The sequence below is a fragment of the Kitasatospora sp. NEAU-69 genome (genome assembly GCF_057158765.1).
Genome location: NZ_JBWXUE010000024.1, coordinates 1 through 115,343, shown reverse-complemented (window position 1 = coordinate 115,343; position 115,343 = coordinate 1). Strand labels below are relative to the sequence as shown.

Annotated in this window: 95 protein-coding genes and 4 tRNA genes (1 of these 99 running past the window's edge); 34 read left to right on the top strand and 65 right to left on the bottom strand. The window is 72.7% G+C overall.

Annotated features, from left to right (window positions below):
- Both AC060L_RS26190 and AC060L_RS26185 read right to left on the bottom strand, forming a co-directional pair.
- A protein-coding gene (locus tag AC060L_RS26190; protein ID WP_483801369.1) for an SUKH-4 family immunity protein crosses the window boundary here: on the bottom strand, positions 1–2,240 show its 5' portion. Its footprint begins 517 nt before the window's first position; only the first 2,240 of its 2,757 coding nucleotides appear in the window; the start codon lies at positions 2,238–2,240; its stop codon lies off the left edge, out of view.
- A 52-nt stretch (positions 2,241–2,292) separates the two neighbouring features.
- A complete protein-coding gene (locus AC060L_RS26185; RefSeq protein ID WP_483801368.1) occupies positions 2,293–3,294 on the bottom strand; it encodes an SMI1/KNR4 family protein in 1,002 nt (333 codons plus the stop codon).
- A 338-nt stretch (positions 3,295–3,632) separates the two neighbouring features.
- Between AC060L_RS26185 and AC060L_RS26180 the strand changes: the two genes are divergently transcribed.
- The gene (locus tag AC060L_RS26180; RefSeq protein WP_483801367.1) at positions 3,633–4,112 is read left to right on the top strand and encodes a YwqJ-related putative deaminase; all 480 of its coding nucleotides are present in this window, start codon (positions 3,633–3,635) and stop codon (positions 4,110–4,112) included.
- Between the two features lie 65 nt (positions 4,113–4,177).
- The gene (locus AC060L_RS26175; protein WP_483801393.1) at positions 4,178–4,693 is read left to right on the top strand and encodes an SUKH-3 domain-containing protein; all 516 of its coding nucleotides are present in this window, start codon (positions 4,178–4,180) and stop codon (positions 4,691–4,693) included.
- Positions 4,694–4,904: 211 nt separating this feature from the next.
- Here the strand turns inward: AC060L_RS26175 and AC060L_RS26170 are convergent, their stop codons facing one another.
- The gene (locus AC060L_RS26170) at positions 4,905–6,185 is read right to left on the bottom strand and encodes a sensor histidine kinase (RefSeq protein ID WP_483801366.1); all 1,281 of its coding nucleotides are present in this window, start codon (positions 6,183–6,185) and stop codon (positions 4,905–4,907) included.
- Between the two features lie 219 nt (positions 6,186–6,404).
- Between AC060L_RS26170 and ppc the strand changes: the two genes are divergently transcribed.
- A complete protein-coding gene (gene ppc / locus AC060L_RS26165; protein ID WP_483801392.1) occupies positions 6,405–9,209 on the top strand; it encodes a phosphoenolpyruvate carboxylase in 2,805 nt (934 codons plus the stop codon).
- Positions 9,210–9,421: 212 nt separating this feature from the next.
- Here ppc and AC060L_RS26160 read toward each other — a convergent pair whose 3' ends face one another.
- Entirely contained in the window at positions 9,422–9,646 is a 225-nt protein-coding gene (locus AC060L_RS26160) for a hypothetical protein (RefSeq protein ID WP_483801365.1), read from the bottom strand.
- Positions 9,647–9,716: 70 nt separating this feature from the next.
- On the opposite strand from AC060L_RS26160, the gene AC060L_RS26155 reads away from it, so the two are divergent.
- Entirely contained in the window at positions 9,717–10,310 is a 594-nt protein-coding gene (locus AC060L_RS26155) for a hypothetical protein (RefSeq protein WP_483801364.1), read from the top strand.
- A gap of 137 nt (positions 10,311–10,447) precedes the next feature.
- On the opposite strand, the gene pth is transcribed toward AC060L_RS26155, so the two are convergent.
- The 5 genes from pth to AC060L_RS26130 form a co-directional block, all read right to left on the bottom strand.
- Positions 10,448–11,026 carry an aminoacyl-tRNA hydrolase gene (gene pth / locus AC060L_RS26150; protein WP_483801363.1) on the bottom strand — a complete coding sequence of 193 codons (579 nt, stop codon included), beginning with the start codon at positions 11,024–11,026 and terminating at the stop codon, positions 10,448–10,450.
- A 275-nt stretch (positions 11,027–11,301) separates the two neighbouring features.
- Positions 11,302–11,889: a 50S ribosomal protein L25/general stress protein Ctc gene (locus tag AC060L_RS26145; protein ID WP_483801362.1), complete on the bottom strand. Its 588-nt coding sequence runs from the start codon at positions 11,887–11,889 to the stop codon at positions 11,302–11,304.
- Positions 11,890–12,230: 341 nt separating this feature from the next.
- Positions 12,231–13,208 carry a ribose-phosphate diphosphokinase gene (locus AC060L_RS26140; RefSeq protein ID WP_483801361.1) on the bottom strand — a complete coding sequence of 326 codons (978 nt, stop codon included), beginning with the start codon at positions 13,206–13,208 and terminating at the stop codon, positions 12,231–12,233.
- Positions 13,209–13,408: 200 nt separating this feature from the next.
- Complete coding sequence (gene glmU, locus AC060L_RS26135; protein WP_483801360.1) at positions 13,409–14,863, bottom strand: bifunctional UDP-N-acetylglucosamine diphosphorylase/glucosamine-1-phosphate N-acetyltransferase GlmU; 1,455 nt, start codon at positions 14,861–14,863, stop codon at positions 13,409–13,411.
- A 121-nt stretch (positions 14,864–14,984) separates the two neighbouring features.
- Positions 14,985–15,055 (bottom strand) — tRNA-Gln (locus AC060L_RS26130).
- 282 nt (positions 15,056–15,337) lie between these two features.
- Between AC060L_RS26130 and AC060L_RS26125 the strand changes: the two genes are divergently transcribed.
- The 3 genes from AC060L_RS26125 (at position 15,338) to AC060L_RS26115 (ending at position 17,732) form a co-directional block, all read left to right on the top strand.
- Positions 15,338–16,324, top strand: coding sequence for an acyl-CoA desaturase (locus AC060L_RS26125; RefSeq protein WP_483801359.1), 987 nt, complete (start codon positions 15,338–15,340; stop codon positions 16,322–16,324).
- A gap of 26 nt (positions 16,325–16,350) precedes the next feature.
- Positions 16,351–17,100: a TetR/AcrR family transcriptional regulator gene (locus tag AC060L_RS26120; protein WP_483801358.1), complete on the top strand. Its 750-nt coding sequence runs from the start codon at positions 16,351–16,353 to the stop codon at positions 17,098–17,100.
- A 134-nt stretch (positions 17,101–17,234) separates the two neighbouring features.
- Positions 17,235–17,732 carry a MarR family winged helix-turn-helix transcriptional regulator gene (locus AC060L_RS26115; RefSeq protein ID WP_483801357.1) on the top strand — a complete coding sequence of 166 codons (498 nt, stop codon included), beginning with the start codon at positions 17,235–17,237 and terminating at the stop codon, positions 17,730–17,732.
- A 61-nt stretch (positions 17,733–17,793) separates the two neighbouring features.
- On the opposite strand, the gene AC060L_RS26110 is transcribed toward AC060L_RS26115, so the two are convergent.
- The 7 genes from AC060L_RS26110 to AC060L_RS26080 form a co-directional block, all read right to left on the bottom strand.
- Complete coding sequence (locus AC060L_RS26110) at positions 17,794–18,714, bottom strand: LuxR C-terminal-related transcriptional regulator (RefSeq protein WP_483801356.1); 921 nt, start codon at positions 18,712–18,714, stop codon at positions 17,794–17,796.
- A 179-nt stretch (positions 18,715–18,893) separates the two neighbouring features.
- Positions 18,894–20,036, bottom strand: coding sequence for a galactokinase (gene galK, locus AC060L_RS26105; RefSeq protein WP_483801355.1), 1,143 nt, complete (start codon positions 20,034–20,036; stop codon positions 18,894–18,896).
- A gap of 56 nt (positions 20,037–20,092) precedes the next feature.
- The gene (gene galE, locus AC060L_RS26100) at positions 20,093–21,070 is read right to left on the bottom strand and encodes a UDP-glucose 4-epimerase GalE (protein ID WP_483801354.1); all 978 of its coding nucleotides are present in this window, start codon (positions 21,068–21,070) and stop codon (positions 20,093–20,095) included.
- Positions 21,067–22,176, bottom strand: coding sequence for a galactose-1-phosphate uridylyltransferase (gene galT / locus AC060L_RS26095; RefSeq protein WP_483801353.1), 1,110 nt, complete (start codon positions 22,174–22,176; stop codon positions 21,067–21,069). The genes galE and galT overlap by 4 nt, the downstream gene beginning before the upstream one ends.
- Before the next feature lie 185 nt (positions 22,177–22,361).
- Positions 22,362–23,030, bottom strand: a complete 669-nt coding sequence (locus AC060L_RS26090) for a LuxR C-terminal-related transcriptional regulator (protein ID WP_483801352.1) — start codon at positions 23,028–23,030, stop codon at positions 22,362–22,364.
- A 185-nt stretch (positions 23,031–23,215) separates the two neighbouring features.
- Positions 23,216–23,291 (bottom strand) — tRNA-Thr (locus AC060L_RS26085).
- Positions 23,292–23,531: 240 nt separating this feature from the next.
- Positions 23,532–24,947 carry an MFS transporter gene (locus tag AC060L_RS26080; RefSeq protein ID WP_483801351.1) on the bottom strand — a complete coding sequence of 472 codons (1,416 nt, stop codon included), beginning with the start codon at positions 24,945–24,947 and terminating at the stop codon, positions 23,532–23,534.
- Positions 24,948–25,150: 203 nt separating this feature from the next.
- Between AC060L_RS26080 and AC060L_RS26075 the strand changes: the two genes are divergently transcribed.
- On the top strand, positions 25,151–25,756 hold the full coding sequence (locus AC060L_RS26075; protein WP_483801350.1) for a hypothetical protein: 606 nt from the start codon (positions 25,151–25,153) through the stop codon (positions 25,754–25,756).
- Between the two features lie 11 nt (positions 25,757–25,767).
- Here the strand turns inward: AC060L_RS26075 and AC060L_RS26070 are convergent, their stop codons facing one another.
- The 9 genes from AC060L_RS26070 to rsmI all read right to left on the bottom strand — a co-directional run bounded on the left by AC060L_RS26070 (position 25,768) and on the right by rsmI (position 35,933).
- Positions 25,768–26,994, bottom strand: a complete 1,227-nt coding sequence (locus AC060L_RS26070; RefSeq protein ID WP_483801349.1) for a S8 family serine peptidase — start codon at positions 26,992–26,994, stop codon at positions 25,768–25,770.
- A 91-nt stretch (positions 26,995–27,085) separates the two neighbouring features.
- Complete coding sequence (locus tag AC060L_RS26065) at positions 27,086–28,711, bottom strand: hypothetical protein (protein ID WP_483801348.1); 1,626 nt, start codon at positions 28,709–28,711, stop codon at positions 27,086–27,088.
- A gap of 17 nt (positions 28,712–28,728) precedes the next feature.
- Positions 28,729–29,298: a hypothetical protein gene (locus AC060L_RS26060; protein ID WP_483801347.1), complete on the bottom strand. Its 570-nt coding sequence runs from the start codon at positions 29,296–29,298 to the stop codon at positions 28,729–28,731.
- Positions 29,299–29,443: 145 nt separating this feature from the next.
- On the bottom strand, positions 29,444–31,258 hold the full coding sequence (locus AC060L_RS26055; protein WP_483801346.1) for an ABC-F family ATP-binding cassette domain-containing protein: 1,815 nt from the start codon (positions 31,256–31,258) through the stop codon (positions 29,444–29,446).
- A gap of 108 nt (positions 31,259–31,366) precedes the next feature.
- A complete protein-coding gene (locus tag AC060L_RS26050) occupies positions 31,367–32,308 on the bottom strand; it encodes a 4-(cytidine 5'-diphospho)-2-C-methyl-D-erythritol kinase (RefSeq protein ID WP_483801345.1) in 942 nt (313 codons plus the stop codon).
- Positions 32,305–33,192, bottom strand: coding sequence for a 16S rRNA (adenine(1518)-N(6)/adenine(1519)-N(6))-dimethyltransferase RsmA (gene rsmA, locus AC060L_RS26045; RefSeq protein WP_483801344.1), 888 nt, complete (start codon positions 33,190–33,192; stop codon positions 32,305–32,307). Before rsmA ends, AC060L_RS26050 begins: the two co-directional genes overlap by 4 nt.
- Before the next feature lie 35 nt (positions 33,193–33,227).
- Positions 33,228–34,103, bottom strand: coding sequence for a TatD family hydrolase (locus AC060L_RS26040; protein WP_483801343.1), 876 nt, complete (start codon positions 34,101–34,103; stop codon positions 33,228–33,230).
- A gap of 147 nt (positions 34,104–34,250) precedes the next feature.
- Positions 34,251–34,757 carry a hypothetical protein gene (locus AC060L_RS26035; RefSeq protein WP_483801342.1) on the bottom strand — a complete coding sequence of 169 codons (507 nt, stop codon included), beginning with the start codon at positions 34,755–34,757 and terminating at the stop codon, positions 34,251–34,253.
- 294 nt (positions 34,758–35,051) lie between these two features.
- Positions 35,052–35,933, bottom strand: a complete 882-nt coding sequence (gene rsmI, locus AC060L_RS26030; RefSeq protein ID WP_483801341.1) for a 16S rRNA (cytidine(1402)-2'-O)-methyltransferase — start codon at positions 35,931–35,933, stop codon at positions 35,052–35,054.
- 210 nt (positions 35,934–36,143) lie between these two features.
- Between rsmI and AC060L_RS26025 the strand changes: the two genes are divergently transcribed.
- Together AC060L_RS26025 and AC060L_RS26020 are read left to right on the top strand one after the other, a co-directional pair.
- A complete protein-coding gene (locus tag AC060L_RS26025; RefSeq protein ID WP_483801391.1) occupies positions 36,144–37,928 on the top strand; it encodes a dolichyl-phosphate-mannose--protein mannosyltransferase in 1,785 nt (594 codons plus the stop codon).
- Between the two features lie 219 nt (positions 37,929–38,147).
- Complete coding sequence (locus tag AC060L_RS26020; RefSeq protein WP_483801340.1) at positions 38,148–39,947, top strand: penicillin-binding transpeptidase domain-containing protein; 1,800 nt, start codon at positions 38,148–38,150, stop codon at positions 39,945–39,947.
- Positions 39,948–40,121: 174 nt separating this feature from the next.
- Here the strand turns inward: AC060L_RS26020 and AC060L_RS26015 are convergent, their stop codons facing one another.
- The 10 genes from AC060L_RS26015 to AC060L_RS25970 form a co-directional block, all read right to left on the bottom strand.
- Positions 40,122–41,801 (bottom strand): N,N-dimethylformamidase beta subunit family domain-containing protein, encoded by a 1,680-nt coding sequence (locus tag AC060L_RS26015; protein ID WP_483801339.1) that lies wholly within the window; start codon positions 41,799–41,801, stop codon positions 40,122–40,124.
- A gap of 107 nt (positions 41,802–41,908) precedes the next feature.
- Positions 41,909–43,483: a glycosyltransferase 87 family protein gene (locus AC060L_RS26010; protein WP_483801338.1), complete on the bottom strand. Its 1,575-nt coding sequence runs from the start codon at positions 43,481–43,483 to the stop codon at positions 41,909–41,911.
- A gap of 65 nt (positions 43,484–43,548) precedes the next feature.
- Positions 43,549–45,078 (bottom strand): APC family permease, encoded by a 1,530-nt coding sequence (locus AC060L_RS26005; protein WP_483801337.1) that lies wholly within the window; start codon positions 45,076–45,078, stop codon positions 43,549–43,551.
- A gap of 57 nt (positions 45,079–45,135) precedes the next feature.
- On the bottom strand, positions 45,136–46,575 hold the full coding sequence (locus AC060L_RS26000) for a penicillin-binding transpeptidase domain-containing protein (protein WP_483801390.1): 1,440 nt from the start codon (positions 46,573–46,575) through the stop codon (positions 45,136–45,138).
- Positions 46,576–46,685: 110 nt separating this feature from the next.
- The gene (locus AC060L_RS25995) at positions 46,686–48,113 is read right to left on the bottom strand and encodes an FtsW/RodA/SpoVE family cell cycle protein (RefSeq protein ID WP_483801336.1); all 1,428 of its coding nucleotides are present in this window, start codon (positions 48,111–48,113) and stop codon (positions 46,686–46,688) included.
- 83 nt (positions 48,114–48,196) lie between these two features.
- On the bottom strand, positions 48,197–48,691 hold the full coding sequence (locus AC060L_RS25990; protein ID WP_483801335.1) for a DUF1269 domain-containing protein: 495 nt from the start codon (positions 48,689–48,691) through the stop codon (positions 48,197–48,199).
- Positions 48,692–48,839: 148 nt separating this feature from the next.
- Positions 48,840–49,406: a MarR family winged helix-turn-helix transcriptional regulator gene (locus AC060L_RS25985; protein ID WP_483801334.1), complete on the bottom strand. Its 567-nt coding sequence runs from the start codon at positions 49,404–49,406 to the stop codon at positions 48,840–48,842.
- Between the two features lie 220 nt (positions 49,407–49,626).
- A complete protein-coding gene (locus AC060L_RS25980; RefSeq protein WP_483801333.1) occupies positions 49,627–51,231 on the bottom strand; it encodes an MFS transporter in 1,605 nt (534 codons plus the stop codon).
- Between the two features lie 307 nt (positions 51,232–51,538).
- Positions 51,539–52,210: an ABC transporter gene (locus AC060L_RS25975; protein WP_483801332.1), complete on the bottom strand. Its 672-nt coding sequence runs from the start codon at positions 52,208–52,210 to the stop codon at positions 51,539–51,541.
- Positions 52,207–53,094: an ABC transporter ATP-binding protein gene (locus AC060L_RS25970; protein ID WP_483801389.1), complete on the bottom strand. Its 888-nt coding sequence runs from the start codon at positions 53,092–53,094 to the stop codon at positions 52,207–52,209. Before AC060L_RS25970 ends, AC060L_RS25975 begins: the two co-directional genes overlap by 4 nt.
- A 204-nt stretch (positions 53,095–53,298) precedes the next feature.
- Between AC060L_RS25970 and AC060L_RS25965 the strand changes: the two genes are divergently transcribed.
- Complete coding sequence (locus AC060L_RS25965; protein ID WP_483801331.1) at positions 53,299–54,597, top strand: phosphotransferase; 1,299 nt, start codon at positions 53,299–53,301, stop codon at positions 54,595–54,597.
- A 142-nt stretch (positions 54,598–54,739) separates the two neighbouring features.
- Here AC060L_RS25965 and AC060L_RS25960 read toward each other — a convergent pair whose 3' ends face one another.
- Positions 54,740–55,192: a hypothetical protein gene (locus AC060L_RS25960; protein WP_483801330.1), complete on the bottom strand. Its 453-nt coding sequence runs from the start codon at positions 55,190–55,192 to the stop codon at positions 54,740–54,742.
- Between the two features lie 335 nt (positions 55,193–55,527).
- Between AC060L_RS25960 and AC060L_RS25955 the strand changes: the two genes are divergently transcribed.
- Positions 55,528–56,076: a DUF6197 family protein gene (locus tag AC060L_RS25955; protein WP_483801329.1), complete on the top strand. Its 549-nt coding sequence runs from the start codon at positions 55,528–55,530 to the stop codon at positions 56,074–56,076.
- A gap of 97 nt (positions 56,077–56,173) precedes the next feature.
- On the opposite strand, the gene AC060L_RS25950 is transcribed toward AC060L_RS25955, so the two are convergent.
- The 9 genes from AC060L_RS25950 to AC060L_RS25910 form a co-directional block, all read right to left on the bottom strand.
- On the bottom strand, positions 56,174–56,848 hold the full coding sequence (locus AC060L_RS25950; RefSeq protein ID WP_483801328.1) for a DUF4352 domain-containing protein: 675 nt from the start codon (positions 56,846–56,848) through the stop codon (positions 56,174–56,176).
- A gap of 137 nt (positions 56,849–56,985) precedes the next feature.
- A tRNA-Ala gene (locus AC060L_RS25945) sits at positions 56,986–57,059 on the bottom strand.
- A 69-nt stretch (positions 57,060–57,128) separates the two neighbouring features.
- Positions 57,129–58,166, bottom strand: coding sequence for a divisome protein SepX/GlpR (sepX, locus tag AC060L_RS25940; protein WP_483801327.1), 1,038 nt, complete (start codon positions 58,164–58,166; stop codon positions 57,129–57,131).
- A 150-nt stretch (positions 58,167–58,316) separates the two neighbouring features.
- Positions 58,317–58,961, bottom strand: coding sequence for a GNAT family N-acetyltransferase (locus tag AC060L_RS25935; protein WP_483801388.1), 645 nt, complete (start codon positions 58,959–58,961; stop codon positions 58,317–58,319).
- Positions 58,958–59,536, bottom strand: coding sequence for a MogA/MoaB family molybdenum cofactor biosynthesis protein (locus AC060L_RS25930; protein WP_483801326.1), 579 nt, complete (start codon positions 59,534–59,536; stop codon positions 58,958–58,960). The genes AC060L_RS25935 and AC060L_RS25930 overlap by 4 nt, the downstream gene beginning before the upstream one ends.
- Positions 59,533–59,994 (bottom strand): cyclic pyranopterin monophosphate synthase MoaC, encoded by a 462-nt coding sequence (gene moaC, locus AC060L_RS25925; protein WP_483801387.1) that lies wholly within the window; start codon positions 59,992–59,994, stop codon positions 59,533–59,535. The genes AC060L_RS25930 and moaC overlap by 4 nt, the downstream gene beginning before the upstream one ends.
- A gap of 236 nt (positions 59,995–60,230) precedes the next feature.
- Entirely contained in the window at positions 60,231–61,613 is a 1,383-nt protein-coding gene (gene glp / locus AC060L_RS25920; protein WP_483801325.1) for a molybdotransferase-like divisome protein Glp, read from the bottom strand.
- A gap of 24 nt (positions 61,614–61,637) precedes the next feature.
- Entirely contained in the window at positions 61,638–62,561 is a 924-nt protein-coding gene (gene galU / locus AC060L_RS25915; RefSeq protein WP_483801324.1) for a UTP--glucose-1-phosphate uridylyltransferase GalU, read from the bottom strand.
- 65 nt (positions 62,562–62,626) lie between these two features.
- Positions 62,627–63,493, bottom strand: coding sequence for a GGDEF domain-containing protein (locus AC060L_RS25910; protein ID WP_483801323.1), 867 nt, complete (start codon positions 63,491–63,493; stop codon positions 62,627–62,629).
- A gap of 147 nt (positions 63,494–63,640) precedes the next feature.
- On the opposite strand from AC060L_RS25910, the gene AC060L_RS25905 reads away from it, so the two are divergent.
- A complete protein-coding gene (locus AC060L_RS25905; RefSeq protein WP_483801322.1) occupies positions 63,641–64,231 on the top strand; it encodes a 5-formyltetrahydrofolate cyclo-ligase in 591 nt (196 codons plus the stop codon).
- A gap of 150 nt (positions 64,232–64,381) precedes the next feature.
- Here AC060L_RS25905 and AC060L_RS25900 read toward each other — a convergent pair whose 3' ends face one another.
- Positions 64,382–67,114 carry a penicillin acylase family protein gene (locus AC060L_RS25900; RefSeq protein ID WP_483801321.1) on the bottom strand — a complete coding sequence of 911 codons (2,733 nt, stop codon included), beginning with the start codon at positions 67,112–67,114 and terminating at the stop codon, positions 64,382–64,384.
- Between the two features lie 393 nt (positions 67,115–67,507).
- Here AC060L_RS25900 and AC060L_RS25895 point away from each other — a divergent pair, with 393 nt between their 5' ends.
- The 3 genes from AC060L_RS25895 to AC060L_RS25885 all read left to right on the top strand — a co-directional run bounded on the left by AC060L_RS25895 (position 67,508) and on the right by AC060L_RS25885 (position 71,268).
- On the top strand, positions 67,508–68,968 hold the full coding sequence (locus AC060L_RS25895; protein ID WP_483801386.1) for a potassium/proton antiporter: 1,461 nt from the start codon (positions 67,508–67,510) through the stop codon (positions 68,966–68,968).
- Between the two features lie 419 nt (positions 68,969–69,387).
- Positions 69,388–70,704: an MFS transporter gene (locus AC060L_RS25890; protein ID WP_483801385.1), complete on the top strand. Its 1,317-nt coding sequence runs from the start codon at positions 69,388–69,390 to the stop codon at positions 70,702–70,704.
- Between the two features lie 177 nt (positions 70,705–70,881).
- The gene (locus tag AC060L_RS25885; protein WP_483801320.1) at positions 70,882–71,268 is read left to right on the top strand and encodes an FmdB family zinc ribbon protein; all 387 of its coding nucleotides are present in this window, start codon (positions 70,882–70,884) and stop codon (positions 71,266–71,268) included.
- 1,161 nt (positions 71,269–72,429) lie between these two features.
- Here the strand turns inward: AC060L_RS25885 and AC060L_RS25880 are convergent.
- The 4 genes from AC060L_RS25880 to AC060L_RS25865 all read right to left on the bottom strand — a co-directional run bounded on the left by AC060L_RS25880 (position 72,430) and on the right by AC060L_RS25865 (position 79,474).
- A complete protein-coding gene (locus AC060L_RS25880; protein ID WP_483801319.1) occupies positions 72,430–72,642 on the bottom strand; it encodes a hypothetical protein in 213 nt (70 codons plus the stop codon).
- Positions 72,643–72,881: 239 nt separating this feature from the next.
- A complete protein-coding gene (locus AC060L_RS25875; protein WP_483801318.1) occupies positions 72,882–74,534 on the bottom strand; it encodes a S53 family peptidase in 1,653 nt (550 codons plus the stop codon).
- A gap of 266 nt (positions 74,535–74,800) precedes the next feature.
- Positions 74,801–78,130, bottom strand: a complete 3,330-nt coding sequence (locus AC060L_RS25870) for a helix-turn-helix transcriptional regulator (RefSeq protein WP_483801317.1) — start codon at positions 78,128–78,130, stop codon at positions 74,801–74,803.
- A 360-nt stretch (positions 78,131–78,490) separates the two neighbouring features.
- Positions 78,491–79,474, bottom strand: a complete 984-nt coding sequence (locus tag AC060L_RS25865) for a sigma-70 family RNA polymerase sigma factor (protein ID WP_483801316.1) — start codon at positions 79,472–79,474, stop codon at positions 78,491–78,493.
- A gap of 400 nt (positions 79,475–79,874) precedes the next feature.
- On the opposite strand from AC060L_RS25865, the gene AC060L_RS25860 reads away from it, so the two are divergent.
- The 3 genes from AC060L_RS25860 to AC060L_RS25850 all read left to right on the top strand — a co-directional run bounded on the left by AC060L_RS25860 (position 79,875) and on the right by AC060L_RS25850 (position 84,396).
- Positions 79,875–80,810, top strand: a complete 936-nt coding sequence (locus tag AC060L_RS25860; RefSeq protein ID WP_483801315.1) for a phosphatase PAP2 family protein — start codon at positions 79,875–79,877, stop codon at positions 80,808–80,810.
- A gap of 335 nt (positions 80,811–81,145) precedes the next feature.
- Entirely contained in the window at positions 81,146–83,443 is a 2,298-nt protein-coding gene (gene murJ / locus AC060L_RS25855) for a murein biosynthesis integral membrane protein MurJ (RefSeq protein ID WP_483801314.1), read from the top strand.
- Positions 83,444–83,502: 59 nt separating this feature from the next.
- Entirely contained in the window at positions 83,503–84,396 is an 894-nt protein-coding gene (locus tag AC060L_RS25850) for a carbon-nitrogen hydrolase family protein (RefSeq protein ID WP_483801313.1), read from the top strand.
- Between the two features lie 30 nt (positions 84,397–84,426).
- On the opposite strand, the gene AC060L_RS25845 is transcribed toward AC060L_RS25850, so the two are convergent.
- Positions 84,427–86,001 carry a PucR family transcriptional regulator gene (locus AC060L_RS25845; protein ID WP_483801312.1) on the bottom strand — a complete coding sequence of 525 codons (1,575 nt, stop codon included), beginning with the start codon at positions 85,999–86,001 and terminating at the stop codon, positions 84,427–84,429.
- 435 nt (positions 86,002–86,436) lie between these two features.
- Positions 86,437–86,509, bottom strand: a tRNA-Arg gene (locus tag AC060L_RS25840).
- A 236-nt stretch (positions 86,510–86,745) separates the two neighbouring features.
- Between AC060L_RS25840 and AC060L_RS25835 the strand changes: the two genes are divergently transcribed.
- The 5 genes from AC060L_RS25835 (at position 86,746) to AC060L_RS25815 (ending at position 91,966) form a co-directional block, all read left to right on the top strand.
- Positions 86,746–87,783 carry a type 1 periplasmic-binding domain-containing protein gene (locus tag AC060L_RS25835; RefSeq protein WP_483801311.1) on the top strand — a complete coding sequence of 346 codons (1,038 nt, stop codon included), beginning with the start codon at positions 86,746–86,748 and terminating at the stop codon, positions 87,781–87,783.
- Between the two features lie 68 nt (positions 87,784–87,851).
- Positions 87,852–88,022, top strand: a complete 171-nt coding sequence (locus tag AC060L_RS25830) for a hypothetical protein (RefSeq protein ID WP_483801310.1) — start codon at positions 87,852–87,854, stop codon at positions 88,020–88,022.
- Between the two features lie 38 nt (positions 88,023–88,060).
- A complete protein-coding gene (locus AC060L_RS25825; RefSeq protein WP_483801309.1) occupies positions 88,061–88,666 on the top strand; it encodes a TetR/AcrR family transcriptional regulator in 606 nt (201 codons plus the stop codon).
- 161 nt (positions 88,667–88,827) lie between these two features.
- Positions 88,828–90,261, top strand: a complete 1,434-nt coding sequence (locus AC060L_RS25820; protein ID WP_483801308.1) for an MFS transporter — start codon at positions 88,828–88,830, stop codon at positions 90,259–90,261.
- A gap of 160 nt (positions 90,262–90,421) precedes the next feature.
- Positions 90,422–91,966 carry an acyl-CoA carboxylase subunit beta gene (locus AC060L_RS25815; protein WP_483801307.1) on the top strand — a complete coding sequence of 515 codons (1,545 nt, stop codon included), beginning with the start codon at positions 90,422–90,424 and terminating at the stop codon, positions 91,964–91,966.
- Positions 91,967–92,101: 135 nt separating this feature from the next.
- Here AC060L_RS25815 and AC060L_RS25810 read toward each other — a convergent pair whose 3' ends face one another.
- Positions 92,102–93,262: an acyl-CoA dehydrogenase family protein gene (locus AC060L_RS25810; RefSeq protein WP_483801306.1), complete on the bottom strand. Its 1,161-nt coding sequence runs from the start codon at positions 93,260–93,262 to the stop codon at positions 92,102–92,104.
- A gap of 89 nt (positions 93,263–93,351) precedes the next feature.
- On the opposite strand from AC060L_RS25810, the gene AC060L_RS25805 reads away from it, so the two are divergent.
- A complete protein-coding gene (locus AC060L_RS25805) occupies positions 93,352–94,101 on the top strand; it encodes a TetR family transcriptional regulator (protein WP_483801305.1) in 750 nt (249 codons plus the stop codon).
- A 204-nt stretch (positions 94,102–94,305) separates the two neighbouring features.
- Here the strand turns inward: AC060L_RS25805 and AC060L_RS25800 are convergent, their stop codons facing one another.
- Complete coding sequence (locus AC060L_RS25800) at positions 94,306–95,412, bottom strand: ScbA/BarX family gamma-butyrolactone biosynthesis protein (protein WP_483801304.1); 1,107 nt, start codon at positions 95,410–95,412, stop codon at positions 94,306–94,308.
- Between the two features lie 176 nt (positions 95,413–95,588).
- Here AC060L_RS25800 and AC060L_RS25795 point away from each other — a divergent pair, with 176 nt between their 5' ends.
- Both AC060L_RS25795 and AC060L_RS25790 read left to right on the top strand, forming a co-directional pair.
- Positions 95,589–96,248: a ScbR family autoregulator-binding transcription factor gene (locus AC060L_RS25795; protein WP_483801303.1), complete on the top strand. Its 660-nt coding sequence runs from the start codon at positions 95,589–95,591 to the stop codon at positions 96,246–96,248.
- A 284-nt stretch (positions 96,249–96,532) separates the two neighbouring features.
- The gene (locus AC060L_RS25790) at positions 96,533–97,303 is read left to right on the top strand and encodes a polyprenol monophosphomannose synthase (RefSeq protein WP_483801302.1); all 771 of its coding nucleotides are present in this window, start codon (positions 96,533–96,535) and stop codon (positions 97,301–97,303) included.
- A 134-nt stretch (positions 97,304–97,437) separates the two neighbouring features.
- Here AC060L_RS25790 and AC060L_RS25785 read toward each other — a convergent pair whose 3' ends face one another.
- Entirely contained in the window at positions 97,438–99,504 is a 2,067-nt protein-coding gene (locus AC060L_RS25785; RefSeq protein ID WP_483801301.1) for a hypothetical protein, read from the bottom strand.
- Positions 99,505–99,794: 290 nt separating this feature from the next.
- Here AC060L_RS25785 and AC060L_RS25780 point away from each other — a divergent pair, with 290 nt between their 5' ends.
- The 3 genes from AC060L_RS25780 to AC060L_RS25770 all read left to right on the top strand — a co-directional run bounded on the left by AC060L_RS25780 (position 99,795) and on the right by AC060L_RS25770 (position 102,211).
- Positions 99,795–100,529: a GOLPH3/VPS74 family protein gene (locus tag AC060L_RS25780; protein ID WP_483801300.1), complete on the top strand. Its 735-nt coding sequence runs from the start codon at positions 99,795–99,797 to the stop codon at positions 100,527–100,529.
- A gap of 607 nt (positions 100,530–101,136) precedes the next feature.
- Positions 101,137–102,012 carry a helix-turn-helix domain-containing protein gene (locus tag AC060L_RS25775; protein ID WP_483801299.1) on the top strand — a complete coding sequence of 292 codons (876 nt, stop codon included), beginning with the start codon at positions 101,137–101,139 and terminating at the stop codon, positions 102,010–102,012.
- Entirely contained in the window at positions 101,987–102,211 is a 225-nt protein-coding gene (locus tag AC060L_RS25770) for a DUF397 domain-containing protein (protein WP_483801298.1), read from the top strand. Before AC060L_RS25775 ends, AC060L_RS25770 begins: the two co-directional genes overlap by 26 nt.
- A gap of 84 nt (positions 102,212–102,295) precedes the next feature.
- On the opposite strand, the gene AC060L_RS25765 is transcribed toward AC060L_RS25770, so the two are convergent.
- The 4 genes from AC060L_RS25765 to AC060L_RS25750 all read right to left on the bottom strand — a co-directional run bounded on the left by AC060L_RS25765 (position 102,296) and on the right by AC060L_RS25750 (position 104,758).
- Positions 102,296–103,402, bottom strand: a complete 1,107-nt coding sequence (locus AC060L_RS25765; protein WP_483801297.1) for an ADP-ribosylglycohydrolase family protein — start codon at positions 103,400–103,402, stop codon at positions 102,296–102,298.
- A gap of 151 nt (positions 103,403–103,553) precedes the next feature.
- Positions 103,554–103,880, bottom strand: a complete 327-nt coding sequence (gene trxA / locus AC060L_RS25760; RefSeq protein WP_483801296.1) for a thioredoxin — start codon at positions 103,878–103,880, stop codon at positions 103,554–103,556.
- Entirely contained in the window at positions 103,873–104,298 is a 426-nt protein-coding gene (locus AC060L_RS25755) for a MerR family transcriptional regulator (RefSeq protein WP_483801295.1), read from the bottom strand. The genes trxA and AC060L_RS25755 overlap by 8 nt, the downstream gene beginning before the upstream one ends.
- Positions 104,299–104,374: 76 nt before the next feature.
- Positions 104,375–104,758 (bottom strand): VOC family protein, encoded by a 384-nt coding sequence (locus AC060L_RS25750; protein WP_483801294.1) that lies wholly within the window; start codon positions 104,756–104,758, stop codon positions 104,375–104,377.
- Between the two features lie 90 nt (positions 104,759–104,848).
- Here AC060L_RS25750 and AC060L_RS25745 point away from each other — a divergent pair, with 90 nt between their 5' ends.
- The gene (locus AC060L_RS25745; RefSeq protein ID WP_483801293.1) at positions 104,849–105,151 is read left to right on the top strand and encodes an ArsR/SmtB family transcription factor; all 303 of its coding nucleotides are present in this window, start codon (positions 104,849–104,851) and stop codon (positions 105,149–105,151) included.
- A 43-nt stretch (positions 105,152–105,194) separates the two neighbouring features.
- On the opposite strand, the gene AC060L_RS25740 is transcribed toward AC060L_RS25745, so the two are convergent.
- The 3 genes from AC060L_RS25740 to AC060L_RS25730 all read right to left on the bottom strand — a co-directional run bounded on the left by AC060L_RS25740 (position 105,195) and on the right by AC060L_RS25730 (position 108,673).
- Entirely contained in the window at positions 105,195–105,377 is a 183-nt protein-coding gene (locus AC060L_RS25740) for a hypothetical protein (protein ID WP_483801292.1), read from the bottom strand.
- A gap of 133 nt (positions 105,378–105,510) precedes the next feature.
- Positions 105,511–106,023 (bottom strand): DinB family protein, encoded by a 513-nt coding sequence (locus AC060L_RS25735; protein WP_483801291.1) that lies wholly within the window; start codon positions 106,021–106,023, stop codon positions 105,511–105,513.
- A gap of 49 nt (positions 106,024–106,072) precedes the next feature.
- Complete coding sequence (locus tag AC060L_RS25730; protein ID WP_483801290.1) at positions 106,073–108,673, bottom strand: bifunctional FO biosynthesis protein CofGH; 2,601 nt, start codon at positions 108,671–108,673, stop codon at positions 106,073–106,075.
- Between the two features lie 208 nt (positions 108,674–108,881).
- Here AC060L_RS25730 and AC060L_RS25725 point away from each other — a divergent pair, with 208 nt between their 5' ends.
- The 3 genes from AC060L_RS25725 to AC060L_RS25715 all read left to right on the top strand — a co-directional run bounded on the left by AC060L_RS25725 (position 108,882) and on the right by AC060L_RS25715 (position 112,254).
- Complete coding sequence (locus tag AC060L_RS25725) at positions 108,882–110,192, top strand: LolA family protein (protein WP_483801289.1); 1,311 nt, start codon at positions 108,882–108,884, stop codon at positions 110,190–110,192.
- An 84-nt stretch (positions 110,193–110,276) separates the two neighbouring features.
- Positions 110,277–111,359 carry an ABC transporter ATP-binding protein gene (locus AC060L_RS25720; protein ID WP_483801288.1) on the top strand — a complete coding sequence of 361 codons (1,083 nt, stop codon included), beginning with the start codon at positions 110,277–110,279 and terminating at the stop codon, positions 111,357–111,359.
- A complete protein-coding gene (locus AC060L_RS25715) occupies positions 111,346–112,254 on the top strand; it encodes an ABC transporter permease (protein WP_483801287.1) in 909 nt (302 codons plus the stop codon). Before AC060L_RS25720 ends, AC060L_RS25715 begins: the two co-directional genes overlap by 14 nt.
- A gap of 79 nt (positions 112,255–112,333) precedes the next feature.
- On the opposite strand, the gene rarD is transcribed toward AC060L_RS25715, so the two are convergent.
- The 3 genes from rarD to AC060L_RS25700 all read right to left on the bottom strand — a co-directional run.
- Positions 112,334–113,290 carry an EamA family transporter RarD gene (rarD, locus tag AC060L_RS25710; RefSeq protein WP_483801286.1) on the bottom strand — a complete coding sequence of 319 codons (957 nt, stop codon included), beginning with the start codon at positions 113,288–113,290 and terminating at the stop codon, positions 112,334–112,336.
- A gap of 137 nt (positions 113,291–113,427) precedes the next feature.
- Positions 113,428–114,327 (bottom strand): RNA polymerase sigma-70 factor, encoded by a 900-nt coding sequence (locus AC060L_RS25705; protein ID WP_483801285.1) that lies wholly within the window; start codon positions 114,325–114,327, stop codon positions 113,428–113,430.
- A 71-nt stretch (positions 114,328–114,398) separates the two neighbouring features.
- Positions 114,399–115,343: 2-oxoacid:ferredoxin oxidoreductase subunit beta (locus tag AC060L_RS25700; RefSeq protein ID WP_483801284.1), on the bottom strand; the 945-nt coding region annotated here is incomplete at its 5' end.

Sequence of the window (115,343 nt, the reverse complement as noted above, 5' to 3'; positions counted from 1 at the left end):
AAGAACTGCCCCAGCTCCGCCGCGAGCTGCTGCGGCGGCACCGGCGGATGCTGCGGGATGCTGCCCGGCGGCGGCAGCGGCACCCGGGACGGGCGCGGGCGCTGCGGGCCGCCGGCCAGCTGGTGCAGCTCGTCCAGGTGGGTGAGCAGGTGGGCCATGCCGGCCTGGCGGGCCTGGTGCTCGCGCCCGTACGCCGCCGTGTGGGTGACCCGGACGTTCGGCCAGGACGCGGCGATCAGCCGGGTGCAGTAGCCACCGGGCAGGTCGCAGGACTCCAGTTCGGTGTGCAGCTCCAGCACCTGCTCCGGCGGCACGTTCAGCCGGCGCAGTTCCTGCAGGATCTTCCACTCGGGGTGCGGGGTGCCCGGCTCGCTGCGCTGCATCACCTTCTGCTCGGAGCCGTCGGGGGCCCGGTAGCTGAGCACGGCGAGGTAGCCGGGGCCGACGGTCGGCACGCCCGGCGGCACCGGCGCGCCCTGCGGCGGCAGGCCGGGGACGGGCGCGGCGGCGCCCGGCACGCCGTGCGCCGGCGGGCCGACGGGGGCGGCCTGGGCGGGCGCGGGTGTCCCCGGGCCGGGGAAGCCGTAGCCGCCCGGCGCACCCGGACCGGGCGGAACCGGCGCGGCGAGCTGGGTGGCGGCCTGCGCGAGGTTCGCGGCCGGACCGGACGGCGCACCGGAACCGGCGCCGGGGCCGTTGAACGCGGCCTTGCTGGTCGCGGCGGAGGCGAGGTCCTCACCACCGGCCGGCTCGGCGGGCTGCGCCGGGGCGGGAGCGGGAGCGGCCGAGCCACGCAGACCCGACGGCGGCGGAGGCGGCGGAGCACTTCCCGCGCCACGCCCGGCCACGGGCGCGTGCGGCTCGGCACCCGTACCCGGCGCATGCAGCAGACCACCCGGCGCAGGCGGCGGCGGAGCACCCGCACCACCACGACCCGACGACGCAGCCGCGACACCCGGCGCAGGCTGCGCGGGCTGCACCGGGGCGGCGGCGGCCGAGCCACGCAGACCCGACGGCGGCGGAGGCGGCGGAGTGCTCCCCGCGCCACGCCCGGCCACGGGCGCATGCGGCTCCGCACCCGTACCCGGCGCATGCAGCAGACCACCCGGCGCAGGCGGCGGCGGAGCACCCGCACCACCACGACCCGACGACGCAGCCGCGACACCCGGCGCACCCGGGAGGCCCATCAGGCCGGGAGCACCGTCCGTGGCGAGCATGGTCGGCGCGTGCTCGACCTGCGGCGACGCGGGAGCCTGAGCCGGAACGGGCGCAGGGGCGGGCACGGACTCGGGGACGGGCGCGGGAGTGGGAGTGGGAGTGGGAGAGGGCGCAGGAGCGGCCTCGGGCGCACCCGGGAGGCCCATCAGGCCCGGGGCACCGTCCGTGGCGAGCATGGTCGGCGCGTGCTCGACCTGCGGCGGCGCCGGTGCCACCGGCGGCGCGGGCGGAGCAGGCGCGACCGGCGAGTCCGGCAGTTGCTCCGCGACGGCCGGCTCGGCGGGAGCCGCGACAGGGGCCGGCGGGACCGCCGGAGCAACCGGCGCAGTTGCCGGTGCAGGAACAGGTGCCGGTGCAGGAGCAGCCACCGGATCCGGCGCGGACGCCGGCCGCCTGCTGGGCGACGGCGGCATCCGCACCGTCATCGCCTCCGGCGAGGTCGCCGGCGCGGCCGGCTCCTCGCCGTGCTCCTCGAACCCGAACTCGTCCATCAGCTGGTAGCCCTCGGGCAGCGCCACCGTCGCATCGCCCGGCTGCCCCCAGTCCGCGACCTGCGGAGCCGTCGGCACGGACGGCGGCTCAGCGGGCACGGGCGCGGGCGAAGCCGAGGCAGCGGCAGCGGCAGCGCCCGTCCCCAGCCGTGCCGACTCCGCCTCGATCGCGGCCTCGCCCGCCTCCAGCACCCACTGCGGCGGGCTGAGCAGGAAGGACGTCGCCTCGACCGGCATCGGCTTGGGCACACCGCCCGACGTGGCGCCGGCCGGCCGCCCGTACTCCTCCTCGTACCGGCGGACCACCTCGTTGACCGGCAGCGCCGGCCAGAGCGTGCTCGCCCCGCTGTCCCGGGCGATCACCAGCCGCACCGCGCCACCGTCCGAGACCGGGCCGCCGTCGCGGTCCTCCGCCCAGCAGACGAAGCCGAGGTCGAATTCCCGCACCCGCACCTCGCGCTGCTGGAACGGCGGCACCCCGCCGTTGATCCAGTCCGCCGCGAGCTCCTGCGCCTGCGCGTACGTCACCATGCCCGGCCCGCCTTCAAGTTCCGTCCCACCACTGCCACGCCCATCGCCCCGGTCACCGGACCGGGACCGCGCGGGCGAACCCGCCCTCGACCATCAGCTCCGCGACCGTCTCCAGCTCCGGCGGGCTGCCGGCCAGCCGGAGCAGGAAGTCGTCGAAGCTGTCCCCGCAGCGCAGCAGCAGCCGCCGCACCCGGTCGGCCGGGTCCTCGGGCACGCCGATGTCGCGGGCGTCGTCGTAGAGGCAGAACCAGACCGAGCCGAGGTCCTCGCCGCGCACCTTGACGGCGAGGATGCCGCCCTGCGCGAACGCGACGCCCAGGTAGTCCTTGGTGAGGTGGTCCCGCAGGCACTTGTTCGCGTAGACGAGGTCCTCGGTGCCGTACTCCTCGCTCAGCGTCAGGAACGGCTGGTCGAGCAGCATCCCGAGCTCGGCGTCGAGCGCGACGCCGACCGGGGCGCGACCGCCGGCCAGCTTGAGGAAGCCCCGGTACGGGCCGGGCAGCCGGTAGCCCAGCTTCTCCTCGGCCGCCAGCACCAGCTCCTCGCGCACGCTCATCGGATCGTCGCCCTCCCTGGAGAGCGAGAAGTGCACCGCCCGGTGCTCCTGCAACGGGCGGGTGCCGCGCCGGCCGTGGTCGGCGGCGGAGCGGGCCAGCCCGCCGTGGTGCCGCAGCAGCGCCTTGACCTCGACCGGGATCAGCTCCATCCGCCGCCAGCCGGGCGCCGCCCCGCCGACCGCGTGGTGCCAGGTCCAGCCGGTCGGCGTGGCGACCGGCGAGGTCTGGTCGGCCCAGAGCTCATGGCCCTGGCTGAACAGCGCGGCGTTGGCCGAGACGTAGTCGGTGAGCCGCAACTCGTCCACGCCGAAGCCCTCCGGCGGGTCGGCGACCTCGGCGGCCGCGGCGGCGTACCCGCCGAAGTCGGGGTAGCCCAGCGCGTCCACCCGTACTCCGTCCGGGTACTTCGCGGCGCGGACCGGGTCCGGGAAGTGGACCACTTGACCGGCGTAGGCCGCGTTGGGCGCGGCGGCGGTCCCGGGCCGACCTGTCGTCATCTGGAAGCCCCCACTGGCTGAAGCCGATTTTGCTAGCCCCCAGGGTATTCGGTCAGGTTCTGACACGGTCCCCCGGCTGGTGCTGCCGGTGGTGGCACCGGCCGGAGGATGAGAAACGGCCCCGGCCCGGTGAGCGGGCGTCAGCGCGAGCTTCGGATGATGTGTGAACAATCGGTGTGCATCACGTCCCGTCCGTACACCTGTCGGCACCCCGCGTGATCGACTGTCCGAGGTGTTTGGCAGGCTGACCCCGCAAGGTGAACAGCCCACCCGACACGAACCACTGAACCGAAGACACCTGCCGGTGCGTCAGGCACCCGAGACCGAAGGGAGCAGCCGTGGACACCCGCGCGGACACCCGTCAGCCGACGCCGCCGTCGGCCGCCCCACTGCTGCGCCACGACCGGGACAGCCTGCTGCCCGCCATCGCCGCCGCCCTCTCGCTGCGCGGCGGCGAGGTGCAGACCCTGGCCGGCCGCAAGGCCGACGAGCTGCCCGAGCTGCACCCGCTGATCGGCGACTTCCTGTCCCGGCTGCCGGTCGAGCACCGCGAGCGGTTCACCGGCCGCTGCCCGGAGGCCGTCCTGCTCTCCCGGTACCTGACCACCGTGGACAGCGGGCGGTCCAAGCGGGCCGCCAAGAAGCCGCTGACGCTGCACGACGCCCGCAAGGCGCTCAAGGGCGCCCAGCTGACCACCGTCCGGATCCGGGAGCAGGGCGACCCGGCGCACGGTACGCACGCCCCGCCCTGCCGGTCCTGCGCGCCGATGCTGGAGCACTTCACCGTGCAGAGCGTCGTGGTCGGCCCCCGGCCGTAGCCCACCGCCGGCCCCGGCACCGGCCCGGCCGTCGCCGCCCTCGTCACCCGAGCCCGGAGTACACCCTGAACCCGCTCGCCACCGCCACCAGATCCCAGCCCCGGTTCTCCGCCGACGTCGCCGCCGCGCTCAAGCAGGCCGGCTGGCACCCGGGCCGCTGGGAGATCCGCCGTGCCGAGGAGTGGGCGGACGAGCTGCTCGCCCACCAGAGCGCGGACGGCGTCCCGCACACGGTCTTCCCGGCCGCCGTCGAGGCCTGGGCCGAGTTCGGCGGGCTCTCCTTCGACCTGGCCGGCGCCGGGCGCGAGGTGGCCAGGACGCCGTTCCTGCTCGACCCGCTCTGCGGCCTGCACCTGCCGCGCACGCTGGCCGACCTGGGCCGGGCGCTGGACGCGCAGGTCGCGCCGCTCGGCGAGGAGCTGTACGGCCAGGCGCTGCTGGCGATCGACGAGGCCGGCCGGGTCTTCAGCCTGGACCACACCGGCGAGTGGTTCCTCGGCACCGACCTCGACCAGGCGGTCTCCACGCTGGTGCTCGGCACCCGCCCGGAACGGCTGCGGACCGGCCGGGCCACCGGCTGAGACGTCCGCCGGGGCCACCGACGGACCGTCGGCAGACCTTCGGCGGACCCACCACCGGAGATCCACCAAGAGATCCACCGGGACATCCACAGATGTAAATCTTTCCGGCGTGCTTGGTGACCGGACCGCACTGCCATGCCCAGGTCAGAAGGCTCGGTCAGGGCCCGAACAGGTCTGCGACAGGTCCCGAACAGTCCCCGGACGGACTGCGTCAGGTCAGCCGGTCCGGCCGGACCACCAGGCGGGACGGCAGCAGTGCCTCCACCCGGAACCCGCCACCGTGCTCCGGACCGGCCGTGAAGGTGCCGCCGAGGGCCCGGACCCGCTCCTCCATGCCGACCAGCCCGTTGCCGCCGCTCGGCAGCCCGGCCTGGCGACCGCCGGCGTCCGGGGAGTCGTTCACCACCGCCACCCGCACGCCGTTCGGCACATAGGCGAGCAGCACCGAGACCCGCGCCCCGCCGGCGTGCTTGTGCGCGTTGGTCAGCCCCTCCTGGACCACCCGGTACGCCGTCTGCTCGGCGTCCCCGGTGTACGGCTGCCGGGAGCCGCTGACCGTCAGGGTCACCCGCATGCCGGCCGCCTTCGACTGGTCCACCAGCCCGGGCAGCTCGGCCAGCCCGCAGGCGGTCTCCGCGACCGCGTCCTCGTTCATCCGCAGCACGCCGAGGATCTCGCGCAGCTCGTCGAGCGCCTGGCGCCCGGTCTGGGCCATCAGCTTGGCGCTCTGCGCGGCCTTCTCCGGATCACGGGCGACGATCCGCTCCAGCGCGCCCGCGTGCACCACCATCAGGCTGACCCGGTGCGCGACCACGTCGTGCATCTCGCGGGCGATCCGGGTGCGCTCCTCCAGCCGGGCCCGCCTGGCCCGCTCCGAAGCCCGCTCGGCGAGCAGGTCCAGCTCGGCCTCCAGGCCGTGCGCGCGGTCCTTGAGCGACTCGACCAGGCGGCGCCGGGCGCCGATGTACAGGCCGGTGACGACCGGCGGCACGGTCAGGCCGACCGCCACCAGCACCGCGATCAGGACCAGCAGCCAGTCCGGCGGCAGCTGCTCACCGGGCTTCGGCTGGCCGCTGGTGCCGAAGAAGGAGAAGAGCACCATGCCGAGGGTCTCCACGAAGACCACCGCCGACAGCGCCACCACCGGGCGCCGGCGCGACGGCCAGGCCCAGGTCGAGGCGAGCGTGTACAGCGCGACCACCAGCAGCACGACGCCGAAGAGCGCGGGCACCAGGATCGTCGACACCAGCACCGGCAGCGCGGGCCAGCGCCGGCGCACCAGCAGCGTGGCACCGCCGAGCGCGCCCACCACGGCGGCCGCGATCGCCCAGCCCGTACCCAGCCCGAACCGGGTGCCGACCAGGTTGTATCCGCCCACCGCGCACTCCAGCGCGGCCAATGCGGCCAGCACCGAGTCCAGGAGCGCGCTGCGCCGCCGCTCCCACCACCACAAGCCGCGGTCCTGCGCGCCCTCCCCAGGCGACATGCTCATACGGGACAGCCTAAGTGAGGCCCTGCGGACCGCCCCACCGAGTTACGGATAGCCGCCGCGACCGGCTCGTGTCCGGCATCCGGCCAAGCCTCGGTCGACGCAGCACCGCCACATATGCTGAGCCGGTCGGACAGCGCGGTCCGCCGTTGTGCCGTACCCCACCACCGCAGGGAGCCAGCCGTGACCGCTCAGGTCCCCACCCCGGCCGACCACCCCGACCTGCTCAGTGCCGAGCCGTCCGGCGCCGACCCGGCCGCCGACAACGCCGCACTGCGCGCCGACATCCGCCGACTGGGCGATCTGCTCGGCGAGACCCTGGTCCGCCAGGAGGGCGCCGAGGTGCTCGGCCTGGTCGAACAGGTCCGCCTGCTCAGCCGCACCGACGGCGAGGCCACCGCCGAGCTGCTCGCCAACATCGACCTGGAGACCGCGGCCAAGCTGGTGCGCGCCTTCTCCACCTACTTCCACCTCGCCAACGTCACCGAACAGGTGCACCGCGGCCGCGAGTTCGCGGCCCGCCGGGCCCGCGAGGGCTCGCTGCTCGCGCTGACCGCCGACCAGCTGGCCGACGCCGACCCGAAGCACCTCGCCGACACGCTGGCCCACCTCGCGGTCCGGCCGGTCTTCACCGCGCACCCGACCGAGGCGGCCCGGCGCAGCGTGCTCAACAAGCTGCGCCGGATCGGCGAGCTGCTGGAGCGCGCCTACAACGAGGAGCAGCGGCACCGCGAGCACGCGGCCGGCGGCCGGTCCGCCGCCGACCCGGTCCGGCAGACCTCGGCGAAGCGCCAGGCCGACCGCCGGCTGGCCGAGGTGATCGACCTGCTCTGGCAGACCGACGAGCTGCGGATCGCCCGCCCGGAGCCGACCGACGAGGCCCGCAACGCCGTCTACTACCTGGACGAGCTCTACCGCGACGCGGTCCCCGAGGTGCTGGAGGAGCTGCACGAGGAGCTCGCCCGGGTCGGCGTGACCATCCCCGACGGCGTCCGCCCGCTCACCTTCGGCACCTGGATCGGCGGCGACCGGGACGGCAACCCGAACGTCACCCCGCAGGTCACCTGGGACGTGCTCAACCTCCAGCACGAGTACGGCATCAAGGACGCGCTCGACGCGATCGACGACCTGCGCAACACCCTCTCCACCTCGGAACGCCTCGCCGGCGCCTCCGCCGAGCTGCTCGCCTCGCTGGACGCCGACCTGAAACTGCTGCCGGAGCTGAGCCCGCGCTACAAGCGGATGAACGCCGAGGAGCCCTACCGGCTGAAGGCCACCTGCGTGCGGCTCAAGCTGGAGAACACCCGCGAGCGGCTCGCCGCCGGCACCCCGCACGTGGCCGGGCGCGACTACCTCGGCACCCGCGAGCTGATCGCCGACCTGAAGCTGGTGCAGGACTCGCTGCGCGCCCACCGCGGCGAGCTGATCGCCGACGGCCGCCTCGCCCGGGCGATCCGCACCGTCGAGGCGTTCGGCCTCCAGCTGGCCACCATGGACGTGCGCGAGCACGCCGAGGCGCACCACCACGCGCTCGGCCAGCTCTTCGACCGGCTCGGCGAGGAGGCCTGGCGCTACACCGACATGCCGCGCGAGTACCGGCAGCGGCTGCTCGCCAAGGAGCTGCGCTCGCGCCGTCCGCTGGCCCCCACCCCGGCCCCGCTGGACGCGGCCGGCACCAAGACGCTGGGCGTCTTCAACACCATCCGCGAGGGCTTCGAGCGGTTCGGCGACGAGATCGTCGAGAGCTACATCATCTCCATGTGCCAGGGCGCCGACGACGTCTTCGCGGCCGCCGTGCTGGCCCGCGAGGCCGGCCTGATCGACCTGCACGGCGGGATCGCCAAGATCGGCATCGTGCCGCTGCTGGAGACCACCGACGAGCTCCAGCAGGCCGACCGGATCCTGGAGGAGATGCTCGCCGACCCCTCCTACCGACTGCTCGTCTCGCTGCGCGGGGACGTCCAGGAGGTCATGCTCGGATACTCCGACTCCTCGAAGTTCGGCGGCATCACCACCTCGCAGTGGGAGATCCACCGCGCCCAGCGCCGGCTGCGCGACGTGGCGCACCGCTACGGGATCCGGCTGCGGCTCTTCCACGGCCGCGGCGGCACGGTCGGCCGCGGCGGCGGCCCCTCGCACGAGGCGATCCTGGCCCAGCCCTGGGGCACGCTGGAGGGCGAGATCAAGGTGACCGAGCAGGGCGAGGTGATCTCCGACAAGTACCTGCTGCCGTCGCTGGCGCGGGAGAACCTGGAGCTCACCATCTCGGCCACGCTGGCCGCCTCCGCGCTGCACACCTCGCCGCGCCAGGCCCCCGAGGCGCTGGCCCGCTGGGACGCCGCGATGGACCAGGTCTCCGAGGCCGCGCACACCGCCTACCGGGGCCTGGTCGAGCAGGAGGACCTGCCGAAGTACTTCTTCGCCGCCACCCCGGTCGACCAGCTCGCCGCGCTGCACCTGGGCTCCCGCCCGTCCCGCCGCCCCGACAGCGGGGCCGGACTGGACGGCCTGCGGGCGATCCCGTGGGTCTTCGGCTGGACCCAGTCCCGGCAGATCGTGCCGGGCTGGTTCGGCGTCGGCTCGGGCCTGGCGGCCGCCCGTGCGGCCGGGCTGGGCGACGTGCTGGACGAGATGTACGGGCAGTGGCACTTCTTCCGCAACTTCCTGTCCAACGTCGCGATGACGCTGGCCAAGACCGACCTGCGGATCGCCCGGCACTACGTCGAGCAGCTGGTGCCCGGCGAGCTGCGGCACGTCTTCGACGAGATCAAGGCCGAGCACGACCTGACCATGCGTGAGGTGCTGCGGCTGACCGGCGAGAGCGAGCTGCTGGAGCACCACACGGTGCTGAAGCAGACCTTCGCCGTGCGCGACGCCTACCTGGACCCGATCTCCTACCTCCAGGTGGCGCTGCTGCGCCGGCAGCGCGAGGAGGTGGCCGCCGGGCGCCCCGAGAACCCGCTGCGGGCCCGCGCACTGCTGCTCACCGTCAACGGCATCGCGGCCGGCCTGCGCAACACCGGCTGACCCGCGCACGGGTGGGGCAGCCTGGCCGCCGGCCCGGCTGACCCACCCACCGGCTCATCCGGCTCAGCATCAGCAGAACGGCCGCTGGGCCCGCTCGAAAGAGCGGGCCCAGCGGCCGTTCTGCTGAGGTCGGTGCGCCGGGCGGCGGCGGCTTACCCGTCCGGCATGCCGGAGCCCCCGCCACGCGAGGGGTACACCCCCGGCACGCGCCGTCAGGCCGCGTGGCTGCCGCCGGTCTTGCCGGCCTTGCGGTGCTTGATCAGCCAGAGTGCGCCGCCGCCGGCCGTGACGGCCAGGCCGAAGAGCACCGCGCTGACACCCGCGTTGCCGCCGAGCGAGCTGATGAACACACCGGCCAGCTGATCGGGTGCGGCAGCGGCGGTCGGGCTCGGCGCGGCCGGAGTCTGCGACGGGTCGTCAACCAGCTGCGCGTCCACCGGGGTCGGCACCGGCGCGGGCGGCGCCTGGTGAACCCGGCCGGCGCTGCGCGCGCCGCCGCCGAGCGCCGTGCCCCGGCTCGTCCCGGCCGGCGCAGGCGACGAGGCGCTCGGGGTCGGGCAGCCGGCGGGCCGAGCCGCCCCTGCCGAAGCCGTCGCCCCCGGAGCGGAGGCCGAAGCCGAAGCAGAGGCCGAAGAGGAGGAGGACGGCGACGCAGTCGCGGGCGCGGCGGCAACCGCGGTGCCCGGCCCCGCCGGAGCGCTCGGCCCGGGCGGGCAACTCGCCGAAGCCGAGGCCGGGGCAGCAGCAGCGGCGGCAACGGACGCCGAGGGCGAGGGCACCGAGGTGACCGGGGCGGACGCCGCCGGCGGAGCCGCAGCGGGCGCCGCCGGGGCCACCGAGGGAGCCGGCGGCGCGCTGCCGGTGCTCGTCGGCACCGGTGTGGCCGTCACGCTCACCGAGGGCGACGGCGAGGGCGACGGGGTGCCGCCAGGCTCGGCCCACGCGCACTGCGCCCCGCTCAGCAGCAGCACACCGGCCGCAACCATCCAACCGCCGGCCACTCGTGCCGTGCCCAACCACCCAGCGCCCACCAGCGCCCCACCTTCCCGAGTCCGGGTAGACCGTACCCGATGGGCCAACCCGCCCCGGCACCGGATCTGACCCCCGGACGAAGAGTTGTACGAACGTTGCGCCGCCCGTCATGGAACGGCATCTGACGCAGATTCAGAACTCAGAACCGTCCCAGACTCTTCCCAGCAACCCCTCATCCACCGGCCGCCACAGGGGTCTGCCGTCGGTCAGGTGTTGTACGTGTCCTGGGCCCGCTCCAGGCCTTCCGTCAGCAGCGCCTCGACCGCGTCGGCCGAGCGGTCGACGAACCAGTCCAGCTCCTTGCGCTCGGTGCTGGAGAAGTCCTTGAGGACGAAGTCGGCGACCTCCATCCGGCCCGGCGGGCGGCCGATGCCGCAGCGGACCCGGTAGTAGTCCGGGCCGAGCGACTTGGTGATCGACTTGAGGCCGTTGTGGCCGTTGTCGCCGCCGCCGCGCTTGAGCCGCAGCGTCGCGTAGTCGATGTCCAGCTCGTCGTGGACCGCGACCAGGGCCTCGTTCGGCGCCTTGTAGAAGTCGCGCAGCGCGGTCACCGGGCCGCCGGAGAGGTTCATGAAGCTCATCGGCTTCGCCAGCACCACCCGCTGCCCGACCAGGCGGCCCTCGGCCACCTGGGCCCGGCTCTTGTGCGCCTTGAACCTGGCGCCGATCCGCTCGGCCAGCAGGTCAACGACCATGAAGCCGATGTTGTGCCGGTTGCGGGCGTAGCCGTCCCCCGGGTTGCCCAGGCCGACGATCAGCCACGGGCCTGTGTAGTCGTCACTCATCTGCGCGCTCCTCCTCTTAGACCGACCGACAAGTGGTGGGTGGCGTCGCGACGCCCGGACTCTCGCCTGGACGGCTTCTCCTCAGTCGCCAATGCTCCGCATGGACTTCCTCGTCGGCGCCGCCCAGACTCGGCCCGGACGCCGCTCCTTCTTCCACCCACCACTTGCCGGTCGGTCCCAGCCACATCATCATCGCCGACATGCCGCCGACATGCCGCTGCCCCGGCCCCCTCGAAAGGGAGCCGGGGCAGCGGCCGAACGGATTACCGGGAGGCTCAGGCCTCGGCGGCGGCCTCCTCGGAGGCCTCCTCCTCGACCGGGGCGGCCTGGGCGCCGATGATCTGCAGCACGACGGTGTCGGCCTCGACGGCCAGGGTGGTGCCCTTCGGCAGCACGATGTCGCCGGCCAGGATGGAGGCGCCGGCCTCCAGGCCCTCGACCGAGACGGTGACCGACTCGGGCAGGTGGGTGGCCTCGGCCTCGACCGGCAGCGCGTTCAGGACGTGCTCGAGCAGGTTGCCGCCGGGGGCCAGCTCGCCCTCGGTGTGCACCGGGATCTCGACGGTGACCTTCTCGCCGCGCTTCACCAGCAGCAGGTCGACGTGCTCGATGCTGCGCTTGATGGCCTCGCGCTGCACGGCCTTCGGCAGGACGAACTCGTCCTTGCCCTCGATCGGAACGACCAGCAGGGCGTTCGGGGTCTTCAGGGCCATCATCAGCGCGTGGCTCGGCAGGTTCAGGTGAACCGGGGCGTGGCCGTGGCCGTAGACGACACCGGGGACGAAACCGGCGCGGCGGGCGCGGCGGGCGGCACCCTTGCCGAACTCGTTGCGGGGCTCGGCGGCAAGGCGGATCTCGGACACGACTGCACTCCTCGGAGACTGGCACGGGGGTGCAGGCATCACTCGTACGGTGGTCATACGAGGCCCGGAAAGCGGAAGCCGCCGGGACCACACCCTCAAGAACATTTGGGGGGTCGCTCGGCGGCGGTACGACTCTGCCGGCGGCCGTAAATCCGGCCGCGGCAGCGCGTCGATCACGGAGCAGGCGCCCGGACGGGCGCACGGCATCCCTCGCCGAGCAGTCTCACGAGTCTAACCGCAGCCCGCCCCTACCGTGAAATCGGCCCCGGCGCCAGTAGCGCCGGGGCCGATGGGCCTGACGGCCCGTCACTGCAAGGATGCTCGGTGCACCCCCGGGTGAATCAGTGCACACCCTCGAAGAGGCTGGTCACCGAGCCCTCCTCGAAGACCTCGCGGATCGCGGCGGCGATCGACGGGGCGATGGAGAGCGTGGTGACCTTGTCCAGCTGGAGCGAGGCCGGGGTCGGCAGCGTGTTGGTGAAGACGAACTCGCTGACCCGCGAGTTCTTCAGCCGGTCCGCGGCCGGGCCGGAGAGCACGCCGTGGGTGGCGGCGACGATGACGTCCGCGGCGCCGGCGTCGAAGAGCGCGTCGGCGGCGGCGCAGATCGTGCCGGCGGTGTCGATCATGTCGTCGACCAGCACGCAGACCCGGCCCTTGACGTCACCGACGACCTCGGCGGACAGGATCGTGTTGGCCTGGCTGGTGTCCCGGCGCTTGTGGATGATCGCCAGCGGGGCGTCCAGACGGTCGCACCACTGGTCGGCGACCTTCACCCGGCCGGCATCCGGCGAGACGACGGTCAGCTTGCTGCGGTCGACCTTCTCGCCGATGTAGTCGCAGAGCATCGGCAGCGCGAACAGGTGGTCCACCGGCCCGTCGAAGAAGCCCTGGATCTGCGCGGTGTGCAGGTCCACGGCCATCAGACGGTCGGCGCCGGCCTGGCGCAGCAGGTCGGCGACCAGCCGGGCCGAGATCGGCTCACGACCCAGGTGCTTCTTGTCCTGGCGGGCGTACCCGTAGAACGGCAGGATCGCGGTGATGCTCTTCGCGGAGGCCCGCTTCAGAGCGTCGATCATGATCAACTGCTCCATGATCCACTGGTTGATCGGAGCCGTGTGGCTCTGCATCACAAAACAGTCCGCCCCCCGGGCGGAATCCAGGAAGCGGACGTAGATCTCGCCATTGGCGAATTCGAAGGCCTTGGTCGGGACGAGCTCGGTGCCCAGCGCCGCGGCCACCTCCTTCGCCAGCTCGGGGTGGGCACGGCCGGAGAAGAGCTTCAGCTTCTTCTCACCCGACGTCGTGATCCCGCTCACTGCACCGTCTCCTCGCGTTGCTCCGCATGGTTCCGCCGCGCCGCACCCGGCGGCGGTGAGCCGCCCGGGCCGGTGGTCGACGGGGTTGGGTACGCCTCGCACGGGCTACAGCCCCACGGCGCACGTATGTACACCAGGTTACGCGCCCGCTCGGAAAGCGTCCGTCCCGGGACCGCCGCTGCGCGGCCACTCGGGGCGGCTCAGCCCTCCTGGGCCTCTCCCAGTGCGGCGGCCGCGGCCTGCGCGGATGCAGTGCCGGGGCGCTTGCGCGCCACCCAGCCCTCGATGTTGCGCTGCTGTGCGCGGTTCACGCCGAGCGCGCCCGGGGGCACGTCCTTGCTGATCACCGAGCCGGCACCGGTGTAAGCGCCGTCACCCACGGTGACCGGGGCGACCAGCATGTTGTCGGTCCCGATCCGGGTGTGGGCGCCGATCACGGTGCGGTTCTTGTTCACGCCGTCCCAGTTGGCGGTCACGCACGCGGCGCCGATGTTCGCGCCCTCGCCGATCGTCGCGTCACCCATGTAGGAGAGGTGCGGCACCTTGGCGCCCGCGCCGATCGTGGACTTCTTGATCTCGACGAACGTGCCGACCTTGCCCTTCTCGCCGAGCAGCACGCCGCCGCGCAGGTAGGCGTACGGGCCGACGCTGGCGCCCGCGCCGATCTCGGCCTGGTCCGCGGTGGTGCTGGTCACCTTGGCGCCGGCGCCGACCACGGTGTCGGTCAGCGTGCAGTTCGGGCCGACCGTGCTGCCCTCGCCGAGGTGGGTGGCACCGTGCAGCTGGGTGTTCGGCAGCAGCACGGCGTCCGGCTCGTAGGTCACCTGGACGTCGATCCAGGTGCTGGCCGGGTCGACCACGGTGACGCCGGCCCGCATCGCGCGCTCCAGCAGCCGGTCGTTGAGCAGCCGGCGGGCCTCGGCGAGCTGGACCCGGTCGTTGATGCCCAGGATGTCGCGGAAGTCGGTGGCGACCGCGGCGCCGACCCGGTGACCGGCCGCGCGCAGGATCTCCAGCGTGTCGGTGAGGTACTCCTCGCCCTGCGCGTTGTCGCTGCCGATCCGGCCGAGCGCGTCCGCCAGCAGCTTGCCCTCGAAGGCGTAGACGCCGGAGTTGATCTCGCGGATCGCGCGCTGCCCGGCGTCGGCGTCCTTGTGCTCGACGATCGCGGTGACCGAGCCGTCGCCGTCGCGCAGGATCCGGCCGTAGCCGGTCGGGTCGGGGACCTCGGCGGTCAGCACGGTGACGCCGTTGCCCTCGGCGGCGTGCTGCTCGGCGAGCGCGCGCAGCGTCTCGGCGGGCAGCAGCGGGACGTCCCCGTACGTGACGATGACCGTGCCGTCCAGGTCGATCCCGTCGGCGGTGAGCGCCTCGACGGCGATCCGGGCCGCGTGGCCGGTTCCGTTCTGCTGTTCCTGGACCACCGAGCGGACGGTCGGGTCGCACTGCGTCAGGTGCGCGGCGACGAGCTCCCGCTGATGGCCGATCACCACGACCAGCTGCTGCGGCGCCAGCTCCAGCGCGGCGGCCACCGCGTGGCCCACCAGGGTGCGGCCGCAGATCGGGTGCAGCACCTTCGGCAGCGCCTTGGACTTCATCCGCGAACCCTCGCCGGCGGCGAGCACGATCACGGCGGCAGGGGAATTGGCACTCACGCGGGAGGCTCCTTGTTCGGTTCACGGGGAGGGTGGCGCCCAGCCATTCCCAGGCCAGAGGCCCTTGTGCACCGACAGCCGAGCGGAACCGAGAATACCTACCGAACGACCAGCGATTGAGCTCCGCCGCTAGGACTCGAACCTAGACAAAGGCCTTCAAAGGGCCCCGTGCTGCCATTACACCACGGCGGAACGGTCGTCAATCCACGACCCCGACAGCGTCCTGCGCCACCGCACGGCGGCTGCACCACCACCGGGACGCCAGGAGCCGACCACAGCCTACGGGTTACGGCGCTCGAGCTCCACCACCCTTCGCACTCGTCCACCGGCCGTTCCACCGGCCCCGGGTCGCCCGAACGCCCGGTGTTCATGCGCGGCTCGGCCGTGGTTCCCTTGACATGGCCCGTAACTTACGATGCCGTAGGTTACGCGCACGTAGCATCCACAGCCGCTCCTGCCCTCAAGGGACCGCCCATGACCATCCAGGCCGACGAAGCGCTCCCCGGCGCCGTTCCGGAACCCGCGGCGGCCACCGCCGCCAAGCCCGCCTCGCAGATCTCCGCCACCCTCGGCGGTGAGAAGCAGGGCCTGCCCGAGCGGATCGCGCTGGGCCTCTTCATCGCGGTGCCGTTCCTCGCCCTCGTCGCCGCCGTCCCGGTGGCCTGGGGCTGGGGGCTCGGCTGGACCGACCTGGCGATCGCGACCGTCATGTACTTCGTCGCCTGTCACGGCATCACCGTCGGCTACCACCGTTTCTTCACCCACGGTTCGTTCAAGACGAACCGGGCGCTGAAGATCGCGCTCGCGGTGGCCGGCAGCCTGGCCATCGAGGGCCCGGTGGTCCGCTGGGTGGCCGACCACCGCAAGCACCACAAGTTCTCCGACAAGGACGGCGACCCGCACTCGCCGTGGCGCTTCGGCGAGACGGTGCCCGCGCTGCTCAAGGGCCTGTGGTGGGCGCACATGGGCTGGCTCTTCGACTCCGAGCAGACCCCGCAGCACATCTACGCCCCCGACCTGGTCAAGGACGGCGACATCCGCGCGGTCTCCCGGCTCTTCTGGCTCTGGACCACCATCTCGATGCTGCTGCCGCCGCTGGCCGGCGGGCTGATCAGCTGGTCCTGGCAGGGCGCGCTGACCGCCTTCTTCTGGGGCTCGCTGGTGCGGGTGGCGCTGCTGCACCACGTCACCTGGTCGATCAACTCGATCTGCCACGCGATCGGCGAGCGCCCGTTCAAGTCCCGGGACCGCTCGGGCAACGTCTGGTGGCTGGCGGTGCTGTCCTGCGGTGAGTCCTGGCACAACCTGCACCACGCCGACCCGACCGCGGCCCGGCACGGGGTGCTGCGCGGCCAGGTCGACTCCTCCGCCCGACTGATCCGCTGGTTCGAGCAGGCCGGCTGGGCCCGGGACGTCCGCTGGCCCGACGCGGGGCGGATCGCCGCCCGGCGCGTGGCATGACCCGTCGCCTACAGCATGATGGAGGGGTGAACGGGAGCAACGGAGACACCGCAGACGGCCACCACCCGCCCTCGCGAGCCGGCAGCGGGGCCGGAGCCGCCCAGGGAGTCACCGCCCGAGGCGCCGCGGGCGGAGCGGGCACCGCTCCCCGCGGCCGGACCGGCCGGGTCCGGATGACGGGCAAGCAGCGCCGCGAGCAGCTGCTGGACATCGGGCGCTCGGTCTTCGCCGAGCGCGGCTACGACGGCACCTCGGTGGAGGAGATCGCCGAGCGGGCGGGCGTCTCCAAGCCGGTGGTCTACGAGCACTTCGGCGGCAAGGAGGGGCTCTACGCGGTCGTGGTGGACCGCGAGATGCAGCTGCTGCTGGACATGGTCACCGGCGCGCTCACCGGCGGCCACTCCCGCGAGCTGCTGGAGCAGGCCGCGTTCGCGTTGATGGACTACATCGACACCTCCACCGACGGCTTCAAGATCCTGGTCCGGGACTCGCCGGTCGCCCAGTCCACCGGCACCTTCGCGTCGCTGATCAGCGACATCGCGACCCAGGTCGAGGACATCCTCGGCCTGGAGTTCAAGGCCCGCGGTTTCGACCCGCGGCTCGCGCCGATGTACTCGCAGATGCTGGTGGGCATGGTCGCGCTGACCGGGCAGTGGTGGCTGGAGGTGCGCAAGCCGCAGAAGTCCGAGGTCGCCGCGCACCTGGTCAACCTGGCCTGGCACGGGCTGGAGGGCATGGAGCGGCACCCGAAGCTGGTCGGCGACCGGCAGAACTAGGCCGGTCCACAGCCGCCCGCAGACGCCGGCGGCAGGCACCGGCGGCAGAGCCGGGCCAACGGTACGTTGCGCTGCGGGGTTTTCTCGATGTCAAGAGGCTTCATATCGACAGAACCCCCGATACACTGATCCACATGGAGGACGAGGTCGACCGGCTGGTCGCGGCATGGCGCCGAGAGCGCCCCGACCTCGACGTGCAACCGCTCCAGGTGCTCAGCCGGGTCAGCCGGCTCGCCCGCCACCTGGACCGGGCCCGCCGGACGGCCTTCGCCGAGCACGGTCTGGAGCCCTGGGAGTTCGACGTGCTGACGGCCCTTCGCCGGGCCGGCCGCCCCTACCAGCTCTCCCCCGGACAGCTGCTCACCCAGACCCTGGTGACCTCCGGCACGATGACCAACCGGATCGACCGGCTGGCCGGCAAGGACCTGGTCCAGCGGCTGCCCGACCCCGACGACCGGCGCGGCGTCCTGGTCCGGCTCACCGCGCTCGGCCAGGAGAAGGCCGACGAGGCGCTGGCCGGGCTGCTCGCCCACGAGCGCGAGCTGCTGGCCGAGCTGTCGGGCGGTCAGCAGGCCGATCTGGCGGCGCTGCTGCGGCAGCTGGTCGCACCGTTCGACAACATCCCGGGCTGACCGGCGCACCGACCAGGCCCCGGCACACCGACCAGGACCAGGCGCCCCGGTCGGCTAGGCCTTAGGGCCTGTCCGCCTGTGCGGGCGCGGGCGCGGGCGCGGGTGACGCCACCACCGCCGGCGGCTCGGCCGGTCCGACGCCGGCCCGGCGGGCCAGCGCGACGGCCGCCAGCGTGGAGTGCACCCCGAGCTTGCCGAGCACGTTCTGCATGTGGGTCCGGACGGTGTGCGGCGAGAGGTACAGCCGCTCGGCGACGGCCTGCCGGCCGAGCCCGGCCACCATGCAGCGCAGCACCTGCTTCTCCCGCGGGGTCAACGAGTCGACCAGCCGCTCGCTCTCGGTGCGGTCGCGCCGCGCCGTGGTCAGCTCCCGGACGACCCCGGTGAGCAGCGCGGGCGGCAGATGGGTCTCGCCGCGCAGCACGCCGCGCAGCACGGTCAGCAGCCGGGTCAGCGAGCTCTCCTTGGCCACCCAGCCCACCGCACCGGCGTAGAGCGCGCGGACGGCCCGCCGTGGGTCCTCCTCGGCCGCCAGGACCACCGCGCGCAGCCCCGGGTAGCTGTGACAGGAGCGGCCCAGCAGCGTGATCCCGTCCACCGGGCGGCGGGCCGGCGCGGCCGCCTGGGGGCTCGTCAGCGGTGGCTCGGTGGCGATCCGTTGCGGCGCCAGGGCGCTGCCCGCCCGGCGCGGCGCCGGCACCACCCCGCGCCGGGCCACCGGCACCGGCCCGTCCGGCTCGGTCGCCGCGGGGCGCGGCCGGCGCGGCGGACCGAGCGCGGCACCGGTCGTGCCGAGATCGGCGTCGACCAGCAGGATGTCGAACGGGCGGCCCTCGGCGGCCGCGCGCTCCAGCGCGTGTTCGGCGGCGGCGGCACTGCCGGCCGCGCCGACCTCGATCTCCGGCTCGGCGGAGAGCGCCGTGGCGAGCGCCTCGGCGAAGATGCGGTGGTCATCGACCACCAGAACGCGGATCCGCGCCATCTCGGTATCCCCCCTGCTCCGGCGTCGGCCCCCACCGATTCCGGACCCAGCGTACGGCGTGTGCCGCGGGCTGGTGGGGATTCGGTGAAGTTCCGTCCGAGTGGGAGACGTGCGGGAGTTGGTGCGGCGCGGTCCGTGTTGCAGGGCGGTCCGCGTCGGGGTTCAGTCCGGACGGGAGATCAGCGTACCCGCCGGGAGCCCGCTGCGGCGGTCACCGCGAAGATGCCGGGTTCCTGGTGTCCCGCGGCGGCGAAGGCCTCGCGGACCGCCTCGGCCACCGGAGCGGCCGCTTCCGCCCGGACCAGCGCGATCACCGAGCCGCCGAAACCGCCGCCGGTCATCCGCGCGCCGAGCGCGCCGGCCGCGACCGCGCGGTCCACGGCCAGGTCGGTCTCCGCGCAGGAGACCTTGAAGTCGTCCCGCAGCGAGGCGTGGCCGGCGGTCAGGATCGGACCGATCGCGGCGAGTTCGCCCGCGTCCAGCAGCCGCACGGCGCGCAGCACCCGGTCGTTCTCGGTCACCACGTGCTGCACGAGCGAGCGCAGCTCGGCGGGCAGTTCGGCCAGCGCGGCGGGCAGCCGGTCGGCCGTCAGGTCGCGCAGTGCGGACAGGCCGAGCAGGCCGGCGGCCCGCTCGCAGCCGGCCCGCAGCGCGGCGTACGCGCCGTCGCCGAGGTCGTGCTTGACCCGGGTGTCGATCACCAGCAGCCGCAGGCCCTGCTCGGCCAGCGGGAAGGGCACCTGCCGGGCCGCCAGGTCCCGAGTGTCCAGGAAGAGCGCGGAGCCCTCGGTGCAGCAGCTGGAGGCCATCTGGTCCATCACGCCGCACGGGACGCCGGCGAAGACGTTCTCGGCACGCTGGGCGATCAGCGCCGCCTCGGGCCGCTCCAGCGGGAGTTCGTAGAGGTCGCGGTAGACGGCCGCGACCGCGCACTCCAGCGCGGCGGAGGAGGACAGCCCGGCGCCGGTGGGCACGTCGCTGTCGAAGTACAGGTCGGCGCCGCCGACCTGGTAGCCGGCGTCGCGCAGCGCCCAGACCACACCGGCCGGGTAGCCCGCCCAGCTGGCCACCGCGCCCGGCTTGAGGTCGGCGACGGCGAGGTCGGTCAGCCGGCCGTCGCCCTGCGCGCTGTAGAGCCGCACCCGGCCGTCGTCACGGCGGCGGGCCGCGACCCGGACCGCCTGCGGGAGGGCGATCGGCAGCACGAACCCGTCGTTGTAGTCGGTGTGCTCGCCGATCAGGTTCACCCGGCCGGGCGCCGCCCAGACTCCACTGGGGGCGGTGCCGAAGACCTGCTCGAAGGCGTCGCTGACGTCTTCCATGTGCGTTCCTCTCCCGCGGGCGGCCGGCTGCGCGGCCCGCCCGGATGCTGCTACTGCTACTTGGCCTGCGCCTGCTCGGCCTTGTTCAGGGTGAAGGCCCAGGCGTCCGCCACGATGGCGTCCAGCTCGGGGCGCTTCGGCGTCCAGCCCAGCTCCTGCCGGGCCCGCTCGGCGGAGGCGACCAGCACCGCCGGGTCACCCGGGCGACGGCCGGCGACCTGTACCGGGATCTCCCGGCCGGTGACCCGCTTGACCGACTCGATCACCTCGCGGACCGAGAAGCCGCTGCCGTTGCCCAGGTTGCAGATCAGGTGCTCGCCCGGCTTGGCGGCGTCCAGCGCCAGCAGGTGGGCGTCGGCCAGGTCGGCGACGTGGATGTAGTCGCGGATGCAGGTGCCGTCCGGCGTCGGGTAGTCCTCGCCGAAGACCGCGATGTGCGGGCGCTGACCGAGCGCGGCCTGGAAGACCAGCGGGATCAGGTGCGACTCGGGGTCGTGCCGCTCGCCGTAGGCGCCGTAGGCACCGGCCACGTTGAAGTACCGCAGGCTGACGGCGGCCAGGCCGTGCGCAATCGCCTCGCTGGTGATCAGGTGGTCGACGGCCAGCTTGGTGGCGCCGTACGCGTTGGTCGGCGAGGTGCGCGCGGTCTCGGCGATCGGGCTGACCTCCGGCTCGCCGTAGACGGCGGCGGTGGAGGAGAAGACCAGCTTGCGCACGCCGGCCTTGCGCATCGCGGCGACCAGCTCCAGCGAGCCGGCCACGTTGTTGCGCCAGTACTTCTCCGGGTCGGCGACCGACTCGCCGACCTGCGAGCAGGCGGCGAAGTGCAGCACGCCGTCGAAGCCGCCGCCGTCCAGCACCTCGAACGCGTCCTGGATCCGGCCCTGGACGAACTCGGCCCCGGCCGGCACGCCCTCGCGGAAACCGGTCGAGAGGTCGTCCAGCACGGTGACCTGGTGGCCCGCCTCCAGCAGGTGGGCTGCGACCACGCTGCCGACGTAGCCGGCACCGCCGGTGACCAGGTACTTGCTCATGTTGCGACCTCCCGCAGGCGCTGCGCCGCCGCCTCGGGCGACACATCGTTGACGAACGCGTCCATGCCGGATTCGACCCCGGCCAGGAACTTCAGCTTGCCTACCGTACGTCGGATCGTGAACAGCTCCAGATGCAGTGCCAGCTCGGCACCCCCGCGGCGCGGGGCCTGGTGCCAGGCGGCGATGTACGGGGTCGGAGCCGGGGCCTCTCCGGCGGGCGCGGCGGGGTCGGCGAAGAGGCGGTCGAAGCGGCGCAGCAGGTCGAGGTAGATCCGCGGGAACTCGGCCCGCTCGGCCTCGTCCAGCTCGGGCAGCGACGACCTGCGACGGTTCGGGTAGAGGTGGACCTCGTACGGCCAGCGGGCGGCGAACGGGACGAACGCCGTCCAGTGCTCGCCGGCCAGCACCACCCGTTCGGGAGCGGCGTGCTCGGCGGCCAGCAGGTCCTCGAAGAGGTTGCGGCCGGTGCGGGCCCGGTGCTCGTTGGCGCTGGCGATCATCTTGGTGGTGCGGGGGGTGGTGAACGGGAACGCGTAGATCTGCCCGTGCGGGTGAGCCAGCGTCACGCCGATCTCGGCGCCGCGGTTCTCGAAGCAGAAGACCTGGTCCACCTCGCGCAGCGCGCTCAGCTCGGCGGTGCGGTCGGCCCAGGCCTCCAGCACCAGGCGGGCCTTGGCCTCGTCCAGCGCGGCGAAGGAGGCGTGGTGGTCGGCGGTGAAGCAGACCACCTCGCAGCGGCCGGTGCCCGGACGGGCCAGGCGCAGCGGCTCGTCGAGTTCGGGCACCCGCGCGGCCGCGTCGGTGGCGAGCGAGGGGAACCGGTTCTCGAAGACCACCACGTCGTAGTCGGCGGCCGGGATCTCGCTCAACCGGCCGTCCTGGGACGGGCAGAGCGGGCACTCGTCGGCCGGCGGGTGGTACGTGCGGGCCTGGCGGTGCGCGGCCACGGTGACCCAGTCGCCGCTCACCGGGTCACGGCGGATCTCGGACAGGCTCGCGGTGGGATCCAGCGGGCGGCGGTCGTGCGCGTCGCGCAGCACGGACTCGTCCCGGTCGTAGTAGATCAGCTCGCGGCCGTCCGCCAGCTTGGTCGTGGTCTTCCGCACAGTTTCCGCCCTCGGTGAACCCATCCGCCTGCTTCACACATAATCAAACATTACTCATCAGCAGTCAACAGACTGTCGAGAGTGAAGCGGTGTTGTGGTCGCAAAGAAGACATCACGGGCGCTCGGCGGGGGCGAGCGCCGGTCGCGCCCGCCCCCCGCTCCCGCTCTCACCGAGCCAGCCGGTGCTACTCGCGGCCCAGCCGGGTCAGCAGGCCGGTCCGGTCGGCCACCGCGGCGGCCTCCAGCCGGGTCCGGGCGCCCAGCTTCATCAGCACCCGCTGGACGTGGGTGCGGGCCGTGCTGGGCGCGATGCCCATGCCCGCGGCGATCTCCTGGGTGTCCTGACCCTCGGCGATCCTGGCCAGCACCTGCACCTCACGGCGGGTCAGCGCGCCGAGCAGGCGCAGCGCCTCGTCGTCCGGTTCGCGCACCGGGTGCAGCAGCCGCTCGAACACCGCCTGCAGCACCTCGACCGCCACCGCGGCCTCACCGGCCCGGGCCCGGGTGACGGCCCGGTCCACCACCTCGATCCGCTCGTCACTGCGCACGTAGCCGGAGGCACCGGCCGCGAAGGCGTTCGCCACCCCGCGCAGATCGTCCACCGGACCGAGCACCACGACGGCGACCTCCGGCCGCTCCTGCCGCAGCCGCCGCACCGCCGCGAAGGCCCCCGGCGCCCCCGGGCGGGCCACCCCGAGCAGGCAGACCTCCGGGCGGCGCTGACCCACCAGATCCGGTCCGGCCGCAGCCGGACAGCCGACGGCCAGCACCCGGTGCCCACGCACCTGCAACGCCGCCGCCAGTGCCTCCGCCAACAACCGGTGATCGTCGACCACGACCAGCCGTACGCCCAAGGGGCCCTCCCCCGTACCCTGCGCGGGACTTCGCCCGCGCGACGCGTACCGGCCGTACGCCACAACACTGTTGACGCACCATCACAGCGCATGACGGACCCGGCCCGCTAGGGCCTGTCCGGTCCGGACGGTGGCAGGAGGATAACGAAAAAGGCCCCCGCCGTGATGGCGAGGACCTTCTCTCGTGGAGCCCCCATGCGGAATCGAACCGCAGACCTTCTCCTTACCATGGAGACGCTCTACCGACTGAGCTATAGGGGCGAACCGGTCGAACGAGGAAGACATTACATGGTCGTCGGGGGGATTGGGAAATCGGTGCCCGCCGAGCGCCTCGCGCCCCTCAGGACCGACCGCGCGCCTGGTGACCTGCGACGGGCCCGTCGCCCCGGCTCCGCCCGTCCCACCGGGCCGCTGCCGCACCAGCGGTCACACCGCTGACCGCACCGCGGGCTGCGCCACTGGCTACACCGCCGGTCACACCAGCCCTCCGCTCACCACGTGTCACACCACCGGCCCTCCGCTCACCGCCGGACTCTGCTCCTGGCGCGGGCCGCCCACCGAGGGGCGGCCGGCCGTGAGATCACGCCCGACGGTCTCCGGCAGCGCCCGCAGGCAGACCAGCGACACGACGCCGAGACCAGCCAGGTACCAGCCGACCGGGGTGGCCGTCCCGTAGTGGGCCGTCAGCCTGGCGGCCAGCAGCGGAGCCGTCGCACCGCCCACCACACCGCCCAGGTTGTAGGTGAGTGCGGCCCCGGTGTAGCGCACCTCGGTCGGGAAGAGCTCCGGCAGATACGCCCCGATCGGTCCGAGCATCACCCCGAGCAGCAGCCCCGACCCGACCATCGCGAGCAGCATCAGCGGCGCCCGCACGCTCTCCAACAACGGGAAGAACAGCAGCGACCAGCCGACCTCCAGCACCGAGGCGACCAGCACGGTTCGTCGGCGCCCCCAGCGGTCCGACCCGCCCGCGCCGACCCAGACCGCGATCGCCCCCGCGGGCACCGCGAGCAGTTGCAGCGTCAGCATCAGCGTGCGGCTCACGCCCAACTGGCCGGTGGCGTAGGCGAGTGCATAGGTGTTGCCGAGATAGAAGACCGCGTAGCCGAAGGAGAGCACGCCGCTGCCGAGCAGCACCGTCCGCCAGTGCCCGCGCAGCACCGCCAGCACCGGCACGGCCGGCCGCCGCGCCGCCTCGCATTCGGCGAAGACCGGCGTCTCGGCGATCTGCAGTCGAACGAAGAGCCCGACCCCGACCAGCAGCAGCGAGGCCAGGAACGGCACCCGCCAGCCCCAGCGGGCGAAGTCGGCCCCACTCAGCCCCGCCGACAGCGCCAGGAAGACGCTGGTGGCCAGCATCGAGCCGGCGGACGGCCCGAGCTGGAGGTACCCCGCGAACCGCCCGCGCCGCCCCGGCGGCGCGTACTCCGCGAGCAGCAGCGCCGCCCCGCCCCACTCGCCGCCCAGCCCGATCCCCTGACAGAACCGCAGCACCACCAGCGCCACCGGCGACCAGACCCCCCAGCGGTCGTACCCCGGCAGCACCCCGACCGCCGCCGTCGAGAGCCCCATCAGCAGCAGCGACGCCACCAGCACGGCCTTGCGGCCGACCCGGTCCCCGAAGTGCCCGAACACCACCGCCCCGACCGGCCTGGCCACGAACGCCACCGCATAGACCGAGAGTGCCGCCAGCAGCGCGTTGAGCGCACTGAGCGCCGGAAAGAACTCGCGACCGAAGACCAGCGCGGCAGCCATCCCGTACAGGAAGAAGTCGTAGAACTCGACCGCCGTCCCGACGAAGGCGGCAGCCGCCACCCGCCGCAGCCCCTTGCCCTGCTCGGGGCCCCGGTCCGACCCCTGCCCAGGGCCCCGACCGGGGTCGGGGTGGCCGTGATCTGACGCCATGTCAATCGCCATGCCCCGAGGGTGCCCCGCCGCCCCACCCCTCGGCAGCCGCCAATCGGGCGATGGGGGCGCGCACCGTTCGTATACGCCCCTAGGGAGTGCGCCACCCGCCCCACTACACAGCGCATCCGCGTGACGACCGAAGGTGAGATGATCCGGTGGCGCTGAGCGAGTCCGGCGCCACGACGTGAAGACGTGAATGAGACGGAACCTCGATGACCCCCCGCCGCGCGGCAGCCGCACTGCTGCTGACCCTCTGCTGCCTCCCGCTGGCCGGCTGCCGGCCTCCCGGCACGTCGTCGGCCGACATCGCGATGCTGAGCCCGGAAGCCGCCAAGACCAGGCTCACCGGACTGCTCGACGACACGTTCACCGCCGTCGTCCCCGCCATCCGGTTCCACGAGGGCCGCCCGCGCGCCACCGAGAACGACGTGCCAACCGGCAGCGCCAGCGCCCACCTCGACCGCTACGTCACCACCAGGATCTCGACCGGCCGCTACAGCGCCCTCCTCGCGATCGTCCAGCAGCACTGGCAGGACCACGGCTACACCGTCGCCACCGTGAACTCCGACGACCGCATGCCCGCGATCACCGCGACAGCCCCCGATGGCTCCACCCTCGCCCTGACCATCGGCTACCCCGGCAACATCACCGTCGGCGCCACGGTCAACCCGATCGCCGCACCCGACCCGCAGACCATCATCGACCTCTTCGACACCGAGTCACCCCAGGCCACCCCGGCCAACCCGGCCGACGACGCCTCCCCGGCCGACACCCCGGGGCAGGCGCCGAGCATCGACGACCCGTTCTGGTCACACTGACGCCCCAGCCCCTAACCGGCAGCACGCGACCGGCGCACCCTCACGAACACCACCCCACCCACCACGGCCAACCCCGCAGCCACACCACCCACAACAAGCGGAAGCCCGCCGGAGCCACCCGCCGAGCGCTCCGGAGCAGCGGCGGGGGTGGAGGGAGTGGACGCAGTGGCGGGTGCGGGCACCGGCTGCCCCGACGGCGCACCCCCAACCCCCGCCGCGATCAACGGATTGACGTCAGCAGGCCCAGGATCCACCACCTTGGTCAACGCCATCCGCGGACTGACCGCGCCGTATCCGACGTAGTCATTCCGCACCGCCGAGCCATTGGTCCCCCCGGCGGTGGCGATGAGGACGCGGAGCACCTGATTCCCGGTCCAGGAGGGATGCACGGCCCAGACGAGCGCGGCGGACGCGGAGACGAGTGCGGTGGAGGCGGACGTCCCAGTGCCGGCGCAGTAGCCGGTGGCGCCGGTGCACACGCTGTAGATGTCCTTGCCGGGCGCCGCTAGGGCAACCTGCGGACCGTATTCGGACTCGGGGATGCGAGCGGCACTCTGGTCCAGCGCGGCAACGGCAGCCACGCCGGATGCGGAAGCCGGATACATGGCAGGATTCCCAAGCTCTGCGCTGTTCCCAGAACCCGCGACAACCAGGCACCCCTTGGCAAGAGCGTGGTCCACTGCGGTCTGCAATTCCTCAATATCGGCACGCGAAAGATCGGCAGCACGTACAGCCAAGGAAATATTGATCACTTTGGCGTCATGATCAGCTGCATAGCCGATGGCCTGGGTCACCTGTGCGAGCGTCGCCGCCGGGACTACCGCGCTACTTGAATCAACCTTCAGCGGAAGAACCTTGGCGTCAGGCGCCAGTCCGTACGCACCTTGCCCGGAGAAGCTCTTCCCTGAGCCGGCGATGATTCCTGCCATCGAAGTACCGTGACCCTCGGGGTCGACCGTTACTCCTCCCGGAAGCCCACTGAAGTCCCTCCCGGCAATGACCTGGCCCGCCAGATCGCGAAGATCCGAATCAACGCCTCCGTCGATTACCGCAACCGTGACACCCTCGCCTGTGCTGACCTGCCAGGCCTCGGACGCATGCATCGCATCCAGGTGCCATTCCGCGCCCCTGGGAGTATCCGTCGCCTCAGCAGCTGCCGCACCCCCCAGCGCCAGTGCCACTAGTGCCAGCAGACCGGCGGCGCGCCGCCCTCGGGTGACCACGCCGGTCAGCCGCATCACACGCTCCCTGCCTGCACCGGTCGTCCGTCCCCGTTGGTGGACTTTCCCGACTGCCACACCTGCCGGCAGCCGATCACAGATCTGATGCTCACTCAATCACTGCCGGATTACTCACCGGCATGACACCCGCCCAGGTCTCCTCGTCCTCGGTGAGGTACTCCGGCCGGCTGCGACGCTCCTTGTTGCCTCGAGTGACAGAACTACTGCCACCGGGCATGAAGCCGCCTTCACCGGAGGCCCCCTGGCGACCGTCGGCGCGGGCTCGCAGGCCGCTGCCTCCCGGTGTGAACTCGCCCTCGGAAACAGCTCCACGCTCACCACCGACCGCACCGCCCGGCGTGAACGTCGTGCCTTGGCGGCCGCCTCCTCGGATGCCGCCGCCACCCATGCCGCCAGACGTCGGGCCCAGCGCATAGCCGTCGCCCATGGAACCTGCACCACGGCCGCCGGACACAGGAACGCCCTCGGCACCAATCACCTGGCCGCCGAACTGACTCCTGCCTGACGTGATGCCGGAAGGCCGAGCCATTCCACCGACAACCCCCTCGTCGAAACCAGGAGCCGTGCCTCTGCTCCGATCCGGCATGCGGCCCGCACTGTAGGTGCTGCCTTCCCCGTCGACGTGGCCGCTACTGGCCCCAGCGGAGTTACCCGGATAACCACCACTGAAGCCGACAGCGCCAAACCCACCCCCGGCGATCCGAGCCGGCGAGTCAACGGCGCCCGGGCGCCCGTTGCTGAAAACGCTCGCGCCGGGCAGTCCACCGTTTGAGGCCGCCTGAGGCGAAGAGCCTGGCAAGCCCGGAGTGCTGCCCAGGACAGTACTGGGCGATGAAAACTCACCAGGGCGACCAGAGTTCGGAGCCGGAGCAACAAGACCCCCGCTCAGTGCGGGCGTGGCCGACCCCTCCCGTGGCACCGAGGAAACCGGCTTCGGACTCTGCGCTGGAACGGCGCGGCTCGGCGGATTTGGCATCGGCTCGCGACTCCCATCAGCGCTCGCGACGCTGCGGATGCCAGGACTCGCGGCTTCCGGGCCGCCGAACGAAACACTCCTCAAGTCGTCAACAGCCGTCTGGGCGGGCGGCATGATCGCCGCCGGTGCCGGCGGGAACAACGGTGCGGTCGCAGCCCCCAGTTGCCCCGCCGCGAGGTCGTACGCCTGGCCCAGGGTCGTCATCTGGTGGATGGCCTCCTGGTGGGCCGCGTCGATCCGCTGTTGTGCGGCTGCGGCCTGGGACTGCGTGACGTAGTCGGGGGCGTAGGTCTTCTTCGGGTCGTCGGCCAGGTAGGTCGGGGTGCCCTGGGCGGTGCGCTTGTCGAGTGTCGTCCGGTCGGCGGCCGGGAGTGGGGGGATCCGGCTGAGGGTCGACGTGAGGCAGTGGCCGGCGGTTGTGAGGGCGGTGCCGGCGGCCGAGGTGTAGTCGCCGAGGTGCAGGGTGGCGGCGGAGACCTTGCCGGCCCAGTCGCGGAAGGCGTCGCTGGCGGGGCCGGACCAGTCGAGTCGGCAGACCTGACTGTGCAGGTCGTCGCTGAGGGAGTGGAGGGTCGCGGCTGCGGCGGTGAGGGCGGCGGCGCGGGAGTTCACCAGGTCGGGCTGGGCGTTCCTGATCATGGCCAGGAGTTGTGCGTGGCCGACGCTCTCGAAGTTGGTGCAGCCCGGGGCGTGGCCGTCAGTGCCGGCAGCGCCGGCCGCGCCCGCGTACTCGTTCATCCGGCCTCCGCCCGGGCTCAGTTGTACTGGGATCCCTCGTTCGGCGGCGCAGCCGGAGACGGACCCGGAGACGGAGACGTCGGCCCGGCTCCCGGCCCCGGCCCCGGTGCGCCACCCAGGGGTGCGACCAGGCCCGCCGGGCCGAGCGGGGTGCGGTACTGCGCGTCGGTCTGTTGCTGGATCCGCCACAGGCCGGCCTGCTGGGCCTCGTTCACGTTCCGGTAGCCGCGGGCGCTGACGTCGATCGCGATGCTCATCGCCTCGATCTGGCCGGCGAGGGTCTGGGAGAGCGTCAACAGGTTGGCGTGCACGATCCGGTAGGCGCTCAGCAGGGCGGCCGCCTCACCGAAGCCGGTGCCGAGGTGGCCGTCGGCCAGGTCCTGCTCGGAGAGCTTGGCGTGGGAGGCGTCGGAGCCGTCGAGGGTCGACAGCATCGCGTCGACCCTCTTCTTGAACTCGACCAGTGTCTCCTTGGCGTAGGAGACCTGGTCGCCGCCCGCCTCCCCGGCCAACTGCCGCGCGGCGAACGGGCCAAGCGGGCCGGGAGGAGGCCCGCCCGTTCCCGCGGTTCCCCCCGACCTGTCCATCGACCCCACCCCATCGCTCCGCATCATCGCCCAGCGTCATCGTCCGGATCATCCTAGCGACGAGAACTGACGGTGCGACAGATGTGACAGCTGCGACAGGAACGAGAGGAAGGAGACGAACGATAGAAACGACAGGAGCCGCCCGTCAGACGTCCTCGGCCAGTTCCATCCAGGCGAGCTCCAGCTCCTCCTTCTCCTCCACCACCTTGCGCAGCTGCGCGTCCAGGTCGGCGACCTTGCCGAAGTCGGCCGCGTGCTGGGCGAGCTGGGCGTGCAGCTTGGCCTCCTGCTGGTCCAGCTTGAGGATCTGACGCTCGATCCGCTGGAGTTCCTTCTTCGCGGCGCGGGCGTCGCCGGCGGTCTTCGCGGGACCGGACGAGGCCGCCACGCCCGCGGCGGCCGCCGAGGCGGCGGCGACGTTGGCGGCGACCACCGCGCGGCGCTGCAGGTACTCGTCGACGCCGTTCGGCAGCATCCGCATCCGCTGGTCGCCGAGCAGCGCGTAGGTCACGTCGGTGGTCCGCTCGATGAAGAAGCGGTCGTGGCTGATCACGATCATCGAGCCGGGCCAGCCGTCGAGCAGGTCCTCCAGCTGGTTGAGCGTCTCGATGTCGAGGTCGTTGGTGGGCTCGTCGAGGAAGAGCACGTTCGGCTCGTCCATCAGCAGGCGCAGCAGCTGCAGGCGGCGGCGCTCGCCGCCGGACAGGTCGCCGACCGGCGTCCACTGCTTGTCCTTGCCGAAGCCGAACTGCTCGCAGAGCTGCCCGGCGCTCATCTCGCGGCCCTTGCCGAGGTCCACCCGGCCGCGGATCTGCTCGACGGCCTGCAGCACCCGGGTGGCCGGGTCCAGCTCGGCGATCTCCTGCGCCAGGTAGGCCAGGCGGACGGTCTTGCCGACCTTGATCACGCCGCTCGCGGGCTGCACGTCACCCTGCGAGGTGTACGCGGCCTGCATGGCGCGCAGCAGCGAGGTCTTGCCGGCGCCGTTGACGCCGAGCAGGCCGATCCGCTCGCCGGGGCCGAGGTTCCAGGTCAGCCCGGCCAGCAGCAGCTTCGGGCCGGCGGTGACGGTGACGTCCTCCAGCTCGAAGACGGTGCGGCCGAGGCGGGCGTTGGCGAACTTCATCAGCTCGCTCTTGTCGCGCGGCTCGGGGACGTCGGCGATCAGCGCGTTCGCGGCCTCGATGCGGTAGCGCGGCTTGGCGGTGCGGGCGGGGGCGCCGCGGCGCAGCCAGGCGAGCTCCTTGCGGGCCAGGTTCTGCCGCTTCTGCTCCTCGGTGGCCTCGATCCGCGAGCGCTCGGCGCGGGAGAAGACGTAGTCGGAGTAGCCGCCCTCGTACTCGCGGACCTCGCCGCGCTGCACGTCCCACATCCGGGTGCAGACCTGGTCGAGGAACCACCGGTCGTGGGTGACGCAGACCAGCGCGGAGCGCCGGTTCTGCAGGTGCTGGGCCAGCCAGGCGATGCCCTCGACGTCCAGGTGGTTGGTGGGCTCGTCGAGGACGATCAGGTCGGGCTCGCCGAGCAGCAGCTTGGCCAGCGCGATCCGGCGGCGCTCGCCACCGGAGAGCGGGCCGATCACGGTGTCCAGACCGTCCGCGAAGCCGGGCAGGTCCAGGCCGCCGAAGAGGCCCTGGATGATGTCGCGGATCCGGGCGTCGCCGAGCCACTCGTGGTCGGCGCGGTCGGCGATCACCTCGTGCCGGATGGTGGCCGCGGGGTCGAGCGAGTCGTGCTGGGTCAGCACGGCCAGGCGCAGGCCGCCCGAGTGGGTGATCCGGCCGGTGTCCGGCTCCTCCAGCTTGGCGAGCATCCGGATCAGCGTGGTCTTCCCGTCGCCGTTGCGCCCGACGACGCCGATCCGGTCCCCCTCGCTCACGCCGAGGCTGACCCCGTCGAGAAGGGCACGGGTGCCGTAGACCTTCGTGACGGACTCGATGGTGGCGAGGTTGACGGCCACGTGTGCAGCGCTCCTGGGGTGGGGAAAGGTCTGAAGCCCCCAGCCTAGTCGGCGCGCCCGTCGACCCCGCCGATCACTGCGGCCGGCCCCCGGTCACCCCTGCCCCGGTCACGCCTGCGGGCCGCCGATCACCTCGGCGCCCGGCACCGGGCCGTGGGTGGCGTGCGCGGTGCGGCAGCTGCCGGAGGCGATCAGCGCCTGCGCGACGGCCTGCGCGTCGGACGCGTCCTTGGCCAGGAACGCGCAGGTCGGCCCGGAGCCGGAGACCAGCGCCGCCAGCGCGCCCGCCTCGGTGCCGGCCGCCAGGCAGGCGGCCAGCGACGGGCGCAGCGAGATCGCGGCCGCCTGCAGGTCGTTGCCGAGCGCCGCGGCGAGCGCGACGGCGTCCCCGCCGGCGAGCGCGGCGAGCAGCGCCGGATCGGCCTCGGGGGTGGCCACCTCGGCCTCGCTGCTGCCGGTGCCCGCGGCCTCGCGCAGCCGGTCGCACTCGCGGAAGACGGCGGGCGTGGACAGGCCGCCGTCAGCGACCGCGAAGACCCAGTGGAAGGTTCCGGTCACCGGGACCGGCGAGAGCAACTCGCCCCGGCCGCGACCCAGCGCGACGCCGCCGACCAGCGCGAACGGCACGTCGGAGCCGAGCTCGGCGGCCAGCTCCAGCAGCACCGGCAGCGGTGTGGCCAGGCCCCAGAACGCGTCGCAGGCGACCAGCGCGGCCGCCCCGTCGGCGCTGCCGCCGGCCATCCCGCCGGCCACCGGGATCGCCTTGGCGATGTGCAGGTGGACGTCCGCGGCGATGCCGTGGTGGGCGGCCAGCAGCCGGGCGGCGCGGGCGGCGAGGTTGCTCTCGTCCAGCGGTACGAGCTCGGCGTCCGGGCCGGTGCAGCTGATGGTCACACCGGCGCCGGCCGAGGCCGTCACCTCGTCGCCGAGCGCGACGGCGAAGAAGACGTTGGTCAGGTCGTGGAAGCCGTCGGCCCGCAGACCGCCGACCCCGAGCTGAACGTTGACCTTGGCGGGCACCCGGACGGCAACGGGGTTCTGGCGTGTCACAGCATCGGACCCTTCGGCTTGTGCTCGGCGATGGCGGCGAACTGCTCGACGGTCAGCATCTCGCCGCGCAGCGTGTGGTCGATCCCGGCGGCGGCGATGGCCTGCTCGGCGGCGGCCGGCGAGCCGGCCCAGCCGGCCAGCGCGGCCCGCAGCGTCTTGCGGCGCTGCGCGAAGGCGGCGTCCACCACCGCGAAGACCTCGGTGCGGGTCGCGGTGGTGACCGGCGGCTGACGGCGGATCAGCGAGACCAGGCCGGAGTCCACGTTGGGCGCCGGCCAGAAGACGTTGCGCCCGATCGCGCCGGCCCGCTTCACGTCGGCGTACCAGTTGGCCTTGACCGACGGCACGCCGTAGACCTTGTTGCCCGGCTTGGCCGCCAGCCGGTCGGCGACCTCGGACTGCACCATCACCAGCGTGCGCTCGATGCTCGGGAAGGTCGCGAGCATGTGCAGCAGCACCGGGACGGCGACGTTGTACGGCAGGTTGGCGACCAGCGCGGTGGGCGCCGGGCCGGGCAGCTCGGTGACCTCCATCGCGTCGCTGAGCACCAGGTCGAAGCGGTCGGCGCGGGCCGGCATCCGGGCCTCGACGGTGGCCGGCAGGTGCTGGGCGAGCAGCGGGTCGATCTCGACGGCGGTGACGTGCGAGGCCACCTCCAGCAGCGCCAGGGTCAGCGAGCCGAGGCCCGGCCCGACCTCGACGACGGCGTCCTCGGACGTCACACCGCCGGCCCGGACGATCCGGCGCACGGTGTTGGCGTCGATGACGAAGTTCTGGCCGCGCTGCTTGGTCGGGCGGACCCCGAGGGCGGCGGCCAGCTCCCGGATGTCGGAGGCGCCGAGCAGGTGGCTGTCGGACGAGGGTGCGGGATCGGTGGTGCTCACCGGGTAAGGATAGGCGTCCCGCAGATCGGGCAGGGTCAGTAGCCGAAGGCCCGCGCCGTGTTCGCGGCGATGGCACCCGACAGCTCGTCCTCCGCCAGCCCGAGCGTCTGGGCCATCGAACGGACCGTGACCGGGATCAGGTAGGGCGCGTTCGGGCGGCCGCGGTACGGGTGCGGGGTGAGGAACGGCGCGTCGGTCTCGACCAGCACCCGGTCGAGCGGGGTCACCGCGAGCGCGTCGCGCAGCGGCTGGTTCGCCTTGAAGGTGACCGGGCCGGCGAACGACAGGTACCAGCCGTGCTCGGCGCAGGTCTTCGCCATCGCGGCGTCGCCGGAGTAGCAGTGGAAGACGGTGCGCTCGGGTGCTCCCTCGGCGAGCAGCACCTCGATGACGTCCTCGTGCGCGTCCCGGTCGTGGATCACCAGCGCCTTGCCGTGCCGCTTGGCGATCTCGATGTGCCGGCGGAAGGACTCCTTCTGGATGTCCACGCCCTCGGGACCGGTGCGGAAGTAGTCCAGCCCGGTCTCGCCGACCGCGCGCACCTGGGGCAGCGCGGCCAGCCGGTCGATCTCGGCGAGCGCCGCGTCCAGCGCGGTCGAACCGCCGGCGGCGCGCTGCTGCCCGGACCAACCATCAGGGTCGCCGAGCACGATCCGCGGCGCCTCGTTCGGGTGCAGCGCGACGGCCGCGTGCACCTGCTCGAACTCCTCGGCCAGCGCCGCGGCCCAGCGCGAGCCGGGCAGGTCACAGCCGACCTGGACCACCGTGGTCACGCCCACCGAGGCGGCCTTGGCGAGCGCCTCGGCCGGGGTGCCGGACTGCATGTCCAGGTGGGTGTGCGAATCGGCCACCGCCACCGCGAGCGGGGCCGGCAGCGGGGGCGGGGTCGAACGGTCGTCCTTGGCAGCCATGGTCCAAGAGCCTAGCCGCGCGGGCCGGACCGCCGTGGGCGCGGCCCTGCGGTGGGCCGCGCCGCCCGGCACAGCAGGCCGCCCCGGAGTGGGACCCGGGGCGGCCGACCGGGGTCAGGCCAGCGTCAGGACGGGGTCACGCCAGGGTCAGGACGCCTTGGGCAGCCAGAACTGGTACCAGTGCCGACGCGGCGGCCGGGGCGCGGCCGGCTCGCCGTGGTCGGCGGGCTCGCCGTAGTTGGCCGGCTCGGCGTGCGCGGCGAAGCCGGGCGCGTGGTGCCAGGAGTGCTCGGTGCTGGCGACCCGCCCCGCGCGCATGATCCGCACGGTGTGTCCACCGCAGCCGGGGCAGCTGGGCTGGAGCAGCGGCGAGGGGACCCGCACGCCGTTGGCCCGGTACTGGATCTCCGTGTGGCCGTCGCGCGCCCGGTGGTGCTCGATGTCGTACGCCTGCTCCCAGCCGTAGCCACAGTTCAGGCAGGCGAAGGAGTAGGCCTCCCGAACCGTCTCGATCGTCCCGCGGACCCGCTCGTCGAGCTCCTGGAGGGCGGACTTCCCGCCGGGTCCGGGGAGGCTGGCACCGCCGTCCTCAGGGGCCGACTTCAGGCTGGTCAGCGGGCTGCCACCCAGAGGGCTACCGATCGCGTCACTCATCGCCGTCTCCCAGCGCCCGCCGGACGTTCGTCCGGTCCGGGTCTTTCCATCCGATGGAATGCCCATGGGCCCTGAGCCGATGCCCGGCTTGCCGAGACTTGGCCCGGAGTTGGGGATCCCTGTACGAAGCGACCCGAAAACCCCAGCTCAACAGGGGTTTATCAGGTGATCGCTTTACCTTGTCGCTCGCCTGTCGCACGTCCACCGGCGTGCGCCGGACGTCGGTGGCACCGGCGTACGCGGTGGTCCGTCACTCCAAGGTACGCGCGTGCGCCCAGCCGGGCGAGCGCCCGCTCAGGCGCTCTTCCCGGGCGTCGCACCGGCTTCCTGCCGCTGTTCGGTCTTGGCTGCCACCACCGCGTCGAAGACCTCGCGCTTGGGCAGGCCGAGCTCGACGGCGACGGCCGCGATGGCCTCCTTGCGCCGCTCGCCGGCCTCCTCCCGGACGGCCACCCGGCGGGCCAGCTCGGCGGCGGTGAGCTGCTGCGGGGCCACCGGCGGGGCGCCGGCCACCACGACGGTGATCTCGCCGCGCACGCCGTCCGCGGCCCACTCGGCCAGCTCGCCGAGCGGCCCGCGCTTGACCTCCTCGTACGTCTTGGTCAGCTCGCGGCAGACCGCGGCGGGCCGCTCGGCACCGAACGCCTCGGCCATCGCGGCCAGCGTCTCGGCGATCCGGTGCGGTGCCTCGAAGAAGACCATGGTGCGGGGCTCGGCGGCGATCTCGGCGAGCGCCCGGGAGCGGTCGCCGGCCTTGCGCGGCAGGAAGCCCTCGAAGGTGAAGCGGTCCACCGGCAGTGCCGACAGCGCGAGCGCCGTGAGCACGGCGGACGGTCCCGGCACGGCGGTGACCTTGATGCCGGCCGTGACGGCCGCGGCCACCAGGCGGTAGCCCGGGTCGGAGACCGAGGGCATCCCCGCGTCGGTGACCAGCAGCACCCGGGCACCACCGGTCAGCGCCTCGACGAGTTCGGGGGTGCGGCCGACCTCGTTGCCTTCGAAGTAGGAGAGCACCCGGCCGGCCGGCGTGACGCCGAGCGCCTGGGTCAGCCGGCGCAGCCGCCGGGTGTCCTCGGCGGCGATCACGTCGGCGGCCGCCAGCTCGGCGAGCAGTCGGGGCGGCGCGTCCGCGACGTCGCCGATGGGGGTTCCTGCGAGAACGAGTAGACCAGTCACAGGGCCATCCTCCCAGCCTTCGGAACTTTGGTGACGAACCGGGCAGCTCCAGGAGGGAAGGGTTCTGCCCCACGGCCCCGCCCCTACGATGTCCGGGTGAACGGCGAGACGGCGGCAGAGACGACGGTGGTCGAGACCACTGCGGAAACCCCTGCGGAGAGCACCGCGGTGGGCGACCTGACCACGGGTCAGCACGACGGCGACGGGCCACTGCCGTCGGCCGGTCCGGCGCCGCGCACCGAGCGGCCGCGGACCACCTGGCTGGGCCGGCTGGCCGGGTTCGGCCACCACGAGCCCGAACGGCTCTCGCTCGCCGAGCGGCTGGTCCCGCCGATGCCGGACGGCCCCGGTGTGACCCCCGCCGTGGTGCCGCCGTCCCCGCTGCTGGCCCGGGCCGGGATCCGGCTGCCGGCCGGGCTGTGGAGCTGGCTCTGCCGCTGGGCCGGTTGGCTGGGCCCGCTCACGGTCGCGCTCTTCGGCGGCCTGCTGCGCTTCTGGCACCTGGGCACGCCGTACGGGATCATCTTCGACGAGACGTACTACGCGAAGGACTCCTACGCGCTCTGGCAGGGCGGCTACGAGACCAGCTGGCCGGACAACGCCAACTACCAGATCCTCTCCTCGCACCAAGTGATCCCCTACCGGATCGACCCGGCCTTCATCGTCCACCCGCCGGTCGGCAAGTGGATCATAGGCATGGGCGAGCAGCTCTTCGGGATGCATCCGGTCGGCTGGCGCTTCATGCTCGCCGTGCTCGGCACGCTCTCGATCCTGATGCTCGCCCGGATCGCCCGCCGGCTCTTCCGCTCCACGCTGCTCGGCTGCGTGGCCGGCCTGCTGCTCTCGGTGGACGGCCTGCACTTCGTGATGAGCCGCACCTCACTGCTCGACCTGATCGTGATGTTCTGGATCCTGGCCGGCTTCGGCTTCCTGCTGATCGACCGCGATCACACCAGGGCGAAGATCGCCCGACTGCTCGGCGATGCCTCCGACTCCGCGACCGCGCAGCGGATGCGGCTCGGCTGGCGCCCGTACCGGCTGGCGGCCGGCGTCTGCGTCGGGCTGGCCTGCTCCACCAAGTGGAGCGGCATGTACGTGGCGGCCTTCTTCGGCCTGCTGACCGTCCTGTGGGACGTCGGCGCCCGCCGCGCGGCCGGCGCCCGGCGGCCGTACCTGACCACGCTGCGCCGCGACGGCCTGCCGGCCTTCGCCTCGATCGTGCTGGTCTCGGTCGTCGTCTACATCTCCTCCTGGTCCGGCTGGCTGGCCAGCAGCAACGTGCCGGGCAGGGGCGGCTACGGGCGGGACTGGGCGGTCGGCCGGCACGGCCTGTCCTCGGAGTTCGTCTCGCTCCCGGTGCTCGGCAAGGTGAAGCTGCCGTTCCGGATCGACATGACCTGGGTGCCGGAGGGCCTGCGCTCGCTCTGGCACTACCACTCGCAGATGTACGACTTCAACATCAACCTGCACAGCCCGCACATGTACCAGTCCAACCCATGGAGCTGGCTGGTGCTCGGGCGGCCGGTCTCCTTCTACTACGAGTCGCCGAAGATCGGGGAGAGCGGCTGCAAGGTCAGCCAGTGCGCGTCCGAGGTGCTGGCGATCGGCACCCCGCTCCTCTGGTGGGCTGGCGTGGTCGCTCTGGCGTACTGCCTGTGGCGGTGGGCCGCTCGCCGCGACTGGCGGGCCGGTGCGGTGCTCTGCGGGCTCGGCGCGGGGCTGCTGCCCTGGTTCGAGTACCAGGCGCGGACCATCTTCCTCTTCTACGCGGTGGCCTTCGTGCCGTTCCTGGTGCTCGCGGTGACCATGCTGATCGGCGCGATGATCGGACCGGCCGGAGCCCGCCCGGAGCGGCGGATGATCGGCGGCGCGGCGGCCGGCCTGCTGGTGGTCGCGATCATGTGGAACTTCCTGTACTTCTATCCGCTCTACACCGGCCAGGTGATCCCGATATCGGACTGGCGGGCGCGGATGTGGTTCACCAGCTGGATCTGATCCGGTACCGCGGCTGATCCCCGGCCGCGGCCGGTTTCCGGACCGCAGTCGATCACGGTCGGACTGTGTACCAGTTCGGCTGCGGTGTGTACCAGCTCTGTCACGAGTGGGTGCCCGTTGGCGGAGCCGTCGGACGGGGAGCTTAGGCTGACCAGATCCCGCTGCCGGCTCCCACGCCGTCAGCCATGTCATGCCGGCCACCCGAGGGGGAGCAGCACCATGCGCCAGGGCGCAAAAGCCGCCATCGTCAGCGCCGTCGCCGTCGCGATGCTCGGGGCCGGAGGGTACGGCGCGTACTCGCTGGTCGGCCCGGGCAGCAAGAAGAGCGACGCTCACGCTGCCCCGAAGCCCCGCACCGTGGTGGCCCAGGCCCCGTCGGCCGATCTCGCCGCGACCGGCGCCAAGAACTTCCTCGCCGCCTGGTCCTCGGGTGACCTGGCCGGCGCCTCGAAGCTGACCGACGACCCGCAGACCGCGCTGACCGCGCTGACCGCCTTCCAGACCCAGGTGAAGCCGAGCGCGATCACGCTCACCCCGGGCGCGCCGGTCACCCCGACCGCCTTCGCCTCGGCGACCACCGGTCCCACCCCGGTCCCGGTGGCCGGCGGCGCGAGCGCCAAGCCGTCCGCGAGCCCGTCCACCAGCGCCGGCGCCTCGCCGTCCGCCTCGTCGTCCGCCTCGTCGGCTGCGGCCAACCAGGTGCTGCTGAACTTCAAGGCCCACGACGAGTTCGCCGGCACCTCCAACACCTGGGACTACACCGGCTACCTCGCCATGGAGCAGATGAGCGACGGGACGGCCGCCGTGCACTGGGCGCCGACCGTGCTGCACCCGCACCTCGGCCAGGGCGAGTCGATCGCGGTCCAGCCGGTCTACAACCCGCCGACCAAGGTCACCGACCGCAACGGCCAGTCGCTGAACAACTTCCCCTCGCTCGCCCAGATCCTGCTGAAGTTCCAGCAGAACCCGCCGGCGCCGGACCCGGCGGACGCGGGCAGCGGCGTGGCGATCGTCGACGACTCGGGCAAGACCAAGCCCGAGCCGCTCTTCACCATCACCGACCCGAAGCCCGGCAAGCCGGTCAAGCTGACCATCGACGCGAAGCTCCAGGACGCGGCCGAGAAGGCCGTCGCCGAGCAGTACAACAAGACGCAGAAGGACGGCAAGAACCAGCACCAGGTGGGAATGGTCGCCATCGAGCCGAGCACCGGGAACGTCCTGGCCGTCGCCAACGCACCCGCGACCGGCTACAACACCGCGTTCCTCGGCCAGACCGCGCCCGGCTCCACCATGAAGGTGATCACCGCCGCCGCACTGCTGGAGCACGGGATCGACCCGAACGCCACCATGCCGTGCCCGGATCACATCACCACCGGCACGACCTACCACAACGACTTCACCGACGCCGAGCCCAACAACACGTTCCTGCAGGACTTCACGGTCTCCTGCAACACCGCCTTCATCCAGCAGGGTCTGACCACGCTGAAGTCCGGCGACCTGGCCCAGGAGGCGAACGACGTCTTCGGCATCGGCACGCCGTGGAAGACCGGCATCACCAACGTCGACGGCTCGATCCCGGGCGCAGGCCAGAACCGGGACGAGACGGCCGGCGAGTTCATGGGTCAGGGCAAGGACCTCATGAACCCGCTGGCGATGGCCTCGGTCTCGGCCACCGTGGAGAGCGGCACGTTCAAGCAGCCGATCCTGGTCGCCGGCATGCCGCAGGTCCCGGCCACCCGCCAGCTGTCGGCGGACGTGCTCGGCAAGCTGCGCAACATGATGAACAGCGTGGTCACCAACCCGCAGGGCACCGGCTACGTGGCGATGCAGGGCGTCACCGGCACGCTGGTCGGTGGCAAGACCGGCACCGCCGAGGTGTCCCCGAGCAAGCCGACCAACAGCTGGTTCACCGGTTTCCGGGACAATCTGGCGGTCTCCACCGAGGTGCTGGGCGGCGGCTTCGGTGCCGACGCGGCGGCCCCGGCCACGGCCGAGGTGCTCAAGGTCGGCAACGGCTGATCCCGCACCGGACGGAACAGAGCTGAGGCGCCCGCGGAGTCCGCGGGCGCCTCAGCCTTTGGGGGCCGTTCGGTTGTTCAGCCGATGACCGATGACTGGTGACCGATGACCGGTGACTGGCAACGGATGACGGATGACAGATGACGTTATCTGTCATCCGTCATCGGTCACCAGTCATCCGTAGACCGCCGCAGCGTTGTCCTGCGCCGGGTGCGCCGTGCCGGCCGGGCCGGCGGCGAAGGCGCGCAGCAGGGTCTCGGTGACCCGCTGGGTGAGCGCGCCGGTCTTCGCGTCCATCGAGTGGTCGGCGCCCGAGCTGCCGTCCCCGCTCGCGTCCAGCGACTCGACCCAGCGCATGGTGCCGCTGGCGAAGACGCCGGCCCCGGTCGGCACGGTGTAGTACGCGCTGTCGGAGAAGCTCTTGCGGCCCTCGCAGACCACCGGCGAGTGGGCGAGGATCTCGATCGGACGCGGCACCGAGTAGCCCAGGTCCACCCGGTCGTACTCGACGCCGACCAGGTGCGGGAAGCTGTCGCCGGCCGCGACGCCCGTCCCGGCGAAGAGCCAGTGGCCGGGGTTGGTCACCACGTACGGCTCGTCGACCGGGTAGCCGTCGTAGATCACCCCGAGCATCGAGCTCTCCGGGTCCGCCTTCGGGGCGGCCCGGAAGTCGTTGGTGGGCGGCTGACCCGCCTTGAAGCCGGGGTCCTCCTCGTAGGACGTCTTGTAGCAGACCACCTGACGGTCCGGACCGGTCGGCGAGGGCTCGTAGCGGACCCGGCGGAAGCAGCAGTTGGCACCCAGGATCGCCAGGTTGGTGCCGGCGTCCCGGGCGGCGGTGACGTGCGCGCGCTGGTCGTCGGACCAGTACTCGTCGTGGCCGAGCGAGACGACGGCGGTCGCGCCCTTGAGCAGCCCGGGATCGCCGGCCAGGTCGGTGCTGGTGGTGTACGCGAGCGGCAGGCCGAGCCGCTCGGCGAGCGCGATCAGCGGCGTCTCGTAGACCATGAAGAGCCCGGCGCCGTCGTACTCCTGGTACGGCCGGTCGAACGAGACCACCAACGAGCGGGTCGGGTAGCCACCGCTCGGGCCGTTGTAGAGGTTGTAGCCGCTCCAGTCGTTGTAGGCCTGCCAGGTGGCGACCGCGTTGACGATGACGGTGCGCCCGGCCGTGGCGGCGGAGCGGACGGTGACCGGCACGTACCGCTGACCGGCACCTCCTGCGGCGTCGAGCCGGAGCAGGTAGCTGCCCTCGGGCCAGCCGCTGGTGTCGACGGTGGTGCTCTTCGCCCAGTCGGTCGCGACCATCCGGGTCTTCGGGTCCACCGTCGCGGCCTTCTGCCGGGCGCCGGGCAGCGCGGCGGACTGCCAGACCAGCCTGGCCCGGGCGCCGCCGTACCAACCCATCCGGTAGGCCGAGACGGTGAAGCTCGGCGCGGTGGTCGAGACGTACAGACCGAAGCTCTCACCGGGCAGCACGCTCACCCGGTCCGCCCAGCCCTCGACGGCTTCCTGCGGACCGGCCTGGGTGATCCGCCAGTCGGGGTTGCCCGGGCGGGCGGACTCGGACTGCGGGTCCGCGCTGGCGCTCGGCGCCGCGCCGGCCGGTGCACCGCCCGGTGCACCGCCTGGATGCGGGGTGCCCTTCGCGGCCGCGCCGGTCGAGTGGTTCGTCCCGCAGGCGGCCAGGCCCACGCCGGCCGCGGCCGCACCGGCCAGGCCGAGGAACCGCCGGCGTCCCGGTCCGCTCCGGGCGGTCCGGCGCGACGCTATGCCGTCCGGATCCCCTACTGGGCCGTCCTGCGCCGTGCCGTCCGGGTCCTGCGGTGCACCGGGTGCCTGGTACTCGGCCATGCGTGGAACTCCTCGGATGCTCGGGGCGGTGCGCCGCTCACTGCTCGGGTTTCCCATGTCACTGCTCGGGTTTCCCATGCTGCCCCCAGATCCCTTTGCCCGTCGGGTCAGGGTGCCGCGAGACTGCCGCTCTCCACCGGACGGGCACGACCGACCGGAACGGCCTGGGCGCCCGGGTCGCCCGGGTCGCCCGGATCTGCCGGATCGGCGACCGAGGGCCTGACCCGTGCCGCCAGCCTGGGCCAGATCGCCAGCACGGCGGGCAGCGCGAGATACCCGAACCGCCCGGCCGGGGCCAGCAGGAAGGCGACGGTGAGCCCGGCGGCCAGCCACTCGGCGGCGGCCACCGCAGAGGTCGGCGGGCGCATCAGCAGCCGGGCCGCGACCGCCACGCCGCCGATCACCAGCAGCACGATCGAGACGGTGTGCCCGACCGGCCCGAGGTCGGCCAGCACCTTGCCGGGCAGCGGGCTGCCGGCCGGGGTGCGCACCGCGGTGAGCCCGAGCGGGAACCGGACCACCTGGTCCTTGAGGTCCTGGAACCTGGTCAGCGCGAACGGCAGTATCACCGCCGCGCTGGCCAGCACCGCGGTCAGCGCCGCCCGAGCCGCCGGCCGGCGGCCGTACAGCCGCCAGAGCAGCAGCGCGGCCACCGGCAGCGCCGGCCAGGCCGTCCACTTGAGGGTGCAGGCGAGCGCGAGCACCAGCCCGCAGGCGATCGTGCGGTCCCGGGCGGCCAGCGCCATGGCCAGGCAGCAGACGCCGATCAGCGGCAGGTCCACACCGCCGACGGCCAGCGTGAGCGCGATCAGCGGGGAGCCGGTGAGCACCCCGAGCGGCAGCAGCGGTGAGTAGTCGCGGCTCGGCCGGAGCAGCCGCCAGCTCGCGACCAGGCAGCCCAGGAAGGTCAGCGCGAACCAGATCCGCGCGTCGCCCAGCACCTCGCAGACCGGGTTGCCCGAGCCGAGCACCGCCCGGGGCAGGCCGAAGAGCGTCATCGACGGCAGGTACGGGTTGAAGTCGGTGACCGCGGTCGGGTGCGGCAGGTACGGCGTGCCGGTGTGCAGCAGCAGTCGGGCGGAGCGCTCGACCACCATCACCTCGGACTGGTGGCGCCCCTGCGCGGCCAGCACGCCGAGCGGCAGCAGCACCGCGCCGATCAGCGCTATGGCGGCCGCCACCCGGGCCGCGAAGCGCCGCGGCAGCGTCACGGTGGCCAGCCCGGCCAGCAGGTAGGCGGGGGCGGCGACGATGCCCCAGAGCCGCTGGTTGGGCAGGTTCGAGACCAGCGGGAAGGCCGCGGCCCAGCCGGCCGCGATCAGACACCCGATCAGGTGGACACTGCGCCGTCCGGCCCAGTCGGCCGCCCAGAGCCCGATCCGCCGAACCAGCCGACCGGACCGGCGAGATCGCCCGTTCGGCGCAGCGTCAGCTTCGATGGTGGACGAACCGTCAGCCGGATCCGCCGTCACCAACCGCCCGGCCGGCGCCCGTCCGGTCGCCGGCTCGGCCCCGGCCCCGGAGCGCGGCCACCGGCCCGCCGGCCCGCCGGCACCGACGTGCAGGCCGCCGGAACGGGTTACGGGATGGCGGGCGGACCGTCCGGCCGACGTCTGCGCCGCGCGCCGGACGCCGAACCGACCGCGAGCGCGAGGCACTCCGGACGAGCGGGTGGTCACCATGACTCGAAGATTATGGGTGCCGGGCGCCTCGTGTCGTCAGACTGGAGGGGCTAGTCAGAACCGCCTCAAGGAGCTATTGCGCCGTCCCGGGCCCGATCCGCCCCGTCGTCCACAGCTGACGACTCGGCGTGTCCGGCGTGTCCGGCGCGTTCCAGCCGGGAGTGCCGCAGCCCGTAGCCGAAGTAGCCGGCGGCCGCGAGCACCAGCGCGACTCCGAAGAAGAGGAAGGTCAGCGGGTGCAGGCCGCGGATCAGGTAGCCGCAGAAGCCCACGCTGAGCAACGGGGTGACGGGGTATCCGGGCACCTTGAAGCCGCGGCTGAGCCCCGGCTGGGTCCGGCGCAGGATGATCACCCCGACCGACACCACGATGAAGGCGCACAGCGTACCTAGTGAGGTCAGATCGGTCAGTACGTCAAGTGGCACGAATGCGGCCAGAAAGGCGACCACGACACCGACCACGAGGGTGTTCCAGACCGGCGTACCGGTGCGCGGCGAGACCTCCGCGAAGCGGGCCGGCAGCAGGCCGTCGCGGCCCATCGAGAAGAGGATCCGGGTCTGGCCGTAGATCACCACCAGGGTGACGCTGAAGATCGAGACGATCGCACCGAGCGCGAAGACCATGGCCGGCCAGGTCGATCCGGTGAGGTCCTGCAGGATCTGCGCCAGCCCCGCCTCCTGCCCGTCGAACCTGCGCCACGGCTGCGCGCCGATCGCGACCAGCGCCACCGCGACGTAGAGCAGCGTGACCACGACCAGCGAGATGATGATCGCCAGCGGCAGCGTCCGGCGCGGGTCGCGGACCTCCTCGCCGGCCGTGGAGACCGCGTCCAGGCCGATGAAGGAGAAGAAGATGCCGGAGGCCGCCACCCCGACGCCGGACCAGCCCAGCGGCATGAAGTCGTGCAGGTTGCCGGAGTGGAAGCCGGTCAGGCCGACCGCGACGAAGAGCGCCAGCACCACGATCTTGACGGCCACCATGGCCGCGTTCACCTTGGCCGACTCGCCGGCCCCGCGCACCAGCAGCAGGCAGACCAGCGCCACCAGCACGACGGCCGGCAGGTTGACGTAGCCGCCGTCGCCGGGCGGAGCGGCCAGCCAGGCCGGGATCGTGAAACCGAACGCCAGGTCGAAGAACTTGTTGAGGTACTGCCCCCAGCTGACCGCGATCGCCGAGGCCGAGACCCCGTACTCCAGCAGCAGGCAGACGCCGACTCCGAAGGCGGTCGCCTCGCCGAGCGTCGCGTAGGCGTAGCTGTACGAGGAGCCGGAGACCGGGATCGCGGAGGCCAGCTCGGCGTAGCAGAGCGCGGTCAGGCCCGCGGTGACCGCGGCCAGCACGAAGGAGAGCACCACGGCCGGGCCGGCCTCGGGCACGGCCGAGCTGAGCACGAAGAAGATGCCGGTGCCGACGGTGGCCCCGATGCCGATCGCGGAGAGCTGCCAGAGCCCGATCGAGCGGCGCAGCTGCCCGGCCCCCGTGCCGGCGCCGCTGCTCTCGGCGATCAGCGTCTCGATCGGCTTGCGGCGCAGCAGGCGCTGCCCGAGGGGCGTGGTGCTTGGCACGGCGGGGTACTTTCTGCAGATTTCCGACATGAGTGCATACATACTGACTGCATAAATATACACATGTTCGGATAGCCTGATACCCGCTCAGCTCTTCCCGGCCAGCACCGCCTGCATCACCGACTTGGCGATCGGCGCGGCCAGCTGCCCGCCGGTCACGTCGGTCGCCGTGCTGTCCGCGATCACCACCGCGACGGCCACCGGCGGCACGGTGTTCGAGCCGCTCGGCTTGGCCCAGGAGATGAACCACGCGTACGGCGTGCCGCTGTTGTCCACCCCGTGCTGGGCGGTGCCGGTCTTGCCGCCGACCGTCGCGCCGGAGATCCGGGCGCTGCGCCCGGTGCCGTTCTGCACCACGTCGGTCATCAGCTGCTGCACCTGACCGGCCACGGTCGGGGTCATCGCCTGCTGGTACGTCTGCGGCTTCATCAGCTGCACGGTGCTGCCGTCCGACTTCGTCAGCTTGTCCACAAGCTGGGGATACATCACCGTCCCGTTGTTGGCCACGCCCGCGGCGACCATCGCCATCACCAGCGGCGTGGCCGCGGTGTCGAACTGGCCGATCGAGGAGAGCGCCAGCTGGGACTGGTTCATCGAGGTGTCGAAGTTGCTGCGCGCCGCACGCACCGGGACGTCGAGCTTCGGATCGTTGAAGCCGAACTTCTCCGCCATCGAGACCATCTTGTCCAGGCCGGTCTGCACACCGAGGTAGCCCATGACGCTGTTGCAGGAGAGCGTCATCGCGGTGTCGAGGTCGAGGTTCGGCTGGTTGCAGGAGTTGGTGTCGTTCACGAGCGGGGTGGTGGTGCCCGGCATCACGTACGGGTACGGCGCGGTGGTGGGCGCGTTGATGTCGGTCACGGTGCCGTTCGCCAGCGCGGCCGCGGCGGTGACCACCTTGAACGTGGAGCCGGGCGGGAAGGTCTGGCGCAGCGCCCGGTTGAGCATCGGCTGGTTCGTGTCGGCCTGGAGCTTCGACCAGGCCTGCTGGTCGGCGCTCGCGGTGCCGGCGAAGCTGCCCGGGTCGTAGGACGGCGTGCTGGCGAGCGCGAGGATCCGGCCGGTGCTCGGCTCGATCGCGGCCACCGCGCCCTTCTGGCTGCCCAGAGCGCTCATGGCGGCCTGCTGGGCCGCCTTGTCGATGGTCGTGTAGACGTCGCCGCCGGGGTTCTGCTTGCGGGCGATCTCGTTCCAGATCGCCCAGCCGGCCAGCCGGTTGTCGGTGCCGGAGAGGATGCCGTCCTCGATGCCCTCCAGCTGGGTGTTGCCGTAGATCTGCGAGGAGAAGCCGGTGACGGCGGCGTACTGCGGGCCGTCGGTGTAGGTCCGCTTGTAGTCGTAGCGGCCGCCGGTCGGTGCGGAACCGGTGACCGGCTCGCCATCGACCAGGATGTTGCCGCGCGGCTGGCTGTAGCGCTGGATGGCCTGGCGCTGGTTGGCCGGGTTGTCGTTGTACTTCTCCGCCTGGAAGACCTGGATCCGGGTCGCCTGGACGGCGAGCGCGAGGATCAGCACCAGGCAGAACATGCCGGCCCGGCGGCCGGTGACGGAGATGCCGGGCAGGCCCCGCGGGCCGTCATCGCCCTGGTTACCGTCGCTCTGGTTTCTGTTGCCTTGGCGGCGGGTGGTCCTGCGCTTCATCGGTTCCGTGCCTCCTGACCGCCGGGATCCGCCTGACCACCGAGCGGCGCTGAGCGCAGCGCGGCCGGGTCCGGGCGGCGGGCGGTGTCACTTATCCGGAGCAGCAGCGCGACGATGATCCAGTTGGTCACCACCGAGGAGCCGCCCTGTGCGATGAACGGCAGCGTCGCCCCGGTCAGCGGGATCAGGGCGAGCACGCCGCCCGCCACCACGAAGACCTGCAGGCCGATGATGGTCGCCAGGCCGATCGCCAGCAGCCGCCCGAACGGGTCGCGCAGCGCGATGCCGGTCCGGAACCCGCGGGAGATCAGCAGGACGTAGAGCAGCAGCAGCGCGACCATCCCGACCAGCCCGAGTTCCTCGCCGATGGTGGCGAGGATGAAGTCGGACTTCGCGGCGAAGCCGATCAGGATCGAGTGGCCGAGCCCGAGCCCGGCACCGAGCACGCCGCCCCAGGCGAAGGCGAACAGTGCCTGCGCGATCTGGTTGGCACCCTGACCCGCCGCCACCGACCCGAGCGGGTGGAGCCACTGGTCCACCCGGGCGTGCACGTGCGGCGACAGCCAGCCGACCACGACCACACCGGCGGCGGCGAGCACCAGGCCGATCGCGATCCAGCTGATCCGGGCGGTGGCCACGTAGAGCATCACGACGAAGATGCCGAAGTACAGCAGCGACATGCCCAGGTCCGTCTCCAGCACCAGCACGCCGACGAACGCCGCCCAGACCAGCAGCACCGGGCCGAGCACCCGCCCGGGCGGCAGCTTCAGCAGCCAGATCTGCCGGCCGGTCAGCGCGAGTGCGTCGCGGTGCGCGGCCAGGTAGGCGGCGAAGAAGACGACCAGCAGGAGCTTGGCGAACTCGCCCGGCTGGATCGAGAACCGGCCGACCGTGATCCAGATCCGCGAGCCGTACACGGCCGGGAAGAAGATCGGCACGATCAGCAGCACCAGTGCCACCAGCGCCCCGCTGTACGCGTAACGCCGCAGCAGCCGGTGGTCCCGGCAGAGCAGCACCACCGCGATGCAGAGCGCGACGCCGAGCGCGGACCAGAGCAGTTGGGTGGGCGCCGCCGAGCTCCTGGGGGTGGCCCGGTCCAGGCGATAGATGACGACCAGTCCGATGCCGTTCAGCAGCACCGCGATCGGCAGCAGCAGCGGGTCGGCGTACTTGGCCCGCCAGCGGATCACTCCGTGCGCGAGCAGGGCTAGCGCGCCGAGCGCCGCGCCGTACTCCGCCGCGTCGGGCGGCACCTTGCGGTCGATGTTGACGCCGACCTCGACGTAACCGAAGACGGCGATCGCCACCGCGGCCAGGAGCAGCAGCAGTTCGGTGTTCCGCCCGGTCCGCGGCCGGCCCTCGGGCGGCGGCGGTGGTGCTGGCGACGGGGAGAGCGGGGCTGCCGCGGCAGGGGGTGGGGCCATCGGTGGACCGGTGCTCCTGTCTGGCGCGGCTGACTCGGACGTGCTCCGGGGCGGGCCGGGCCGGCCCGCCCCGGGCTACTGAGTCAGACGCCCCGGCTTGCCTGGACGGTTTCGCGCAGGTGCTCCTCGGCCTCGTGCGACAGCGAGGTCTGGATGATCTCCCCGCCGTATCGGGACAGCGCCGGGACCACCTTGTCGGCGGTGGCCTTGCGGACCAGCAGGAAGACGGCGGCCGTACCCGGCTGCAGGTGCTGACCGACCTGGCGCATGAAGTTGTCGTCGACCCCGATGTCGGTGGACGCGCCGACTGCGGCTCCGGTGGCGCCGCCGATCGCCGCGCCGAGGAACGGCATGAAGAAGAGCAGTCCGATCACCCCGCCCCAGAGCGCGCCGGAGGCGGCGGCCACACCGGTGGTGCTGCCGGCCTGGTGCAGCTTGATCTTGCCGTCCGGGCGGCGCTCCACGACGACGATGTCCTCAAGGTCGATCAGCTGCTGCTTCTGCAGACCGAGCGCCTCGTCGCGCACCTGCTGAGCGGTTGCGAGATCCGGGTAGGCGATGGCGAACAGGTTGCTCACGTGCGGGGTCCCTTCGACTCGAACGGCTTACGGGACCCACCGTAATGATTATTTAGCCTACTTATCCAACTTCTGTTGCGGTGTGTCCCGTTTTGCCCGAGCGATTCCGGACGAGGCGGCGCCGTGCCGTCGCGTCACGCCGTCGGGGTCACTCGCAGACCGCGCGCGGCCAGCGGTGTGCGAGCAGGGTGTTGAGCGTCTCGTGCAGCTGCTCGCGGTGGCCGGGCGGCAGGCGGGCGAAGAAGGCCTGCTCGGCCTCCTCCGCCACCGCGGTCGCCTCGACCAGCGCCGACCGCCCGGCCGGGGTGAGCCCGAGGATGTAGCGGCGGCGGTCGGCCGGGTTGCGCCGGCGCTCGACCTGGCCGAGCCGCTCCAGCTCGTCGATCAGGGCGACCATGGTGGTCGGATCGAGGCTGACCACCCGGCTGAGGTCCTGTTGGGACAGCTCCGCACCGCCCGAGAGCGCGGCGAGCACCAGGAAGTTCCGCAGCTTCAGGCCGCGGGCGGCGAGAGCTGCTTCGGCCTCCTCCTGGATCAGCAGGCCGGCCTTGTGGAGCAGCACGCCGGTGTGATCGGCCAGCGGGAAGTCCGGGCGCGGCGTCCCGGGGAGGTGTTCGTCCGCCCGTTCGCCGGTTGCTCGATCGCCGGTCGCCGGTTCGCCGGCTTCCGCCACGGCGGTGGCCGGCTCGACGACTGCGGGGCTCTTGCGGGCCATCGGGGGCCTCCCATCCAACGGGAGTCCGGGGCTCCAGGCCGGTTACTGCCGCAGTCCCATGAACTCTTCGAAAACCTATCATCGGCGATTTGGACGCTCAATGAACCGATGAGCCAGACGTTCGCGACTGCGGGCCCCGGCCTGGGGCGAGGGCCAGGGCCGAGGCCGGGGCTCTGGGCGAAGGCGGACGGCCGGGGCCGGGGCCGGGGCCGGGGCCGGCTCAGTGGCCGCCGTGCTCCGCTCCGGCCAGCGCGCTCTCGTGCAGGTCGCGGGTCCGGATGAAGAGGAAGCCGATCAGCGCGCCGACCGCGGCCACCGCCCCGCAGCCGACCAGCACATCCGTCAGCCCGTGCACGAAGGCGTCGCGCGCCGCCGCCCGGACCGGCCCCGCCAGGGTGGCCGGGAGCGAACGCGCCAGCTCGTTCCCCGCACCGGCTGCGACCGTCTTGCCGGCCTCATGCGCCTGCGCGCCGAGTTGCGCGCCCGCCGTGGACCGGGCGAAGGCGTCCGTCACGCGGTGCTGGAACAGCGCGCCGAAGCCCGCGATCCCGATCGCGATGCCGACCTGCTGGAAGGTCTCGCCGATCCCGGCCGCCATGCCCGCCTTGGCCGGTTCGGCGACGCCGATCGCGAGCGAGGAGCGCGGCGGGTTGAACATCCCCATCCCGAGGCCGGTGAGCAGCAGGCTCGGCAGCATGGCGGTCCAGGAGCTGCCCGGGTGGACCAGCGTGATGAGGAAGAGCCCGGCCGAGATCAGCGCGGTCGCCGTACCGACCAGCAGCCGCGGCGGCACGGAGACCGTCAGGCTCCCGGTGACGGCCGCGGCCACGAAGAGCATCAGGGTCAGTGGCAGGAAGCGCAGGCCGGTGGCGAGCGGCGAGTAGCCGAGCACGTTCTGCATGTACGAGACCTCGAGGAAGATCGACGACATGCCGGCCGCGTTGGCGAGCAGCGTGGTCAGCGAGATCCCGTTGAACGTCACGTTGCGGAACAGGCCCAGGTCGAGCATCGCGGCGGCGCCGAGCCGGCGCTCGATCAGGACGAACGCCGTCAGCAGCAGGACGGATCCGGCGAACATCCCGAGGATCGGCGCGCTCGTCCAGCCGTCCGCCTCGCCGCGCAGGAAGCCCAGGACCAGCAGGCTCAGCGCGGCGGAGAAGACCACCAGGCCGGCCCAGTCCACCCGGTGCGCGGCCGGATCGCGCGACTCGCCGATCCGCAGCATGCCGAGCACCATCGCGATGATCCCGATCGGCACGTTCACCAGGAAGATCCAGCGCCAGCCGATCCCGTCGGTCAGTGCGCCGCCGATCAGCGGACCGAACGCGATCGCCAGCCCCGAGACCCCGCCGAAGACGCCGAAGGCCAGCGCGCGGTCCTTGCCGCGGAAGTCCTGGCCGATCAGCGCCGGACCGACCGCGAAGAGCACCGCCGCACCCACCCCCTGGACGCCGCGCGCGATGTTGAGCGCCACGATGCCCTGCGCCGCCCCACAGGCGAGCGAGGCCGCGGTGAAGAGCGCGAACCCGGCGGTGTACACCCGCTTGCGGCCGAGCCGGTCGGCCAGCGAACCGCCGGTGAGGAGCGCCGCCGCGAGGGTCAGCGCGTAGGCGTCGAGCACCCACTGGAGAGCGGAGAAGTCCGCGTGCAACGCGGTCCGCAGGTCGGGCAGCGCCACGTTCACCACGGTCAGGTCGAGCATCAGCATGAAGGTGGCGATGGAGACGATGCCGAGCGTCCACCAGCGATGGGCAGCGGGCGCGGTCGCCGGCCCCGACGCGGCAGGCCCGGGCGCAGCAGGATCGGGCACTGCGGGATCGGGCACAGCGGGATGTATCGGGCTTTTGGAGTGCGCGCCCGGGGTGGCGGCAGCGGGAACGGTGGACATGGCAGCCCCTGAGGATCGATAGTCGGTGGGACAATCGTCGAAATCTCGATGATTGTGAAACTAGTGATCGCTTTTTCGACTGTCAAGAGATCCATGGCATCCCGACGGTGAACTCGCCATGCCGCCGCCCCACGGGTGCAGGCCGGACGGGCCGCGAGACCGGGGCCCGTCCGGCCTGCATGCCGAAGGGCCGCCGATCTGCGATCGGCGGCCCTTCGGCATGCAGCTACTGCGACGACTGTGGCTACTGCCCCCGGCGACGGGCCAGGGCCGCGGTACCGGCTGCGGCCAGCGCCGCGAGCAGCAGCGCGGCGAACAGTGCGGTGACCGGATAGCCGACCCTGACCTGCCGGGATCCGGCCACCAGCGCGCTGACCGCCGCGTTGGCCGGCGAACCGGCAGCCACCAGCACGGCCACCGTGAGCCCCAGCGTCGCGAGGATGCCGGACGAACCGCGCAGCAGCACCGGGCGGTTGCACAGCGCCCCGACCGCCAGGCCGACCAGCACGCAGGCGACCGCGGCGAGCAGCCCGGCGAGCGCAGCGGCGCCGGACGGGACCTCATGGCGCGGCTCGTTGGTGGTGTGCCCGCTGACCGACCAGACGAAGAGCACCCCGGCGACCGCCAGCACCAGACCCGCGATGAGCGCGGCCGCCAGCATGGCCAGCTGGACCCGGGCCGCGCCGCACGCGGCCACCAGACATGCCCGAGCCTGCGGCGGGTCGGCGGTGAGCGCGCTGCGGACGAACCACGCGGTGACCGGCACCAGGACGGCGGCGCCGTAGCCGAAGCTGTCCATCATCGCCTGGTCGCCGGAGATCCCGGCGACGGTCAGGAACCCGTAGGCGAGGAAGGGCGGCAGCCAGCGCTGGGAACGGAGCAGGAGCGCGAGCTGATAGCGGATCAGGGCGATCATCGACCCTCCCGAACGCGCCCGGACGGCAGGGCATCGGCAGCCCCCGAGCCGGCGGCGGCAGTCACGCGGCGGACGTCGAGCACCCGCACCTCCGGCTGCCCGGTGAGCAGCCGGCGCAGCAGCGCGTCGCTGTGGTGGGCGGGGACGTGCAGCAGTTCGGTGCCGTCCGGCAGCCGCTCGCGGGACGGTGCACCCGGCAGCCAGGCGGGCAGCTCCCCCTCGGGCAGCGCCACCTGGACGGCCATCAGCTCCGCCGGAGCCTCGGCGGCCACGAGCGCGCGCTCGGCGAGGCCGCCGTCCTCGATCCGGTAGGCCACGGTCGCCACGCCGGCCAGCCGGTTCGGATCGTGGTCCACGAAGAACACCGTGCCGCCCTGCGCGGCGCGCTCGGCCGCCGCCTCGTCCAGGACGGTGCGTGCCGCCTGGTCGAGCCCGGTCCATGCCTCGTCCAGCAGCAGGACCTCGGCCTCGGCGAGCAGGGCCTGGGCGACCGCCACCTTCTGGCAGGTGCCCTTGGAGAGCCGGCTGAGCGGGGTGCCGGCCCGGTCCGCGATCCCGAACCGGTCCAGCCACTGCTCGGCGCGCTCCACCGCCACTCGGCCGGACAACCCGTGGATCCGGCCGAGGTGCCGCAGGTAGCCCAGCGCGTCGAAGGGCAGCGCGGGCGGGAACCGCTCGGGGACGTAGGCCCGACGCCCCACGACCTCGACCCGGCCCCGGCTCGGCGCCTCGATCCCGGCGATCAGTTTGAGCAGCGTGGACTTGCCGCTGCCGTTCGCACCCTCGACCCGCACCAGCGCGCCCGGCGCCGGCTCCAGCGTCACCTCCCGGAGCACCCAGGGTGCTCCACGGCCGTACCGCTTGCCCACGGCGGAGACCTTCAGCCTCCCCGCCGTCGGCGATGACTCCGGCGATAACTCCGGCGATGACTTCGGCGGTAACTGTCGAGCCATCAGTCCTCCAGGGGCGCTTGGGTGGCGGCTGCCGACCCACCCATTCGACCACCCGCGGGCACCGCCGGGTCAATGCCCTGAGAGCTGCGGCGAAAACCGTTCGCACTCGGTGCGGGCCGCCTGCAGACTGCCGCGGTGAACAGTGCACCGGGGCGATTCGTCAGTGTTGTGGTCTCCCATCACGAGGAGCTGCTGGGGGTGGTCGGGCCGTTCACAGTGCAGCGGCCCTACTGGCCGGACGTCGAGGAGGTCACTGCCCGGCTGGCGGTGGAGCTGGCGGTGCCTGCCGTGGTGCTGCGCCTGATCGACGTCGTGGGTGGAGCCGCCCGCCGTGGTGGCCACGTGACCTACCACGCCGAGGCGCTGGCCCGGCCCAGGCGGGCGCTGCCGCTGGGTCCGGTGGACGACGCGCTGCTCGCCCGGCTGGCCCCGCACCCCCGGCGGGCCGGGTATGCGACCGCCGACGGTGTCCGCACCGCCCTGGACTGGGCGCGGTCCGCGCTGCGCGCCGCGGGGCGCCCCGCCACCGGGCCGGTGGAGCAGGTGAAGACCTGGAACCTGGCCGGGCTGTTCCGGTTCCCGACCGCGGCCGGACCGGCCTGGCTGAAGACCGGACGGGACTTCGCGGTCAGCGAGGCGACCGTGCTGGAGTTCCTTTCGTCGATGGATCCCGGCTCCGCTGCTGACGCCTCCGTTGCCCACGGTTTCGGTGCCGATGACTCCTTCCTGCCGATCGTGCTGGCCGCCGATCCGGCCAGGCGCTGGGTGCTGCTCGACCACGTCCCCGGCGAGGACTGTTGGGACCCGTCCTCCCGAACCATCGCCGCCGCCGTACCGCGGCTGGCCCGGGTGCAGGCGGCCCTCGCCGCTCGTGGGCCGGCGGCGATACCGGCCGGCCTGCCCGACCGCTCGCCCGGGGCCCTGCCCGGCCTGCTCCGCCGGCTGCTGGCGGGTCCGACGGCCGCCGAGCTGACGGCCGAGGAACTCACCCGGTCCCACCGGCTGCTGGACCGGCTCCCGGACCTGGTCCGGCGCCTGACGGACTGCGGGCTGCCCGACACCGTGCTGCACGGGGACTTCCACCCCGGCAACTGGCGCTCGGACGGGCGCCGGACCGTCATCGTGGACTTTGCCGACGGCCACTACGGCCACCCGGCGATCGACGGCCTGCGCCCCAGGGGCTTCGTCTCCGCCGAGCGCTGGTCGCAGGCCGCCGGGGCCTGGACGGCGGCCTGGCAAGAGTCGGTGCCCGGCTCCGACCCCGCCCGCGCGCTGCGGCTGGCCGCCCCGCTCTCCCACCTCTCCCAGGCCGTGCGGTACCAGGAGTTCCTTGACGGGATCGAGCCGAGCGAGCAGCGGTACCACGCCGGTGACCCAGCCGCCGAGCTCCGCGCCGCACTCGCCCTGAGCGGCACCTGGGACCGCGCTGCCTGATCCCGACCTGTCCGGTCCGCTCGACCTGCCGTGTCCGCTCGGCCCGCTCAGGCTGCCCGGTCCGCCCAGCCGATCAGCCGCCCCGGCCACCTCAGTCGCCCCGACTGCGGCGCCGCGCCCGGCAAGATCTGCCGAACAGGCCCTAACGCACCGCCAGCTTCGTCACGGTCCAGCTCGCCTCGTCCTGCCAGGCGTACAGCTGCTTGCCGTCGAGGACCACGTGGTACCGCCCGCAGGTACTGGTGGCCCTGCTGTTCGCCCCGGCCGGGAACCATGCCGCGGTGAGCTTCGCCCGCCCGGCCGGGGCGCCGGCTATGCAGTGCGCCGGCAGCGTGCCCTCGGGCAGTTCGGCGCGCAGCAGCCGGTCACCGGTGGTGGTCGACACCTGGTACCGCACCTTGGTCGCGCCGTCCGGCAGCCAGCGCGGCACCGAGACGGTGATCGCCTTCGCCTGCGCCCCGGAGGCGTAGCTGGACTCCTGCACGTGCCGTGCGGACATCCAGTCGGTGACCTCGGGCTGGATGGTGAATCCGAGCGCCCCCATGCCGAGCACGGTCACGGTGAGCCCGAGCGCGGCACTGGCCTTGACCGGCATGACGACATCCCTTCCTCGGCGGATCGGAGACCGGGACGACACCCGGCGGCGGTGCTGTTCCTCGGCACTGTCGAGCAGTGCGCCCTGTTTGCTGCCTCCATCGTCTGTGATCAGCGCCTCAGCCGCGTCAACCCTGGGCAGGAAAGCCCTGCTCCCCCCTGGGGCATAGCCCGTCCACCCAGGGGTCTAGCCGGTCCGCCACCCCCCACCTGCCATTCGGCGGGGGCACGCGACACACGACACGCGCCGGTTGCCGACTTCCCAGTCCCAGGCCGAGCGCTCGGCTATCAACGACAGGAGGATAAATACGGACAAACCAGCAAGAAAGGTCCGCCATGCGCTTACCCCTACTGACCCCCGGCCTCCCGACGATCCCCCCTGGCGCCTCCGGCCTCGTCACGGAGATCGAGGCCTACCTGGCCTCGCTCCCGACCCCGGCCCGCACCCCCGTGCCGTACGTCTCCCCGTACGTCTGCCCGTTCGGCCGAGCGCTCCAGCCCTGGCACGCCGAGCACCCGCTCCCCCGGGCCACGCTGCTGGACCGGCTCATCCGCCGCCCACCCCGGCCGGTCCCGGTCAGCGCCGCCGAGCACCTGCGCCTGACCTCCCGGTACGTCACCCAGCACGGCTGGCTCCAAGGCGCCATGTGGGACGAGGCCGGCCGAGTCTGCCTGCTCGGCGCACAGGCCGCGGTACTCGCGACGGGCTACGGCACCGCCGCGACGGTGCGAACCGCCCGCGTCCAGGTCATGGAGGTCCTGCACGCGACCGGACGCCCGGCCCGCTCCCCCGACGACTACAACGACCGCCCGACCACCCGTCAGGCGGACATCCACCAACTGCTCGACCGCGCTGCCCTCCGCGCCAGGTCACTCGGCCTGTGACCGGAGCCGGTCCACAGCCGGGCGCCGACACCGAGCGCCCGGCCGCCGTGCAGCGGCACAGCCGTACGGCTCGAACAGGGCGGCAGGCCGCATCGCCTCAGCCGACCTTCCACTCACCGGTCTCGCTGGCGAACTCGCTGTCCGGGGTGAACTCGATCCGGGTCAGATGAGCCTTCTCCGGAATCTCCATCGCCACGTAGCCCGTGGCATCCTGCCCCGGCGCGAGGTCCAGTTCCACCTTCGCCGCGATGGCGGGCCCTGCGGAGATCGTGGGGAACACGTAGGAGCCCTCCCGCCGCCCGGCATCCGTCCAGCCCCAGGTGCAGTTGGCCGGGGCATCCGAGTACTGCGTCCGGCCGGAGTTGACCACCTTGAGCTTCAGCCCCACGTACTTCTTGCCGAACTCGAGCCGGGACTCACTGGCTACCGCACAGGCGGGGTCCACGACCTGCAGGAACGTCACGGTCACCTGCTCGCCCGGGGCCTCGCCCTTGATGGTCAGCGGGTCGCCCAGGGCCGCCACCTGATCGGCGGCGGGAAGGTCGGGAAAGGGAGGATCACTCATGTCGGAACCGTTGGCGGGCGACGGGGACTGGCAGCGCCCTGCCGGAGTCGGTGCCGCCACCGGCTGCTTGCCACCGTGTTCTGCTGACGAACAGCCAACCGTGACGGGCAGCAGGGCGATCATGACGGCTATGAGGCGGCGGGATACGTGCACGCACGTCACTCTGTCATCACCGGCATCACGCGGGAAATCCTGCACCACGCGCACCGTGACACTCGATCAGCATCGAGCCCGATGCCTCGGCGCCAGGGCAGACCGTCCGGATCTTTCCGGCAAACGCAGAGATCCCGCCCGATCGGAACGATCGGGCGGGATCTCGTGATCACCCGGAGGTGATCGTTGGGTGGAGCTGAGGGGATTCGAACCCCTGACCCCCTCGATGCGAACGAGGTGCGCTACCGGACTGCGCCACAGCCCCAACAAGAAGAACAATAGCAGCTTCTGGAGGGGGTCCGTGACCACCCCCCGCTGGTGGGGTGGGGTGGCCCTACTCGTTGGCGGCGCGGGGGCGGGTGCCGTAGTCCGCGTCGGGGCGGGGCAGGCGGGAGTCGGCGGGCGGGGCCGCGTCCTCGTACTGGTCGAAGAGGGGCGTGCGGTGGGCCTCGGCGGAGCGGCCGGAGTTCCAGGTGCCGGGGGCGCCCAGGTCGAGGTTGCGGGTGACCCTGGGGGCGACCGGGGCGGTCACGTAGGTCGGCAGCGGGACCGGGACGGGCTCCCAGGAGTCGGGGCCGGCCGCAGCCCGCTCACGCAGGCCGTCCACCCACTCCTCGTGGTCGGTGGCCTCCACCAGGGCCTGCCTGGCCGCGAACGGCGCCGTGGGCTGCTCCTCGGCGACCGGCTGCTCCGGGGCGCCGGCGACCCGCAGGCGGGGGCGCGCAGGCGCCTCCGGTTCGGCCGGGACGGGCATCGGAGCCGTTTCGGCCGCCGCCCGGGCCTGGGCCCGGACCTGCTCCCGCTCACGCAGGCGCTGGGCGGCCTGGGCGGCCCGGACGCGGTCCAGCTTCACCTCGTACCGCTGACGCTCCAGGCGGCGCAGGTGGCCGATGTAGAGCGTGAGCAGGATCGCCGGCAGCGCGGGCAGCCAGAGGAAGTCGAAGCCCGCGACCGCAGCCGCGATCGCGCCGAGCGCGAAGGCCAGGAAGAGCACCGTGACCATCCGCCGACGCCGGGCCAGCACCCGGGCCCGGCGGTCGGCCGAATGCGGGCCGCCGGCCGTGGCCGTGCCGGGCGCCGGCGCGGACGCCGAGGCGCCGCCCGGCACGGCGCCGGCACCGGAGGCCGGTGGGGCGTCAGGTGACACGTCGACGGTGCTCGATGGTTCGTCGGTGCTGGGGTCGTTCTCGCCGAGGGCCCGGGACGCCCGCCGCTCCAGCGCCGATCGCCCGGCGAGCAGGCGGATGGCGGTGCTGAAGCGTTCAGTCGGGCGCGCTTCGTTGAGCTCGTCCTGCCTGCGGAGCCACATGGGCACCAGATAGGCAGCCCAGGCCCCTACGATGACCGCGTAGATGAGGCCGCTACTGCTCACGTTTCACACCGTACGGGTGTTGGGTAAGGGCGGGCAGCAATTTGACGCGGCGTGTCGCCGCTCCAGGCTGATTCTCTGACTATTTTGCCGGTGTTTGTGACTGCTTGCCGGGGCAGCGATGCCATATCGATATGAATTTCGAACACTTATTCAATTACCTTGTATGCCTTGACCGGAGGTGCCTGTGGCCCCCCGCCTGTCGAGCCAGCGCCGCAGCAGCCCCTCGGGGATCTCGTCGGCCGTCAGCGCGTAGACCAGGTGGTCGCGCCAGTCCCCGTCGATGTGCAGATAGCGCGGCCGCAATCCCTCCGAGCGGAATCCGAGTTTCTCCACCACCCGCCGGCTCGGTCCGTTCTCCGGCCTGATGCAGACCTCGATCCGGTGCAGTCCGAGCGCCTGGAAGCAGTGGTCCACCGAGAGCGCGACGGCGGTCGGCATGATGCCGCGACCGGCCACTGTCTCGTCGATCCAGTAGCCGACATTCGCCGAGCACATCGACCCCCAGGTGATCCCCCCCACCGTCAGCTGGCCGACCAGGCGCCCCTGGTGCTCCACCACGAAAGGCAGCATCCGTCCCGCCGACGCCTCGCGGCGCAGGTAGCGGACCATCTGGCGGTAGGTCGGCCGGGGGCCGACGATGCGGCCGGGCGGGACGGGCGGCACGGTGGCCTCCCAGCGGCGCAGCCAGTCCCGGTTGCGCCGGCTCGTCTCCTGCCATGCCCGCTGGTCGCGGAGCCGGATCGGACGCAGCAGCACCTCTCCCGAGCGCAGCTCCACCGGCCAGGCGGCGCTCAGCTCGATCTCCGGTCAGCGACGTCCGGGGCGGCGGCATCGGCGGCGCCGGCCGCCGGGGCGGCCTGCGTGTCGGCGGCCTGCGTGTCGGGGCCATCCGCAGCGGGTCGCGGGTGGTCGCCGCCGCCGAGCTGGTCGACGGCGTGCGCCAGCAGCGGCTCCAGCACCGCGAGGCCGTCCTTGACGCCACCGGTGGAGCCGGGCAGGTTGACGATCACGGTGCGCCCCGCCAGCCCGGCCAGGCCGCGGGAGAGCGCCGAGGTGGGCACCTTCTCCCGCCCGTAGGCGCGGATCGCCTCGGCGATGCCGGGGATCTGGCGGTCGATCACCCGGGCGGTCATCTCGGGCGTGAGGTCCATCGGCGAGATGCCGGTGCCGCCGGTGGTCAGCACCACGTCGTAGCCGGCCGCGACCGCCTCGCGCAGCGCGGCCTCCACCGGTTCGCCGTCCGGCACCACATGCGGGCCGTCCGCCGTGAAACCCATCCGGGCCAGGCCGGCGACCAGCAGCGGGCCGCCCTTGTCCTGGTAGACGCCGGCCGAGGCGCGGTTGGAGACGGTGACCGCGAGCGCCCTCACGAGGCGTCCCCGGCCGACTGCGCCGACTCGGCCGAGCGGAACCAGTCGCCGCTCTTGCCGCCGGTCTTGCTGACCACCCGGACGTCCTCGATCGAGGCGCCCTTGTCGACCGCCTTGACCATGTCGATCACGGTCAGCCCGGCCACCGCGACGGCGGTCAGCGCCTCCATCTCGACACCGGTCCGGTCGGCGGTCTTCACGGTGGCGGTGATCTCGACCGCCTCGTCGGTCACCGACAGCTCCACCGCCACGCCCGAGACGGCGATCGGGTGGCAGAGCGGGATCAGCTCGGGGGTCTTCTTGGCGCCCATGATCCCGGCGATCCGGGCCACGGCGAGCGCGTCGCCCTTGGGCACGCCGTCGCCGCGCAGCAGCTCGACCACCTTCGGGGAGACCCGGACCCGCCCGGCGGCCACCGCGGTCCGGGCCGTGGTGGCCTTCTCCGAGACGTCGACCATGCGGGCCGCGCCGGTCTCGTCCACGTGCGTCAGGCGGTCGCCGGGGGGTGTGGTCACGTCAGTTCTCCAGCAGGACGGGGTGAATACCGCGCTACCGTACCGCTCCGACCGGGCCGGACCGTGGTCGGTCCAGCCTGCGGCCGGGCGTCGCTGGGCCGGACGGAGTCAGCGGCGACCGGGCGGCACCGCTGCCACCCGGCGCGCGGCGGCCCGGCCACGGCCCCGCCACGGCCCGGCTACTCGGTGAGCAGCACCACGTCCACGCTCGCGCCGGCCGCCAGCTCGACCACGTCCTCGGGGACGGTGATCAGGCAGTTCGACCGGGCCAGCGCGCCGACCAGGTGCGAACCCTCGCCGCCGACCGGCGCCACCGAGCCGCTGTCGGGGCTGTACCAGCCGCGCAGGAACTGCCGCCGGCCGGCCGGCGAGCGCAGCGCCCCGGTGCAGACCGCACGGACCACCGGCCGGTGCACATCCGGCGCGCCGAGCATGGTGCGGATCACCGGGCGGACGAAGAGCTCGAAGGAGATGTACGCGCTGACCGGGTTGCCGGGCAGGGCCAGCAGCGGGACGCCCCGGCCGTTCTCACCGATCCGCCCGAAGCCCTGCGGCTTGCCCGGCTGCATCCGCAGCTTGCGGAAGTCGACGCTGCCGAAGCCGGCGCCCCCCTCGCTCGGCTGCAGCGCCTCCTTGACCACGTCGTACGCCCCGACGCTGACGCCGCCGCTGGTGACGATCAGGTCCGCCCGGCCCAGCTGGTCCTCCAGCACGCCGCGCAGCACCGCCGGGTCGTCGGGCACCCCGCCGACCCGGTAGGCGATCGCGCCGGCCTCCTGGGCGGCCGCGGTGAGGGTGAAGCTGTTGGAGTCGGAGATCTGCCCGGGCCCGATCGGCTCACCGGGCTGGACCAGCTCGCTGCCGGTGGAGAGCACCACCACCCGCGGACGCGGCCGGACCCGGACCAGGCCGCGGCCGATCGCCGCGAGCAGGCCGAGCTGGGTCGGGCCGAGCCGGGTGCCGGCGGTCAGCACCTGCTCGCCGGCCCGGATGTCGCTGCCCCGGCGGCGGATGTAGGCGCCCTCGGCGACCTCGCGCAGCACGCGCACCTCTTCGCCGGGCCGGGCGGCGGTCATCGCGATCGCGGCCTGCCCGGTGCCGGTGCCGCCGTCGGTCCACTCGACCGGGGCGACCGCCTCGGCGCCGGGCGGCATCGGGGCGCCGGTCATGATCCGGGCGCTCTGGCCGGGCCCGACCTTCGGCAGCTCACCGGCGCCCGCGGCGATCTCGCCGACGACCGAGAGCACCGAGGGGTACCGCTCGGTGGCCCCGGCGGTATCGGCGGTGCGGACCGCGTAGCCGTCCATCGAGCTGTTGTCGAAGGGCGGCAGGTCGCCTTCGGCCAGCACGTCCTCGGCCAGCCGGCAGCCCTGCGCGTCCAGCAGTTGCAGCTCGATCGCGGGCAGCGGGGCGACGTCGGCCAGCACGTCGGCGAGGTGCTCGTCGACGCTCCAGTGCCGCTCGCCGGGGGCGTGCGTCCCGCACGCGTCCGCCGCCGTCCGGCCACCACCGTGGTGACCGCTGTCGTGCTCGCCGTGCTGGTCGCTGTGCTGGTCGGTCATCGCCACCGCCGCCCTTCGTCTGGCTCAGCTCTGCTGCATCTCCGTGCCCACGAAGTCCTTCAGCCAGCCACGGAACTCCGGGCCCAGGTCCTCGCGCTCGCACGCCAGGCGGACAATAGCGCGCAGGTAGTCCGCGCGGTCGCCCGTGTCATAACGGCGGCCGTCGAAGAGCACGCCGTGCACCTGGCCGCCCTCCTCCGGGCTGAGCGTGGCGAGCGTGCGCAGCGCGTCGGTGAGCTGGATCTCGCCGCCGCGGCCGGGCTCGGTCTTCTTCAGCACCTCGAAGACGGCCGGGTCGAGCACGTAGCGGCCGATCACCGCGTAGTTCGACGGCGCGTCGGCCGGCTCCGGCTTCTCGACCAGGTCGGTGACGTGGAAGACGTCCTCACCGAAGCCGTTGGCCTCGACGGCGGCGCAGCCGTAGAGGTGGATCTGCGAGGGCTCGACCTCCATCAGCGCGACGACCGAACCGCCGAGCTCCTGCTGGACCTCGATCATCCGGGAGAGCAGCGGGTCGCGCGGGTCGATCAGGTCGTCGCCGAGCAGCACCGCGAACGGCTGGCCGGCCACGTGCTGCTCGGCCACCAGCACGGCGTGGCCCAGGCCCTTGGGGTCGCCCTGGCGGACGTAGTGCATGTTCGCGAGCGAGACCGACTCCTGGACCCGGCGGAGCTTGTCGGCGTCGCCCTTGCGGGCCAGCAGCTCCTCGAGCTCGTAGGCCCGGTCGAAGTGGTCCTCGAGAGCGCGCTTGTTGCGGCCGGTGACCATCAGTATGTCGGAGAGGCCGGCCGCCGCGGCCTCCTCCACCACGTACTGGATCGCGGGCTTGTCGACGACAGGCAGCATCTCCTTGGGCGTCGCCTTCGTGGCCGGCAGGAACCGGGTCCCCAGGCCGGCCGCGGGCACCACGGCCTTGGTGACGGGCATGCGGGTGTTCGTCGTCGTCATGCGTTGACCTTACTAAGGGCGGTGACCACCCTGACTGAGTGCGAGGCAAACCGGGTGTTAACCGGCTATGAACGGACCTCGTCGGCGACAGTCACGGCAGCGACGGTACGGGCGGCGCCGGGGTGGGCGGCAGGGCCCGGACCGGCACAGGCGGACAGATTACCGTGCCTTTCGGACGGCTCCTGCTGCCTGCCGTACGGCCTGCTCTGCGGATCCTGGGCGCGGCGTGCGGCCTTCGCCGCGGCCAGCGCGCGGTCGGCGGCGCGCAGCAGCGGCACCGCGTGATCACCGTCGGCCGGCAGCACGGCGATGCCGGCGGCGGCGCTGAGGCCGTTGCCGAGGGCCGGCGGCCGGGTCTGCGGCCAGGGGTCGCTGGACCAGTCGAGCAGGCGGTGGCGGCGCACCGTCCAGCAGAGGCGCTCGGCGACCTTCGCGGCCCCGGCGGCTCCGGTGTCCGGCAGCAGCACCAGGAACTCGGTGCCGCCGTACCGGCCGAGGGTGTCCGAGCGGCGGACCTCCAGGCCGAGCCGCTGCGCCAGATCACGCAGCACGGCCTGGCCGCGGCCGCGGCCGTGCGCGGCGTTGATCGCCTCGAAGCCCTCGATCTCCAGCAGCACCACGGCGAGTTCGGCGCGCCCGGTCGGCTGCCCGTGCTCGGCGGCGGCCGCCTGCCGGCGGCAGCGCTCGACCTCGCGCTCGAGGGTGAGCTGCAGGTGGCGGTGGTTCCACACCCCGGTGACCGGGTCGCGCGCCGCGCTGCGGGCCAGTTCGGCGCAGCGCCGCTCCAGCTCGGCGGCCCGCTCGCGCAGCCCGCACTCGCGGTCGGTGGCGCGCCTGGCCCGGCGGCGCAGTCGTAGGCCCAGCAGACCGCTGAGGCCCGCCAGTGAAGCGCTGAGCAGGGCCAACGCCTGCACCAGAAGCGGGGTGGGCATCGGACCGCCTTCCGGTTCTCGGGATGTCGTGAGGTTGGGGTGTCGGGATGTCGCGGCTGGGACGTCGTGAGGTCAGGACGGGCTGGTGCGGCAGGATCGGCCGGGACATCGTCAGGAAGCCAGCAGAGCTCAGGAGTGGAGTGCCGGATGTCCGACCATCCCTTGTACAACGAGAAGGCCGCGCTGAGGACACGCCTGCTGGACGAGCGGCGCGCACTGTCACCCGGACAGCGCAGCGCGGCGGCCGACGCGCTGGCGGAGCGGGCGCTGCCGCTGGTTCCGGCGGGCGGCGTGGTGGCGGCGTACGTCTCGATCGGCGCGGAGCCCGGCACCCGGCCGCTGCTGGAGCTGCTGCACGAGCGCGGGGTGGCGGTGCTGCTGCCGGTGCTGCTGCCGGACAACGACCTCGACTGGGCCGCCTACCAGGGAGCCGACCGGCTGGCCCCGGCCGGGCGGGGCCTGCTGGAGCCGACCGGGCCGAGGCTGGGCTCGGCGGCGGTCACCGAGGCGGCGCTGGTGCTGCTGCCGGGCCTCGCGGTGGACCACCGGGGCCTGCGGCTGGGGCGCGGCGGCGGTTCGTACGACCGGGTGCTGGCCCGGCTCGCCCGGGCCGGTGCCGAGCCGCTGCTGGCCACGCTGCTCTACGAGTCGGAGCTGCTGGAGCGGGTCCCGGCCGAGCCGCACGACCGGCCGGTGCACGCCGTCGTCACACCGTCGAGCGTGCACCGCTTCGGCTGACGGCCGGCCAGGACTGACGGCCAGGATTGCCGGGCGAGACTGACGGGCGGCCAGGAGTTATGGCCGACTGCTGCTGATACGACTGACGGCCGATCGGATTCTTCCGATCGGCCGTCAGTCGCACTGCCACGAGGTGACGCTGTCAGGCCGTCACGGCGTCAGCGTGAGCTTGTTCTTCGTCGCCTTGTCCACCGCGTCCGCCGTGTACGCCCAGGTCAGCAGTTTGCCCTGGGTCCACATGTCGGTCTGGTCGTCATAGTTGGCGTTGAAGGCGTGGCCGGACTCGCCGCCCACGTTGATCCAGCGCGAGGCGTTGAAGTCGCTCAGGTCGACCACCATCCGCATCGACGGGATCCAGTCCACCTGGTACCCGGCCGCCGCCGTCCAGCCGGAGGCGTTGACCGCCGCCGAGCCGCCGCCGACCTGGTACGGACCGCGGTTGAGCAGCCGGTGCACGATGCCCGAGGCCCACGACGAGGTGTCGATGCCGAGCGTCTGCTCCTTGAGGTTGAGCTGGTGCAGGCGGCCCCAGCTCCAGGTGGAGATGTCCTTGCCGAGCTGGGAGGTGAGGTCCTGGCGGGCGTCCTTCATCGCCTCCTTCAGCAGGTTGTCCAGGCCGTGCTGCTGGATGTGGTTGGAGTCGATGTAGTCCCACCACGGGCTGCTCGGGTTGCCGAGCTGCTGGCGGACCACCTCGGTCCACCGGTCGCCGCCGTCCGGCTGGGCCTGGTCGGGCTTGCGGGTGCCGCACTGCGTGACGATCTTCGTCTCGCCGCCGAGCGCGCCGGCCGGCTGGTTCGGGTCGGCCTTCTGCTGGACCAGCAGGCAGTCGCCCTGGGCCCGGATGGCGGCCGGGAACTTCTGGCCGAACGCGAGGATCAGCAGCTGGCGCCAGACGCCGTTGTAGTACGCGGCGGCGGCCGAGTCGGCGTCCTGGTTGTAGTTCCAGTCCTTGAGCAGGTCCTGCGCCTGACGCACGTACGGGTCGCTGATCTGCTCCTTGAGCAGCATCGGGACCAGCGTCTTGGCCATCACGCTGGTGTTGTCCTGCTGCATCGACTGCATGTCGTCCGGCGAGATCTTGCCGTTGCCGGCCAGCTTGGCGTTGATCTGGTCGGTGATCTCCTTGGCCCGGGTGCCGTACTCCCAGTCCTTGGTGATCAGGTACTTGTAGGTCGGATCGACCACGGCCTGGTTGGCGGTGACGATGTAGCCGACCGACGGGTTGTAGACGTACGGCAGGCTCTTGAACGGCACGTAGCCGGTCCAGTCGTAGCCGGAGTCCCAGCCCGGGGCCGGGTAGGTGCCGTCGCCCTTGCCGCGGATCGGGATCGAGCCGGGCATCTGGTAGCCGATGTTGCCCTGGGTGTCGGCGTAGATCAGGTTCTGCGCCGGGACGGCGAAGTCGCTCGCCGCCTTCTGGAAGTCGCCCCAGTTGGCGGCCCGGTCCAGCTCGAAGACCGCGTCCATGGTCTTGCCCGGCGTCAGCGCGGTCCACTTCAACGCGACGCCGTAGCCGCTGGTGCCACGGTCCGGTGCGGCGTTGCCGACCGGCGCGTACATCCCGACCTGCTGCTGCTCGGAGCTCTGGTCGGAGATCAGCGGGGCGCCGTCCTGGGTGACCCGCACGGTGATCGTGCGGTCGGCGCCGCCGGCCACCTTGATCGTCTCGGTGCGGCTCTTGAACTGGACGTCCTGGCCGTCACGCAGGTAGGTGTTCGGGCCGGTGACCTTCTCGAGGTAGAGGTCGGCCACGTCGGCGCCGAGGTTGGTGAAGCCCCAGGAGACGTTCTGGTTGTGGCCGATCACCACCCCGGGCATCCCGGAGAACGTGAAGCCCGTGGTGTCGTAGGGGCAGCTCGCGCTGACGCTCCGGCAGTGCAGGCCCATCTGGTACCAGACGTTCGGCAGCCCGGGGCCCAGGTGCGGGTCGTTGGCCATCAGCGGCATGCCGGTGGTGGTGTGGGCGCCGGAGACCACCCAGGAGTTCGAGCCGATGCCCGAGCCCTGCGGGCCGAGCAGCTGCGGCATCGCGCCGAGCTGGCCGGACAGCCCCTGGAGCAGCGACTTCGTGACGGCCGCCGCCTGCTGGGTACCGCCGCCCTGCTGCCCGGTCGAGGGCGCGGGCTTGTAGGTGCCGTCGGCGGCCACCGTGCCGTTGGTGCCCACGATCGTGCCGTTGCGGGCGTACGGGTAGTCCGGGTAGAGCTGCGCGATCTGGTCCGGGCCGAAGGTCTGGCTCAGCAGCGAGCGATCGATCTCCTCCTGCACGTTCCCGGAGAGGTTCCAGGCCATCGCCTTCAGCCAGGCCACCGAGTCGACCGGGTTCCACGGCTGCGGCTTGTAGCTGCTGTTCACCGTGCCGAGCAGGGTGTACTCCAGCGAGGCGGAGCTGCCGCCCGGGTGCTGGGAGAGCCAGGCGTTCACGCCGTCGCTGTACGCCTGCAGGTTCTTCTTGGTGTCGGGCGAGAGCTGGGTGTCGTACTCCTGCTGCGCGACGTCACGCCAGCCCATGGTGCGGATGAACGCGTCGGTGTCCACCTGACCGGCGCCGAACATCTCGGACAGCCGGCCCGAGGTGACGTGCCGTCGGACGTCCATCTCCCAGAACCGGTCCTGGGCCTGCACGTAGCCCTGGGCCTTGAACAGGTCTGCGGGCGTGTCGGCGTACACCTGCGGAATGCCGTTCGCATCGCGCTTGACGTCCACCGAGGAACCCAGACCAGGGACCTTGATGGTGCCGCTGACCTGCGGGAACGAGGCACGGACCGTGTCCACCGCGTAATACCCGCCGGCTGTGACGCCGGCTACCAGGAGCACAACGAGCACGAGCACGATCAGACGGGCGCGCCGGAACTTCTTCGAGCGGGGCGAGCGGGGCATCTGGGTCCTAGCGGCAGGGAGCAGGGCGACGTCACTGAGCGGAGCGGCCGTGACCGGTCACCACATTAGGACGACTCGGGTGGCGCAGGTGCACGGGGGACGCCCACGGTGGAACCAGAGGGACCATACCGGGCGCGGATGAAGGGGGTGGGCAGCGGTGCGAGGCATGGGCGGAAGTAAAAAATCAGGTAAAATGTTAGACTGGGTAACAATCCATCAGGCCTCACTGACCTGCTGGTGTCCCGACTGCTGGTCCCCGCTCCACCCCAGTGACCCCTCCCGGCCTTCCCGACCGTCGCCCGCCACCGCCCCTACGAGGGCACCCCGCGGGCGACACGGCCCCGATGACCCCGAGGTGCCCCTGCGTTGACTGTCGACCACCTGAACCACCTGATGCTCGAATCGTCCGTGATCCTGCTGGTCGCAGTGGTCGCGGTGCGGCTCTCCACTCGCTCCGGACTGCCCAGCCTGCTGCTCTACCTCGGCATCGGTGTGGTGATCGGCCAGAACGGACTCGGCCTCACCTTCAACAACGCGGAACTGACCCAGGTGCTCGGCTATGCCGCCCTGGTCGTCATCCTCGCCGAGGGTGGCCTGAAGACCAGCTGGCGGGAGATCAAGCCGGTGATGCCGGCCGCCACCGTGCTGGCCACCGTCGGCGTCGGGATCAGCGTCTTCGTCACCGCCGCCGGAGCGCACTGGCTGGTCGGCCTGGACTGGCGGATGTCGCTGCTGCTCGGCGCGATCGTCTCCTCCACCGACGCCGCCGCCGTCTTCTCCGTGCTCCGCACGGTGCCGCTGCCGGCCCGGCTGAGCGGCCTGCTGGAGGCCGAGTCCGGCTTCAACGACGCCCCCGTGGTGATCCTGGTGGTCGCCTTCGCCACCACCGGACCGTTCGACGCCTGGTACCTGCTGGTCGGCAAGATCATCGCCGAGCTGGCGATCGGCGCGGCGGTCGGCCTCGCGGTCGGCAAGATCGGCGCGTACGGCCTGCGGCACGTCGCGCTGCCGTCCTCCGGCCTGTACCCGATCGCGGTGCTCGCGCTGACCGTGCTCGCGTACGCCGGCGGTGCGCTGTCGCACGGCTCCGGCTTCCTCGCCGTCTACGTCTGCGCGGTGCTGCTCGGCAACGCCAAGCTGCCGCACGGCCCCGCGGTGCGCGGTTTCGCCGACGGGCTGGCCTGGATCGGGCAGATCGGCATGTTCGTGCTGCTCGGCCTGCTCTGCACGCCGGACACGATGGGGTCGGCGATCGTGCCGGCCCTCGTCATCGGGCTGGTGCTCGTGCTGCTGGCCCGGCCGCTCTCGGTGCTGCTGACGCTGACGCCGTTCCGGCTGCCCTGGCGCGAGCAGGCGCTGCTGAGCTGGGCCGGACTGCGCGGTGCGGTGCCGATCGTGCTGGCCACCATTCCCCTGGTGGCCGACGTGCCGAAGGCACAGGACGTCTTCAACATCGTCTTCATCCTGGTGGTCGTCTTCACGCTGGTGCAGGGACCGACGCTGCCCTGGCTGGCCACCCGGCTGCGGATCTCCGCCGGCGCGCTGGGGCAGGACCTGGGGATCGAGTCGGCGCCACTGGAGCACCTGCACGGCCACCTGCTCTCGGTCACGCTCGCCGCGGACACCCGGATGTCCGGGGTCGAGGTCGGCGAGCTGCGCCTGCCGGCCGGAGCCGCCGTCACGCTGGTGGTGCGCGAGGAGAGCAGCTTCGTGCCGGACCGGACCACGGTGCTGCGGGCCGGGGACGAGCTGCTGGTGGTCACCACGGAGGCGGCGGAAGAGGCGACCGAGCAGCGGCTGCGCGCGGTGGACCGGGGCGGCAAGCTCGCGGGGTGGCTGCAGGGGCGGAAGTGACCCGTCGGGGCGGGTAAGGCGGGCGGGGAGAGGGAGAGAGGGAGTACGGGGGCAGAGATGCCGGAATATCGGCTTATCTACCCGCGTAGCTTCTCTTCCCCTATGATGAGCAGAAGCATCTTCAGCATCTACAGACAGACACCCGCAACATCTGCCTGAAGCAGAGTTGGCGCGACCGCTCGGCGGCCGCGGTCCGCAGCAGTTCTGGCCCCCGCTTCCACGACCTGGCCAGCCGGACCCGGTATCAACCCCGGTCGACGCGCGAGAGGACGACTCTCGGCGCCGTCGGGGTTTTCCCATACCCCGGTGGCGCTACCAGGCAGTAGGAAGGACCGACCGTGACGGCCCGCCGAACGGTCGACGACCCCGCAGGGGCCGGCAGCGACGCCCTGACCACCGAGGCCCCGACGGCCGGCACCGTGACGGCCGACGTCGCAGCGGCTGACGTCGCGGTCGCCGAGGAGACCGCCGCACCGGCCCGCGTCGGGTACGCCTCGCTGCTGCGCACGCCCGGTGCGTGGACGTTCCTGCTGCCCGCGTTCGCCGCGCGTCTGCCGTACGCGATGCTCAGCCTGGGCGTCGTGCTGCTGGTGCGGGACACCCAGGGCTCGTACGGCACGGCCGGCGCGGTCGCGGCGGTCGCCGCCGTCGCGCAGGCGCTGGTCGGCCCGCAGAGCGGCCGGCTGGCCGACCGCTTCGGCCAGGCCGCCGTGCTGGTGCCGACCGTCCTGGTGCACGGTGTCGCCGTCGGCGCGCTGATCGCGCTCGCGCTGGGCCACGCGCCCGTCTGGACGCTCTTCCTCGCTGCCGCCGCAGCCGGCGCGACCATCCCGCAGATCGGCGCGATGGTCCGCTCCCGCTGGGTGGCCAAGCTGTCCGACCAGCCGCCGACCTACCTGAACACGGCCTTCGCGTTCGAATCGGTCACCGACGAGTTCACCTTCGTGGTCGGCCCGGTGCTGGCCACCGCGATCGCCACCGGCATCGCACCCGCGGCCGGCCTGATCACCGAGGCCGCGCTGACCGTGGCCGGCGGGCTGGCCTTCGCCGCCCAGCGCCGCACCGCGCCGGCCCGTCACCCGCAGGAGCCGGGCGTCCGCCGGGCGTCCGCGCTGGCCTCGCCGGGCGTCCGGCTGCTGGCCGGCTGCTTCCTGGGCGTGGGCAGCGTCTTCGGCGCGATGCAGGTCTCGGTCACCGCCTTCTGCGAGGCGCAGGGGAACCCCGGGGTCAGCGGCACGGTGTACGGGATCTTCGCCGGCGGCTCGATGCTGGCCGGCGTGCTGTACGGCATGATCGCCTGGCGGCGCTCGGCCCGGCAGCGGATGCTCGGCAGCTACACGCTGCTGGTGCTCGGCTGCTCGACGCTCTGGGCGATGCCGAACCTGACCTCGCTGGCGCTGGCCGGCCTGGTCTGCGGCCTGGCGATCGCGCCCACCCTGATCACCGGCTACACGCTGGTCGAGACGCTCGTCGCGGACGGCGCCAAGACCGAGGCGTTCACCTGGCTGACCGGCGCGATCGGCCTCGGCCTCGCGGCCGGCTCGACCGTCGCCGGAATGCTGATCGACGCGCACGGACCGTGGAGCGGATTCCTGGTTCCGGTCTCCGGAGCAGGGCTCGGGCTGGTGGCGCTGGTCACGTTGCGGCGGCTTCTGGTGGCTCCGAGCGCGCCCGGCCGTACCGTTGCCAGGGGTGGGACTCCGGTGCAGCGGCTGGCCGGAGTGAGCGAGCGCTGACGCCAGGCAGGTGCGGGGTGGTGCGGGCGGCGCGTTCGCGGCAGATCCTGACATTCCCGGGGCGCAGATGCGACGCGGGACCCGGGGAAACCTGATCACGCTGGACTGATCCAGCGGAATGCCGCATCATGGACCGTCGTTAGCACTCATCAGGCGAGAGTGCCAGGAGGAAGACAAGTGCCCACGTACCAGTACCAGTGCACCGAGTGTGGCAACGGCCTCGAGGTGGTGCAGAAGTTCACCGACGAGGCGCTGACCGTGTGCCCGAACTGCCAGGGCCGCCTGCGCAAGGTTTTCTCCGCGGTGGGCGTGGTCTTCAAGGGCTCGGGCTTCTACCGCACGGACAGCCGGTCGTCGTCCAGCAGCTCGGTGGGCTCCGGGTCCGGGTCCGCTTCTTCCGGTTCCGGGACGTCGGCTGCGGCCTCGTCCTCGTCCGGCGCGGCGTCGAACTCGTCGTCCTCGTCCGGCTCGGGTTCGTCGGGCTCGGGTTCGGGTTCGGGCTCCTCGGGGTCGAGCAGCCCCGCTGCGGCCTCGTCCTCGTCGGGCTCCGGCTCGGCCGGCTGACGCCAGGCTGCACACTTCGCTTTCCAAGCCCCTCGTGGCGCCCCTGTGTGGGTGCCGCGGGGGGCTTTGGCGTGCGTGTGGGCGTGCGGGGTGGTGGGGCGTGGCTACTGGGGCTGGTGTGGCCAGTGGGTGAGGCGGGAGGCACGGGAGAGGCGGGGCGATCCGGGCCGGCGAATAGGCCATTCGGGGGACATGTCGCGGGGTGGGGGCCGAGAAAGTTATCCACATACCCGTGGTTATCCACAGGTGCGCGATGAGTACTGGCAGCGGTGCTGCGATCCGCGGATGCTGATCACGGCGAGCGGATCCCCGCTCACCTCCCGGTATCGGTGAATCTCAGGGCCCTGAATCCCGAGGCCCTGATCTCCGAGTCCGGGATTCCGCTGACGCAGAGGCGGTGGCGAGACCATGACCACATCGCTCTTCACTCCCCCAGCCGAGCCGGGGCCTGGGCCGGTGGCGGTGCCGATGCCGGTGGTGGCGGCGGTGCCGGACCCGATGCTCGGCGCCGAGCTTGCGACCGGCTTCCCTGCCACCAGCGCGGCTGTTCCCGGCGTTGTCCCTGGCGCTGCGGCCACACAGGGGCACGTGCAGGCGCCCGGGCTCGCCGTAGGCCCTCGGTGCGGGTCGAGAACGGCGGCGCGGCGCCCGCACGGCGGCCATGCTCCACCGCCGGACTCGGCGTCTGCGCTCCCGCCGGGCCGGACGGTGCCGCAGTTCCAGCCGATCAGACGGGGTGGCGGCGGCCGGCACCGCCTCCGGCAGTCGGTGCGGCACCGACCCGGCGTCGTGGTGGCGGGCCTGCTCGCTGCCGCGACGGCCCTCGCCGCAGCACCGCTGCGCTCCGCACTCCCGATCCCCGTCCCGTCGGCGGACGCCCCGGCCGCGACCGCCCGGCCCGCCAGGCCCCAGCCTGCGAGCACCCCGCAGTCGAACGCCGCACCGGCGCACACCCACACACCGGCCGGCCCGACGAGCCCACCGCCCCGGGCGACCGGTCGCTGACCACCGTCTCCGCCCGGCCCCGATCGCCCGGCACCCTGCGCATGCCGGCGATCACCAGTCCTCGCCAGTCCCCCGAGTCCCTGCCCATGACCGTCCGGCCTGGACCACCCGTCCCCGACCCCGACCCAGGCCCGCTACCGCCGGAGCCGGCCCGCCTCAGTCGCCGTGGTGCGGCGGCCGCTGGCTCAGGTACCAGTCCAGGCCGCGCCCGGAGCCGGATTCGCCCCAGCCGGTGTCCGTGTCGTCACTGGTCTGCCGGCTCAGCGGATCCTTGAAGACGAGCTTGGCCGCCTTCGTGGCGGCGGCCGTCCGCTCGGCCTCCGGGGTCGGCACCGTCTCCGGCTCCGCCTGCTCGTCCTGTCCTGCCATCGCCCTGCCTCCGCCTGTGGATCGTGACATCCAGCCTAGGGCCTGTCGTCGAACCCCCTTCTGCTCGCCGACGCCAGGCCCCAGGACGCCCGACAGGGGCCGGGCCACGACGGCCCGACCCCTACCCGACCAACCCGGCGGCCGGCGTCCCGGCTCACTGCTCACTGCTCACTGCTCACTGCTCACTGCTCACTGCTCACTGCTCACTGCTCACTGCAAGGCGACCGGACTGCTTCGACTCAGCCGAGCTCGGCCCTGAGGAAGTTGGCGCCGTTGTAGGAACCCCAACCAGTCACCTTGTCGTAGCCGACGCCCGCGCTGTACGCCCCGTTGCTGCCGGACTTCACGTCGTGGAAGGCCGAGGAGTAGGAGCCGGAGGAGGCCAGGTTGTAGATCGTGCCGTTCGCGAACCCGAAGGAGGGCTTGCCCTTGGCCGCCGCCTCACTGTTGTAGACCGCCGCGAAGGCCGCCCAGTTCGGCGCCGCCGCGCTGGTGCCGCCGTACTCCGCCCAGGCTCCCTGGGTGTAGACCGCCCAGCCGCTGGACGGGTCAGCGTCGGCCGCCACATCCGGCACGGCACGGTTCCCGGTGCTGTTCACCGAGGTCTGGTAGCTCGGCGTGGTGAAGTACGAGGACACCCCGCCACCGCTCCCGGACCAGGCGGTCTCCTTGCTCCAGGCCCCCGAGGACAGGCTGAGCGTGGTCCCGCCGGTACCGGTGACGTACGGGTCGGAGGCCGGGAAGTCGACCGAGGTGCCACCGTTGCCGGCGTCGTCGGAGCCGCTGTCGCCGGAGGCGGCGAAGACCGACTGCCCCTGGGCTGCGGCCTCCTTGAGGTCGGCGTCCACCGCGACCCGGTTGCTCGGGGTCTCGCCGGCCTCGTAGGTGCCCCAACTGCTGGAGATCACCGGGACGTTGTCACTGACCAGCTTCGCGTAGAGAGCGATCTCGCCGGCGTCGCTGTTCGGCGCCTCGTAGACCTTGACCGCGGCACCGGGCGCCAGCGCCTGCACGACCTCGATGTCGAGCTCGACCTCGTCCTCGCCGGACAGGTCGGTGGTCCCGCCGCTGACCTTGACCACGGCCGGGGTGGGCGGGGTCAGCTTGAAGTACCTGTCGTAGGTCGTGATGTTCGACTGCTTGAAGGCCGAGAACTCGACCAGGCCGACGGTCGAACCCTTGCCGGTGTAACCGGCGCTGATGGAGGAGGTGAGGTTGTACGCGGAGCGGGCGGAGGTCGGGTTCAGCCCGGTCGGCGCCTTGGGCGTCGCGTCCGGAGTGACCGCCGGAGTGGCCTTGGCGGTGTGCTGGCTGTACTTGGCGTAGTTGTTCAGGCCCGAGACGTCGGTCACCACGGCGGCGATGTCGGCCGGCAGCACCGGAGCCGACGTGTTGGCGAAGTAGCTGCGACCGTCCTGGCTGTCCCGGTAGTTCGCGAGGTTGGTGCCGAAGGCCTTCTGCACCTGGGCGGCCGTGCCACTCGCCTCGACCGTGAGGCGGTTCGCGCTCACCTGGCCGACCTGCAGGCCCTGGGACGCCAGGTACGCCGAGACCTTGGCCACCGTCTGCGGGCTCGCGCCGAAGCGGTCCGCGAACTGGTCCACAGTCAGGTAGTTCTTGTAATCGGCGGACTGCGGGTTCGTCACCTGGGCGAGGAAGGCGTCCAGGCCGGCCTGGTCCCGCTGCGTGAGACTGACCGCCACGGATATCTGCTGCCCGGCCGCGACCGCCCCGGTCTGCACCGAGTGGTTCACGGCGGCCACGACGTCCCCACGCAGCGAGGCGAGGGGCTGGGCGGCGGGCTGCGCGGCGAGGGCAGGGGTGGCGGCGAGGGCGATGATCGGCAGGGGCGCGGCGAGCAGCCCGATCACGGGCCTGATGCGGGACTTCACTGATGTCCTCCTGGGACGGAAGCGTTCGGCCACGGACACCTGAACCACCGGAAGTTGGGGTCGGTCGGGCTGGGCGCCGTGGCCGGCTGGGGTCGATGGCTTCACGCTAGATTTGTCGAGGCATCATCAAAAGAGGGGTATCCCCTGCATCCCGTGTGACGGCCCGGTGTCCGCAGGTGTCGGGGAGTGTCCGAAAGCCCGCAGTTGCCCGCAGTCCTGGACACGCTGACGCGCGCTCGTACTGCCCGGAACACCGTGACGCGGGCTCAGCCGTAGCTGTAGGCGGCGAGGGCGCGGGCGAGGGCGGCCCGCGAGCGCACGCCGAGTTTGCGGTAAACGCGCGAGAGTGTGCCCTCCACGGTCTTGACGCTGACGAAGAGCGCGGCGGCCACCTCGCGGTTCGTCGCGCCATCGGCAGCCAGGCCCGCCATGCGGTGCTCACTCGCCGTCAGCAGGCCGCCGTCCGAGCCCGGAGTGCCGACCGTCTGGTCGAGCCGTTCCAACTCCCTTTCCACCCGCGCGAGCAGCGGAACCGCCCCCGCTGTGACACAGAGCTCGCGCGCCTCCAGCAAGGCGGCCCGCGCGGCCGGCCGATGGCGCAGCCGCCGCTCCACCGATCCGAGAGCGACCAGTGTCCGCGCGGTCTCCAGGGCCGCACCCGTGTCGCGTAGCCGCTCCGTCGCGGTCCGCAGCAGTGCCACCGCCTCCCGCCCACTCCCCACCGCCGCCTGCGCCACACCCGCCGCCCGCTCCAGGGCGGGCGCCTCGGGCAACTTCCGGCTGCGCAGCACCTGTTGTCCCTCGCCCAACAGCTCGGTCGCCGCCGTGTGCTCGCCCAGCACGGTCAGCCCCTCCACCAGCGCAGCCAGCCGGCGCAGGGCGGCCGGCTCCGCCGCGCCGCTCGCGCCGTCGAGCCGACGTGCCTCCTGAAGCACCTCGACGCCGGCGGCCGTGGTCGCCACGTCTCCCTGCAGCAGCGCGGCCTCGCCCGCCAGGCCGAGCGCGCGGACCTGGTGCCAGTCGTCGCCGACCGTTGCCCACTCGGCCGCAGCCCGTCTCGCGAACGCGGCCGCGCGCTCGGCGCTGCCGCCGACGAGCTCGGCGGACGCGACGGCGAGCAGCGCCGGCCCCTGCTCGGGTGTCAGCACGCTCCCGGGCGCGGCGAGCGGTTCGCCGCGGGCGGCCATCAGCTCCTGGAGGCTGCCGGCCACGGTCAGCGCCGCGGCGCCGTCGCCGAGCGCCGCGTGCGCGCTGGTCAGCGCGGTGAGAAGCGGGACGGAGTCGGCGGCTTGGGCGAGTTCGGAGAGGAGCGAGGGGCTGGGGTACCAGGGGGTGCGGTGTGAGGGGGTGCGGTGTGGGGAGTTGGAGCCTGAAGAGTTGGGGTGTGAGGGGTTCGGGTGTGAGGAGTTGGAGTGTGGCGGGATGCTGGGGTCCGCGAGGGCTGCGCTCTGCTGCTCGGTGGCTTCGGCGAGCAGGGCGGCCATCGCCGGGCGTATCCGGTCCGGGCGGTCGAGCTCCAGCTCGGCGGTGAGCAGCAGTCGGCGCAGCGTCCGGCGTTCGTGGCGACGGTCGACGCGGGCGACCAGCGTGCCGGCCTCGTCCAGCGCGAGCGCGGCGAGGCCGGGTTCACCGCTGCTGGTCCGGGCGAGCGCGAGTTGTGCGAGTGCGGCGGCCTGCCGAGCGGGGTCGCGCACGGGGAGGCTCGCGGCCTGCCGCACGGCTTCCTGGGCGGCTTCCTGGGCATGGACGACGTGACCGAGCAGGAGTGAGCGCCTCGCCGACCAGAGCTGGAGGTCTGCTTCGAGTGCCGGATGGCGGGTCGGCGCGGTCGCCAGCTCGGCGAGGCCGACCGTGATCAACTCGCCGAGGCCGGCGAGTGCCTGGCCGGCGCAGCACAGGAGCACGAGGCGCGCGCGTGCCCGCAGTTCGGGCAGCGAGGTGGTGCTCGGCGGCGGGACGGGCGCGATCGGGGCAGCGGTGAAGGTGGCGGCGGACCCGGGCATCGCTTCGCCCGGGGCGGCGGACACCGGTGAGTGGCAGGCGACGGGAAACGACGGCAGCGGCGGGAGTGCCGGGAGCGGCAGGTTCGGCGGCGGGGCGGGCGGCTCCGCGGGGCCGGCGGATGGCGCCAGGACGTACTCGGCCAACGCGCGTGCTGCCGAACGGTGCTGGGCCGCGGCGGCGTACTCGGCCGCGATCAGCAGCTGCGCGGCCAGGACGTCCGGCATCGGCTCCGGCTGCGGCCCGGCGGGAGCCGGGGCGGTGGCGGACTCGGCTCGGGGGCGCTGGAGTTGCCGCGCCGCCAGCAGTGCGAGGTGGTACGCCGTGGCGGGGTAGCCGCAGGCGTGTGCATGCGCGGCAGCCGCCGTGAGGGTGGCGGCGTCCGCAGGATCCGGGCGGCCGGAGTGCCCGAGGGCGCGCAGCCGAGCGCGTTCGACGGGGTGGTCGGCGCCGGCGGCGAGCGCGTCGCGGGCCAGGGCCAGCTCGGCCGGCGAGGCCTCGGCGAGCAGGACCACACGGACCAGCGGGTCGGAGAAGGCCAAGAGGCCGGAGGAGGCCGGCAGGCCGCCGGCGGGGTCGGCCGGCTCCAACAGACCGGCGTGCAGGGCACGGTCGAGCTGGGCGAGCGGGATGCCGGCCGGCGTCGGCCGGGCGGCGACCGCGACCAGCAGCAGCGCGTGGCGCTCGGCCGCCGTGAACCCGCGCAGCCGGTCCAGCACCAGCGCCCGGGACCGGGCGGGGACGGCCTGCGGTCCACCGTCGGCAAGCCGGAACCCGGCTCGGGCCAGATCGAGCGCGTGGCGCGGGTTCCCGGCGGCCGTCTGCTGCACGTCACGCAGCAGCGCGACCGGCAGCGGCCCGCCGCGGTCGGCGGCGAGCAGCGCGGCGACCGCGGTCGGTGCAAGCGGGCGGAGCGGGAGTTCGACGGTCTCGGCGGGCAGCGGTGAGGCGGCGAACGCGGCCGAGCACGGCGCGGTGGCCAGCACGCGAATTCCCGCCCCGCTGCCCGAGTCGGCCACCGCACGGGCCCCCGCAGCGCCCCTCGCGCCGGCCGTGATGTCGCCGCCGGACAGAGCGCCGCCGGACGACGCGGCGCCGCGGCGGCGGAGCACGAAGCGCAGCGCCGCCGCGCTCGGCGGGTCCAGCCACTGGACGCCGTCCAGCACGAGCAGCACGCCGCGCTCACCCGCGAGGGACTGCAGCAGGTGCAGCAGCCCCACCCGCAGCGCGAGCCGGTCCGCGCCGCCGACCGGCGGCCGGCCGCGCAGCAGCGCGGACTCCAGTGCCGCGCGCGGCACTTCGGGGACGGCCGCGAGGTCCAGGCCGCGCAGCAGGTCACCGAGCGCCACGTACGGCAGCTCGCGCTCCTCCTCGACCGGCGCGCAGCGCAGCACGACGGGTCCGGTCCCCGACGCGTCCGGCCCCGCCTCCGCCCGCGCGACGGCCTCGGCCAGTGCGCTGCGGCCGATCCCGGCCGGCCCGGTGAGCAGCACCGCCCCGGTGCCGCGAAGCGCCGTCCGAGCGGCGTCGATCTCCCGCTCGCGCCCCCAGAGGCCGTAGTGGCTGTGGCAACCGTCCACCAGGCCGTGCCGCATGAGTCGGGCCCCCTCCGTCGGCCGCGCCACCGGCCTCCGCAGGCCGCGGCCGGTCCGGCCGCAGCGCCACCGCAGCGCGCACGGGGGCAGCCGGACGGCAGGCCGAAGCGCAGCTGCGACGCGGCTCCAGCGCGCTGATATGCAGATGTGCAGACATCTCAGCCCGTGCCCGACGGTCCGTCAATAACGCGGAGCGGATAACTGTGCGAGTGCAATCAGGCGTTCACGCGCATGCGACCAGGAGTGACGGGCCGAAACGAGGAAGGCCCGGGTCCCGTGTGGTGAACGGGACCCGGGCAGCCGACCGGGATGTCCGGCGAGCTCGCGGTCAGACGCTCTCGCCTTCAGGCGGCCCGACTGTCAGGCGGCCTCGAAACCTGCGTGATCGGCGATCTTCTTCAACTCGGCCAACGCGTGCTTCTCGATCTGGCGGATCCGCTCGCGCGTCAGCCCGTGTTGCTTGCCGACCTCGGTCAGGGTCCGCTCACGGCCGTCCTCCATGCCGTAGCGGGAGCGGATGATCGAGGCGGTGCGGTCGTCGAGGCGGCCGATCAGGTCGTCCAGCTCCTCACGGCGGAGCATGACCATCACGGCGTCCTCGGGCGAGACCGCGCCGGTGTCCTCGACCAGGTCGCCGAACTGGGTCTCGCCCTCGTCGTCGACCGCCATGTTGAGGCTGACCGGGTCACGGGCCCAGTCCAGCACGTCCTTGACCCGGGCCTCGGTGGTGTCCAACTCGGCCGCGACCTCGGCCGGGTCGGCCTCACGGCCGAGCTCCTTGGACTTCTCGCGCTGGACGCGCCGGATCCGGCCCAGCTCCTCCACCAGGTGAACGGGCAGCCGGATCGTCCGGGACTGGTCGGCGATCGAGCGGGTGATCGCCTGCCGGATCCACCAGGTCGCGTAGGTCGAGAACTTGAAGCCCTTCGCGTAGTCGAACTTCTCGACCGCGCGGACCAAGCCGGCGTTGCCCTCCTGGATCAGGTCGAGCAGCGGCAGCCCACTGCGCGGGTAGCGGCGGGCGACGGCGACGACCAGGCGCAGGTTGGAGCGAATGAAGACGTCCTTCGCCCGCTCGGCGTCGGCGGCTATCACCTCCAGCTCCTCGCGGCTGGTCCCCTCGGGCAGCGCCGTGCCGCTCGCGGCCTCCTCCAACAGGTGCTGGGCGTAGACGCCGGCCTCGATGCGCAGCGACAGCTCGACCTCCTCGGCGGCATCGAGGAGGGGGGTCCTGGCGATCTCGTCGAGGTACATGCCGACCAGGTCGCGGTCGGCTTCAAGGTTGGTCGGGCGGGCCGTACGAGTCCGGTCGGCCCTGTCGCGAACGACGGCACGGGTGGCCATGCTTGCTCCCTTGCTGATGATGCCCGGGTCTGCTCTCGGCGACGACGACGCCTCCTTGTACTGCGGGACCCCGGGGGCCTCGCACGTAACAATCCAACGTGCAGAATCCGGACAACATTCCCAAGTCGCTCAGATTCCTGCCGACATGCAGTATCCTGCACGTTTTCACGATGAAATTGGACGGTCCGTGACCGATCGAGCACCTGCTGTGGCCCGATCGGCAACTCCGGACCGGTGCGCGGTCACCGGCCACGAAACCGGTGAACCCCTACGCATTTCGGCCAACGTCCGACGCAAACGAATCGATCCCGGCGATCCATACGCCGTGCCCGCACAAAAGATGCGAAATCGCGATGCGTCACCTGCCGGTTCGACTCACGTCACTGGGAAGGTGTCAGCCATGCACCTGACCAGCGTCCCCGACAGCCACAGTGAGCCCCAGCGGCCCACGCTGCACGCCCGGCTCCCCCGCTACGCCGCGGTGGCCGTCGGCGCGAGCGCGCTCTTCGGCGTGCTGCTGGCACTGATCGAGCACCACTGGGGCCCGCTGGCCACCCTGGACGGCGACTGGACGGCCGCGCTGCACGGCCTCGCCCGCCGGCACGCCGCCTGGGCCGCCTCGATGCAGACCATCACCACGCTCGGCGGCCCGACCGTGATGCGCGCGCTGCTCGCGCTGGCGGCCGCCTGGCTCTGGGCGATCGGCGCCCGGACGCTGGCCGGCTGGACGGCGGCACAGGCACTGGTCGGCTGGGGGGTGGAGGCCGCGGCGCAGGCACTGGTCGGCCGCCCCAGGCCGAGCTTCCCCGACCCGGTGGCCCAGGTGGCCGGCCCGGGTTTCCCGTCCGGGCACGCGATGACCGCGGCGATCACCGCGGCGACGCTCGTCGCGCTGGTCTGGCCCCGGGCCGAGCGGTCGGTGCGGATCGTCTGCTGCACGCTGGCCGGCCTCGGGGTCCTGCTGGTCGGCTTCACCCGGATGGCACTGGGCGTGCACTGGCCCAGCGATGTGCTCGGTGGCTGGTTCCTGGCGGTGGCGGTCCTCGGCGGCACCACGGTCGCCGTCGAGCTGTGGCGGCCCGGCGCGCTCTCCCGGGACGTCCGCCGGGTCGACTGGCGCACCAGGCCGCGGGTGCAGAGCGTGCTCGCGAGCTCGGTCCCGTTCCCGGGGCTGCCGGTACCGACCGAGCCGACCGAACCGGACGCGCCGGCCGATCTCGGCGAGCTCAGCGAGATCAGCGATCTCGACGAGCTCGCCGAGTTGCCCGAACTGACCGAGCCGTCCGGACCGCTCGGCGCACGGCAGTTCGACACCCATCGAACTGACGCCTCGTGAGATACCTCACACGAGTGATCCACAACCGTGGTGGGAGGGAAGCGGACAGTATCGTACGACCCCTGCCACTCCCTCCCCAGCCGTTCCAATCCCACGCAAAGGCTGGCAAAACGGGCGCCTAATCAGCAGGTCGCGGCCGCCCGGAGCACCGCCCGCCCGCCCGGCTACGCCGCCGGAGATCTCTGCCACATGGCACAGGGCTCCCCATGAAGTGCCTGGATACGGCAAACTGCTCCGATTGGGTATACCCATGCCCAGCTCGGCGTTCCCGAGCACGACAGCTCGGCGGCAGCCCCGCCGCAGCACCTGCCCAGGCACCGAGCGACGGGGGTCCGATGACCACGCACACGGCGGGTGAGCCGTACGGTTCGTACGGCCCGCCCGAGTCGTACGGGTCGGCTCAGCCGTACCCGGCGCCGCCGTCGCAGGGTCAGGTGGATCCGGGCGGTCAGGGTGGTCCGGGCGGACAGCCGCAGGCGTACCAGCCGAACTACCCGTACAACGAGCCGCCGCCGGGCTACGGACAGCCGCAGGGCCCGTACCCGCAGCCGGGCTACCAGGAGCACCCGCACCCCGGCCAGCAGTACGCGGGCCAGCAGTACGCCGAGCAGCCGTACCCGGATCAGCCCTACCCCGAGCAGGCCTACCAGCAGCAGCCCTACGGCCAGGACGGTCAGCAGCAGGCCTACGGCGCCGACCAGCCCTACCACGTCTCGCAGCCGTACCAGCTGCCGCCGGACTACGGCATGCCGCAGCTCTACGGCGACCCGCCGACCATGTCGCTGCGGACCATCCCCGCGCAGGGCTTCGGCCCGGCCGCCGGCTACGCCCCGCCGGGCGCCGGCCAGCTGCCCCAGCAGCGCGAGGGCGGCACGGCACCCGCCAAGACCGAGAAGTCCGAGGAGGCGACGGCCGGGCGCAACGGGCTGATCATGGCGATCGGCACGCTGGCCTCGCGCGGGCTCGGCTTCGTGCGCAGCGCGGTGCTGGTCGCCGCCCTGGGCACCGGGCCGCTGGGGAGCGCGTTCAACGTCGCCAACACGCTGCCCAACGTGGTCTTCGTGATGCTCATCGGCGGCGCGCTCAGCTCGGTCTTCGTGCCCGAGCTGGTCCGGGCCGCGAAGACCCACGAGGACGGCGGCGTCGCGTACACCGACCGCCTGCTCACGCTCTGCACGGTCGCGCTGGTCGCGCTGACCCTGGTGGCGGTCATCGCGGCACCGCTGCTGGTGACCGTGTACGCCTCGGACTGGACCGGCGCGCAGCGGGACCTGACCGTGGCGCTGGCCCGCTTCTGCCTGCCCGAGATCCTCTTCTACGGGCTCTTCACGCTGCTCGGGCAGGTGCTCAACGCGCGCGGCAGGTTCGGCGCCATGATGTGGGCCCCGGTGCTGAACAACGTCGTGGCGATCGTGGTCTTCGGCCTCTACATCGTGATCGGCGGCCAGGCCCAGTCGGCCGGCAAGGTCACCTCGGGCCAGACGCTGCTGCTCGGCATCGGCACGACGCTGGGCGTCGTCGCCCAGGCGCTCGGTCTGCTGCCCTCGCTGAAGGCCGCCAAGTTCCGCTGGCGCCCGCGCTTCGACTGGCGCGGCGCGGGGCTGGGCGCTCCGCTACGCGCGGCGACCTGGGCACTGCTGCTGGTGGTGGTGACCCAGGTGGCCTTCACCGAACTCACCTCGCTGACCACGAGCGTCGATGAGCTGGGCCAGAAGATCGGCCTGCTCGGCGTCGGCAACGCGGCCTACTCGAACGCGTACCAGCTGTTCGTCGTGCCGCAGGGCGTGATCACGATCTCGCTGGTCACCGCGATCCTGCCGCAGATGTCCCGTGCGGCGACCGAGGGCAACCTGCCGAAGATCGGGGCCGACCTGGCCCGGGTGCTGCGGAACTCGGCCGCCATGATCATTCCGGCGACGGTGCTGTTCATCGCGTTCGCCGGCCAGATCACCCACCTCGCCTACGGCTACGGCAGCCACCAGGGCGTCGGGCTCGCGGTGATCTCCGACGCGCTGCTCGCGTTCGCCATCGGCATCCCGTTCTTCTGCGCGCAGTACGCCCTCGCCCGCGGCTTCTACGCGATGGGCGACGCCCGCACGCCGTTCTGGCTGACCGTGGTCGCCTCCGGCGCCAACGTGCTGCTCTCCTACCTCGCCTACCTCGTGCTCAGCCCGCGCTGGATCGTGGTCGGCATGGCCGCCGCGCAGAGCGTGGCCTGCGTGATCAGCGTGGCGATCACCGGGTGGGCCCTGGCCAGGCGCCTGCGCTCGCTGCCCTCGGCTCCCGAGGACCCGGAGAAGCGGGCCCAGGTGATGCGCGCCGCGCTGAAGAGTCCGCTGCAGAGCGGGCTGGACGGCCGCCGGGTCTTCGGGCTGCACCTGGGCCTGCTGCTCGCCTGCCTGCCCGGTGCGCTGGTCGGGCACTTCCTCGGCGGCGCGGTGGCCGGGGCGCTCGGCGGCCAGTTCTTCGGCAACCTCTTCGGCCTCGGGATCGGCTCGCTGCTCGTGCTGGGCTCGCTCTTCGTGCTGGCGAAGCCGCTCGGGGCCGCCTCGGTCGTCGCCCCGCTGGCCCGCAAACTGCGGCTGCCGTACCCGCAGGCGCCGGAGCCGAGCGGTCGGCGACGCCGGCACTGATCGGCTCGGGACGTCGGCGGATCCACTCGGGACGTCGGCGCTGAGTAGGGTGATCGGACATGACGATCTCGCATGCCTCGACCTCTCATGTCCCGGGCCCGCTCCGCTCCGCCCTGCCGCTCCATCCGCTCAGGATCGCCGCCGCCCAGGCCGCGCCGGTCCGCGGTGACGTGGCCGCGAACGTGGCGCAGGCCGCCGGGCTGATCCGGCAGGCGGGCGCGGCCGGGGTGCGGCTGCTGGTCTTCGCGGAGAAGTTCCTGACCGGCTACGAGCCGGAGCTGATCGCCTCCGACCCGGCCCGCTACACGGTGACCGAGGACGACCCGCGGCTGGCGCCGATCGCCGCCGCCTGCCGGGAGACCGGGACGGCCGCGGTGGTCGGCGCGGCCACCCGGGCGGCCGACGGGCTGCACATCTCGGCGCTGGTCTTCGGCGGCGACGGCGTCGTGGTGACCCGGTACGACAAGCAGCACCTGTTCGGCGCGGAGCCGAAGATCTTCCAGCCGGGCGCGGCCGGTTGCACGCTGGAGCTGGACGGCTGGCGGCTCGGCCTGGGGATCTGCTACGACTCCGGCTTCCCCGAGCACGCCCGGACGGCGGCGCTGGACGGCTGCCACGCGTACCTGGTCGGCGCGCTCTTCGGGGTCGGCGGCGGGCGCCGGCAGGCCCGGGTCTGGTTCCCGGCACGGGCGATGGACAACACGGTCTTCACGCTCATGGCCAACCACGTCGGGCCGACCGGCGGCTGGCAGACCTGCGGGCACAGCGGCGTCTGGGGACCGGACGGGAACCAGCTGGCCGAGCTGGGCGAGACGGACACCGGGCTCGCCATCGCCGAGCTCGACCCCGCGCTGCTGCGCGCGGCACGGGCGGACCTCACGATGCTCGCGGACATCGCCGAGCGGGACGCCGGCATCGCCGGGCTGCCCAGGTCGCAGCACCGCCTCGCCTAGGGTCCGTCCGGCCCTGACGGCTCAGGCGGCTCAGGCGGAGCCGCAGAGCAGCGCCGCCCGCAGGTCGAGCCGGTCGTCGAGCCGGCCGAGATCGCGGGCGGTCAGCTCCTCGATCCGGCGCACCCGGTAGTGGACCGTGTTCACGTGCACGTGCAGGGCCTCGGCGGTGCGGGCCCAGGAGCAGTCGTGGTCCAGGAAGGCGACCAGCGTCGCGAGCAGCGTGCCGCCGGTGTTCCGGTCGTGCTCGGCCAGCGGGTCCAGCAGGCGACGGCGGAACGCTCTCGCCACCTCCGCCGGGATCCCGCGGACCAGTGCGGCCAGCGAGTCCAGCTCGGTGCTGGCCCCGACCGAGCAGCCGGCACCGGCGGTCGCCGCGGCCGCGTCCAGCGCGTACCGCGCCTGGCGCAGGCCGGCCACCAGCTCGGCCGGTGGGCGCAGCGTGCGCGGCCCGACCCCGGCGCGCAGCAGGTGCCGGGCGGGCAGCCGGGCCTGCAGCCGCGGCCAGACCTCGCGCAGCCCGGCCGCCAGCTGCGCAGGGTCCTCGCAGACCGCGACGCCCACCGCCCGGCCCTGCTGGTCCGCGCCGACCGCGAACGCGTCGGTGTGCACCGACCGCAGCGCCTCCGCGAGCGCCTCGGCGGCCCAGGGGGCGTCCAGGCCGTCGATCCGGGCGGCCAGCGGGACGAGCGAGGCCCCGGCCGGCAGCCCGCAGGCGGCCAGCGCCTCGGCGAGCTCGGCGGGGCGGCCGGCGGGCTCGCCGGTGAGCAGCGCCGCGAGCCGGGCACCCGCCCGGCGACGGTCCGCGGCCTCGCCGCGGCTGCGGGTCCACAGCGTGGCCAGCACGTCGGCCAGGCCGTGCAGCACCGCTGCCCGGCCCTGGTGGCCAGGCCCGAGGTGCGGGTAGAGGTACCAGCCGTCGAACGGCGTCTCGCCGCCCTCCCCCACCGGCAGCGCGAGCACCGCGCCGACCGCGGGCTCCTCACCGCCGGGGCTGGGCAGCGCACGGCGGACCGCCTCCGGGTCGGGATCGGCCGCGCCGGTCGAGGTGGCGATGGTCCGGCCCGACGAGGAGACCAGTGAGCAGGGGCCGCAGCCGATCCGGGAGACCGCCCGGTCCAGCACCACGGCTGCCGGCGCGCCCGAGTACATCAGCTCGACCAGTTCCCGCCGGACGCCCTCCGGCACCGCCGCCGTCTCCGCGGCCCCGGATCTCAGGTCGCCCCAGAGCCTCAGGTAGACCCGGTCGGTGACGGCCCGGAAACTGGTCCCGGCCGGGACGGACAGCAGCGGTATCGCGTGCACCCGGCAGGCCTCGACCAGCCCGGCCGGCACCTCGCCGTGGGTCCCCTCGCCGGCCAGCAGCGCGGCCACCCCGGCGCTGCGCAGCGAGGTCGCGAAGCGCAGCGCGAGCGCCTGGGCGGCCGGGTGGTCCGGCTGCCACCAGACCAGGCCGGAGAGCACCAGCTCACCCGGCTGCAGGTACCGGGCCGGGTCCTGCAGATCGGTCGATGTGACGCCCGTGACCGGGCGATCGAGCAGTTCCGGGGTTCCCCAGGCCAGCTGCAGGCGCAGCTCCGGCACCTCCAAGAGGTCTCCGACGATCATCCGCTGCTCCTCGTGCCGCGCGCCGAAAGCCGACGCTGCACCCGGCCGGCCCTCTTATCAGCCAGGGATTCAGGTGCACAGGCATCGTAAATGCAAGGCCTGAAGCCCAGAAGCCCCTTTTTTCGATCATCCACATGCCGGACTCCGCGAGCCGCAGCACCGGGGAAACGGCCATGCCGCCTCCCCGACGGTGAGTAGCACTGGATCACCATCAGCGTAGCGAAGTTGACATGCCCTCGGACCGGATCGGCCCCCCGCTCGACCCGACCCCGAGCCGCGCGGCAGCGGAACGGCAGGACAGTCCGCAGCGCATCGACAGCGCATCGACGGCGCAATCGACGGTGCGTCAGGTCGGCGGAACGACAAAGGGCCAGTTCTCGAAGGATCACCTTCGCGAACTGGCCCTCAACGCGTCACGCGCCATGTCTGGCTCTGTGCCCCAGGCAGGATTCGAACCTGCGACACCAGCTTTAGGAGAGCTGTGCTCTATCCCCTGAGCTACTGGGGCAAGGGACCGAAGACAGCGTAGCGGATCACACCGACGGAGTCCGCTTCCACCGCCACCCCGCCCCCGGACTGCGCCGTCGGGGCGCCGGGCCGGAAGGTCACGGGCGGATACCAAGCCTCGGTGGATCGATACCCACCCCTTGACTGTGGCAGGTGGCAGCCGCTGTCATGTGGCGAATCGTTGGAATCAGTTCGTTTCTGATTGCTTGTCGAATTCGCTCAACGGAGAGCCAACACATGTACACAAAACGCCGCCGTCCTGCGGCAGTCCTGGCCGGCCTGCTGGTCGCGCTGAGCCTGACGGCCTGTTCGAGTGGGCCGCAGGGAGGCGGCGGGGACGGCATCGCCAAGGCGACGGGGGCGATCTCGCTCACGTACCTGCAGAAGCAGGCCGACCAGGGCTACTTCGTCGACGAGGCGGCCGGGGCCAAGGCCAGGGCGGCGCAGCTGGGGGTCGCGCTCAAGATGGTGGATCTGGGCAGCGACTCCGGCAAGGCGGTCACCGAGGTCAAGGCAGCCGTGGCCCGGCACGACCAGGGGGTGATCATCGTGGCGCCCGACCCCTCCGTCGGGCCGCAGGTCACCCAGGTCACCAAGGCCGCGGGGACGGCACTGCTCGGATCGGACGACGAACTCTGCTCGGCCAATGCGGATCCAGGAGCCTGCGCGCACCAGGACCTGGTGCCCCGGGTCGGGTTCAGCGGCGAGCAGATCGGCGACCAGCTCGGGCAGCGGGCCGCGAAGGAGTACCAGCAGGCCGGCTGGGCGGCGGCGGACACCCGGATCATCTCGGCCTGGGAGCAGGACGTGACGGTCTGCGGCGACCGGGTCAACGCGGCCGGGGAGGCGTTCTTCACGGTGGCCGGGCAGCTGCGCACGCTGGACGTGGACACCGACAACTCGCAGGCCGGCGCGCGGAAGCAGGTGGCCCTGACGATCAGCGCCAACCCCGGCGTCAAGCACTGGATCGTGCTGGGCTGCAACGACGAGAACGTCCAGGGCAGCCTGGACGCGCTGCAGGCCGCCGGAGTCGGTGCCGGGGACGTGATCGGGATCGGCATGGGCGGCTACCTGGCCTGCAAGGACTGGAGCGGCGGCGGACCGACCGGCATGCGGGCCGCGCTCTACATCAGCGGCGCGGACGTCGGCGCGCTGGCGGTGCAGACCATGGTGGACAAACTGCGCGGCGGAAAGGCCTTCCCCGCCGAGTCGTTGGCGCCGACGACCATGGTGGATCCGAGCAACTGGCAGTCCTCAGGCCTGAAGTGCAGCTGACCCACGGCAGCGGACGGTGGCCGTCATCGCTTATCCGTTGTTGATCGACGGCGGCTACCGTCCGGTACGTGAACAGCCGGAGCATGAACGAGACGATCAGCGCACCGCCGGAGTGGTGTGAGGGCAGCGACCTGGACAACTTCGTCGCACTGCTGAACGGACTGAAGGAGTCACTGGCGGCCGAGGCCCCCCGGGCCGACCAACCGGGTGGCCGATCGGCGACCGACCCGACATTCTGAACTATCCGGTTGGTTTGTCATTCGGCTACCCTCCCCCCATGGCCGAGACACCCAAGGGTCAGCTGACCCGCACCAAGCTGCTGGAAGCCGCCCAGCGGGAGTTCTCCGAGTACGGGCTGGCCGGCGCCCGCGTCGATCGGATCGCCGAGACCGCGGGCGTCAACAAGCAGCGCATCTATGCCTACTTCGGCAACAAGGAGGCGCTGTTCTCCGCCGTGCTGAGCCGGGTCTACGAGAACATGGGCGCCAGCGTGCCGGTCCCCGACACGGAGGAGGGGCTGCGCGCGTACGTCGGCCAGGCCTTCGACTACCACCGCGAGTCCGACGACCTGGTCCGACTGCTCGCCTGGGAGGGCCTGCACTACCGCGACCGGCCGATCCCGGACGAGGCGGAGCGCGAGGCGTACTACACCAACAAGGCCGCCGCACTGAGCGTCGCGCTCGACATCGACGACCCGGCGGCGGCCGCGCGGGTGCTGATCGCGCTGATCGGGCTGGCCTCCTGGCCGTTCATCGTGCCGCAGCAGCGCCGGCTGATGCTCGGCCCGGAGAGCGACACCGAGGCCGGCTGGAAGCTGCTGCGCGCCACCATCGTCGCGCACGGGCACTCGATCATCGACCGGGTGCTGGAGGGCGGCACCTGAGGCCCACCCGTCGTCAGAGAGCTTTCACAGCAGGGGAGTCCGATCTCATCGGGCTCCCCTGCTGCCGTCTCCTGACATCTTCTCAGAGAAAACCAACTAGATGGTTGTGCGCCGGACCGGATCGGGCTACGTTCGTACCCACCCGAGAAATGGAGACGACCATGGCAACGACCGACTCGGCGCTCGGCACCCGCCCGGGCCCGCCGGCGGACACCGACCCGCGCACCGACCCCCCCGCCCCGCGCCGGGTGTCGCCGCACACCGTGCTGGCCGCCGCGCTGCTCGCGTTCTTCGTGATCTCGCTCGACGGCTCGGTCGTCAACGTCGCGCTGCCGGCGATCGCCGGCAGCCTGCACGGCACCATGGCCGCCCTGCAGTGGATCGTCGACGGCTACACGCTGATGTTCGCGGCCTTCATGCTCTCGGCCGGCACGCTCTCGGACCGGATCGGCGCCAGCCGCGCGTACGCCGTCGGCCTCGCCGCGTTCACCGTCGCCTCGGCCGCCTGCGGACTCGCCCCCGAGCTGGGCACGCTGGTCGTCGCCCGGATGGTGCAGGGTGCGGCCGCCGCGCTGATGGTGCCGGCCTCGCTCGCCCTGATCCGGCAGAACTACGCCGACCCGGGCAAGCGGGCCCGCGCGATCGCGATCTGGACGGCCGCCGGCGCCGTCGCGGTGGCGGTCGGCCCGGTGGTCGGCGGCCTGCTCACCAGCGGGCTGAGCTGGCGGGCGGTCTTCTACCTCAACCTGCCGGTCGGCGTGGTCGGCCTGGCCCTGCTCGGCCGGATCCCCCGCTCCGCCCGCAGCCGGGCGCCGCTCGACCTGCCCGGCCAGCTCTCCGTGGTGGTCTCGCTGGCCGCGCTCACCTACGCCGTGATCGAGGGCGGCCGGGGCGGCTGGGGCAGCGTCAGCGTGCTGGGCACACTGCTGCTGGCGGTCGTCGCGATGGGCGGCTTCGTCGCCGGCCAGGCCCGGCGCAAGCAGCCGATGGTGCCGCTGAGCCTCTTCAGGTCGCGCACCGTGCTGGTCCTGCTGGCGGCCGGCTTCACCCTCAACGCGGTCTTCTACGGCGCCATCTTCCTGCTCGGGATGTACTTCCAGCAGGTGCGCGGCTCCTCGCCGGTGAGCACCGGCGCGATGTTCATCCCGATGTGCGCGCTGATCGCCGTGGTCAACCTGGCCGGCGTCAGGCTGGCCGCCCGCCGGGGTGCCCGGGTGCCGATGACGCTGGGTCAGCTCGCGATGGCCGCCGGGGCGCTGCTGATGCTCACGGTCACCCCGCACAGCCCGATCCTGGTCCCGGTGCTGCTCCTGGTCCCGATCGGCCTCGGCGGCGGGCTCGCGGTGCCCTCACTGACCGCCGCACTGCTGGAGAACATCGACGCCGAACGGGCCGGCACCGCCGCCGCCCTGCTCAACACGAGCCGGCAGGTCGGGAGTTGCCTGGCGGTGGCGGTCTTCGGCGCGCTGATCGCCGACCGCGCCTCGTTCATGAACGGCCTGGACACCAGCTTCGTGGCCTGCACCGTGATGCTGCTGGTCACCGCGGCCGGCACCGCACTGCTGCTGCCGCGGCCGGGGACCCGGAAGGGATGACGAGAAGCGGCACTGACGACAGATCCCGAGCCCCCGCCGCCGGTCACATCGGTCGCGGGGGCTCTGGCATGTCACCGCGAATCAAATACCTTCACAACGGAATGTTAGCCTGCCATCATGGCGCCATGCCCACCGCCGACCTTGGGAGACTCGCGCGACCATGACCGTGCTCCAGGAGCGCCCCGTCGCCCAGTCCCAGCCCGGACCAGCGCCTGCCAAGATACCCGCGCGGGGTCGACTCAGTGCTCGTGAGCGGATCGAACTCCTGCTGGACGAAGGGTCGTTCACCGAGCTCGACGCACCGCTCCGCAGCCGCGCGGGCGGACTGGAGCCGGCGCCGAGGCGGCCGTACGCCGACGGCCTGGCGGCCGGCTGGGGCACCGTGCACGGCAGGACCGTCTTCACCTACGCGCACGACCTCCAGGACTTCCGCGGTGCCCACGGCGAGGCGCACGCGGCCAGGATCCACCAGCTGATGGACCTCGCGCTCGCCGCCGAAGCCCCGCTGGTCGGTCTGAACGACGGTGGCGGCAGCCGGAACCGGGACGGCGCCTCGGGCCTGGCGGGCTACGGCGGGATCCACACCAGGAACGTGCTGGCCTCCGGCGTCATCCCGCAGATCAGCGTGCTGCTCGGCCAGTCCGGCGGCGGCGCGGCGGACTCCCCCGCGCTGACCGACTTCGTCTTCACGGTGCGCGGCGGCGCCCGGCTGTACGCCGTCGGATCCGACACGGCGTCAGCGGTGAGCGGTGGGCGGGTCCACCGGAGCGGACTCGACGCGTCCGGCGGGGCCGGGTCCGGGGCCGACCGGCGCACCACCGTCTCCGAGGTGGCCGCCGCGTACGACGACGAGACCGGCTGCCTGCGGGACGTGCGCCACCTGCTCTCGCTGCTGCCGGCCAACAACCGGGAGCTCCCCCCGGTCGCGCACACCGGCGACGATCCCGAACGGCGCTGCGCGGCGCTGCTCGACCTGGTGCCGGGCGAGCCCGGCCGGGCGTACGACATGCGCCGGGTGATCGGGGAGATCGTCGATGACGGCGCGTTCTTCGAGATCCGGCCCGGCTGGGCGGAGAGCCTGATCTGCGCGCTGACCCGGCTCGACGGGCAGGTGGTCGGGGTCGTCGCCAACCAGCCTGCCGTGCCGGGCGGCGCACTGGACGGCGCACTGGACAGCAGGGCGGCCGAGAAGGGCGCCCGCTTCGTGCGGTTCTGCGATGCCTTCAACATCCCGCTGGTCACCCTGGTGGACCTGCCCGGCCTGCTGCCCGGCAGCGGCGGGGAGACCGGGCAGCGGGCAGGCGGGCCGGAGGCCGGGCAGCAGGACGCCGGGGTCATCCGGCATGGTGCGAGGCTGCTGCACGCGTACTGCAAGGCGAGCGTCCCGCGGATCTCCCTGGTGCTGCGCAAGGCCTACGCCGGTGCGCGCACGGGGGCGGCGGACTCGCGCCCGACCGGCAGCGAGCTCTCGCCCGGCAGCGGCTTCGCGCTCGGCACCGACCTCGCGCTCGCCTGGCCGGCCGAGCCGGCCACCGGGCCCGGTGTCGAGCCGGGTGACGAGCGCATCCGCCCCGCGCGTTGCCCGGCGGACGAGGTCATCGATCCGTGCGACACCCGGTCGGTGCTGATCCGCTCGCTGGCCAGGCTGCGCGCGGTTCACTCCAACACCGCGCACGCCCAGTTGCCCGGCTGCCAGTCCGCGTGATGACCGCCCACGACGCCGCCCGCACCGGCGCGGCCCGGACCGGCCACTCCCTGGAGCGTGCCGCCCTGCCCGACCGGTCCGATGCCCGCTGAAACCGGCCCGGCCGGATCACTCTCCCCGGCCCGCCCGGCCCGCTCAGTCCTCCGTGTCGAGCACGGCCCGCGCGTACACCTCGGCAACCGGCTCCAGCCGGAGCACCCGGTGTGCGGCGATGGTGTGCACGTCCCGCCAGCGGCGCTGGAGTTCGTCGCCCGGGCCGCGGACGTGCGCCCCGCCGACGCGCAGCAGCCGGTCCACCGCACCGAGCAGAAGGTCGCAGGCGACGGCGGCATCACGCTGGTTGCCGGCCACCAGCAGCGGCGTGACCGGCTCGGTGTCCGCGCGCTGCGCGGCCCGGGTCAGCAGCAGTTCGGCCGCGTCGATGTGCCCGGACGCGATGGCCAGTGTCTCGCGCACCGCCGCGCTCTCGTGGTTGGACGGCCCGGCTCCGCGCGGCTTCGCGGCGGCCCAGTCGGCCCACAGCTGAAGTGCCCGGCGGGCGGCGCCCAGCGCGGCGGCGCAGAAGGTGGTGCCGCCCGCCAGGTGCGCGGGGACGATGTGCCGCTCGGTGCGCTGCGGCCGCCCCTCGACCAGCAGCAGGTCGCTCCAGAGGAAGGAGCGGTGCTGCGGCACGAGGACGTTCTTGGCCACCACGGTGTGGCTTCCGGTGCCGCGCAGCCCGGTGCCGTCCCAGGTGTCCAGCACGGTGACCTCGCCGGCCGGCACCGCGAAGACGCGTACCCGCCCGCCGCCCTGGAACGGCTCGGGCGAGGCGAGCAGCACCCAGTCCGCGAAGTCGATTCCACTGACCAAGGGCCAGCTCCCGTTCACTCTCCAGCCGTCGCCCTCGCGCAGCGCGGCGCCGGCGGGCGGCGCGAGCGCGGCGGCTATCCGGACGTCCGGCGAGGCTCCCCACAGCTCCCACTGGCCCTGCTCCGGCAGATGGGCGGCATAGCGGCCGTGGGTGGCCCAGAGCGCCCCGCACCAGGCCGCCGAGGAGCAGCCCTCGGCCAGAACGGCGGCATCGGCGAACAGGTCGGCGAAGGTGCCGTCCCGGCCGCCCCAGCGGCGCGGGACGAAGTACCCGGGCAGGCCGGCGGCGGTCACCGCCGCGACCGTCTCGTCCGACAACCGCCCCTCCTGGTCCGCCTGCTGGGCGTGGGCGGAGGCCAGCCGGGCGGCCTGGCGCACCGGTTCGCGCGCGGTCGGCGCCCAGCCGGTCGCCGCGGGGGCGCTGTCCACCCAGGTGTTCGTCATGCCGGAGAACTCCTCTACAGAAAAGTGCATTCAGGACGGTATTATTTTAGCGTCAGTCAACTACCTTGCCCCGAAGGGGAGTCACGCAGATGAAACAGGAACGCTCGCGCCGCACCCATGAGAAGGTGCTGGACGCGGCAGCCGTCGAGTTCTCCCGGCACGGCTACCCGCGGGCCAACCTCCAGCACGTCGCCGACCGCACCGGACTGACCAAGGGTGCGCTGTACGGCCACTTCGCCTCCAAGGAGAAGCTCGCCCAGACGCTGACCGAACAGCTGGACCAGGTGGTGGACGCGCTGATCGCGCAGGCCGCCGCCGCGGACCCACCCGGACTCGACCAACTACGCACGCTCACCGTCGCGCTGGCCGAGCGGATCGAGTCGGACGTGCGGACCAACGCGGCGCTGCGCCTGGTGATGGACGAGGCCCAGACGGGCCAGGATCCACCCGCGTTCCTGGACAACCTGCGCAGCCTCGCCGACGAGGTCGCGGAGGGTGCCCGGCCGGCACCCCAGCTCGCACCCCAGCCGGCCCGACAGGCAGCACAGCCGCCGACGCAACAGCCGACGCCACTGGCCGAGCTGGTGATCGTCACGCTGGTCGGCGCCTACTACAGCAGCCCGGGCCCGGAGCGGCACGGCCTGGCGGGCCGGGTCCGCGCCATCTGGGACGCCTTCGTCCCCGCCGGACTCGCCCCCGCCGACAGCGTCGCACCGACAGTCGGCACCAACCCGACCGACGAGACCGACCCGAGCGACGAGACCAACCCGACGGAGGACCTCGACCTGCTCGCGGACAGACCGCCGGTACCCACCGAGAGCCAGCCCGTGGCCGGCTAGGGCCTGTCGTCAAACCCCCTTCGTCGCCCGCAGGGCGGCTTGGCGGCGTCAGGTGCGTGCTCTCGGCGTGCCGGGCACAGGCCCTCGTACTGGACGTACTTGGGTCTGCGCCCGGTGCGGCGAGAGTGCGTGCATGGCGTCGCCGAGCAGAAGGGGGTTTGACGACAGGCCCTAGGGCTGTCCGGCGGAGCCTGCCGGGCAGCGCTAGGCAGGTCGGCCGGTGGTCGCCCAGATCGCCCGCGAGGCCGCGACCACCCGGCCGGCCTGCACGGCGTCGATCTCCAGGTGCACCCGGCCCGGCACCGACCCGGGCCGGGGCTCGCGCGGCATCAGGTAGATCGGCTCGTCCAGCTCCCCGAAGGCCCGGCAGTCCACCTCCAGGCCGACCAGCGAGCGCGGCCCGAGCTGCACACCGGCCATGCTGCCGCAGACGGCGTTGCCGTGGTGCACCAGCAGGTGGCCGAGCTGGCGGAAGCCCTCGGACGCGACCATCAGCGGCAGATGGTCGCTCGGGTGGTCGAAGTAGATCGCGTGCCCGGTGTCCACCATCAGCTGCCAGGGTCCGCCCGGCCGACGGGCCAGCAGGCTGTCCTTCACCCGCTGCCGGCCCACCGCCGACGCGCGGACCCGCTCCGGGAGCAACGAGGCCGCCCCGGCCACCGGGCCGGCCTGCACCATCACGGCCGGTGCCACCACGGCCGGCGCGCCCGCCGGCCGGGCGCCGCGGCCGCGCAGCATCGTGTACCGCTTGTCGTCCACCGCGATCAGTTGGAGCGCGCCGCGACCGCAGGCCTTCCCGCCCACGGTCAGCACCACTTCGATCCGCATCCCGAAGCGCTGCGGCGGCCGGTGGTTCACCCAGAGCAGCTGGGCCTCCAGCACGACCGGCAGCGGTTCGCCGACGACCCGCAACAGCTCCGGATCGGTAATCTCGAAATCCGCGCCGGAAGCGATGAAACGGTACGAGAGCGGAACGTCGAAGTACCGGTGCGACAGGTACACGAGCGCCTGGCGGATCGTCTCGGCGAACAGCAGCGAATCGCTCAGCCCGCCCGGGCCCGGCGCATAGACCGCATGATCACGCGGCCATTGCGCCGCGACCAGGAATTCGTGCTCTCCTCTTCGCTGGGTGTCGGTGAGCAGCACCTCCGCGACCGCGGCCTTGTGGACCAGTTGGCGCGGCACCGGCTGTCCGAATCGCAGCCCGTGGCCGCGCTCGCAGTACAGTTCCGGGCCGGGCACGGAAGGCGGCTGAATGGTCGCGACGTTCCCCATGGTGTCGGCGGCGGCGGTGGTGGCAGGCTGATGCATGGTCTGTCCCCTCAGTGAAGAACTCACGCAGACGTCATCAGCGGCGCACTGCTTGCGCTCGCCGAATCCGGGATTACGATACATTCCCGAAGGTATACTTCAAGGGTTTTCAGCCATCGGCGAGCGCTTCCCCAGAGCGCCGGCAGCCCCCACAACGCGCAATCAGGAAGGGCGACATGGCCGCGGAGAGCACGACCGGAACAGCGCCGGCCAGCCAGCGGGCAACCGGACCGCGCAAGCCCGCCGGCCTCAAGCAGGAGCGTGCCGTGCGCACCCGGGGCGTGGTGCTGGACGCAGCGGCCGAGGCGTTCGCGGCGAAGGGCTTCCCGGCCGTCACCGTCCTCGACGTCGCGGAGCTGGCCGGCGTGACCAAGGGGGCCGTCTACTTCCACTTCACCAACAAGGAGGCGCTCGCCCAGGCCGTGGCCGAGGACTTCTACTACCGGCTGGGCGTGATCAGCGAGGAGGTGCGCCAGTCCGGGCTCTCTCCGCTCGAAGCGGTGGCCGACCTGCTGACCCGCACCGGGCTGGCGTTCCGGGACGACCGGACGATCCAGGCCGGCGCCCGGCTGCAGATCGAGCGATCGCTGATCGGGGCGGACCTGCCGACGCCGTACCTCGGGTACTCGGAGGCGGTCACCTCCCTGCTCCGACAGGCCAAGGAGGCCGGGCAGTTGTCGGCCGACACCGACACCTCGGTGCTGTCCCGGGTGCTGGTCAGTGCCTTCTTCGGGGCCCAGCACATGTCCTGGGTGCAGAGCGACCGCGCCGACATCGAGGAGCGGGTGCGGGAGCTGCTGCTGGTGATCGTGCCCCGGCCGGAGCGGCGGGGCTGAGGCGACGCCGCTGGTCAGGGTGTTCGACTGCGGCTTGATGCCGTGTCCGGCGTCACACCGCCACGGAGCGCCCGGCGCCCCACACAGGGCGTTCAACCCCGGTACCCCGTGCCCGTACCACGGGCTGGCTAACAGCCTTCCGCCGGAGGTCGCTACCATCGGCTCTGGTGATGAACCCGTACCAGATACTCCCGGTGGACAGCCCCGGGCCCTGCGGGCGGTTCGCACACCTACGCGATTTGCCGCGTCCAGGGTGGACGCGGCGCAACCCGAAAGGCTCGCACGTGACTGCGCCCCAGGAGCACTCCTTCGCCGATCTCGGCAAGGTGCTGGTCATCATTCCGACCTACAACGAGGCCGAGAACGTCGAACGGATCGTCTCGCGGGTCCGTGCCGCCGTCCCCGAGGTGCACGTCCTGGTCGCCGACGACAACAGCCCGGACGGCACCGGCGAGATGGCCGACAAGATCGCTGCCGTGGACGGCAACGTCCACGTCATGCACCGCAAGGGCAAGGAGGGCCTCGGCGCCGCCTACCTGGCCGGTTTCCGCTGGGGCATCGACAACGGCTACGACGTCCTGGTCGAGATGGACGCCGACGGCTCGCACCAGCCCGAGGAGCTCTACCGCCTGCTCGGTGGCCTGCGCGGCGCCGACCTGGTGATGGGCTCGCGCTGGGTGCCCGGCGGCAAGGTGGTGAACTGGCCGAAGTCGCGCCTGCTGCTCTCGCGCGGCGGCTCGACCTACTCGCGCCTGATGCTCGGCGTGCCGATGCGCGACGTGACCGGTGGCTACCGCGCGTTCCGCAAGGAGACCCTGATCGGCCTCGGCATGGACCAGGTCGCCTCGGCGGGCTACTGCTTCCAGGTTGACCTGGCCTTCCGCACCGTCCAGGCCGGCTTCAAGGTCGCCGAGGTGCCGATCACCTTCGTCGAGCGCGAGCACGGCGCCTCGAAGATGAGCAAGAACATCGTCGTCGAGGCGCTCTGGCGGGTCACCGTCTGGGGCATGCAGAACCGCCTCGGCAAGCTGACCGGCAAGGGCGGCCGCAAGTAGCAGCCCGCACGGCCGGCAGCGCCGGTTGAACGCCGAAGGGCCCGTACGCGGTGCGTACGGGCCCTTCGGCGTTCAACCGCGTCCGACTGCGGACAGACCGGCAGGCTCAAGCCGGCCGGTTCAGGCCAACCGGTTCAGGCCGGCCGGCTCAGCCGGGAGGCGATCGACGGCGGCGCCAGGTCGTGCTGCAGCGTCACCGGGACCTCCACCTTGCCGGGGCCGTCGCCCGCCGTCAGCGTGCCGACCTGGGTGCCGGCCTTGGCGCTGTGGCCGATCCCGCCGATGGCCGGCGTGAGCGTCAGGCTGGTCGAGATGCCCGTCCAGCCGGCCACCGTGACGTCCTTCGCGGCGACCAGCGGGACCCGGCCGCCGAGGCCGTCGTCCAGGTAGCCGACCACGTCGCCCTGCTTCGCCAGGGTCTGCCCGGTCAGCGCGTTCTGACCGGCCGTGATGATCTTCGAGCTGACGGTCTGGGCCGCCTTGATGATGTTGTCGGTGGCCGTCGGCGGCTGACCCAGCGTCACGCCGACCAGCACCTGCCTGGTCCCGCCGACGTCCTTCGTGGCGGCCCACATCAGGCAGCTGCCGGCCGGCGTGCTGGAGCCGGTCTTGGTGCCGATGACCCCGGTGTTGCCGCTGATCAGCGCGTTCGTGTTGGTGATCCGGACGCCGTTGATGGTGGCCGCGGGCTCGGCCACGATCTGCATGAGGATGTCCTCCTTCAGCGCCACCTCGGCGAGCTTGAGCTGGTCCTTCGCGGTGCTCTTAGTGTTGTTGCTGTAGCCGGCCGCGTCCGCGTAGGTGGTGTTCGCCATGCCGAAGGTCACCGCCTGGTCGTTCATCTTCTTGACGAACGCCTCCTCCGAGCCGGAGTCCCAGCGGGCCAGCAGCCGGGCGATGTTGTTGGCGCTCGGCAGCATCAGCATCTCCAGCGCTTCGTACTCGCTGATCTGCTGGCCCTCGGTCACCTTCGCGGTGGACTGGTCGGAGTCGCCGGACTCCTGCGCGGCCGCCTTGTCGACGGTCAGCAGCGGGCCGGACTCACCCTTCTTCAGCGGGTGCTCCTGGAGGATCAGGTACGCGTTCATCACCTTGGTCACGCTGGCGATCGGCACCGGGGTGTTCTCCGGGCCCGAGCTGCCGAGGCTGCCCAGGCCGACCACCTCGGCGGCGGCCTGGCCCTTGGCCGGCCAGGGCAGCGCGAGCGGGTCGCCGGCGAAGGTGAAGGAGCCGGCCGCGGTCTGCTTGAGCTTGGCGGCGGGCAGCGGGCGCAGCAGCTGGGCCACCGCGAGGGCGCCGGCCACCAGGGCCAGGAAGAGGGTCCAGACGGTGATCCGGGTGACCGCGCGGCGCAGCCGGGAGGCCGGCGGGTTCAGCGCGGCGAGCACCTCCATCGCCTCGCCGGTGTTCTCCGGGCCGGCCGGGAGCTGGGGACCGGACGGCGGTGCGCCGGGCGGCTGTGCAGGGGGTGGCCCGGCCGGGAGCACGGGCGCCGGGGTGGCCGCCGGGGTCGCGCCGACCGAAGCGAACGCCAGCGCGGGCTCGCGGTACGGCTCAGGCTCGCCGTCGGCCGCCACGGGCGCCGCGGCGGCGATCGTGGCCGCCCGGGGCCCGGGAGCGGGTTCTGACGCGGGCTCGGGCTGGGGCTCGGGCTCTGACGCGGGCTGGGGCTCGGACGCGGCGACGGGCTCCGGGGCGGGGACGGGCTGCGGCGGGGCCGGCGCCTCGACCGTCAGCTCCGCCGGCACCCGCATGCGGACCGTCAGATCCGGCTCGGCCGGCACCGGGTTCTCCACCGTCAGCTCGTCCGCCGCCGAGCCGGCCGCCCCGACCGGCCGCCCAGCCCCGACAGCCCCGGCGACCCCGGTGGACCCGGTCGGCTCGGCCGTCGCTCCCGTTTCCACCGGTACTACGTCAGGTTCCGGCTCGGCGGCCGCTGACACCGTCTCAGCTCCGTCCTCGCCCTCGTTCCGAATGGCGAGACGCGGATCGACGGCCAGCGGCTTCGCCCGGTCCGGCTCGGTGGCCGGGACCGGCTCGGGATCGGGCATACGCAGGAAGGTCGTCGCGTTGTCCGCATCGCGGACGCGGATCTGGACAGTCGGGCCGCCCTTCGGCGCCGTCCCGGCTCCCGCCGCCGGGCCGTCCGCCGGCTGCTCCCGCTCCCCGTCGTCGTGCACCTGCTCCGGGGCCTCGCCCACGTGTCCCGACCTCCTCGTGTTCATCTGCCGCGGGGGCTCCCGCCACCGCCCGTCCACCTGTACAGTCTCCGCCACCGGCGGCCGATCACCGGTCGCCACACCCCGTCCGACCGGCGGTTATTCCGGGCCCGCGGCCCGTCCACGGCTCAGACGCGGCCCGCGCCGACCACGGTTCCCCGCCCACGGCGGCCGCCCGGGAGTTCCCGCCGCAAGGTCACGATTCGGAGGCGTACTCGACAAGCCCGTGTGAGAGGCGTCACTCTGTCATTCATCCACGCGGGGAGGCTTGGATGGGCAAGAGCCGCAGAACTATTCCCGAGGAACTCTTGCTGCTCGCACTGGACCCGACCACGGGTACCACTGCGCAGCCGCAGACCCTCGACCTCGGACTCGCCGGGGCACAGCTCGTCGAGCTGTCCCTGGCCGGAAGGATCGTCCCGGACGGAGACCGGATCGCCGTGGTGCTGCCACGGCCCACCGGCGACCCGACACTGGACCACGCACTGGAACTGCTGCGCCGTCGCGGCAGCCCGGTGCGGGCCGCGCACTGGATCGGCGGGCCCCGACTGGGGCTTCGGCAGACCTATCTGGCGCACCTGGAGCGGTGCGGCATGGTCGCCGCCGTGCCGGGTCAGGTGTGCGGGGTACTGCCGACAACGCGTTACCAGGCGTCGGACGACTGTACGAACGCTGCCATCAAGCAGCGTCTGGACACCGCGATCCGCACCGGCGTGCCACCGGACCCCAGAACGGCCGCACTGGCCGCACTGGCGCACGCGGTGGGCCTGGGCAAGCACCTGTACCCGGGTAACGAGGGCCGGTCCTCAAGGTCACGCCTGCGCGACCTGATCCGCTACGACCCGCTCGGCGGGATGGTCGCGCACGCCGTCCTGGACGTGCAGAACGGCCTTCCGGCCCAGCAGAGTCGTAACGGCACGGCCGGTCGCGCACCGGCCGCCCGGAGCAGCTCGGAGTCGGTCCCGCAGGGCCGGGACGCCGCACCCAGCCGGGTCGGCGCCCGATGACCGGCCACGGCGGGCCCGCCCGGCGTCCCGGTCACCCGCCGGCCGGCTGACGGGCAGTCCGGCTGACGGACAGGCGGACGGGCGGACGGACTGCCGCATTGCCGGGCAGTCCGCCGGCCGGACACCCGCCCGGACACCCGGGCGGACGCCCCGCCGGGCGGTTCGCCCACTCGCGCCACGGGGGTCGCGCCACCGTGCGCGGCCCGTCGGGGCGGGGTGCGCGGCCCCGGCTCGCACCCGCTCGACCGACGGTCCTCGGATCCGTGGGGCGGGGTTCCCCGAACCTTCCCGCACGAAACCCCCCCCCCCCTCCCCCCGGGCGGGTGGGGGTATGGGGGGTAGCCCCATAGCGGGTTGATGGACCCCCCCCCCCCACCGTCGTCCCCGGCCACGAACCGGCGCTGCGCATACGGAACTTGCCAATGGCACGTTCCGGGAGCACTACCACATCGAACGCCGTTCGGGAAGCCCTCCGCTGTTTTCCGGGCGGAGAGCGGACCTGAGGTGTCATGCTGCTGAGAGCCAGGGGGTTGGTACGAATACCGAAGCGTTCCGAGGGGGCACACCAATCCCGCCAAGCACCTCGGAGGTCCCGCCGGAGGTCGATGTGTCCGCCAGCATCAATCCCACTGTCCGCCGCAGGAGACTCGGCGCCGAACTCCGCAGGCTGCGGGAGGCCAAGGGCATGACCGCCGAGCAGGTCGCGGAGCGCCTGATGGTCTCCCAGTCGAAGATCAGCCGACTGGAGAACGGGCGCCGGAGCATCAGCCCGCGCGACGTGCGGGACCTGTGCGACGTCTACGAGGTGATCGACCCGAAGATGCGCACCAGCCTGATGGAGATGGCCAAGGAGTCCAAGCTGCGCGGCTGGTGGAACGACTTCGCCGACATCCCGTACAGCGTCTACATCGGGCTGGAGGCCGAGGCGTACTCGATCCGCAGCTACGAGGCCTCCTTCGTCCCCGGCCTGCTGCAGACCCGCGGGTACGCGGAGGCGGTGGTGCGCGGCACCCAGCCGGACACCGAGGGTTCCGCGATCAACAGCCGGGTCGAGGTGCGGCTGAAGCGCCAGCACCGGATCTACGGCGAGGAGCGGCTGGCGTTCTGGGCGGTGATAGACGAAGCCGTGCTGCGCCGCGAGGTCGGCGGCCGTCCCGTGATGGCGGACCAGATGCGCCACCTGCTCGAAGTGAGCGAGCAGGCGAACGTCAACATCCAGGTCATCCCGTTCGATTACGGGGCCCACCCCGGCATGACCGGGACATTCTCCCTCATGGAGTTCCCGGAGTCCGCCGATTCCACAGTCGTCTACTTCGAAGGGGTGACGAGCGACCTCTACTTGGAGAAGGAGCCGGACGTCCGCCGCTATACCGGTCTGTACGACCACCTGCGGGCGGCAGCCCTCGGGGTCGCGGAGTCCCGGTCGTTGATAGCCCGATATGCGGAGGATTACGAGAATGAGCCCCAAGACACTGACCGTTGACCTGACCGTCGATCCGGCCTGGCGCAAGAGCAGCCACAGTGGCGGCGCCGGTGCCTGTGTCGAGATCGCCGTTCCGGCACCGGCCGTCGTCGCCGTGCGCGACTCCAAGGACCCGTCCGGCCCGCGTCTGCAGTTCTCCCCCACGGCCTGGGCCGCGTTCGCCGGGGCCGCCGGCGGCGGGGAGTTCGGCACCGTCTGAGCGAAGGCGCGGTCTGACCGAAGACACCGTCCAGCCGAAGACACCGTCCGGACCGAAGGACCTGCCCCGCTCGGGGGCGGCGGCTCAGCTCGTCGGGTAGCGATCCCGCCAGCCGGGCCCCGCCCCGGGGCCGTGCAGTTCGGGGCCGTGGCTCAGCTCCAGCGCCAGATCGTCGGCCAGTTGCAGCACGGTGCCGCGCCCCTCCAGCTCGGCCAGCCACTCGGCGGGCAGCGCGGTCTCCCCGTGCAGGGCGCCGAGCAGGCTGCCGCAGACCGTCCCGGTCGAGTCGCTGTCCCCGGAGTGGTTGACCGAGAGCAGCAGCGCGGAGCGGACGTCCTCGGCGGCCAGCGCGCAGTACAGCCCGATCGCCAGCGCCTCCTCGGCCACCCGGCCCTCGCCGAGTTCGGCGACCCGCTCGGCCGTCGGCTCGCCGGCCCGCACCGCCGCCCGTGCCGCGTTCAGCGCGGCGGTGGTCTCCTCGTGCCCGGGGCGGTCGGCGAGCAGCCCCAGTGCCAGCTCGACCCCCTCGTCCAGCGTGCCGCCGCGCAGCACGCTGTGCACGATCACCGCGAGCGCGCCCGCCGAGAGGTAGCCGGTCGGGTGGCCGTGGGTCAGCACCGAGCACTCGACGGCCAGTTGCAGCACCAGCGTGGACTCCCAGCCGAGCAGCAGCCCGAACGGCGCGGCCCGCATCACCGTGCCGCTGCCCTTGGCGTCCGGGTTCTTCGGGGCGTCCAGCGTGCCCATCCGCCCGGCGTCCGGCCCGGTCAGGCCGGAGAGGCAGGCGTCGCCCGGCGCGCGGCGCGCGTACAGCCACTCCTCGCGGCCCAGCCAGCCGAGGTCGGTGCGGCGCTCGTCCGGCCCCCAGTCGCTCTGGGTGGCTGCCCAGCGCAGGTAGGCGCGGTGCACGTCGGTCGGCGGGTGCCAGCCGCCGCTGGTCTGCCGCACATGTGCCCGGATCAGGCCGTCGACGGTGAAGAGCGACATCTGGGTGTCGTCGGTGACCGTGCCGCGCTTGCCGTAGGCGGGCACGTAGCCGGTCACCCCGGCGGCGCCGTGCGCGGCCCGGATCTGCTCCAGCGAGTCGAACTCGATGCCGGCGCCGAGCGCGTCACCGATCGCCCCGCCGAGCAGGCAGCCCCGGACCCGGCTGCGGAAGTCCTGCTGCTGGGCGCGCGACCACGAGGACATGGCGGAGGAGGGCCTTTCGTCGAAGACAGGACGGCCCACGCACTGTAAGTCGAACGCGCGGCGCCGGGCGACGGCTTCCGGGGAATTCCCCGCAACCCTTCATCCGGCACCGCGCGCTGCCTGCGGCTCTGCCACTCTGCGGCCGCTCGGCTCAGACCACCTCGGCCAGCTCGCGCAGCAGCTTGGCCTTCGCCCGCGCACCGACCATCAACTTCACCGGCTGACCACCGCGGAACACGATCAGCGTCGGCATCGAGAGCACGCCGTACGCGGCCTGCGTCTCGGGGTTGGCGTCCACGTCCAGCGTCACCACCTTGAGACGGTGCGCCTCCTCCTGCGCCACCGCCTCCAGCACCGGCGCGATCATCCGGCACGGCGGGCACCAGTCGGCGGTGAAGTCCACCAGCACCGGCAGTTCGGACTGCAGCACCTCGGCGGCGAAGCTCGCGTCGGTCACCTGGGGCACGTTCTCAGCCATGGTCGTCTCCCTCGACGGGGTCGATCGGATGCGCGGTCAGCTCGCAGCGCGGCTCCCCGGTCGCGGCCGCCAGCTCGGCGCGGGCCAGCTGGCCGGCGACCTGCTCGCGCACCTCACCGAGCCGCTCCAGCAGCGCGTCCAGCTCGCCCAGCTTGCGCCGGTACACCGCGAGCGATCCCGGACAGGAGTCGCCCGCCGGGTGCCCGGCCCGCAGGCACTCCACGAACGGCCGGGTGTCCTCCAGCTCGAAGCCGAAGTCCTGGAGCAGCCGGATCTGCCGCACCTGGTGCAGGTCGTCCTCGCCGTACGCGCGGTACCCGTTCTCGCCGCGCCGGGCCGCCAACAGCCCGCGCGACTCGTAGTACCGCAACGTCCGGGTCGTCGTCCCCGCCCGCTCCGCCAGCTCCCCGATCCGCATCCTCGGCCTCCTGCCCGCTCGGTCCCCTCGACGGTAGACCTTGACGCCGACGTCAAGGCAAACGCCACTGCCTCCGCTACGGCTGGGGCCGGGGCTGGGTGAACTCCACGTACTCGATGACCGCTCCGCCCGGGTGCCGCAGTGTGGCGTTGCGCCCCGTCGGCACGGCGTTCGGACCGTCCAGCAGCGCCCCGCCGGGCTGCTCGGCGAGCGGCAGGATCGCGTCCAGCGAGGCCACGACCGCGGTCGCGTGCGTCGCCCGGTACGGCGCGAGCGCCTCCTCGGTCCCCGCGATCAGCAGGTAGCCCCCGATCCCGGCGAGCTCCAGGTCGCGATAGTGGAACCGCAGGCGCGGCTGCTCACCGGTGAGCGTGACGAAGGTCGGCAGCGCGGTGTCGAGGTCGTCGACGTAGATCCGGGCGAGGGTCGCGAGGACGGGCGCAGGCGCAGGCGTGGGCACGGGCGGGCTCCTAGGTCATTTCGATAATCCCGAAATATCGAAGTGTTCTGCATACTAGGCGGAGCCGCTGACGTGACGGAAGGAGAACCGGTGCCGGAGATCGACCACACGGGCCGGCAGCCGGGCCCGGACCTGGCCGCCGTGCTGCACGCACTGGGCGACCCGGTCCGCCTCGCGCTGGTGCGCCGGATGGCGACGGCCGGCGAGAGCGAGTGCAGCCCGGACGGCCTCGACGTGCCGCGCTCGACGCTCACCAATCACTGGCGGATCCTGCGCGAGGCGGGCGTCACCGAGACCCGGCAGGCCGGCAAGGCGCGGCTGATGACCCTGCGCCGCGCGGAGCTCGACGCCCGGTTCCCGGGGCTGCTCGCGGCAGTGCTGCGGAACGGCTGACCCGGCGCCCCCGCCCAGGGGCCGTCCGGGCCTATGGCGGGGCCTAGTAGGGACCGCTGCCCGTCTTCGAGTTCAACCGGTCGAACTCGCGGATCCGCATCATCTTGTAGTCCGGGTGCGCGACCGGCTTGTGCGAGTCGGAGTGCTCGTAGTTGGCGCTCCACTGGCGGTTGTTGCGGGCGACCGCGCCGCGCAGCGCCGTCCAGATCTGGTGGATGCGCTTCATGTCCAGCCTCCTAGCGGGCCTGATGAGCCTGCCACGCAGGCTCATCAGCAGAATAGGACCGCACCGGCGGAAAGGATCCGGCCGCTGAGCGTTCCTTGAGCATTCCTTAGCGCTGATGCCCTTTCGGGCACCTTCAGGCGCCGACCACCCCGTCGATGCCCTCGCGCAGGAAGTCCGCGTGGCCGTTGTGCCGGCTGTACTCCTGGAGCATGTGCGCCATCACCATGCGCAGCGACACCTCCTCCTCCCAGCGCGGCTGGTAGCCCGCGACGTCCAGCGACTCGGCCTCCCGCTCGATCCGGCGCGAGGTCTCGACCTCCGCCTCCCAGGCCGCGAACACCTCGGCCCGGGTGGAGTTGCTCGCGTCGTACGCCGCCTGGAAGTCGAAGAGCTTGTCGGACCAGACCATCGGCGCCTCGTTGTCCTCGAACACCCGCCGGAACCAGGCCCGTTCCGCCTCCGCCAGGTGCCGCACCAGCCCGAGCAGCGAGAGCGTGGACGGCGGCATCGACTGCTGCCGCAGCTGCTCGTCGCTCAGCCCCTGGCACTTCATCGCGAGCGTGTCCCGGTGGTAGTCGAGGAACGTGCGCATCATCTCGCGCTCGGTGCCGAAGGTGGGCGGGCCGACCCGGTTGTCGGTCGTCATGGGTGTCGTTCTCCTCGTCCGTGCGGATGTTCGAGGTCGAACGTAGTGCCTACTCCAGCACCGGCAACAGCTCCGGCAGGTGCCCGTCCGAGGCGAGTGCCGCCGCGCGGCGCTCGGCCGGCACCTCGCCGTAGGTCGTGGTGCGCTGGCGGAACGGGCGGCCGGCCGCCTCGGCGATCGCCTCCAGGTCGCGGATCGACTTGTAGCTGCCGTAGGCCGAGCCGGCCATCCGGGAGATGGTCTCCTCCATCAGCGTGCCGCCGAGATCGTTGGCGCCGCTGCGCAGCATCTCGGCGGCGCCCTCGGCGCCGAGCTTCACCCAGCTGGTCTGGATGTTGCGGATGTGCGGGTGCAGCAGCAGCCGGGCCATCGCGACCACCGCGCGGTTGTCGCGGTGGGTCGGACCGGGGCGGGCGATGCCGGCCAGGTAGACCGGCGCATTGGTGTGGATGAACGGCAGCGTGACGAACTCGGTGAAGCCGCCCGTCTCCTGCTGGATCGTGGCGAGCAGCCGCAGGTGGCCGAGCCAGTGCGCGGGCGTGTCCACGTGGCCGTACATCATGGTGGACGACGAGCGGATGCCCAGCGAGTGCGCGGTGCGGACCACCTCCACCCAGGTGGCGGCCGGCAGCTTGCCCTTGGTGAGGACCCAGCGGACCTCGTCGTCGAGGATCTCGGCGGCGGTGCCGGGGATGGTGTCGAGGCCGGCGCGCTGCGCCTCGGCCAGCCAGTCGCGGATCGACAGCCCGGTCCTGGTCGCGCCGTTCACCACCTCCATCGGCGAGAAGGCGTGCACGTGCATCCCCGGCACCCGCTCCTTCACCGCGCGCGCGATGTCGAAGTACGCCGTCCCCGGCAGGTCCGGGTGGATGCCGCCCTGCATGCAGACCTCGGTCGCACCGACCTGCCAGGCCTGCTCGGCCCGGTCGGCGACCTGGGAGAGCGAGAGCGTGTACGCGTCCGCGTCGGTGCGGCGCTGTGCGAACGCGCAGAAGCGGCAGCCGGTGTAGCAGACGTTGGTGAAGTTGATGTTCCGGGTGACGCAGTACGTGACGGTGTCCCCGACCGCGTCCCGGCGCACCGCGTCGGCGATCGCGCAGAGCGCGTCCAGCGCGGGGCCCTCGGCCTGGAAGAGCGCCAGCGCCTGCTCGTCCGTCAGCTTCGTGGGGTCGTCGGCGGCGACCGCGAGCGCGCTGCGCACGTCGCCGTCGATCCGGGCGAGCGGCGTGCCCGGCGCCATCGCGCGGACCTGCTCGCGCAGCGCCTCCCAGTCGCCGTAGACCTCCTCGAAGTCGGCCCGCCGGTCGCCCGTGCGCCCCTCGGTGTCGATGGTGCGGTGCAGGTCGGTCCGGCCGGTGGAGGCCGGCAGGTCCTCGGGCTCCTGCCAGGGCCGGCCGACCACCGGCGCGTCCGGCAGCGCCATGCCGGTCGCCGGATCGGCCAGCGCGCTCACGTGCGGCAGCAGCCGCGGGTCCAGCCAGGGCTCGCCGCGCAGCAGGTACTCCGGGTACACCGTCAGCCGCTCGCGCAGGTCGAAGCCCTGGGCGGCGGTGCGCGCCGCGAGCTCGTCGATCTGCGGCCACGGCGCCTCGGGGCTGACGTGGTCCGGGGTGACCGGCGAGACGCCGCCCCAGTCGTCGATCCCCGCACCGATCATCAGCTCGTACTCGCCGGCCACCAGGTTCGGCGGCGCCTGGATCCGCGCCGCCGGCCCGAGCACGACCCGGGTCACCGCGATCGCGGCGGCCAGCTCCTCCAGCTCCGCGTCCGGCATCGCGCGCATGGCGGTGTCCGGCTTGGCGCGGAAGTTCTGGATGATCACCTCCTGGATCCCGTGGTAGCGCCGGGCCACCTGACGGATCGCCAGGATCGAGTCGGCCCGCTCCGGGTACGTCTCGCCGATGCCGATCAGCAGCCCGGTGGTGAACGGGACGGCGCTGCGCCCGGCGTCCTCCAGCGCCCGCAGGCGCACCGCGGGCTCCTTGTCCGGCGAGCCGTGGTGCGGGCCGCCCGGCTCCTCCCAGAGGCGTACGGACGTGGTCTCCAGCATCATCCCCATCGAGGCCGCGACCGGCTTCAGGCGCTGGAAGTCGGTCCAGGTCAGCACACCCGGGTTGAGGTGCGGCAGCAGGCCGGTCTCCTCCAGCACCCGGATCGCCATCGCCCGGACGTACGCGAGCGTGTCGTCGTAGCCGTGCGCGTCCAGCCACTCGCGGGCCTCGGGCCAGCGGTCCTCGGGGCGGTCGCCGAGCGTGAAGAGCGCCTCCTTGCAGCCGAGTTCGGCGCCGCGGCGGGCGATCTCGAGCACCTCGTCCGGCGAGAGGTAGAGGCCGTGCCCGGCCCGCTTCAGCTTGCCCGGCACGGTGGCGAACGTGCAGTAGTGGCAGCGGTCCCGGCAGAGCCGGGTGAGCGGGATGAAGACGTTCTTGGAGTACGTGATGACCCCGGGGCGGCCGGCATCGACCAGACCGGCGTCCCGCAGCCGGGCGGCCGTCGCACACAGGTCCCGCAGGTCCTCGCCGCGCGCCTGGAGCAGCACCGCGGCCTCGGCGGTGTCGATCGCCACACCGTCTCTGGCCCGGCGCAGGGCTCGTCGCATCGCGGTGGCGGTCGGCGCGGCGGGAGTCGGCCCGGCAGCAGAGGAGTGCATGGATCCGACCCTACGCCAGCACCGGCGGAGACCGGCCGTCTAAGCCCACGGGCGTACCACGACCCTGAGAACCCTGAGACCGGGTCAGGGTTCGCCTGCATCCGTGGATGTACGGATTTCTGGCCCTGTAGAGCGATGCCGCGCCCGGCCGACCGGGCGTCTAATGACATGCATGACCGCGGATACCGACGGAGGGGCTGAGCACACCATGACTCAGTACGCACGGTTCGACGACGAGCAGGGCACGCCGTACAACGCCCGGCGCCGCACACTGGCCCGGGTCATGGTCCCGGCAGCGATCGCGACGGTCGCCGCGATCGGTGTCGGCCTGGTGCCCGCACTGGCCAGCGACGGCGCCCCCTCGCTGCCCCAGGTGACGGCGCAGCAGCTGGTCGCGAAGGCACTCGGCAACAACACCCATGCGCTGAGCGGCACCGTCCAGGTCTCCACCGACCTGGGCATCCCGCAGGAGGCGCTGGCGGTGCTCACCCACGGCAGCGCGACGGCCGCGCTGACCGGGGCGGCGGGCGCGGCCGGCGGCAGCGGGCGGGCCCAGCAGCAGAACGGCGCCGCCTCGGCCGACCCGGAGGCGCCGCTGACCCAGCTGCTGGCCGGTGACCACACGCTGCGGGTCGCGGCGGACGGGCCGGACAAGACCCGGATCGCGCTGATCGAGCCGATGGCCGAGTACGACCTGATCCACAACGGCGACCAGGCCTGGGCCTGGGACAGCCAGGCCAACCAGGCGGTCCACCTGAGCGGTGGCCGGCACGACGGAGCCCAGCAGGGTGGGGCCGCTCACCGGCAGGGCGAGGACCCGACGAAGCCGTCGGATCTCCCCACCACCCCGCAGGCCGCCGCCACGGAGATCCTCGCGCGCAGCGCGACGGACTCCGACGTCAGCGTCGGCGGCACCGCCACGGTGGCCGGCCGCAGCACCTACCTGCTGAACGTCAAGCCCAAGCAGACCGGCTCGACGATCGCCGACGTGCAGATCGCGGTGGACTCCGCGACCGGCACGCCGCTCTCCGTCGTCGTCAGCGGCACCTCCGGCAGCAAGGTGCTGGACGTGCACTTCAGCTCGGTCTCGTTCACCGCGCCGGACGCCAAGACCTTCGACTTCACGCCGCCGAAGGGCGCCACGGTCGCCGAGCAGTCGCCGAAGGGCGACGCCGGGAAGGCCGCGCGGCCGGAGCCGAAGTCGCCGAACTCGCTGGGCTCCGGCGTCCACCAGCTCTTCGGCAGCGGCTGGACCAGCGTCCTGGAGCTCAAGCTGCCGAGCGCCACGCCGGCCGAGAACGCCGGAACCGCCGCGGAGCAGAACACCGCGCAGGGCCGCAAGGGCCGCCAGTCGATGCCGAACCCGAACGAGCTGCTCAAGTCGCTCGGCAAGCCGGTGGCCGGCGGCACCGAGATCAGCACCAAGGTGCTCAACGTGCTGATCACCGACGACGGCCGGGTCTACGCCGGCGCGGTGACGCTGCCGGTGCTGCAGAACGCGGCCGGCGTCCACCAGTGAGCAGCGTCAACCAGTGATCAGCAACAACCAGTGATCAGCGTCAGCCAGTGAGCAGCGCGCACTAACCGAAGGGTCGCCAATCAAGTGAACCAGTCTCCGCAGTTGCTGGAGACCGCGACCGGGGGCCGGACCGCCGAGGCGGATCCGGCCCCCGCCGGCGGTCCTCCGGTGATCCGCACCCAGGGCCTGACGAAGCGCTTCGCCGGTGGTCAGCTCGCCGTGGACGGCCTGGACCTGACCGTGCCGCGCGGCAGCGTCTTCGGCTTCCTCGGCCCGAACGGCTCCGGCAAGACCACCACGATCCGGATGCTGATGGGCCTGATCGCCCCGACCTCGGGCGTGGCGACGGTGCTCGGCGCCTCGATGCCGCAGTCGGTGACCACCGTGCTGCCCCGGGTCGGCGCGTTGATCGAGGGCCCGGCGCTGTACGGGTTCCTCTCCGGCCGGGACAACCTGATCCGGTACGACTCGGCCGACCCGACCGCCGACCCGCGCACCCGGGTGCAGCGGGTCGAGCGGGCGCTGGAGCGGGTCGGGCTGACCGCCGCGGCCGGCAAGAAGGCCCGGGCCTACTCGCTCGGCATGAAGCAGCGGCTCGGGCTGGCCGCGGCGCTGCTGGTGCCGCGCGAGCTGCTGGTGCTGGACGAGCCGACCAACGGCCTGGACCCGCAGGGCATGCGCGAGATCCGGGCGCTGGTGCGCGAGGTCGCGGCGGAGGGGACCACCGTCTTCCTCTCCTCACACCTGCTGGACGAGATCGAGCAGGTCTGCACGCACGCCGCGGTGATGTCCAAGGGCCGGCTGGTCGTGCAGGGCACGGTCGCCGAGCTCGCGGCCCGGGCGCAGGGCCGGCTGGTGGTCCGCACGCCGGACGCCGCGCAGGCGGCGGCGGTGCTGGCGAAGCACCAGGTGACGGACCTGCGGATCGCCGAGGACCGGGTGGACGGCGAGCTTCCCGGCACCGTCGCAGAGCCCGCGGCCGGTGCTGTCGCGGCCGGTGCTGCCACGGCCGGCGCGCTCGGCAGTGGTGAGGAGGACCGGCTGCCGCTGCTCTGCGCGGCGCTGGTCGAGGCCGGCGTGCGGGTGCGCGGCTTCGGAGTCGAGCGCGGCACGCTGGAGGACGCGTTCGTGGCACTGACCGGAGAGGGATTCGATGTCGCAGGTTGAGCTGGCCGAGCCGGCGCCCGTCGCGCCGCGGGCCACCGCACCGCAGGCCGCCGTCGCCGGTGTCCGGCCGCACACCGCGGTGGGGCTGCTGGCGCTGTTCCGCAGCGAGCTGCACCTGACGTTCCGCCGGACCAGGACGCTGGTGCTGCTCGGCGTGCTGGCGGCGGTGCCGATCCTGCTCGGCGTGGTGGTGAAGATCGAGACCGGCAACATGCGCGGCGGCGGCCCGGCCTTCATCGTGAACGTCACGCAGAACGGCTTCTTCCTGGCGTTCACCGCGCTGGCCGTCTCGCTGCCGATCTTCCTGCCGATGACGGTCGGCGTGGTGGCCGGCGACTCGGTGGCCGGCGAGGCCGCCACCGGGACGCTGCGCTACCTGCTGGTCGCCCCGGCCGGGCGCACCCGGCTGCTGGCGGCGAAGTTCGTCGCGGCGATGGTGTTCTGCGTGGCGGCGACGCTCGCGGTGGCGGTCTCGGCGATGGCGATCGGCGCGATCCTGTTCCCGGTCGGCGACGTCACGCTGCTCTCCGGCGACACGATCGGGCTCGGCTCGGCGCTGCTGCGCGCGCTGCTGATCTCCGGCGTGGTGGCGCTCTCGCTCTCCGGACTGGTGGCGATCGGGCTCTTCATCTCCACGCTGACCGGCAGCGGCATCGCGGCGATGGCGAGCACGGTCGGGCTGGTGGTCGTGGTCCAGGTGCTGGAGAACTTCCCGCAGCTGAGCTCGATCCAGCCGTGGCTCTTCACCGACCACTGGATGTCCTTCGCCGACCTGCTGCGCCAGCCGATGTACTGGGACGGCGTCTGGCAGAACCTCGGGCTGCAGGCGCTCTACGTCGCGGTCTTCGGCGCGGCCGCCTGGGCGCGGTTCACCAGCCGCGACATCACCGCCTGACGCCGGCCGTTCGTCCTGTTCGTCGCCTCGGAGCCCGGCCGGACGGTCGGGCTCCGAGGCGGCTCAGGTGCCCGACGGCTCAGGTGCCCGACGACGCGGGCGCCGGCTCGGCGGCCGGTTCCGACCGGTCGCCGGCCAGGGCCGCGCGGTCGGCGCGGACCCGGCGCAGCGCGTCCCAGCTGAGCATCGCGAGCGCGGCCCAGACCAGCGCGAACCCGGCCCAGCGGGCCGGCGGCATCGACTCGTGGAAGTAGACGACACCGCACAGGAACTGGAAGATCGGCGCCAGGTACTGCAGCAGGCCCATGGTCGACAGCGGGATCCGGATCGCCGCGGCGCCGAAACAGACCAGCGGGATCGCGGTGATCGGCCCGGTCAGCATCAGCAGCGTGAGGTGCCCGGCGCCGTGCCCGAAGACGGCGTGCCCGGTGGCGGCCCGGTAGATCATGAACGCGACCGCGAACGGGAAGATGAACGCCGTCTCCAGCGCGAAGCTCTCCAGCCCGCCGAACGCGATCTTCTTCTTCAGCAGCCCGTACACCGCGAAGCTGAGCGCCAGCGTGAGCGCGATCCACGGCAGCCGTCCGTATCCGACGGTGAGCACCACGACCGCGAGCGCGCCGACCCCGACCGCCGCCCACTGGGCCGTGCGCAGGCGCTCACCGAGCAGCAGCACGCCGAACGCGATGGTGACCAGCGGGTTGATGAAGTAGCCGAGGCTGGTCTCCACCACGTGGCCGGAGTTCACGCCCCAGATGTAGACGCCCCAGTTGAGCGAGATCGCCGCGGCGGCCAGTGCGCTGAGCGCGAGCCGGCGCGGCTGGCGCAGCAGCGGCCGCAGCCAGCTCCAGTGCCCGCGAACGGTGAGGATCGCGACGGCGACGACCAGCGACCAGACCATCCGGTTGGCCAGGATGTCGCCCGAGGCGCTCGGTTCGAGCAGCGGCCAGTAGAGCGGGAAGAGCCCCCAGATGCCGTACGCCGCGACGCCGAGCCACAGTCCACGGCCTGCCTCCTGCTGGGTCTCCGGTGGCATGGCAGGCCTCTTTCCCGTGCGGCGCGCAGTGAACACGCCGACGGTAGCGGGCCCGCAAGGGTCCTGTCATCTCCGTAATCAGATTTTGGTCATGACAGCTCGGCGTCACGGCCGGCGGATCGGTCAGAGCGGATCGGTCAGAGCAGCCGTTCGGTGCGGCTCAGCCCGGTCAGCTTCGCCGGGTTCACCTGGACCCGCAGCGTCTGGATCCATCCGTCGCGGATCTCCAGGCTCAGCGTGCCGATCGGCCGGTCACCGACGTGGAAGAGCGCGCTCAGCTCGCCGTTGATCCACTCGAGGCGGACCTCCGCCGCCGCCGCTTCGGGCTTGGCGAGCACGCCGAGCAGCCAGCGGGCCACGTGGTCGGGCCCGTACAGCGGGCGCCGGGCGGCCCGGACCACGCCGCCGCCGTCCGACCAGGCGATCACCTCGGGCGCGAGCAGCTCCATCACGCGGGCCGCGTCGCCGGTCGCGCAGGCGGCCAGGAAGCGCTCGGTGACCGCCCGCCGCTCGCCGGCGTCCGTCTCGAAGCGCGGGCGGCGCGCCTCCACGTGCGCCTTGGCGCGGTGGGCGGTCTGCCGGATCGAGGCCTCGGTGCGGTCCAGCGCCTGCGCGATCTCGGCGGTGGAGTAGCCGAAGACCTCGCGCAGCACGAAGACCGCGCGCTCCACCGGGCCGAGCGTCTCCAGCACCACCAGCATCGCGAGCGAGACCGAGTCGGCCAGCTCGGCGTGCTCGGCGGCGTCCGGCGCGGCGAGCCGCGGGTCGGTCAGCACCGGCTCGGGCAGCCACGGGCCTACGTACGCCTCGCGCCGGGCCCGGGCGGAGGTGAGCCGGTTGAGCGCGAGGTTGGTGACGGTGCGCACCAGGTATGCCTTCGGGTGCGCGACCTGCTCCCGGTCCACCTCGGCCCACTTGAGCCAGGCGTCCTGCAGGACGTCCTCGGCGTCCGCCACGGTGCCGAGCATCCGGTACGCGGTGCCGAAGAGGAGCCGGCGGTGTTCGAGGAACGGGTCGTCCAACGCGGAGTCGATCACCGCTCCAGGCTGCCAGCGGCCGTGCTCCCCGGGCAACCCCCGGGGAGCACCATCGTCGGACGAGAGGACGATCAGCTCACCGTCCAGGTGTCCTGACCCGCGAGCAGGGTGGTGAGGTCGCCGGGGCCGCGTTGTTCGGCGGCGGTGGCGAGTTGCTCGGCCATCAGCGTGTCGTAGACCGGGCGCTGGATGTCGCGCAGCACGCCGATCGGGGTGTGGTGCAGGGTGTCGGCGTCGGCGAGGCGGGAGAGTGCGAAGGCGGTGACGGGGCTGGCCGCGTGTGCGTCGTGGACGAGCACCTGGGCCTCGTTGGCCGGTGTGACGGTGTCGGTGCGCAGTTCGCCGGTGGCCTGGTCGCGGAAGACGCCCTGGTCGGCGAAGCGGATCGGCTGTCCGTGTTCGAGGCGGATCAGCGCCTGGTCGGCGGTGGCCGGTTCCTTGAGGACGTCGAAGGCGCCGTCGTTGAAGATGTTGCAGTTCTGGTAGATCTCCACCAGGGCGGTGCCCTCGTGCTCGGCGGCCGCGCGCAGGACCGAGGTGAGGTGCTTGCGGTCGGAGTCGATGGTGCGGGCCACGAAGGTGGCCTCGGCGCCGATCGCGAGCGAGACCGGGTTGAACGGCGCGTCCAGCGAGCCCATCGGGGTGGACTTGGTGATCTTGCCGCGTTCGCTGGTCGGTGAGTACTGGCCCTTGGTGAGGCCGTAGATCCGGTTGTTGAAGAGCAGGATCTTCAGGTTGACGTTGCGGCGCAGCGCGTGGATCAGGTGGTTGCCGCCGATCGAGAGGGCGTCGCCGTCGCCGGTGACGACCCAGACGCTCAGGTCCTGCCGCGAGGCGGCCAGGCCGGTGGCGATCGCCGGTGCCCGGCCGTGGATCGAGTGCATCCCGTAGGTGTTGAGGTAGTACGGGAACCGCGAGGAGCAGCCGATCCCGGAGACGAAGACGGTGTTCTCCCGCCGGATGCCCAGCTCCGGCATGAACGACTGGACCGCCGCGAGGATCGCGTAGTCCCCGCA

Excerpts from the sequence above, each read along its gene's own strand:
- AC060L_RS25725 (WP_483801289.1), top strand. The coding sequence starts at position 108,882 with ATGACTCAGTACGCACGGTTCGACGACGAGCAGGGCACGCCGTACAAC.
- AC060L_RS26075 (WP_483801350.1), top strand. The coding sequence starts at position 25,151 with ATGACCCCCCGCCGCGCGGCAGCCGCACTGCTGCTGACCCTCTGCTGC.
- AC060L_RS25955 (WP_483801329.1), top strand. The coding sequence starts at position 55,528 with ATGCGCTTACCCCTACTGACCCCCGGCCTCCCGACGATCCCCCCTGGC.
- AC060L_RS25755 (WP_483801295.1), bottom strand. The coding sequence starts at position 104,298 with ATGCGGATCGGGGAGCTGGCGGAGCGGGCGGGGACGACGACCCGGACG.
- AC060L_RS25900 (WP_483801321.1), bottom strand. The coding sequence starts at position 67,114 with ATGCCCCGCTCGCCCCGCTCGAAGAAGTTCCGGCGCGCCCGTCTGATC.
- AC060L_RS26080 (WP_483801351.1), bottom strand. The coding sequence starts at position 24,947 with ATGGCGATTGACATGGCGTCAGATCACGGCCACCCCGACCCCGGTCGG.
- AC060L_RS25715 (WP_483801287.1), top strand. The coding sequence starts at position 111,346 with ATGTCGCAGGTTGAGCTGGCCGAGCCGGCGCCCGTCGCGCCGCGGGCC.
- galK (WP_483801355.1), bottom strand. The coding sequence starts at position 20,036 with ATGGAAGACGTCAGCGACGCCTTCGAGCAGGTCTTCGGCACCGCCCCC.
- rarD (WP_483801286.1), bottom strand. The coding sequence starts at position 113,290 with ATGCCACCGGAGACCCAGCAGGAGGCAGGCCGTGGACTGTGGCTCGGC.
- galU (WP_483801324.1), bottom strand. The coding sequence starts at position 62,561 with ATGACGACGACGAACACCCGCATGCCCGTCACCAAGGCCGTGGTGCCC.
- AC060L_RS26060 (WP_483801347.1), bottom strand. The coding sequence starts at position 29,298 with ATGGACAGGTCGGGGGGAACCGCGGGAACGGGCGGGCCTCCTCCCGGC.
- AC060L_RS25960 (WP_483801330.1), bottom strand. The coding sequence starts at position 55,192 with ATGCCGGTCAAGGCCAGTGCCGCGCTCGGGCTCACCGTGACCGTGCTC.
- AC060L_RS26170 (WP_483801366.1), bottom strand. The coding sequence starts at position 6,185 with ATGAGCATGTCGCCTGGGGAGGGCGCGCAGGACCGCGGCTTGTGGTGG.
- pth (WP_483801363.1), bottom strand. The coding sequence starts at position 11,026 with ATGAGTGACGACTACACAGGCCCGTGGCTGATCGTCGGCCTGGGCAAC.
- AC060L_RS26125 (WP_483801359.1), top strand. The coding sequence starts at position 15,338 with ATGACCATCCAGGCCGACGAAGCGCTCCCCGGCGCCGTTCCGGAACCC.
- AC060L_RS25870 (WP_483801317.1), bottom strand. The coding sequence starts at position 78,130 with ATGCGGCACGGCCTGGTGGACGGTTGCCACAGCCACTACGGCCTCTGG.
- AC060L_RS26020 (WP_483801340.1), top strand. The coding sequence starts at position 38,148 with ATGCGCCAGGGCGCAAAAGCCGCCATCGTCAGCGCCGTCGCCGTCGCG.
- AC060L_RS25835 (WP_483801311.1), top strand. The coding sequence starts at position 86,746 with ATGTACACAAAACGCCGCCGTCCTGCGGCAGTCCTGGCCGGCCTGCTG.
- AC060L_RS25820 (WP_483801308.1), top strand. The coding sequence starts at position 88,828 with ATGGCAACGACCGACTCGGCGCTCGGCACCCGCCCGGGCCCGCCGGCG.
- AC060L_RS26010 (WP_483801338.1), bottom strand. The coding sequence starts at position 43,483 with ATGGTGACCACCCGCTCGTCCGGAGTGCCTCGCGCTCGCGGTCGGTTC.
- AC060L_RS25845 (WP_483801312.1), bottom strand. The coding sequence starts at position 86,001 with ATGATCGTCGGAGACCTCTTGGAGGTGCCGGAGCTGCGCCTGCAGCTG.
- galE (WP_483801354.1), bottom strand. The coding sequence starts at position 21,070 with ATGAGCAAGTACCTGGTCACCGGCGGTGCCGGCTACGTCGGCAGCGTG.
- AC060L_RS25905 (WP_483801322.1), top strand. The coding sequence starts at position 63,641 with ATGTCCGACCATCCCTTGTACAACGAGAAGGCCGCGCTGAGGACACGC.
- AC060L_RS26185 (WP_483801368.1), bottom strand. The coding sequence starts at position 3,294 with ATGACGACAGGTCGGCCCGGGACCGCCGCCGCGCCCAACGCGGCCTAC.
- AC060L_RS25880 (WP_483801319.1), bottom strand. The coding sequence starts at position 72,642 with ATGGCAGGACAGGACGAGCAGGCGGAGCCGGAGACGGTGCCGACCCCG.
- AC060L_RS26115 (WP_483801357.1), top strand. The coding sequence starts at position 17,235 with ATGGAGGACGAGGTCGACCGGCTGGTCGCGGCATGGCGCCGAGAGCGC.
- AC060L_RS26065 (WP_483801348.1), bottom strand. The coding sequence starts at position 28,711 with ATGAACGAGTACGCGGGCGCGGCCGGCGCTGCCGGCACTGACGGCCAC.
- AC060L_RS26005 (WP_483801337.1), bottom strand. The coding sequence starts at position 45,078 with ATGTCGGAAATCTGCAGAAAGTACCCCGCCGTGCCAAGCACCACGCCC.
- trxA (WP_483801296.1), bottom strand. The coding sequence starts at position 103,880 with ATGGCTGAGAACGTGCCCCAGGTGACCGACGCGAGCTTCGCCGCCGAG.
- AC060L_RS25730 (WP_483801290.1), bottom strand. The coding sequence starts at position 108,673 with ATGCACTCCTCTGCTGCCGGGCCGACTCCCGCCGCGCCGACCGCCACC.
- AC060L_RS25815 (WP_483801307.1), top strand. The coding sequence starts at position 90,422 with ATGACCGTGCTCCAGGAGCGCCCCGTCGCCCAGTCCCAGCCCGGACCA.
- AC060L_RS25770 (WP_483801298.1), top strand. The coding sequence starts at position 101,987 with ATGAGCCCCAAGACACTGACCGTTGACCTGACCGTCGATCCGGCCTGG.
- AC060L_RS25765 (WP_483801297.1), bottom strand. The coding sequence starts at position 103,402 with ATGTCCTCGTGGTCGCGCGCCCAGCAGCAGGACTTCCGCAGCCGGGTC.
- AC060L_RS26110 (WP_483801356.1), bottom strand. The coding sequence starts at position 18,714 with ATGGCGCGGATCCGCGTTCTGGTGGTCGATGACCACCGCATCTTCGCC.
- AC060L_RS25895 (WP_483801386.1), top strand. The coding sequence starts at position 67,508 with ATGCTCGAATCGTCCGTGATCCTGCTGGTCGCAGTGGTCGCGGTGCGG.
- AC060L_RS25805 (WP_483801305.1), top strand. The coding sequence starts at position 93,352 with ATGAAACAGGAACGCTCGCGCCGCACCCATGAGAAGGTGCTGGACGCG.
- AC060L_RS25825 (WP_483801309.1), top strand. The coding sequence starts at position 88,061 with ATGGCCGAGACACCCAAGGGTCAGCTGACCCGCACCAAGCTGCTGGAA.
- AC060L_RS25740 (WP_483801292.1), bottom strand. The coding sequence starts at position 105,377 with ATGAAGCGCATCCACCAGATCTGGACGGCGCTGCGCGGCGCGGTCGCC.
- AC060L_RS25995 (WP_483801336.1), bottom strand. The coding sequence starts at position 48,113 with ATGGCCCCACCCCCTGCCGCGGCAGCCCCGCTCTCCCCGTCGCCAGCA.
- AC060L_RS26015 (WP_483801339.1), bottom strand. The coding sequence starts at position 41,801 with ATGGCCGAGTACCAGGCACCCGGTGCACCGCAGGACCCGGACGGCACG.
- AC060L_RS25810 (WP_483801306.1), bottom strand. The coding sequence starts at position 93,262 with ATGACGAACACCTGGGTGGACAGCGCCCCCGCGGCGACCGGCTGGGCG.
- moaC (WP_483801387.1), bottom strand. The coding sequence starts at position 59,994 with ATGGTCGACGTCTCGGAGAAGGCCACCACGGCCCGGACCGCGGTGGCC.
- glp (WP_483801325.1), bottom strand. The coding sequence starts at position 61,613 with ATGACCGACCAGCACAGCGACCAGCACGGCGAGCACGACAGCGGTCAC.
- AC060L_RS25735 (WP_483801291.1), bottom strand. The coding sequence starts at position 106,023 with ATGACGACCGACAACCGGGTCGGCCCGCCCACCTTCGGCACCGAGCGC.
- AC060L_RS25795 (WP_483801303.1), top strand. The coding sequence starts at position 95,589 with ATGGCCGCGGAGAGCACGACCGGAACAGCGCCGGCCAGCCAGCGGGCA.
- AC060L_RS25780 (WP_483801300.1), top strand. The coding sequence starts at position 99,795 with ATGGGCAAGAGCCGCAGAACTATTCCCGAGGAACTCTTGCTGCTCGCA.
- AC060L_RS26035 (WP_483801342.1), bottom strand. The coding sequence starts at position 34,757 with ATGAGTGACGCGATCGGTAGCCCTCTGGGTGGCAGCCCGCTGACCAGC.
- AC060L_RS25865 (WP_483801316.1), bottom strand. The coding sequence starts at position 79,474 with ATGGCCACCCGTGCCGTCGTTCGCGACAGGGCCGACCGGACTCGTACG.
- AC060L_RS25975 (WP_483801332.1), bottom strand. The coding sequence starts at position 52,210 with ATGATCGCCCTGATCCGCTATCAGCTCGCGCTCCTGCTCCGTTCCCAG.
- AC060L_RS25800 (WP_483801304.1), bottom strand. The coding sequence starts at position 95,412 with ATGCATCAGCCTGCCACCACCGCCGCCGCCGACACCATGGGGAACGTC.
- AC060L_RS25985 (WP_483801334.1), bottom strand. The coding sequence starts at position 49,406 with ATGGCCCGCAAGAGCCCCGCAGTCGTCGAGCCGGCCACCGCCGTGGCG.
- AC060L_RS25860 (WP_483801315.1), top strand. The coding sequence starts at position 79,875 with ATGCACCTGACCAGCGTCCCCGACAGCCACAGTGAGCCCCAGCGGCCC.
- murJ (WP_483801314.1), top strand. The coding sequence starts at position 81,146 with ATGACCACGCACACGGCGGGTGAGCCGTACGGTTCGTACGGCCCGCCC.
- AC060L_RS26070 (WP_483801349.1), bottom strand. The coding sequence starts at position 26,994 with ATGCGGCTGACCGGCGTGGTCACCCGAGGGCGGCGCGCCGCCGGTCTG.
- AC060L_RS26040 (WP_483801343.1), bottom strand. The coding sequence starts at position 34,103 with ATGGCTGCCAAGGACGACCGTTCGACCCCGCCCCCGCTGCCGGCCCCG.
- AC060L_RS26000 (WP_483801390.1), bottom strand. The coding sequence starts at position 46,575 with ATGTTCTGCCTGGTGCTGATCCTCGCGCTCGCCGTCCAGGCGACCCGG.
- AC060L_RS25910 (WP_483801323.1), bottom strand. The coding sequence starts at position 63,493 with ATGCCCACCCCGCTTCTGGTGCAGGCGTTGGCCCTGCTCAGCGCTTCA.
- AC060L_RS25850 (WP_483801313.1), top strand. The coding sequence starts at position 83,503 with ATGACGATCTCGCATGCCTCGACCTCTCATGTCCCGGGCCCGCTCCGC.